We start from the raw sequence: 114377 nt of genomic DNA on the forward strand, positions 1-114377 counted from the left end.
GCCGAGTGCAGCCATGAATCCCGCTCGTCGCCCGTGTGCAAGCGTCTGTGAGGTCATATAGAGGATGGCGGGGCCAGGCATGCAGGCGAAGGCCAGCGTTGCGAACGCAAACGAGATCCAAGCTTCCGGCAATATCATGGACAGGTCATCCTTCCAGTGGAAAATAGCGCTTCTATGAGTTGCGAGGGATAACGCTGGATGGACACTCTGTCGGTCGAGCAGGCAGCGAAATGCCAGTAGCGAGGAAGGTTAAGACTGGGCTTGATCAGGAGATATACGACGGGTGCCGTATTTTGGCGGAAACCGCAGCCACCTAGGTTGTGGGTGCTGGAGCCTAATGTTGGCTGTGCACACGGTTTTATCGATCTGAATAGGCGTAGGCGTAGATTGGAAATCCGGGGATACCTGTTGCCTAGTGACCTGTGTGGCTAGTTCCATTAGTCAATTTCGGCGCCCTGAGGCCCCGATACTGCGTTGCCGCGGATCAAAGTAGCCCAGCTATGACTCGTCACGGCGCCTTGCCTCAGGACTCCAGGCATCCGAACTTGAGTTAACCAACCAGCCGTACAGGCCACTAGCTCCCGGATTGCATCCGGGCTACCGCTTGTTCATTGAATTTATTGGGCCCCCGCGCTCGCGAGGGCGGCCACTCAGCCAGTGGGCAGGCCTAGCCGAACCGCATAGGCGGCTAGCTCAGCGGTGTTGTGGAGATCGAGTTTGCGCATCAGATTCTCCCGGTGCTTGCGCACGGTGAACGGGCTGATGCAGAAGCGCTCGGCGATCTCGCGCGCCTTCGCGCCTTGAGCGATGAGCACCAGAACCTGTCGCTCGCGCCGAGTGAGCGGAACCAGCGAGATGATGTCCGCCACAGGTTCGCCCGTAGCCTGAGAGCGCCCATGGCCGTCGATCGCAAAGCGGACGGCAGCGGCGAGATAGGTCCGGTTTTGCCGGATTGCCTCGATGGCGTCGGTAAGTTCCTGAGTATCGTCGCTCTTGGTGAGGTAGCCATGGACGCCGGCCTCGAGCACGGCCCGGATGGTGCCCAATTCGACATTCGCAGTCAGCACCAGGATTTTCAAGCGGGGAAACTGCTCGCGCAGGTCTCGAATGAACTGCAGCCGGTTCACGCCGGGCATGCCGAGATCAAGCAGCAGGAGGTCGACGGACCGTTCTCCAAGGACCGCATGAATGCCGACACTGTCGGCAGCCTCGCCGACGACGCTAACATCATCCACTGTGGAAAGCAGAAACCTCAATCCTTCGCGCACGATGCTATGGTCATCGGCGATCAGGACAGTGAGCTGATGCCCCTCCTTCATTGTTGCTCTCCCTTGAGGCTTCGCTATGCCAAGCACCAGTCAGCGTAAGTATTTCGTCGACCTCTTGTTTCGCCAGTCCTATGCGGTGCTTTTTGCAAACTTCGCCATCCCGATTCCGGTTGCTTACATTTTCAGAAATGCCGTGCCCATGAGCGGACTCGTTGCCTGGGGAGCCGCCATGTACGTCCTGACGACCTGCCGCATTCTCCTGGCGCAGCGCTATTTCAAGCATGGTAATCACTTGGCATCCCCAGCACAGTGGGCCTGGCGGGCGACCGTACTCTCATGGCTGTCAAGCCTGCTGTGGGGATGGCTCGGCTGGAAGGGTTTTGCCCAGGGCGATCCTCAGCTCTTCGCCTTCACCTGCATCGTCCTGACCGGCCTCGTCTGCGGCGCAGTACCTTCGCTTTCAGCCTTTCCACCCGCCTATGCCGGCTCGCTGGTGGCCATGCTTTTGCCGGTCACTCTACAGTGCCTGACGAGCGAGGGTGAGGTCTACGCCATCTATTCCTTCTTCCTCGCCTGCCTCGCGGGTGTCAACCTGTACTACAGCCGCGTGACCTATCGCACGCTCTGCGAGACGGTGAGATTACGCCTGGAGAATGTCGAGTTGGTCGGTCGCCTGAAAGAGGAGCGTGACCGTGCGCAAGCCGCCGACCAGGCGAAGTCGCGCTTCCTGGCCGCAGCTAGCCATGACCTGAGGCAGCCCATTCATGCCCTCAGCCTCTTCGTCGGCACTCTTGCCGCGCTGGCGGATCGCGGGGACGTCCTGGCGTTGAAGGCGCAAGACATTGCCGCTCGGCTGCGCATGGTGATCGGCAATCTCGGCGGCCTCCTGAACGGTCTGCTGGATATCTCCCGCCTCGATGCGGGTGTCGTAACTGTATCCCGGGAACCTGTCTCGCTTAGCCGCCTCTTCGCCGGTCTGCAGGACGAATTCGCCGGCACCGCACAGGAGCAGAACCTGCGCTGGCGTGTGCTGAAGTCGAAACTCTGGGTCGACAGCGACCCCGTACTGCTCAAGCGCACGCTCGACAATCTTCTCTCCAACGCCTTCCGTTATACGACCAAGGGCAGCGTGCTCCTTGGTTGCAGACGACGCGGGCATTCGGTCGAAATCCAGGTGTTCGATAGCGGACTCGGTATCCCCGCCAACCAACAGTCGGAGATCTTCGAAGAGTTCGTCCAACTCCATAATGCCGAACGCGATCGTACGCAGGGCCTTGGCCTCGGTCTGGCCATTGTTCGACACACCACCCGCCTCCTCGACCACGGGGTCAAGCTCATTTCCATCGAGGGCCGTGGGTCAATGTTCTCCATCACCGCGCCGGCTAGGAAAGCGCCGACTGAAGCGAACACCCCCGCCCAACCTACCGCGCCGGAAAGAGCGCTTGGCATCATGATCATCGACGACGAGCAGGATGTGCTGGATGGGCTTTGCGGACTGCTCGAGGCTTGGGGGCACAAGGTTTATGCAGGGGGCTCGGCAGACGATGCCTGCCGGATTCATGCTGAAGCCGCTCAACGCGGGAAGGCATCGGTGCACCTCATCCTCACCGATTACAGGCTGGGCGCTGGCGTGACCGGAACCGAAGCGATCCGCGAGATCCGCGATTATCTCAATTGCGCCGTCCCGGCGATCATCGTCACCGGTGACACGTCACCGGCGCGGCTTAAGGAGGCGTCCGACAGCGGTCATCGTCTGCTTCACAAGCCGGTCGAAGCACATGCTCTCCGGGACGCGATCGAGGCTAGCCTGGCTACCGACGTGCCTGGATTCCGGGCGGAACCTGCTTCTTTACCGTGACGTTGCGCGACCAGCACTCCGACCTGCCGGTACGAAAAGGCTGGCCGCCCGGGTGCTGACGCGTACCTAAGATGTAGTGGCCGAGCGCGCTTGATTATCTATGCGTGCATTGGACTGGGAAAAATCCAGAGCAAACTTTACCGCCTGGCTCATCGCCAACCGCGGGCAGTGTGAAGGTTTCTATCATCGACCCTTAAAATCTATTAATTCGATCAAAAAGGCGGAATATTTGCGCTTTTTTAAATTGATTATCTGATCGATTATCCGGCCATTACCAGCGGCTTCCCACCGCCTGATACTCGAAAGCAGGTCTATCGAGCAGGCCATACGAGCGCCACCTGGATACCAACGGAGGACACAGATCATGATCGAGTTACGACCCTTTGAGCTGCTGGGTGGCGCTAATCACGGCTGGCTCAACGCGCGTCACCACTTCTCTTTTGCCGAGTATTACGACCCCAAGCGGATGGACTGGGGCCAGCTGCGGGTGTGGAACGACGACGAAATCGCGCCCAATACGGGCTTCCCGCGTCATCCGCACCGGGATATGGAAATCATTACCTATGTCCGCGAGGGGGCCATTACCCACCAGGACAATCTCGGTAACGAGGGTCGTACCGAAGCCGGCGATGTGCAGGTGATGAGTGCCGGCAATGGAATCGTCCATAGCGAATACAACATGGAGTCGGAAACCACCAAGATCTTCCAGATTTGGATTCAGCCGACCGAGTTCAACGCACCGCCGGCCTGGGGCGCTAAACCCTTCCCGAAAGGCGAGCGCGCCGGTGCCTTCGTCACGCTGGCCAGTGGAGACCCTGCCAATAGCGAAGCGCTGCATATTCGCGCCGATGCACGCTTGAGCGCGGCAACGCTGAAGGCCGGCCAGCAAGCCGAGTATCGCCTGGGCGACAAGCGCAAGGCTTACCTGGTTGCCGCCAGCGGTGTGATCACCGTCAACGGTGTACAGGCCAAGGCCCGGGATGGCATCGCCGTCAGCCATGAGGAGGTGTTGTACTTCAGCGCTATGGAAGACAGCGAAATCATCCTGGTGGATGTGGCCTAAGCCGCTCCAGATGGGCAGCATCGTGGCTGCCCGTCTGGCGTTACCGCAGCGCTAGGTAGGCACACCAATGCTTGAAGTTCGCAAAGCCGGTACGAGAGGGGTCGCCAATCTCGGCTGGCTGAAATCACGACACAGCTTTTCCTTCGGCAATTACCACGACCCGGATGAAATGGGCTTCTCGGACTTGCGGGTGATTAACGATGATCGCATCGCCCCTGGCCGCGGCTTCAGCCCACACGCGCACCGCGACATGGAGATAGTTACCTATGTGCTGGAGGGTGCCGTGGCCCACAAGGACTCGCTCGGTACCGGCTCGGTGATTAAGCCCGGCGATGTGCAAATCATGAGCGCAGGTACGGGCGTCACGCATAGCGAATACAACCACTCGAAGGTCAAGCCACTGCACCTCCTGCAAGTCTGGCTGGCGCCCAAAGCCAAACGCCTGCCACCGCGTTATCAGCAAAAGCACTTTGCTCTCGAGCAGCGGCGCGGGTGCCTGCGCTTGCTGATTTCCGCCAATGGCCAGGATGGCTCGCTGAGCATCCAGCAAGACGCGCGCATGTATGCCGGCCTATTCGACGGTCGGGAAACGGCAACGCTGAAGCTTTCTACGAGTCGCTACGCCTACGTCCACGTCGCCCGCGGAAAAATTCGGGTGAACGGCACCCCTCTGAGCGAAGGCGACGGTGCCAGAGTGCAGCATGAACAACTACTGACGCTTGATAGCGGGATCGACTCAGAAGTATTGGTGTTCGACTTGCGGGCACGCGCGCGATGAATCACTCTCCGGATCGAATGAATACGCACCTCGCACAAGGTGCGTATTGGTACGCCGCAGTGCCGCTGCAGGCGTTCGCACAGGCCAGGTCACTCTAAGAGCGATCACACCAACGTCAGCTGGACATCGATATTGCCCCGCGTGGCGTTCGAATAGGGGCAAACGATATGCGCCTTGGCGACGAGATCTTCAGCGACCTTGCGATCGGCCAAGGGTAAGGTGATCTTCAACTCGACTTCGATACCAAAGCCGGTCGGGATCGCGCCAATTCCGACCACCCCCTCGATCCAAGTATCCTCAGGTAGCGCAACCTTCTCGCGCGCGGCAACGAACTTCAGCGCCCCCAAGAAACAGGCTGAATAGCCAGCGGCAAACAGCTGTTCCGGGTTGGTGCCCTGGCCACCGGCACCGCCTAGTTCACGCGGGGTGGTCAGGCTGACATCCAGCACGCCATCGGAAGACACGGCGCGGCCATCGCGACCACCCGTAGCCTCAGCGTAGGCGCGATAAAGAACCTTCTCGATCGACATGGCTCATCTCCTTAGCTAATTAATTTTTGACCAGACAGCGACCTACCACTCAGCGACGCTCACCACATTCACGCCCATCGACACCGCCGCAAAAAGCAGCAGACCCGGCACGCTGCGATCACCCAGCAACCGCTCTATTTGGCCAGGAACAAGACTAGCTGATTATTTTTTGCGCACCGCGAATGACCAGCGACTAGCCAAGCGCTGGATACCCACCGCTAGGCAGGTCGGCCGTAAGTGCCACTTAAGGCGAGCAACGGATGCAAAGGCCATGTCAACGCAGCGGCACTCAAGCTAGGCTAGTGACCTTTCTCAGCCTACCGGTGCCGCCATGACCAACGAACAGTCAGATACACCGCCCAGCGCAGAGCCGCTGAACACTGTCGAAGCCCGTATCCTCGGCTGCTTGATCGAGAAGCAGGCCACCACGCCGGAAACCTACCCGCTGACCCTCAACGCGCTGGTCATCGCCTGCAACCAGAAAACCAGCCGCGAACCGGTGATGAACCTCAGCCCCGGCCAAGTCGGGCAAAGCCTGCGCAGCCTGGAAGCACGCGGCCTGGCGCGACTGGTCATGGGGAGCCGGGCCGATCGCTGGGAGCAGCGGGCCGATAAAGCCCTGGAGTTGGTCCCTGCCCAAGTGATCCTGATCGGTCTGCTGCTCTTGCGTGGCCCGCAAACCATCAACGAGCTGCTCACCCGCAGTAACCGCATGCACGACTTCGAAGATGCTGAACAGTTGCAACACCAGCTTGAGCGTTTGCAGTCGCGTGGCCTGGCCAGCCAACTGCCACGCCAGTCAGGTCAACGCGAGGATCGTTACATGCACCTGCTGGGCGACCCGGCGGACCTCGCGATCGCCCTGGCGACAAGACACGTCCACGTCGACAAAGCCGAAAGCGCCACGCCATCCGAGCCATACGACTCCCGCTTGGAAGAACTGGAAGCCCGCGTGGCCGCCTTGGAGGAACGCCTGGCCAGGCTGGAGTAGGCCTAGTTGAGCAATGCTACCTGCCCGCTAACTGTTGAGCCGGGCGGCAGCTCTTCGTAGGAACGGCTGCCGCCTCGCGAAAGCCCCCAAGCATCGCGGGCATGGCCCACTCCTACGGGTTTTGCGCGTTTCCAATGCACGCCTTGCCTACGGAGTCAGGCACCGGCGGAAATAAATTGGCTATGTACCCGTTAGCAGCTTTGACTCGCGACCTTTTTCCACGGCCTGCTAAATAGCCACCCGTTCAGCGCGCCTTGCGCTGCTCGGCTAAACGCGCCGCCAACGGTTCCAGTTCAGGAATCGCAGCGTCCGGTAGCCTTCGCAGCACCGCCTGGGTCAGCCGCATCTGGCGGATAAAGCGCCGGCATTTCCAGCAGATCGCCAGATGGGTGCGCACCGCTATCCGCTCGCGAAAGCTCAACTGAGCATCGAGATAATCGCTGGAATGTGCCACCAATTCCTTACAACTCAGCACTGGCCTGTCTCCTCGAAATGTTCCAGGGTGGCAAACACCTTCAGCCGTGCCCGGTGCAGCAATACCCGAACATTGGAGAGCGAGATCTCCAAAAGATTACAGATCTCTTCCAACTCAAGGCCCTGGCGCTCGCGCAGCAGCAACACGCTGCCCTGCAACTCGGAGAGACTACTCAAGGTTTTTTCCAGGCATTCGCGCAGCTCGTCTTCGGTCAGCAAGGCTTCCGGCGAGTCCTGATGCCAGGCAAAAGGCGCCGCCAGCCAGTGGCCGTCTTCGGCAAATCGCGATCCATCGATTGTGCCATGCGGTGCTGGCAGGTCATCCAGCAACACCTCGCGGCGGTTCTGCTTGAGCCGGCTCTTGGCGGTATTGGCGGTGATGGTCAGCAGCCAGGTCTTCAGGCTGGAACGGCCCTGAAAGCCGTCCAGGCTACGGACTACGGCGAGCCAGGCGTCCTGCACCACCTCATCGGCGTTGCGGCTGCCGACGATGGCATAGGTCACCGCCCGCATGGCGCCCTGGTAGGCCGCGACCAGCTCACGGAACGCCTGCTGCTCGCCGGCCAACAGGCGAGGCAGCAGATCGGCGTCGAGCGGCTGGCTCATCAGTGTTTACGAAGAATCACGCTGCCGATTGAATAACCGGCACCGAAGGAGCTGAGCACCCCCAACGCACCGCTCGGCAAATCATCCTGGTTCTTATGAAAAGCGATGACCGAGCCGGCCGAACTGGTATTGGCGTAGGTATCGAGAATCACCGGTGCCTCATGCGCCTCCGCCTCACGGCCAAGCAGCTTCTTGGTGATCAGCTGGTTCATGCTGAGGTTGGCCTGGTGCAGCCAGAAGCGTTTGACGTCGGATACGTTGATGCCATTCTCGCGCAGGTGCGTGCCGACCAATTCGGCGACCATCGGGCAGACGTCGCGGAACACCTTGCGGCCTTCCTGCACGAACAGTTTGTCCGGCGCACCGATGCCCTCTTCCCCAGCGCGGTTGAGGAAGCCGAAGTTGTTGCGGATGTTGTTGGAGAACTGGGTCAGCAGCTTGGTACTGACCACATCGAACTGGTGCTTGGAGGTGGCCAGATCGGCGCGCTCGAGTAGCACGGCGGTGGCCGCATCGCCGAAGATAAAATGGCTGTCGCGGTCACGGAAGTTCAGGTGACCGGTGCAGATCTCCGGGCTGACCACCAGCACCGCGCGGGCTTGGCCGAGCTGCACGCTGTTGGTCGCCGCCTGGATCCCGAAAGTGGCGGATGAGCAGGCCACGTTCATGTCGTAAGCAAAGCCCTGGATACCCAGCGCGGCCTGTACTTCGATGGCCACCGCCGGGTAAGCGCGTTGCAGATTCGAACAGGCGACGATAACCCCGTCGACATCCGCCGCGGTTTTGCCGGCACGCGCCAACGCTTCTTCAGCCGCGCCGACCGCCATCTGGCAGAGAATGCCCCACTCGTCGTTGGAACGTTCCGGGATCCGCGGCGTCATGCGCTGCGGGTCGAGGATGCCGGCCTTGTCCATCACGAAGCGGCTCTTGATGCCCGAGGCCTTTTCGATAAAGGCACTGCTGGACTCATTCAACGGCTCCAGCTCACCACGTTCGATGGCCGCCGCATTGTCGGCGTTGAATTGCCGAACATAGGTATTGAAGGATTCCACCAGCTCATCGTTAGAGATGCTGTTTGCCGGGGTATACAGGCCGGTACCGCTGATGACGACGTTATACACGGTCGTTCCTCTTGCAGGCTTATTGATCGGAATGGCGGCTATTGTGCCCGAAAACAGTGAAAAACCCCCAGCCTTCCAGGCTGACATTCGTCAGGGCATTATCGGCGGATGCTTTGGCTGAACAGTCGTACCGAATGACGAAATGAGGAGAACATCATGGGCTCCACAGTCCACATCAACGCAACTGACGGCAGCGGTCAATTCACGCCTACCTGGCCTTGCCGGAAGGCGGCAAAGGCCCGGGGATTGTCATAGGCCAGGAAATTTTTGGCGTAAACCCAAGCATGCGCGCGGTAGCCGATTTCTATGCCGAGGAAGGTTATGTCGCCATCGTTCCCGATCTGTTCTGGCGCCTGGAACCGGGCATCGAGCTGGGCTAGCAAGGAGCGGACTCTCAACGGGCCTTCGAGCGGTACCAGCGTTTCGACGTGGACAAAGGCATCGACGACATCGCCGCGACTGCCGCCCTGCGTGCGCTGCCGGCTGTAGACGGCGCAGCCGGCGTCGGCTTCAAAGGAGCTGAGCCGTTTCTATCAACACCATTTCGTCCACGGTAATCCGCCGGACACCATGCTGACGCCGATCTCGCGCACCGTGGGCGCCACCCAACTGGTCGACGAATTCCTGTTCAGCTTCACCCACACCACCGAAATCGACTGGATGCTCCCAGGCATCGCCCCCACTGGTAGATGCGTGGTGATCCCGATGGTCGGGGTGATCAAGTTTCGCGGCGCCAAGCTGTGCCACGAACACCTGTACTGGGATCAGGCCAGCGTGCTGGTACAAATCGGCCTGCTCGACCCGAAACTGCTGTGTGGGATCGGCACACAAGCTGCTGGACGAGTCGCTGCCGTCCAACACCCTGATGGCTCGCTGGAAGGAAAGCACGGGGAAGTGATCGACCTGCTCCATGGGCCAACGTACGCGGCCCCGCAACCCGGTGGGTTACGGCCCGCGGCTTAACCCACCCTACGGAATGGAGAGGCTATTCAGCTCTCCACCCTCCCCACTGTTTCGCCCGCCGCTTGTCCGAGAGCGGCGGCTTGGTTCCCAACTGCTGGGCGAACAGCGGCACGCGGTATTCCTCCAACATCCAGCGATAGAGCAGCAGTTGCGGATCGCGCTTACCTTTCTGCAAATGCTTAGCCGCACACACCTGTCATCTATGTGTCCGGTCTATACCCCAGGCAAACCAAAACCCCATACGTCCCCGGATATTCGCAGCCGTTCGGGTCGTAAAAAATATTTAACCTCTCAATCTGTAAAATATTATGAAATACCTTATAAATCATTATGTTGGCCAAACTCAGAAATTTGTCCCAGACAGTTTTCTGGTCGAATATCTTAACAAATCAACCTAATTCGTTTGACATATTTTACGGCCTTGGCAGACTGGCTCCATGGTTCTGGTTGTCGGGAAGCCGTCGTGAGTAGTTTCAACAGCCTGTCCGCACTCCCGGCGGGGGACACAGGAAACACCTACGCGACGGCAGTTGCACCCATCCAGAGTCCGCAACAAACAGGAAGCGCCGAGGCGATACAGGCTCTTTCTGCACAGTAATGGCAGGCACCCCGCCTGCCCCAAGGTGATATATGTCCAACAACAATACTGGCAACACCCAGAACGCCAAACGTAAACCTGTCGTCCTTATGCCCATGGGGGCCCAAGAGCGCAAAGGTCATGACTATCAGGTGATGACCAAGAAGTACATGAGCCCTCTGGTCGAGATCTCTGGTTGCGTGCCCCTGTTGGCACCCACCTGCTTCGGCACTGAAGACCTCGAGCAATACCTGTCCATGGTCGACGGCGTGTACCTCACCGGTGCCGGCAGCAACATCGACCCGGCTCTCTACGGCCAGGAGAACCTGACACCCGATAAGTCCCAGGACAGGGACCGCGACCTGTTCGACCTGCCGCTGATCCGCGCCGCACTGGACATGGGCCTGCCTCTCTTCGGCATCTGCCGCGGCATGCAGGAACTGAATGTGGCGCTCGGTGGTGACATGCATCAGAAGCTGTACCAGACCCCCGGCCTGAACGACCACCGCGAAGACACCACCACCCCGGTGGCCGAGCAGTACGCCGATATACACCCGGTGCGTCTGGTACCGAACACCTGGCTCGCCGAACTGATGCAGCAGGATGAAATTCCAGTGAACTCGCTGCACGGCCAGGGCATCAAGACCCTGGGCAAGGGCCTGCAGGCGCTGGCACACGCCGAGGACGGGCTGGTAGAAGCAGTTCACCTACCGGAACTGCCGCAATTCACCCTCGGCGTGCAGTGGCACCCGGAATGGCTGGCCGCGCAGAACCCCCACTCTGTGCGCCTGTTCCAGGCCTTCGGCGAGGCCTGCCGGAACCGCGCTGAGCAGCGCAGCCGCTAAACCGTCTGGCTACGACCGGCGCAGACCTCTCCCGTGAGGGGCGGCCTGCGCTGGCCCGCCGAGTGCATCTGCGGACGCCTACGCGCTGCGCAAGTTGCAAGGTAGCCTGGATATCGACTCGGCGGAAAACCGCTTCGCGGATTGTCCACCCTACGCAGGCGCATCTGACTTGATCGTTCCCACGCTCCGCGTGGGAATGCAGCCCTCGACGCTCCAGCGTCCAGCCAGCTATTTCCACAGCCCCCCTGGCGCTTGATTGCAGCCTGGCAGGACGGGGGATACCCGCGCCACCTACCCATCTACAACTAGATCATCGCCCTACATGACTTATGCGGCTCGCTCAGCCTCCGTGCCCCTTAGCCCCAAGGTGGTGCAGGTTCAAGGTTTTGACCAGATGGCCTGTAGCCCAGATTGCCAAGGCAACCACCAGGCACATGCTCGCGAACGCCAACCAGGCGTTTGGCCACAACAGAGGCATCCCAAACAAGATCAGACTGTCGAGCTAAAGGGGTCGGAGTGATTTAAAAATGAAAAAATGGGCAGATTTGTTTTCTGCCCCTGACTTAAACGGTGCACGGCCTACGGCGAGTGCACTCTACGTTTCAGATGCCACCAATTAGCTCAATCCGATCATTGAAAGCCGGGCCGGGATAGCGCCCCTTCAGAAGGCCGAACGTAATCGTTGTGTAGGGGGTTGAGCGGCATGGATGCCGCGAAAGCTGCGATGGGCCAGGGATGGCCCTTCGCGGCGGACCCTCGGAGCGGCGATGGAGCGAGGGAACCCTGCGCGCAGCGCAGGGCCGGATGGCGGGGCAAGCCCTCTTGGTTACTTCTGGGGCGACTGCCAGAAGTGACCCGCCATAAGGGCGGAACCGAATCCAAGCGCCGATGAAAGTGCGGTGTTCGAACGCGAATGGTTAGGCCACAACTGCCCTCTCCCCCGCCCCTCTCCCATAAATGGGCGAGGGGAGAAAAGCGTTCAGCGGCTTAGGCTTCGACCAAGCTCCACTGCTTGCTCACTCGCTTATCCGACACCGGCAGCTTGGTTCCCAACTGCTGGGCGAACAGCGAGACCCGGTACTCCTCCAACATCCAGCGATAGAGCACCAACTGCGGATCGCGCTTGCCTTCCTGCGCATGCTTGGCCGCACGGGCCTGATACTGCGCCCATAACCCCGCCAGTTCGCCACTCCAGACCCGATCTTTCTGCAGCTGCGCGGAAAGCTTGTCGAAGCGCTGCTCGATGGCTTTCAGATAACGCGGCAACTCCTTCAGCCACTCCGCCGGCGTTTCGCGAACGAAACCCGGATAGACCAGATTGGCCAACTGCTGCTTGATATCGTTGAGCGCCACCGCCTGGGCCAGGTCGATCTTGCCTTTGAAGCGCTTTTGCAAGGCGTGCCAGAGCTTGAGAATCTCCAAGGTCAGCCGGGCCAGGCGCTCGGCATGCTCGGTCCAGGCACCGCGCTTCTGCTCGGCCAGCGCCGCCAAGCCGACGCCATCGCGCGGCAAGCTGGTTTCGCCATCGAGCACGCAGCTGTCCAGACTCGCCAGCAGGATGTCTTCGACCAGCGCCTCGACCCGACCCAACTCACGGTGCAACAGGCCCAGGTCGGTCAGCCCCGGCAACTTGCCGCGCAGGAACTTGGCCGGCTCGGCCAGCTGTTGCAGCAGCAAGCGCTGCAAGGCCCGGCGATGCTGGTACTCGGCTTCGGCCTGGGTCGGGAAGCGCCCCTCCTTGACCGTCCCGCCCTCTTCCACCAGCGCCGGATACACCGTCATCGACAGCCCGGCGATCTTCTGCTGGGTTTTCTCGGCCACCGCGGCGAACACCTTGGCCTCCACCGGGCGCTGCTCTTTCTCGGTACGCGGCACCGCCAAGGCCGCCTGACTGGCCTCGGCAAAACGGGCCGTTAGCTCAGCCAGATCGCGGCCTTCACCAAGGAACTTGCCCTGGGCATCGACCACTTCCAGGTTCATCTTCAGGTGGCTGTCCAACTGCACCGCGGCCTCGACCCACGCCTCCTCGCTGACGCGCACCCCTGTCATCCGTTGCAACTCGCGGCCGAGCGTCTCCGGCAGCGAGCTTTCGGCGAAGCTGATGCGTTGCAGCGCGGCCTTGACGAAGTCGGGTACCGGCACGAAGTTCTTGCGGATGGCTTTCGGCAGGTTGCGCACCAGGGCGATGCACTTGGCTTCCAGCACGCCCGGCACCAACCACTCCAGGCGCTCAGCCGGCAGTTGCGGCAACAACGGCGCCGGCACCCGCAGGGTCACGCCATCGCGCGGGTGATTGGGCTCGAAGTGGTAGGTCAACGGCAGTTCCAGCTCGCCCAGGCGCAATTTGTCTGGATAGTGCGCGGCGGTGACTTCGCTGGCATCGCGCGCCAGCACATCTTCCTCGTGCATGATCAACAATTGCGGGTTCTTCGCGCTCTCGATCTTGTACCAACTCTCGAAAGTCGCGGTCTGGTGAATCTCGGCCGGCAGGCGTGCTTCATAGAAGGCGAACAGCGTTTCCTCGTCGGCCAGAATGTCGCGACGGCGGGCCTTGGCTTCCAGCTCATCGAGCAGTTCCAGCAGCTCTTTATTGGCGCTCAAGCACTTGGCGCGGGATTGAATCTCGCCGCGCACCAGGCCTTCGCGAATAAACAGCTCGCGCGACACCACTGGGTCGATCGGCCCGTAATGTACCGGGCGCTTGCCGATGATGATCAGCCCGTAGAGAGTGATCTGCTCGTAGGCGACGACTTGCCCACGCTTCTTCTCCCAATGGGGTTCGAAGTGATTCTTCTTGATCAGGTGGCTGGCCAGGGGTTCGATCCAGTCCGGTTCGATCTTCGCCACCTGGCGGGCAAACAGCTTGGTGGTTTCCACCAACTCGCCAGCCATCAGCCATTGCGGACGCTTCTTGCCCAGGCCGGATGAGGGGTGAATCCAGAAACGCCGCTGCCGCGCGCCGAGGTAATCGCCGTCTTCGGTTTTCTGCCCGATCTGACTGAGCAAACCCGACAGCACCGCCTTATGCAGCTTGGGAAAGTCCGCCGGCTCTTTGTTCAGGCTCAGCTGCAAGTCGCGGCAGATCAGGCTCAACTGACGATGGGAGTCGCGCCACTCGCGCAGCCGCAAATAGTTCAGGAAGTTCTTCCGGCACCAGCTACGCAGCGCACTGGAGCCGAGCGCCAGGCGTTGCTCTTCGAAACCGCGCCAAAGATTGACCAGCCCGGCGAAGTCGGAGTCCGCATCCTTCCACTGCGCGTGAGCCTGGTCGGCGGCTTGCTGACGTTCCGGTGGCCGCTCGCGCGGGTCTTGCACCGAGAGCGCGCTGGCGACCACCAGCACCTCTTGCAGGCTGCCCTGCTTGGCCGCCTCCAGCAGCATCCGGCCCAGACGCGGGTCCACCGGCAGGCGTGCCAGTTGGCGGCCCAGTGGCGTCAACTGGCCTTCGCGGTTGACCGCCGACAGCTCCTGCAGCAGGTTGAAACCGTCACTGATGGCTTTGCCATCCGGCGGCTCGATAAAGGGGAACGCATCGATCTCGCCCAGACGCAGATGGAGCATCTGCAGGATCACCGCCGCCAGGTTGGTCCGCAGAATCTCCGGGTCGGTGAAAGCCGGGCGGCTGTTGAAATCCTCTTCGCTGTACAGACGCACGCAGAGCCCCGGCTCGACCCGGCCACAACGACCTTTGCGCTGATTGGCGCTGGCCTGGGACACCGCCTCGATCGGCAGGCGCTGGACCTTGGCGCGGTAACTGTAGCGGCTGATCCGCGCGGTACCGCTGTCGATCACATAACGAATACCCGGCACGGTCAGCGAGGTCTCGGCGACGTTGGTGGCCAACACCACGCGCCGGCCCGGATGCGACTGGAAAATCCGCTGCTGTTCGGCCGGCGACAGGCGCGCATACAGCGGCAGAATTTCGGTGTGCTTGAGCTGAGCTTTACGCAGCATCTCCGCCGCGTCGCGAATCTCCCGCTCGCCGGGCAGGAACACCAGTACATCGCCGGGGCGCTTGCCTTCGCTGCGCTCGAACGCGGCGATTTCATCCAGGGTCGCGAGGAGCGCCTGATCGACCGACAAATCCTCTTCGAGCCGATTACCCTCTTCGTCCTGCTCGGCAGTCAGCGGGCGATACCAGGTGTCGACCGGGAAGGTGCGCCCGGAGACTTCGACAATCGGCGCATCGTTGAAGTGCTGGGAGAAGCGCGCAAGATCGATGGTCGCCGAGGTGATGATGACTTTCAGGTCGGGTCGACGCGGCAGCAGGGTTTTCAGGTAGCCGAGGAGAAAGTCGATGTTCAGGCTGCGTTCGTGGGCTTCGTCGACGATGATCGTGTCGTAGCGTTCCAGGTAGCGGTCGTGCTGGGTTTCCGCCAGCAGGATGCCGTCGGTCATCAGCTTGATTAGGGTGTTGGCGTCACTCTGATCCTCGAAACGCACCTGATAGCCGACCAAGGCGCCCAGCGGCGTCGCCAGCTCCTCGGCCACCCGCGTGGCCACACTGCGGGCGGCGATTCGGCGAGGCTGGGTGTGGCCAATCAGGCCGTGCTGACCACGGCCCAGCTCCAGGCAGATCTTCGGCAACTGGGTGGTTTTGCCTGAACCGGTTTCACCGGCGATCACCACCACTTGATGCTTTTCGATGGCCGCCTTGATCTCGTCGCGCTTGGCGGCAATCGGCAGGGCGTCGTCGTAGCGAATCGTCGGCACGCTCAGCCGCCGCGCCTCGACCTTGGCGCAGGACTGCTGGAAGCGCTCCAGCCATTGCGCCTGCTTGGCTTCGTCCGGCTGCTTGCGCAGTTCGTGCAACTGGCGACGCAGCCGATGCCGATCGGCCAGCAGGGTCTGCTCGAGGTTTTTCAGCAAGGAGTCGAAGGCGGGAATCGGGTCGGTCATCAGGCAGCCGTGAACGGTTTCGTTAAGGGCGCGATTGTCGCAGATTTCGCCGATAGGCGGCCAAACCGTCGCCCCCCCTGCCAACGCCCTGACGCCTTGCCCTGCGGGCGAATGCGCCCTACATCGCCTCAGAAGGCCGCGTCGCGGTAGACCTCCTCGCCGCCAAGCAGGGTCCAGAGCACCTTGGCTGTACCGATCTGCTTAGCCGGCAGCTCGAAGATGTTTTTGTCCAGCACCACCAGATCGGCCTGCTTGCCGACTTCCAGCGAGCCGGTTTGATCCTCTTGGCGCAGGGTGTAAGCGGCATTCAGGGTGTAAGCCTGCACCGCCGCTTCCAGGTTCGGCAGGCTGCGCTTACCCAGACTCAGGGTGTTCTGCATGATGCCCAGCGGCGATAGCGGGTTCGCGACCCCGGCGTCCCTGTTAGTTACGACACCAACCCCTGGCTGGCACTTACCGCAGCCGACCCACTTGTATTGCAGGCCAGGCTGAGCACAGGGCCCATGCCTGGCCCGCAAACATCAAACCAGCGGCATGTTCTTGGTCACGCAGTGGATACCGCCACCACCGGCGGCGATCGGGTCGATATTCACCTGGACGATGGCACGGCCCGGATACAGCTTGGTCAGCAGGTCCTTGCAATACTTGTCGGCCGCCGCATCGCCGAACTGCGGGGCGATGACCGCGCCATTGATCGGCAGGTAGTTGATATAGCCGGGGGCGAAATCCGGGTTGTTCTGGGTGTACTGGTTATTGCGCTTGGTCAGCGGTGGCGGCAGGGTGTGGATCTGCAGCTTGTTGCCATCGGCATCGGTAGCGGCCTTGAGGATCTCCAGATGGGTGCGGGTCACCGCGTAGTCATAGGACTTGGGGTCGTTGTCGAGGTTGGCCACCACCACTCCGCGGCTGGCGAAACGGGCATAGAAATCGATGTGGGCGTCGGTGATGTCCTTGCCCTTGATGCCCGGCAGCCAGATGATCTTGCGCAGGCCGAGGTTGGCCATCAGCTCGGCCTCGACCTGAGCCTTGCTCATGCCCGGGTTGCGGTTGCTATTGATCCAGCAGCTCTCGGTCATGATCGCGGTGCCGTGGCCATCCACCTCGATGCCACCGCCCTCGCCGGTCAGCTGGCTGGCGATATAGGTGGCATAGGTTTCATAGCTCAACGTATCGGCCACCTGGGTGTCGCTGGCATGCGCCTGCTTGTTGCCCCAGCCATTGAAGTTGAAATCCACCAGGCCGCGACCGCCCTGGTCGTCGACCACGAAGCAGCCGCCGAAGTCACGCATCCAGATGTCGTCCAGCGCCATGGTCAAGAAGCGGATATTGCTGGTGCCGCACTTGCTCTTGGCCAGCGCCAGCTGGTTGGGCCGACACAGCACTGTGACCGGCTGATACTTGGCGATGGTTTTGGCCAGCAGGGCGACGCAGTTATTCACCGGCGTGGCCCAGTCCGCCCAGATCGATGAGGAAGCGCCAAAAGACAGAAAGATGCGCTCCTGCTGGGCATTCTCGTCCGGCATGTACCAGCTGCCACTGAGGGCTGCTCGTACGCGCGGGGCATTCAGTCCCAGGCCCATACTGGCAACCGCGCCGAGACCGGCCACGGCGGAAAGCTGCTTGATAAAGTCACGACGCGTAGACATGCGTTTATCTCTCTCAATTATTGTTGTTGCATTGTCGTGAGGCGCCGCGAGCTCCGGCGCCCGGCCCTTCCTTCCCTGGCTTGCGCGCAGCAACAGTTGCCCCGCCTCGCCAGCTTTTGCCAAGACAACCCCTCAAGCCGGCCGCCGGAAAGACGGCCGGCTTACCGTCACTTTGCGGAGGCTGTCTTGAACTTGGTCCAGGCACGTATGCGCGCGCGCATGTCGCGCTGCGGGATGTCCTTGCCTGGGATCAGCCGCGCATAGGTGGCCTCATCCACGTAGATGTCCGGGTTGTTGCGCATGTCGGCATCGACCATAGGGCGTGCCTTGGCACTGGAGGTCGGGTAGCCGGTGAAGTTGGAGATGGCCGCCATGTTCTCCGGGCGCATGACGAAGTTGATGAAGGCGTAGGCGTATTCCGGATGCTGGGCATCGGCCGGAATCGCCATGGTGTCCATCCACACCGTGGTGCCTTCACGCGGGATGCGGTACTGGAAGTCGGCTTTTTTGCCAGCAGCATCCGCAGCGCGTTGCGCCTGGGTGACATCGCCGCTGTAGCCGAGCGACAGGCACAGGTTGCCATTGACCAGGTCGGTCACCGGCTGTGACTGGAACTTGCGGATGTAGGGCTTGATCGCCACCAGCAGCTCGGTGGCGGCCTGCAGATCTTCCGCCTTGGCGCTACGCGGCTCGCGGCCGAGGTAGTTGAGCACCACGGCCAGCACCTCGTCCGGCGAGTCGATCATGGAGATGCCGCAATCGGCGAACTTGGCCGCCAGCTCCGGCTTGAACAGCAGGTCCAGGCTGTTCACCGGGGCATCCGGCAGCCGCTTGCCGATCATCTCGGCGTTGTGGGTAATGCCGATGGAGCCCCAGGTGTAGGGCACGGTGGCATGGCGCGAATAGGGAGAATGCGTGTGCAACTGCTGCAGCCCCGGCTCGATATCGGCCAGCGCGGTCAGCTTGGACTTATCCAGCCTCTGCAGGCTGCCGGCGCGCATCAGGCGCTCGGCCACGGTGTCGCCCGGAAAGATCAGGTCGTAACCGCTGTGCCCGGCCATCAACTTGGCCTCCAGCACTTCGCTGCTGTCCATGGTGTCGTAGATCACCTTGATCCCGGTTTCGGCGGTGAACTTGGTGAGGGTGTCCTCGGCAAAGTAGTCCGCCCAGTTGAACAGCTTCAGGGTCTTTTCCTCGGCCTGCGCGGACGGCAGGGCACAGCCGAGCGCCAGGCCCAGCGAACAGAGCAACAGCTTAGGGTTAGCTTTCATGGTCATGCTCCTTGGGTGTTCCAACGTGCATTGGGTTGGCGGCCATCGAGTCCCAGCAGCGGCCCGTACATTTCCGGCCGGCGATCACGGTAGATGCCCCAGGTCAGGCGTTCTTCGCGCATGGCGGCAAGATCCAGGCTCTGTACCAGTACGCCGGCGCTGTCGCGGTCGGCCTCGGCCAGCAGCTTGCCCTTGTGATTGCTGATAAAGGATGAGCCGTAGAAGCTCATCTGCAACGCCGGGTCGGTGCTCGCCACTTCGCGGCCGACACGGTTGGCGGCCACCACTGGGAGGATGTTGGCGGCGGCATGGCCGCGCATGGTCATCTGCCAGTGGTCGCGCGAATCCAGCGCCGCGGCGCCCGGTTCGGAGCCGATGGCAGTGGGAAACAGCAGCACTTCGGCGCCCATCAGCGCCAGGCAGCGGGCGGTTTCCGGAAACCACTGATCCCAGCAGATGCCTACTCCGAGGCGGCCATAGGCGGTGTCCCAGACGCGGAAGCCGGTATCGCCGGGGCTGAAGTATTCCTTCTCCTGGTAACCGATGGCGTTGGGGATGTGAGTCTTGCGGTACACCCCGAGCAGACGGCCATCGGCATCGGCCATGCTCAGCGAGTTGAAGTAGGCGTTGCCGGCCTTCTCGTACCAGCTCAGCGGCAGCACTACGCCCAACTCCTTGGCCAGCGCAGCGAAGCGTTTAAGCACGGCGCTCTGGGCGTATTCCTCGGCCAGCGCCAGGTGCTTGTGGTTCTGCTCGATGCAGAAGTACGGGGTGGCGAACAGCTCCTGCAACAGGATCACCTGGGCGCCCTTAGCCGCCGCCTCGCGTACCAGTTGCTCGGCCAGGTCAAGGTTCTGCTTCAGATCCCAGGTGCAGGGCATCTGGGTGGTGGCGATAGTCAGCATGCTCATGACCTCACCCCTTCAGCGGCCAGGCCGGCTGTTGCTGGGTGATGCAGTGCACGCCACCGCCGCCATGGGCCAGGTGATTGATCTGCACCGGTACTATCTCGCGGCCCGGGAAGGCCATGCGCAGCACCTCGGCGGCCACCTGGTCGGCGGCGATACCGTAGGCCGGCATGATGATGGCGCCGTTGGCGATGTAGAAGTTCGTGTAAGAGGCGCAGAACACTTCGGCCTCGGTGTCCACCGCCTCGCTGGCCTCGTACAGCTCCAGCAGCTCGAATCTGCGGCCACGGGCATCGGTGGCCAACTCCAGGGCGCGACGGTTCTCGCGCACCACTTCGGCATAGACCGAGGTCTGGTCATGGGTGGCATCCACCAGCAGCGCGCCGGGGCGGGCGAAGGCGCAGACGCCATCGACGTGGCCGTCGGTCATATCGCCGGTGACATGGTCGGGGTCGCCCGGCAGCCAGATGGTCTTCTTCACACCGAGCAGGCGGCTGAAGATTTCCTCCATCTCCGCCTTGTTCATACCCGGGTTGCGGTTGGGGTTGAGCAGCACCGACTCGGTGGTGATCAGGGTGCCGTCGCCATCCACGTGAATGGCGCCGCCTTCGTTGCTCAGCGGCGTGCCGAAGCACTCCAGGCCGAGGCCGTTGAGGATGCGCCGGGCCAGGCCCTCGTCCAGGTCGTGCTCCGACTTGCCACCCCAGGCATTGAAACGCCAGCTGACCCCGGCCAGGCCCAATTGCGGGTGGCAGACGAAGCTCGGGCCGGAGTCGCGGCACCAGCTGTCGTTGACCGCCAGCTCGATCAGTTCGATGTTGGCCCCGCACAATTCACGGGCACGGAACGTTGCAGAGCGATCGACCACCATCTTCACCGGCTCGAAGCGGGCGATGGCATTGGCCACGCGGGCGAAGTCGACCTGCACCTCGGCCAAGGTCACGCCCCAGCCGGACTCCCACAGTGGCTGATTGTGCGGCCAGACCATCCAGGTGGCGGCATGCGGAGCCCATTCGGCGGGCATGAACCAAGCGTTTTCTGCGACTGCGTTATGCTGCATACAAGTGCCTTCAGTTAAGTCATTGTTATCACTGAAAACCGCGAATGCGGTGATGGCATGCATGCTAAGCCTGTAAAAATGGCGCAACAAACGATAGATTTTGCCGACAAATGATTAGCGGAGCTTATCAATATGCTCAAACACTGGCCGCCCCTGAACGCCCTGCGCGGCTTCGAAGCCGCCGCCCGCCTGGGCAGCTTCCACAAGGCGGCAACGGAGCTGCACCTCACCCAGTCGGCCATCAGCCAGCAGATCCGCAGCCTCGAGGCCTACCTCGAACAACCGCTGTTCTATCGCAGCGGACGCAGCGTCAGCCTGACCGATGCCGGCTTCGATCTGCTCAGCACCACCCAGTCGCTGCTGCAGCAGTTGGCGGTGGGTATTCGCCGCCTGGAGCAGTACCACAAGCCCAATCAGCTGGTGCTCAACACCACCCCGGCCTTCGCCCGCCACTGGCTGCTGCCGCGCCTGGGGGATTTCCGCCGCCAGCATCCGGAGGTCGATCTGTGGCTGTTCAGCACCGACGAAGCCCCGGACATGGCCAGTCAGACCATCGACCTGGCCGTGCGGGATGACCTCAGCGCGCAGGCCGAATGCAGCTTCAAGGTGCTGCACGCCGACCGCCTCTACCCGGCCTGCCATCCCAGCCTGCTGGCAGTACCCGACGAGCAGCGCACCACCCTGCACGGCGAGCGGGAAATGGACTGGAGTCACTGGGCGGTGGAAGCCGGCATCGATGTCGGCCAGCACAGCCACGGGCTGAACTTCTCCGACCCCGGCCTGCTGCTGGATGCCGTCTGCGCCGGACTCGGCATCGGCCTGGTCAGCCAGTTGCTGAGCCAGCAGGCGCGCGCCGGCGGCCTGTTGCAGCCGCTGAATGAGCGCAGCATCCGCGGCCCGAACTGGGCCTGGCTGATTCACCGGGACAGCGAAAACAGCCCGCTGACCCGCAGTTTCTGCGACTGGCTACAGGCCCGTCTGGAGGAAAAAACCACCGCATGAAAAACGCCACCCGGAGGTGGCGTTTTTGTCGTCAGCGCAGAGGCGGATTCGAGCTTATTTCTTGCCCATTTTCTTCAGCTCTTCGTCACGCAGTTCGCGACGCAGTATCTTACCGACGTTGGTGGTTGGCAGCGCCTCGCGGAACTCTACGGCCCTGGGCACCTTGTAGCCGGTGACGTTGGCGCGCATGTGCTCCATCACCTGCTCCTTGGTCAGCGTAGCGCCGGGCTTGGAGACCACGAAGAGCTTGATCGCTTCGCCGGATTTCTCGTCCGGCACGCCGATAGCCGCGCACTGCAGCACGCCCGGCAGGGTCGCCAGCACGTCTTCCAGCTCGTTCGGGTAGACGTTGAAGCCGGACACCAGAATCATGTCCTTCTTGCGGTCGACGATGCGCATGTAGCCGTCGTCCTGAATCACGGCGATGTCGCCGGTCTTCAGCCAGCCAGCGGCGTCGAGGATCTCGTCGGTGGCGTCCTGGCGCTGCCAGTAGCCCTTCATCACCTGCGGGCCCTTGACGCACAATTCGCCACGCTCGCCCATGGACAAGTCGTTGCCGGTATCGTCGATGACCTTGCACTGGGTCGACGGCACCGGAATGCCGATAGTGCCGATCTGGATGTTCTGCAGCGGGTTCACCGACACCACCGGGCTGGTCTCGGTCATGCCGTAACCTTCACAGATGGCGCAGCCGGTGACTTCCTTCCAGCGCTCGGCGGTGGCCAGTTGCAGCGCCATGCCGCCGGAGAGGGTGGCCTTCAGCGCGGAGAAGTCCAGCTTGCGAAACTCCTCGTTGTTGCACAGGGCGACGAACAGGGTGTTCAAGCCGACGAAGCCGCTGAACTTCCACCGCGACAGCTCCTTGATCATGGCCGGCAGGTCGCGCGGGTTGGTGATCAAGATATTGTGGCTGCCGATCAGCATCATCGCCATGCAATGGAAGGTGAAGGCATAGATATGGTAGAGCGGCAGCGGGGTGACCAGGATCTCGCAACCGTCATTCAGGTTGGCGCCCATCAGCGCCTTGGATTGCAGCATGTTGGCCACCAGGTTGCGGTGAGTCAGCATGGCGCCCTTGGCCACCCCGGTGGTGCCTCCGGTGTATTGCAGCACGGCGATCTCGCCGCTGCTCGGGTTGGCTTCCTTGACCGGCTGGCCGCGGCCCTTGGCCAAGACCTGATTGAATTTGACGGCGCTCGGCAGATTGAACGCCGGCACCATCTTCTTCACGTACTTGACCACGCTATTGACCAGCAGGCGCTTGAGCGGCGGCAGCAGGTCGCCCACTTCGGTGATGATGACGCGCTTGATCCCGGTTTTCGGCAGCACGGCTTCGGCCAGGTGAGCCATGTTCGCCAGGCACACCAGCGCCTTGGCGCCGGAGTCATTGAATTGGTGTTCCATCTCCCGCGCGGTGTACAGCGGGTTGGTGTTGACCACGATCAGCCCGGCGCGCATGGCGCCGAATACGGCAATCGGGTATTGCAACAGGTTCGGCAACTGCACGGCGATACGGTCGCCCGGTTGCAGGTCGGTGTGTTGCTGCAGGTAGGCCGCAAAGGCTCCGGACAGTTCATACAACTCACCATAGGTGAGCGACTTGCCCATGTTGCTGAAGGCCAGCTTGTTGGCGAAGCGTTCGCAAGACTGTTTCAGTACCGCCTGAATATTCGGGTACTGATCGGGATTGATTTCGGCAGCAACCCCAACAGGGTACTTATCCTTCCAGAAGTTTTCGGTCATGGAAGCCCACTCCTAAGCAACAGCTAATCTTCACCGCGCAATGGCGGTTGTTTATTGTGTTTTATCCGCTTTTTGCCGGCTGGCAGGCCAAAAAGCGGGCCGAGAGTAGCAGCTTTGCCAGAGAGCGCCTAGCACCAAACACGGCCTTACCAGTCAAAAAAATGACCGAAAGATAGGCTTCCGGTCATTTATTAAACAAACCCTCTCGCAAGCCGATGGACGGCCATACGTCGCCGTTTTCAAGCGATATCGCGCAGCTCGCGACGAAGGATTTTGCCTACCGGCGTCATCGGCAGAGCGTCCTTGAAGACGATGTGCTTGGGCACTTTGTAGCCGGTGAAGTTTTCCTTGCAGTAAGCCTTCAGCTCTTCCACGGTCAGCCCCGCCTCGCGCGCCACCACGAACAACTTGACCGCCTCGCCGGACTTCTCGTCCGCCACGCCGATCGCCGCGCAGCTCGCCACCTTGGGGTGGGCCATGACCACATCTTCGATCTCGTTCGGGTAGACATTGAAGCCGGAGACGATGATCAGGTCTTTCTTGCGGTCGACAATACGCACGAAGCCGTCCGGGTCGATCACCGCGATGTCGCCGGTCTTCAGCCAGCCCTCGGCATCCAGCACTTCGGCGGTGGCGTCCGGGCGCTGCCAGTAGCCTTTCATCACCTGCGGACCTTTGACGCACAGCTCGCCGCGCTCGCCGATGGCGAGTTCCAGACCGTCATCGTCGATCACCTTGAACGCGGTGCCCGGCACCGGCATACCGACCGTGCCCAGCCGGGCCTTATCGCCATAGGGGTTGGTACTGGCCACCGGTGAGGTCTCGGTCAAGCCATAACCTTCCACCACCGAGCAACCGGTGATGGCCTGCCAGCGCTCGGCAGTAGCTTTGACCAACGCGGTACCGCCGGAGTTGGTGACTTTGAGGTTGGAAAAGTCCAGGTTCTTGAACTCTGGATGCTCCATCAAAGCGACGAACAGCGTGTTGAGGCCGAGCAGCGCAGAGAAGCGCCACTTCTGCAGCACTTTAATAAAGCCGGCAATGTCCCGCGGGTTACTGATCAGCACGTTGTGATTGCCGTTGACCATCATGCACATGCAATTCGCGGTGAAGGCATAGATGTGATAGAGCGGCAGCGGCGCGATCATCACTTCCTGCCCTTCTTTCATCAGCGGCCGACCATCCGCGCCGTGCTGCGACAGGCAAGCATCAACCTGCTGCATATTGGCGACCAGATTGCCGTGGGTCAGCATCGCGCCTTTGGCTACGCCGGTGGTGCCACCGGTGTATTGCAGCACCGCGATGTCGTCCAACGTCACTTTGATCGGCTTCAGCGGTTGACCCTGGCCCTGCTTCAGCGCGTCCTTGAACGCCACTGCCTGCGGTAACTGGTAATCCGGCACCAGTTTCTTGACCTTTTTCACCACGGTGTTGACCAGCCAGCCTTTCAGTGCCGGCTGCAGGTCGCCCATCTTGGCTTCGATCAAAAATTCGATTTCGGTGTCCGCCAGCACCTCTTGCACCAGCTTGCCGAACATATTCAGGTACACCAGCGCACGCACCCCGGCGTCCTTGAACTGGTGACGCATCTCGCGGGCGGTGTACAGCGGGTTGGTGTTGACCACGATCAGCCCGGCGCGCATCGCGCCAAATACGGCAATCGGGTATTGCAGAATATTTGGCATTTGCACGGCGATGCGGTCGCCGGGCTTGAGATCCGTCTGTTTTTGCAGATAACCGGCGAAGGCGCCGGACAGACGATCCAACTCGGCGTAGGTCAGCGTCACGCCCATATTGCTGAACGCTGGGCGGTCGGCGAATTTCTTGCACGAGCGCTCGAATACCTCGATCACCGACTTATAGGCACCAAAGTCGATCTCATTGGGTACGCCGGCCGGGCGTTTGTCGCTCCAGAAATCAGGTTGCATTGTTCTTATCCCCATTACCTGAAAATGTCTGGCCCGCGCGGACGGGGCTGACGGGAACTTAGCAGTTCTGGGCGTTAGCGCAAATACTTAGGGGAGCGTCATTGACCGCGTGAATCTTGGTTCAAGCGGCGTAGCCAGACTAAGAGCCCGTTCACGATCTCGCGACCTAAGGTCAACAGCAGATAATGAACCGACTCTAACGCTGGACAAACTGGGACAACGCCCGGTGCTGGCTCTACAATGCCAAACCCTCCGGGCATAAGGATCCGCCATGCTTCACGATGACTTTTGGCTAACCGCCAGCGATGCCGCGCCGCTGTACGTCAATCGCTGGTTCGCCGAACAACCACCAAAAGCGGTGGTGATGGTCGCCCACGGCATGGCCGAACACAGCGGTCGTTATGCACGCTTGGGCGAAGCCTTGGTGCACGCCGGCTATGAGCTGTACGCGCACGATCAACGCGGCCACGGCAAGACGGCCCAACGCGGCGTGCTGGGGATGTATGCCGAACAGATGGGTTGGCAACGGGTGGTCAGTGACCTGGCCAACCTCAACCACCACATCCGCCAGCAGCACCCGCACGTGCCGATCTTTTTACTCGGCCACAGCATGGGCAGCTATATCGGCCAGGCTTACTTGATGCAGCACAGTTGCAGCTTGCAGGGGGCGATCCTGTCCGGCTCGAACTACCAACCGGTTGGGCTGTACCGCGCGGCCTCCGTCATTGCCCGTTTAGAGCGCTGGCGCCAAGGCGCGACGGGGCGCAGCGCGCTGCTTGAGTTTCTCTCCTTCGGTTCGTTCAACAAGCCCTTCAAGCCCAACCGCACCAATTTCGACTGGCTGAGCCGCGACCCGGCCGAGGTCGACAAGTACGTCAACGACCCGCTGTGCGGCTTTCGCTGTACCAATCAACTGTGGCTGGACCTGCTCGGCGGCTTGCAGCAGATCACCCCGGTGAAGCGTCTGGCACAGATCGACGCCGACCTGCCACTACTGGTGATCGGCGGTGCGCGTGACCCGGTCAGCGAGGGTAAACGTCTGGAAGACTTGGCCAATGCCTTGGGCCAGGCGGGCCATCAGAATGTGCGACTGAAAATTTACCCGGAGGCCCGCCATGAGCTGCTCAATGAGAGCAACCGTGACGAGGTGACCGCCGACCTTATCGACTGGCTAAACGAGGCTCTGACCCATAGCCGACGCCGCCAACCACAAGCCAAGGAGACCGTATGACACAGGTCACGAACTTCCCCTATGACGCCCTCGAAGTGGGCCAGCAAGCCAGCTTCAGCAAGACCGTCGAGGAGCGCGACATCCAACTGTTCGCCGCCATGTCGGGGGACCGCAACCCGGTCCACCTGGATGCCGAATTCGCCGCCGGTACCCTGTTCAAAGAGCGCATCGCCCACGGCATGCTCAGTGGCGCCCTGATCAGCGCCGCCATCGCCTGCGAACTGCCTGGCCCAGGCAGCATCTACCTCGGGCAAAACCTGCGCTTCACCCGCCCGGTAAAACTCGGCGATACCCTGCGGGTCGAGCTGGAAGTGCTGGAAAAGTTGCCGAAGAATCGCGTCAAGCTGGCCACACGGGTGTTCAACCAGAACGCAGAACAAGTGGTCGATGGCGAAGCTGAAGTCTTGGCCCCACGCACCCAACAGACGGTTGAACTGCCGGAGCTGCCGCCGATCACCATCGGCTGATATTGCTGTTGAGCTTTTTAAACATGAACGCCCTCGCCCTTTGGGGCGGGCGGCGGCAATAGCGAAACATGCCCCGCCCGTCCCTGCGGGGCACCTCCTCCCGGTGGATGAAGGGAGTTTATTTCCCCTGCGACTCTGCCCCGCCCTGCCCGCCTTCACTGACCTGCACACTCGCGGTCATCCCTGCACTCAATTGCATGCCCTCGGGCAGTTGATCGAGCTTGATCCGCACCGGAATCCGCTGCGCCAGGCGCACCCAGTTAAAAGTCGGCTCAACATTCGCCAACAACTGCGTATCCGGGCTGGCGTTGCGGTCGGTGATGCCGCGACTGATGCTTTCCACGCTGCCGCTCAAGGCTTCACCCGCGCCCATTAGCCAAACCTTGACCGGCGCCCCGACCTGGATGCGTGACAGTTTGGTTTCCTCAAAGTAGGCCTGTAGATAAAACGACTTGTCATCGACCAAGGCCATCACCGGCTGCCCGGCCGTGACGTAGTTGCCTTGCGCCAGGCGCAGGTTGGTGATCTGCCCGGCACGCGACGCGCGCAGCTCACTGCGGGCAAGGTTAAGCTCGGCAACCTTCACATCGGCCTGCGCTTCACGGTAGGCACCGCGGGCGATATCCGCGGTGATCTGCGCGTTCTCCTTCAGCTCGGCGCTGATCGCCTGCGGCCCGAGATGAGCGCGACGCGAAGCCTCGTGCTCACGCAGGCGCAGTTGTTGCTTGCGAGTTTGCGCGATTGCTCGGGCCTTCTCCAAGGCGACCTGAAAACGCTCGCGATCGAGACTCAGAAGCAGATCACCGACCTTGACCTGCTGGTTGTCATGCACCCTCAAGTCCACCACCCAGCCCGACACGTCGGGAGCGATCACCACTACATCGGCACGGATCCGTGCGTCGCGCGTCCAGGGCGACAACATGTAGTACTGCCAGAGGCCGTAACCGGCCACCAGTGCCGCAGCGACCAGGCAGAGGGTAATGACAACACGTAAAGCGAAACGCATATTTCTCTCCTTCACCAGTGGCCCAGCACAGCGGTAAGCGCCGCCAGGACACAGACATACAAGGCACAATCGAACAAGGCTTCGTGCCAGATCCAGCGCGCCAGCCCGACCCGTTGCAAACCGAAGCGCAACAGTCCGGTGAGCAGCAGCGCCAGCAGTGCATAAATCAGAAACGGGCTGAGCAAGACTCCGCCCAAAGACCACTCACGCAAGCCCATGGCTCGCCTCCTGTTGTTCACACCAATCCCGCCAGCTGTACTGCAGCTGCAACAGCGCCGCCCGGGCCAGACGCCGGTCGATGCTCGAGCCGGCGTCACGCAAGGCCGTCAGCAGGTCGGCCACCGGCGCATCCAACGCCGCAGCCCACTGAGGCTGCGGCCCTTGCAGCAGGATGGGTTCCAGCCGGCGCAAAAATCGCTCCTCTGCCCCTCCCAAGGGTGAGTCAGCCGCCGCCAGGCAGCGGCGTAAGTGCAGTAGCTCGTCGCCCAGATCGAGGCTGGCGAGACCATCATCCCAACGGTTGCGCGCTTGTGCCGGCAGCAGCGGGTAGTGCCTTGCTAGCTGCAACAAGCGATCGGCCATACGGCCACCAAACCAGTTCTCGGCACCGAGCAGGGCGCGACGAGTCAGGCGGCCAAGGTCGGCGAGCGTGGCCTCGAGCAGACGTCGAGCATGCCAGACCGGGTTGCGCAGGACGATCAGACGGAACGCCAGCACGGCAAAACCAACGCCGATCAATATCGCAATCGCCTGGTTAAGAAAGGAGGCAACGTCATAGCGCATGGCATTCTGCGGCGCGCACAGGACGATGAAGTGCAGGCAGAACGAGGTGGCCGTCGCCCCCAGCGCCGGCTTAGCCATACCCAGCGCGGCGAAGAACAGCGGCACGCCGAGGGCCAGGCAAAGCGTGGGGAAACCACTCAGCTGCGGCAACAGCAGTTGACCAACGAAGAACGCCACCGGCAGCGCGTAGAGAATCCCACGCAGAAAGCTGAAACCGATCTGCTCGGCATTCTCACGACTAGCGAACAGGCAGCAGACTACACACGTCAGGGTTAGCGCGCCGACGGCGGCAGTCCAGCCGGTGGCCAGCCAAAAACTTGCCAGGGCGAGAAACGCCAGGGCGCTGCGCAATCCGTAAATTGCCGCCGTCTGTACATCGCGGTGCCAGGACATTGCCGGTGGCGCATCGACCGGCGCCTCGCCCTTTTCCACCGCCGTGAGCGCATCGGCAGCCGACTGGGCCTGACGCAGCAGCACGGCCATGCGGGCCAAGCAGTATTGCTGCACCGCGGGCAAATCTTCAGCTTCGGATGCGCTGAGCAAACGCTCACGCAGGGCCTCCAGCACCTCCTGCCGAGGCTCGACCAGAGCCTGCTGCACTTCGTCCAGCCACGGCACCAACTGGTGCGCTTCGCTTTCCGTCAACTGCCGCCATTGCCGTGCCACGCCACGCGCCAGCCGCAACAGGCTGAGCAGGTCACGGCTCAATACGCGCAGGGCTATCGCCCGCTGGCGACCGCGATTGCCCTCGAACCAGGCATGCTCGCGCTGGGCATCCACCGCAACGATACGTCCGAGCACGCCGAGCAGGCCTTGACGCTCCTTCCGCTCACCCGTCAGCGCCGCGCTCGCCGCTTGAATACCGGCCAGCCAGGCATCCCGCGCCTGCTTCGCCAGGCGCAACTCGACACGCTGCGGCCAGAGCAGCGCGTTGACTACCGTGGCACAGATGATACCGAGGGAAATCTCGGTACAGCGGGATACGGCCTGGTCAAACACCGTCAACGGATGGCCGATCGCAGGCAGGCCAATGATCGCCACGGTGTAACCGGCCAACACGAATGAATAAGACCAGGCGCTGCGCAACAGGGTCGAAGCCGCCGTACACAGCCCCAGCCAGCCCGCCAACGCCAGCAGGAACAGCCAGGGCGTCTGGGCGAACAGCGCCATGATCAGCACCGCCATGGCAGTGCCAATCAGCGTCCCGAGCAGCCGGGCCAGACCTTTCTGCACCACCATGCCAGAGAGCGGCTGCGCGACGATAACAGCCGTCATCAGCGCCCACTGCGGCTGCTCCAAGCCAAAACGAATCGCGCACCAGAGCGCCAGGCCAGCGCCCAGCAGGGTCTTGATAGCGAACTGGACTGCCTGAGTATCGGGCGCACACAACGCCTGCAGAGTGTCACGCACGGGCGAAACCTGTGGGGAGTTCGAATGAAAGATAGTCGCCAGTGCTTGAGATAACACAGACGCAAGCTAATTATTAGTCAGCTAACTATATGTCGTCTAGTGGATTTGCCCAGATGCAGCACTTACCCCCAGCAACCACAACGCCGAGCGGCGCACCTGAGGCACACGGCCCAAGCCAGTCAGTAGAAATAAAAAAATGGGCGACCGAAGTCGCCCAAAAGCCTTGCGTGCATGAGGTCTGGAACGACTAGCGCGATTTGCGCTTGTGCGAGTCTTTCCAGATGAAATAAGAAAAACCACCGATGAAGGCGAGCATCAGGCCGACGGTGCCGATACCTGCGAGTACCACTACATCAACAAACATGACGGCCTCCTGCGCTGTAACCCCTGAGAGGAATAGCTGCAGGGTACGCAGATACGCGGGCGGGAAAATTGATCGAGATCAATACTGCCCAGGGCTGGGCAGTGGCACTGAGGAAAAACTGATCTGGATCAACAGATCAGCCTTTCGCACATACAGAACGTAGCAGTAGGGCGAGTCGAACCCGCGCGGTAATTCCACAGAGGCTAGCCACGCGGGTTTCACCCGCCCTACTAGGCTGCGAGCTGCGAGCTGTGAGCCGGATCAGCGCTTTTTCGGTTTGCCCTTAGGCTTTTTCTTCGCCTTGGATAACGGCAGCGCCTGTTCGAAAGCCTGGCGCACTTCGTTCAGGCGCTTTTCGTTGAGATCATGGATGCGCTTGTCGCGCTCGGCGCTGAAGTCGATCAGCTTGTCATCGTGGCTCATATCTACGACCGGATCAGGCGGAAAGTCAGATTCAGGCGCGGCGCACAGGCTTTGCGCGTCTTCGCGACTTGATGCTGCCAATAATGCTGTGTCGCGCCGGCCATGACCAGCAGAGATCCATGGCCCAGCTCCAGCGAGTGTTCGATGCGCGTCTGGCCGTTGCGACGCAGATCGAAACGCCGCGTGCCGCCGAGGTTAAGCGAGGCAATCAACGGGTTTGCCCCTAACTCCGGCTCGTCATCGCTATGCCAGCCCATGGAGTCCTGGCCATCCCGGTAATAGTTGAGTAGCACGCCATTCAGGCGCTGGCCGACAGCGGCCTGCACCTGTAAGCGGATTTCCGCCAGCAACGGCGTCCAGGGCAGCGGTTGATGAATCAGGCCGGAATAGCGGTAGCCCGCCTCGGCATCGCCATACCAGGCGAGCAGACGCGGCACCGGATGATAGCGGCCATGCAAGAACACCTGCGGCTGCCGCCATGGGGTTTCGGCCAGTAACCCAGCGAGCCAGCGATCTGCCGTGGCTACATCCAGCCAATCCGGTATGAAGCGCAGCTCGGCATTGGGCAAAACGACGGGAGTATCGGCAAACAAATCCACACAGACTCACTCACACTGCCGCGATAACAATGCAGCGACACCGACCGAGTGTGCGCCGCCTAGACCTCGATATCCACCCACAGGCCCTGGCGGGGCAACTCTTCGAACAGCGCTTGATCCTCGGCCGCCACTTCGCCTTCGGCCAATTCTTCGGCAGTGTAACCACGCCGCTGGCGACGCCGACGCTGTTCCTCTCGCTGCGAGGCTTCAGCCTCCTGCGGATGGCGTTTATCCAGGGCGACCGCGCTTTCATTGGCGCTGCCTTGCAGCGGCGTCACCGGGGGAATGTCTGGCCGCGGCTTGACCGGATCTTGCTGCGCGGTCACCGGCATCATGCTGTGGGGAATGGGTGGCAACATATTTCCAGCCCTCCTTTGGTCAGACTGTCGGCCGTTCGGACGCCGACTTGAGGTTGCGCTCGCTACACTTTTGACTCAAGTCTCGCCGGCAAGTGCTATAGCGCCTTTGGCCTGGGCGCAGCGTTCCGTTACCATAGCCGGCTTTTTCATCGCGGGAGACAGGCATGGCGCAGCAGTATGAACCGGGGCAACGCTGGATTAGTGACAGCGAAGCGGAGTTGGGCTTGGGAACCATCCTGGTACAGGACGGCCGCATGCTCACCGTGCTCTACCCGGCCACTGGCGAGACCCGCCAATATGCGACGCGCAATGCTCCGCTGACCCGTGTGCGCTTCTCCCCGGGCGATGAGATCACCCACTTCGAAGGCTGGAAGCTGACGGTTCAGGAAGTCGATGACATCGACGGCCTGCTGGTCTATCACGGCCTCAACGGACAGCACACAACCGTCAGCCTGCCGGAAACCCAGCTGTCCAACTTTATTCAATTCCGTCTGGCCAGCGACCGCCTGTTCGCCGGCCAGATCGACCCGCTGCCCTGGTTCGCCCTGCGCTACCACACCCTCGAACACACCAGTCGCCAGTTGCAATCATCGCTCTGGGGCCTGGGTGGCGTGCGTGCCCAACCGATTGCGCATCAGTTGCATATCGCTCGCGAAGTGGCCGACCGCATCGCCCCGCGGGTATTGCTGGCTGACGAAGTCGGCCTGGGCAAAACCATCGAAGCCGGTTTCGTTATCCACCGCCAATTGCTCTCCGGACGTGCCAGCCGGGTGTTGATCCTGGTGCCGGAAAACCTCCAGCACCAGTGGCTGGTGGAGATGCGCCGGCGTTTCAACCTGGAAGTCGCCCTGTTCGACGCCGAACGGTTCATCGAAAGCGATGCCGACAACCCCTTCGAAGATTGCCAGTTGGCCCTGGTGGCCCTGGAATGGCTGTGCGAAGACGAGCGCGCGCAAGACGCACTGTTCGCCGCCGGCTGGGACCTGTTGGTAGTCGACGAAGCGCACCACCTGGTCTGGCACCCTGACCAAGCCAGCCCGCAATACGCACTGGTCGAGCAACTGGCCGAAGTCATCCCTGGTGTGCTGCTGCTCACCGCTACACCTGAACAACTCGGTCAAGACAGCCACTTCGCCCGCCTGCGTCTGCTCGACCCGAACCGCTTCCACAACCTCGACGCCTTCCGTGCCGAAAGCGCCAACTACCGGCCGGTCGCCGAAGCGGTGCAGGAATTGCTCGATAAGGGACGCCTCTCACCTGAGGCGCACCAGACCATTCACAACTTCCTCGGCGCCGAAGGCGAGACGTTGCTCGCCGCCGTCAACGCTGGCGACAGCGAAGCTTCGCCCCGCCTGGTTCGCGAACTGCTCGATCGCCACGGCACCGGCCGCCTGTTGTTCCGCAATACGCGCGCCGCCGTACAAGGCTTCCCCGAGCGCGAGCTGCACCCCTACCCGCTGGAAAACCCGGACCAGTACTTGGAACTACCGCTCGGTGAGCACGCCGACCTCTATCCGGAAGTCAGCTATCAGGCGCAGCCGGAGACCAGCGAGGAAGAGCGCTGGTGGCGCTTCGACCCGCGCGTCGACTGGCTGATCGACACCCTGAAGATGCTCAAACGGGTCAAAGTGCTGGTGATCTGCGCCCACGCGGAAACCGCAATGGATCTGGAAGACGCCCTGCGCGTGCGCTCCGGCATTCCAGCCACGGTGTTCCATGAAGGCATGAACATCCTTGAACGCGACCGCGCCGCTGCCTACTTCGCCGACGAGGAGTTCGGAGCCCAAGTGCTGATCTGCTCCGAAATCGGCAGTGAGGGTCGCAACTTCCAGTTCTCCCACCATCTGGTGTTGTTCGACCTGCCATCGCACCCGGACCTGCTCGAACAGCGCATCGGCCGTCTCGACCGGATCGGCCAGAAACACACCATTCAGTTGCACGTGCCCTATCTGGAAAGCAGTCCGCAAGAGCGCCTGTTCCAGTGGTACCACCAGGCGCTGAACGCGTTCCAGGCGACCTGCCCGACCGGCAACGCCCTGCAGCACCAGTTCGGCCCACGCCTGCTGCCGCTGCTGGAAAGTGGCGATGACGACGAGTGGCAAGCCCTGGTCGATGAAGCCAAAGCCGAGCGCGAACGCCTTGAAGGCGAGCTGCACGCTGGGCGTGACCGTCTGCTCGAACTCAATTCCGGCGGCGCCGGTGAAGGCGAAACGCTGGTCGAAGCGATTCACGAGCAAGACGACGAATTTGCCCTGCCGATCTATATGGAAGAGTTGTTCGAGGCCTTCGGCATCGACAGCGAAGACCATTCGGAAAACGCCCTGATACTGCGCCCCAGCGAGAAAATGCTCGACGCCAGCTTCCCGCTTGGCGACGACGAAGGCGTGACCATCACCTACGACCGTAATCAGGCGCTATCGCGCGAGGACATGCAGTTCCTCACCTGGGAACACCCGATGGTGCAAGGCGGCATGGATCTGGTGCGCTCCGGTTCGATGGGTAACACCGCAGTGGCGCTGATCAAGAACAAGGCGCTGAAACCCGGCACCGTGCTGCTCGAACTGCTCTACGTCAGCGAAGTGGTCGCCCCGCGCGCCCTGCAACTGGGGCGCTACCTGCCGCCAGCGGCGCTCCGCTGCCTGCTGGACAGCAGCGGCAACGACCTGGCGAGCAAGGTGTCGTTTGAAAAGCTCAACGAGCAACTGGAGACTGTGCCCCGCGCCAGCGCCAACAAGTTCGTGCAGGCGCAGCGCGATTCGCTGAACCCGCAAATCAATGCCGCTGAAGCGAAGATCAGCCCACGGCATGCCGAACGTGTCGCCGAAGCCAAGCGTCGTCTGGCTGCGGATACTGAGGAAGAGTTGGCCCGCTTGACCGCGCTGCAAGCCGTCAACCCGAGCGTGCGTGACAGCGAGCTGGAAACCCTGCGCAAGCAGCGCGAGCAAGGCCTGGCCATGCTCGACAAAGCCGCCCTGCGCCTGGAGGCCATTCGCGTGTTGGTGGCGGGCTAAACGCGTTTTTGCAGGGCGCACGTTAACGGTAGGGTGGGTTAGCCGCAGGCGTAACCCACCGCCCAGCCGGTAAACGGCGAGGCCTGGCCCCCTTGGCGGGTTACGCCGCTACGCGGCTAACCCACCCTACAACGACCAGGCCCGCAGATGCGGGCCTGGTCGTTTCTGGCGAGTAGCTCAGGCCACGGTCTCGGCCATCGCCTGACGCATGTTTGCCGCATCGCGACTGAAACAGCGGGAGGCCTGGAACAACGAGAGCATGGTGAGGAACAACGCCACCGGGATCAGGTACATCGCGTCGTGCAAACCAACCGCCTTGAACGCCTCGCTCATCTCGGTCGCGCCGGCGGCATACATCGCCGAATGGGCAAAATGATCGGATAGCAGTCCAACCACCACTGGTCCCAGGCCACCACCGAGCAGGTACAAACCGGCAAAGAAAAGTGCCATGGCAGTCGCACGCAAACGCGGCTCCACCACATCCTGAATCGCTGTATAGACACAGGTGTAAAAGTTGTAAGCGAACAACCAGCCGATGCTGAACACGGCAACAAACACACCAATGGTGGTCTGCCCCATCAGCAAGGCGTAAGCCGTGGCCAACGCCGCGACGAGCATCGACCCGGCGCCGAACATCAGCCGACCTCGTTCGGACCGCTGGTGTAAATGATCGGCAATCCAGCCGCCCAACGTCAGGCCAACTAGACCAGTCAGGCCGACAATCACCCCAGTCGCCACCGCCGCCTGTCCCAACGGCAGCAGGAAGTAGCGCTGCAACATCGGCACCATGAACGAGTTACAGGCGTAGGTGGCGAAGTTAAAGGTCAGCCCGGCGACCACCAGCCACCAAAAGGTGCGGATTGTCAGCACCCGCCGCAGTGGCCGATCGACCGCTGCTACCGCCACCTGCACCGTCTCCGCCGCACCCCGTTGCGGCTCGCGGATAAAGAACATAAACAGCGCGAGAGTCACACCGGGCACCGCAGCGATAAAAAACGGCGCGCGCCAACTGCCAAAGGCTTCAACCATCGCCCCAATAGTGAAGTAAGCCAGCAGCAGGCCGATCGGTAAGCCAAGCATGAAAATGCCCATCGCCCGCGCCCGCTTGTGCGCCGGGAAGAGATCGCCAATCAGCGAATTGGCCGCTGGTGCGTAGCTGGCTTCACCAATGCCAACGCCCATGCGCACCAGCAGAAAGCTCCAGAAGTTCCAGGCCAGACCATTCACCGCGGTCAACCCGCTCCACGCCACCAAACCCCAGCCCATGATTTTGCGCCGCGCGCCAGTATCGGCCAGACGCCCCAACGGTACGCCGGCTATGGCATACACAATGGTGAAGGCAGTGCCGATCAGACCGATTTGGAAATCGCTGAGGCTCCACTCCAGACGGATCGGTTCAATGATGATGGCCGGGATGGTGCGGTCGAAGAAGTTGAACAGGTTGGCGAGAAATAGCAGGAACAAAATGCGCCAGGCATTGGCTGCTTGCGGGGCTTGCTGCATGGATCGGGCTCTCTTGTTGTTCTTAACTGGCTCTCTACACCGCAGAACTACCTGGGTAGCCGTTGGAGCAAACCGTTGAGTCTGCAATCTAGAGCCTTCGCCGCGGTCTGTCTGCGACCATTCGCCACATCTATGTAAGAGCATGCTACAGCGCAGGCAAAGCCCCCCGACCGTTTGACGGCTAAGCTAATGCCCCAGCGCCTTTACCGATGCCGAATGGCTGCCGAGAACGCGTTAGATCGACTGGGAATTGTCACAATCGCCAGTTGTTTGGCGCCACCAGCCCGTCAAAACTTGCAAAATCTGCGCACCCTCTATACTGATGCCAAATTGCCACAATCCCTGCCGCCAGGAAGGTGCTGGCCGCAACACTTCAGGAGCATGCGTGCTATGGATTGGCTGGGCTTGAATTTTATCTCTGAACTGCCAGCTGGCGGGCAGCTCATCCTCCAGTGCAGCTACAGCCCCTTGCTGGTGCTCCTGGCCTACGTGGTCGCCTCGGCCGCCAGCTTTACCGCCCTTAACCTAGCGGAACGCGTGGGCCACGCCGAACGCCGCGGTGCACGACTGATGTGGCGCTGGGTCGGCGCTTTCTGCCTAGCCGGCGGTATCTGGTCCATGCACTTCATTGGCATGCTGGCCTTCCAGGCTCCGGTCCCGATCCACTACGACCTCCCGACCACCGCCGCCTCGCTGTTGATCGTCTTCATCGCCGCGTTGCTGGCTATGCACACACTTGGCCACGAGCACTTGCGTCCGTCTCAGTACTTGCTCGCAGCCCTGTGCATCGGCCTCGGCATTGCCGCCATGCACTACAGCGGCATGGCTGCAATACGCTCCCCCGCCAGCCAGTATTACCAGCCCTGGCTGTTCGCCCTGTCGATCCTGATTGCCATCTCCACCAGCCTTATTGCCCTGCTGCTGGCCCTGTACTTCCGCAATGGCGATGGTTTTTTCCACCAGATGCTGAAATACCTGGCCAGCCTAGTGATGGGCGCAGCCATCGTCTCCATGCACTTCACCGGCATGTGGTCACTGAATCTGGTGGCTCCACTTGGCACCCCTTTACAGCTACAACCCGCCGAAAACAGCCTACAACTGGGTCTGACCATCGGCCTGATCGCGCTGCTGATCATCGCTAGCGGCCTCAGCGCGGCCTGGGCGGACAGAAAGCTGGAGAGCAAGGAGCGCGACTTGGTCCGAGTTAACGCCCTGCTCAGCCAACTCGACCACGCCCGCGCATCACTGCAGCAAGCCGCCCACTATGATGCGCTGACCGACCTCCTCAATCGCCGCGGCTTCAACCAGGTTTTCGCGGAAAAGCTGCAAGAGCATATCCAGTGCAACGAGGCTCTGGCGGTGATGTTTCTCGATATCGATCACTTCAAACGGATCAACGACAGCCTCGGTCACGATGCCGGAGACGAAATGCTCAAGGTGGTCGCCGAACGTATCCGCAGCACCGTGCGCGATCACGATGTAATCGCCCGCCTCGGTGGCGATGAGTTCTGCATCCTGGTCAGCCTGCGCAGTGGCGATGAGGCACGGCAACTGGCGCACAGGGTGATGGAGAAGATGAAAGACCCGATTGCGCTGTTTGGACGCAGCTTGGTGATGACCACCAGCATCGGCATCAGCCTACTCCCGGAAGACGGACAAACCTGCGAGGAACTGCTAAAACATGCGGATCTGGCGCTCTATCAGTCCAAAGGCAGCGGGCGCAACAATCTGCACTTCTTCAGTGCGCACCTGAAATCCAAGGTTTCCCTCGAGCTGCAACTGGAAGAGGAACTGCATGACGCGCTGCTGAAAGACAATGGCCTGCAACTCTACTACCAGCCGATTCTCGACCTGCACAGCGGCCAGCTCAGCAAGCTGGAAGCCCTGGTGCGCTGGCACCATCCGCAGCATGGCCTGCTATCGCCGGATCGCTTTATTGGCATCGCCGAAGCCAACGGCTTCATCGCCGAGCTGGATGCCTGGGTACTACGCCGCGCCTGCCACGACCTCAAGCTGCTGGGTGAAACAGGTTTTGCCGAGCTGAAAATCGCGGTGAACTGCTCGGCGCTCAACCTCGGCCGCGATGAGCTCGTTCAGGAGGTACAGGACGCCCTACTGAGCACCGGCGTACAGCCCCGACGACTGGAGCTGGAGGTCACTGAGAACGCCCTAATGGGCAACATCAACCGCGCTGCGGAGCTGCTACAGCAGCTCCGCAGCCTTGGCGTATCGCTCTCGATCGACGATTTTGGCACTGGTTACTCATCGCTGGCCTATTTGCGGCGCCTGCCGCTGGACACTCTGAAGATCGACCGATCTTTCGTCCAAGACATCCCGGAATTCCAGCAGGGCATGGACATCGTTCAGGCAATTATCGGCATGGCCCACACTTTGAAACTCAAGGTGGTCGCCGAAGGCGTGGAAACACCGCAACAGCTGGAGTTTTTACGTGAGCATGGCTGCGACTTCATTCAGGGCTATCTGCTTAGCCGGCCGCTGCCACTGCCGGTGCTACGCGACTTGCTACACCGTTTCAGCACGACGCCAATGAGTGCCTGAACCGGCACACGCTAGCAACTGACCCAGGGCCATCCTCGACGATCACGGCAAAATGCCGTCCCTAGACTTCAGCGCACCGCATGCCCCTACCGCCGCCAGAGCGCTAGCCAGCCAAGCGAGTCCTGACTGGTGCTACTCGGCCGATACTCTGCCGCCAGCCAACCGCTATAGCCTATCGCCGCCAGCGCCCTCTGTACCGCACTGAAATCCAGCTGCCCGCTACCCGGCTCAGCACGACCCGGACAATCGGCGAACTGCACATGGCCTATCCGCCCCGCCAACAGCTGAATACCCGCAGTCAGATCCAGCCCTTGCCGGGCCATATGGTAGAGATCGAACTGCGCCGCACAATTGGGGTGATCGACCGCACGCAACAGCTCATCCAGTTGCTGTGGCGTATTGATCAGAAATCCCGGCATATCCAGCGGATTAATTGCCTCACACAGTACGCGGACACCCGACGACTGAAACGCCTCGGCGGCGCAGCGTAGATTGTCGACCAGGGTAGCCATTGCCTGTTCGCGCCCGCAGCCCTCGACCAGCCGCCCAGGCAGTACGTTGACGCATGCAGGGCGCACCACGGCGGCATAGGCCATCGCTTGCTCCAGTGCGGCCTTGAACTCGGCCTGGCGCGAAGGCACAGCGGCCAGCCCAGCGCCACCGTCCAGCAAATCCCCCGCAGGCAGGTTGATTAGCACCAGCGGCATACTCGCTGCCGCCAAGGCCGCGCTCAGCTCGGCAGCCTGCACCTCGTAGGGAAACTGGACTTCCACCCCATCAAAGCCCGCCTCAGCCGCCGCGGCGACCCGCTGCAGCAACGGCAGCTCGGTAAACAGTAGGGACAGATTGGCGGCAATCTTCACGATTTCTCCTCTCGATACAGCTCTACCAGCGTCGCCGGATCGCGTTCGAGGTTGCCTTGGCTAGTGCCGTGCAGGCGCATCAACTGCGCCGCCAGGGCGCTCAGCGGCGTGGCCGAATCATGCTCGCGGGCGAGCTTTACGGCGGTATCGAGATCCTTCAGCAGCGTGCGGACGTGCCACTTGATCGGCTCAAAGCGACTTTCCGCCATCTGCGGGGCGAGAATCTGCAACGGTTTGGAGTCGGCAAAACCGCCAGCCAAGGCAGGTGCAAGCAAGCTGGCATCGACCCCGGACTTTTCTGCCAAAGCCATTACTTCTGCGATCACCAGCGCATTGCAGGCGACGATCATCTGGTTGCAGACCTTAGTGACCTGGCCCGCACCGACCGCCCCCATGCGCGTCAGGCGTTGGCCCAGGTTCAACAAAATCGGCCGCACCCGCTCCACGTCTTGCACGCGGCCGCCGGCCATGATCGTCAGCGTACCGGCCTCGGCGCCCAGGGTGCCGCCCGACACCGGCGCGTCCAACCAGTGCATGCCGGTGCGGCTTTCCAACTCAGCCGCCATCTCACGCGTGGCCGCCGGCTCCAGACTGGAGAAGTCCACCAGCAGCTGCCCTGGTTTGGCGCCCTCGACCACCCCATCGGCACCGAACACGACCTTCTTTACCACCCGGGTATCGGCCAGGCAGAGCATCACCACATCAGCCGCCTGACACAGTTCAGCCGGGCTGAACGCTTGCCGTGCACCGGCGGCAACCAGCGCCACGCATTTGTCTGGCGAACGGTTCCAGACTGTCAGCGGATAACCGGCGGCGAGCAGGCGCTGGCACATCGGCAGGCCCATCAGACCAATGCCGGCAAAGGCGAGAGAGGGTAAAGCGGCGCTCATGCAAGTCTCCAGTACCGGTGGCAAAGCTGCCATCTTAACGTTGTAGGCTGGGTAGAACCCGGCGAAACCCAGCTCATACACCGCTGGGTTTCACGTCGTTCCACCCAGCCTACGGTCTTCATTTACTCGTAAGGCTTTCGCGGGCATGGCCCGCTCCTACGAAGAGCAGTGGTCCGACTCGACACAAACCTTGCAGGCCGCCCTTCAATCGCCCCTCAGCAGACGATCAAGATCCACCGGTTCGCCAGAGTGGGCATGCAGCTTCGCGCGGATATCCTCGAACATCTCATCGAACTCTTTATGGTCACGCAGAATCGGCCCAAAGCTCGGGTGCAGACCATGTTTGGCTGCGATACGCGTCGCTACGCTGGCGAAGTTGAAGGCGAAGTCACGGTGCAACTCAAACTCTTCTTCGAACGCCTTCCCCGCCACCTCACCGAGCATCCGGAAGTGCAGCAGCGCACCCTCTTTAGGGTCGTTGCGCACCTCGTAGTAGAGGTCGATGGAAAACTCCGGCTGCCCGGCCAAGCCAGGCAAACCCGCGCGATGCAGATGACCAGGTTCAAACATAACGGTGCTCCTAGGAATCAAGGAATCTCGGGGCTGTGCAGAACTGAGCGGTTCGCGGCACAGGGCTGCTTCGCTGGCAGATTGAAGGTATCGGCAGACAGGCTCGTTCAGTCTAGCCTGCCCTTGTGCAACCGGGATGCCCTGGTCAGTGCAGCGACGGCCCTTCAGCTCGCTCCTGAATCAACACCCAGGGCGCCACCACCACCGCCCACAGCTTGGGGTCGCGTGCCAACAAGTCTTCGGCACGCCGCTCTTCGACCTTACTGACCTGCTCCGCCGCAAGCCAGGCCGCGACTTGCGCCTGGTCGTTCTGCGCCACAGCCAGTGCGACTTCGACCAAATCCATAGTCGCACTGACCCATAGCAAAGCACCGCGGGCGAAGAACGGTTGCAGTTCCTGCCAGCTAATCGGTGCCGTTTCTCCAAGCAGCTTGGCATAGAGGGTGCTAGGTTGTTCAGTCATGGCATGCTCTGTTGTGAATGGCTATGTTGCAGACGGGCGCAATGATAGCTTCAGTCATCTTGCAGGCAAGCCGGCCTGACGCCGATAGTCGGCTACAAGGCACGCCGTTTTTCTATACGTTTATTGCATTTAAGCGACATCGACCCTTTCATCCCTCCAGTAGCGGCTTTTCAAGGCACAAATCGGCGCTCTACACTGCACCGGTACAGTTGCCGGGGGTATGACCGGGCTTTTTTACCCGGTTCTGCAGCTTAGGCCGTCAGGACTAACAACAACGAAAATCATAAGAGTGGAGCACTATGAACAAGGCTACTAAGCAGATTTCCAAACTGTTTGCCGCCATGGCTATGGCCGGCGTCGCCAGCTATTCACTAGCAGCTGACACCATCAAGATTGGTTTGGCAGGCCCGGTTACCGGTGCAGTGGCCCAGTACGGCGAGATGCAGTTCGTCGGCGCCAAGATGGCCATCGAGCAAATCAACAAGGCCGGCGGTGTTAACGGCCAGCAGCTCGAAGGCGTGGTTTACGACGACGCTTGCGATCCGAAACAAGCCGTTGCCGTAGCCAACAAAATCGTCAACGACGAAGTCAAATTCGTGGTTGGCCACCTCTGCTCCAGCTCCACTCAGCCGGCGTCCGACATTTACGAAGACGAAGGCATCCTGATGATTACCGCGGCCTCCACCAGCCCGGACATTACCGCCCGTGGCTACCAGCTGGTGTTCCGCACCATCGGTCTGGACAGCCTGCAAGGCCCAACCGCCGGCAACTTCATCGCTGACCATGTCAAGCCGAAGAAAGTCGCAGTTCTCCACGACAAGCAGCAGTACGGCGAAGGTATTGCCACTTCGGTGAAACAGACGCTGGAAAGCAAAGGCGTCAAAGTGGCACTGTTCGAAGGCATCAATGCCGGCGACAAGGACTTCTCCGCGATGGTCGCCAAGCTGAAACAAGCTGGCGTGGACTTCGTCTACTACGGCGGCTACCACCCGGAACTCGGCCTGCTGCTGCGCCAGACCAAGGAGAAGGGTCTGGACGTTCGCTTCATGGGCCCGGAAGGGGTGGGTAACAAAGAGCTTTCCGCAATTGCCGGCGACGCCTCTGAAGGCTTGCTGGTGACCTTGCCGAAATCCTTCGACCAGGACCCGAAAAACCAGGCGCTGGTCGCCGCCTTCAAAGCCAAGAACGAAGACCCGAGCGGTCCGTTCGTGTTCCCGGCTTACTCTGCGGTAGAACTGATCGCAGAAGGCATCAAGAAAGCCGGCGACACCGACACCGCCAAGGTAGCCGCCGCATTGCGCGCCAACACCTTTGCCACGCCGACCGGCAACCTCAGCTTCGACGCCAAGGGTGACCTGAAGGACTTCAGCTTCGTGGTCTATGACTGGCACGCCGACGGCACCAAGACCGAAGCGCCTCTTAAGTAACAAGAGGGCGTCCCGCCTGAACCCAAAGCCCACTGCATCTGCAGTGGGCTTTGTTTTACTCGAGGTAACCGGGCGCAAGCTCAGCCACAAGCAATGAGCCAAAGCCCACGCGAAAGCCTGCAAAACCCCACACGCAAGCTGGATAGCAAGGCAGATTCGCCCAGGCGAATTTGAACGGCGCAAGCCGGCCCCGAGAGGGGCGAAGCAAAGGATGTGCTTCGTGAAGGAGCCGAGTAACAACCGAAGCTCGCCTGCGTTACCACGCAAACGACATTTCCCACCACCCGGTGGGTCGCAGTACAGAATGTACCGCGCGGTTTGAACGAGGGCCTGACGCCGCTATCGAGTCGCGCAACAGGTTTTGTAGGTTTTCAGGAGAGTTGTGATGCCTGATATCTACCATTTCTTACAACAGCTGGTTAATGGCCTGACCATTGGCAGCACCTATGCCCTGATCGCCATCGGCTACACCATGGTCTACGGCATCATCGGCATGATCAACTTCGCCCACGGCGAGGTTTATATGCTGGGCTCGTACATTGCCTTCATTGTCATTGCCGGACTGACCATGCTCGGCCTGGACAGCCTGCCGCTGATTCTGATCGCCGCCTTTGCGGCCACTATCATAGTCTGCAGCGCCTACGGCTACAGCATCGAACGGGTCGCCTACCGACCGCTGCGCGGCAGCAATCGCCTGATTCCGTTGATTTCGGCCATCGGTATGTCGATCTTTCTGCAGAACGAAGTCCTGCTCGCGCAGAACTCCAAAGACAAGGCAATTCCCAACCTGTTCCCCGGCAACTTCGTATTTGGCGAGAGCGCCATGCACAACGTCACCATCTCCTATATGCAGGTGTTGATCTTTGTCGTGACCTTCCTGGTGATGCTCGGCCTGACCCAGTTCATCTCCCGCTCCCGCCTGGGCCGCGCCTGCCGCGCCTGTGCGGAAGACATCAAGATGGCCAACCTGCTCGGCATCAATACCAACAACATCATCGCCCTGACCTTCGTCATTGGCGCCACCCTGGCCGCTGTCGCGGCGGTGTTGCTGGGCATGCAATACGGCGTGATCAACCCGAACCTGGGCTTCCTCGCCGGGATCAAGGCCTTCACCGCCGCGGTGCTCGGCGGCATTGGCAGCATCCCCGGCGCGATGCTCGGAGGGCTGGTGCTTGGTGTGGCCGAGGCCTTCGGCGCCGACCTGTTCGGCGACCAGTACAAGGACATCGTGGCCTTCGGTCTGCTGGTGCTCGTTCTGTTGTTACGGCCGACCGGCATCCTCGGCCGTCCGGAGGTGGAGAAGGTATGAAGCAGAATCTCAAGACCGCATTTTTCAGCGCCCTGCTGGTGCTCGCCGTCGCCTATCCGGTACTCGGCCTGAAGCTGACCATCGTCGGCATCGGCCTGGAAGTGCATGGTGCCAGCGCCATGACCCTGGCGGCCGTCGGCGTCGGTGCGGTGATGATGTTCTTCTGGCAGCTGTTCCGTGCGCAGATTGGCGCGGCCTGGGACAGCACGCCCAAGCTGCCGAGCGTACCGAGCAGCATCAGCAATCGCCTGATCCTGCCCTCGACCCAACGCTGGGCGGTCCTCGCGGTGATCCTGCTCGGTCTGGTCTGGCCGTTCTTCGGCTCGCGAGGCGCGGTGGACATCGCCACGCTGATCCTGATCTACGTGCTGCTCGGCCTCGGCCTGAACATCGTCGTCGGTCTGGCCGGCCTACTGGACCTGGGTTACGTCGGCTTCTACGCCGTCGGCGCCTACAGCTATGCGCTGCTCTCGCACTACTACGGTCTGGGTTTCTGGGTCTGCCTGCCGATCGCCGGTGGCATGGCCGCGCTCTTCGGTTTCCTGCTCGGCTTCCCAGTGCTGCGCTTACGCGGGGATTATCTGGCCATCGTCACCCTCGGCTTCGGTGAGATGATTCGCCTCCTCTTGCGCAACCTGACCTGGCTGACCGGTGGCCCCAACGGCATCAGCAACATCGACAAGCCGACCCTGTTCGGTCTGAGCTTTGAGCGAAAAGCCGCCGAAGGCCTGCAAACCTTCCACGAGTATTTCGGCATTGCCTACAACTCGATCAACAAGGTGATCTTCCTTTACCTGGTGGCCCTGCTCCTGGCCCTGCTCGCCCTGTTCGTGATCAACCGCCTGCTGCGCATGCCGCTGGGGCGGGCCTGGGAAGCGCTGCGCGAGGATGAAATCGCCTGCCGCGCACTCGGTCTCAACCCGACCGTGATCAAGCTCTCGGCCTTCACCCTGGGCGCGTGCTTCGCCGGTTTCGCCGGCAGCTTCTTCGCCGCGCGGCAGGGCTTGGTGACCCCGGAGTCGTTCACCTTCCTCGAATCGGCGACCATCCTCGCCATCGTCGTGCTCGGTGGGCTCGGCTCGCAGCTGGGGGTAATTCTGGCGGCAATCGTGATGATCCTGTTGCCTGAGCTGATGCGTGAATTCAGCGAGTACCGCATGTTGATGTTCGGCGCCTTGATGGTACTGATGATGATCTGGCGTCCGCAGGGCCTGCTGCCCATGCAACGCCCCCACCTGGAGCTGCGCCAATGAGCCGCCCGATTCTCGAGGTAAGCGGCCTCACCATGCGCTTCGGCGGCCTGCTGGCCGTCAACGGGGTGGGCCTGACGGTAAAAGAAAAGCAGGTGGTCTCGATGATCGGCCCGAACGGCGCCGGCAAGACCACCGTGTTCAATTGCCTGACCGGTTTCTACCAGCCCACTTCCGGCAGCGTCCTGCTCGACGGTGAGGCGATCCAGGGCCTGCCTGGCCACAAGATCGCCCTCAAGGGCGTGGTGCGGACTTTCCAGAACGTGCGTTTGTTCAAGGAAATGACCGCGGTGGAGAACCTGCTGATCGCTCAGCATCGGCACCTCAACACCAATTTCCTCGCTGGTTTGTTCAAGACTCCGGGGTTTCGCAAGAGCGAGCGCGCGGCGATGGAGTTCGCCGAGCACTGGCTCGAGCAGGTCAACCTGACCGAGGTGGCCAACCGCCCGGCCGGCACGCTGGCTTATGGTCAGCAACGCCGCCTGGAAATCGCCCGCTGCATGATGACCCGCCCGCGCCTGTTGATGCTCGACGAGCCGGCTGCCGGCCTCAACCCCCACGAGACGGAAAACCTCAAGGCGCTGATCGCGATGTTGCGCGATCAGCACAACGTCACCGTGCTGCTGATCGAGCACGACATGAAGTTGGTCATGAGCATTTCCGACCACATCGTGGTGATCAACCAGGGCACGCCCCTGGCCGACGGTACACCGGAGCAGATTCGCGGCAATCCGGACGTGATCAAAGCCTATCTGGGGGAGGCGTAACCTATGTTGTATTTCGATAACGTTTCCACCTTCTACGGCAAGATCCAGGCGCTGCATGGCGTCAGCGTGGAAGTGCAGAAAGGCGAGATCGTCACCCTGATCGGCGCCAACGGTGCCGGCAAGTCGACCCTGCTGATGACCCTCTGCGGTTCGCCGCAGGCGGCCAGCGGCAGCATTCGCTACCAGGGCGAGGAGCTGATCGGCCTGGACACCTGCGACATCATGCGTAAAAGCATTGCCGTGGTACCGGAGGGCCGACGCATCTTCGCCCGCCTGACGGTGGAAGAGAACCTGGTGATGGGCGGCTTCTTTACCGACAAAGCCGACTATCAGCAGCAGTTGGACAAGGTGCTGCAGCTGTTCCCGCGCCTGAAAGAACGCTTCAACCAGCGTGGTGGCACCATGTCCGGCGGTGAACAGCAGATGCTCGCCATCGCTCGTGCGTTGATGAGCAAGCCGCAGCTGTTGCTGCTCGACGAGCCCTCCCTGGGCCTGGCACCGCTCATCATCCAGCAGATTTTCGAGATCATCGAACAGCTGCGCAAGGAGGGTGTGACGGTGTTCCTGGTCGAGCAGAACGCCAACCAGGCGCTGAAACTAGCCGATCGCGCTTATGTGCTGGAGAACGGTCGGATCGTCATGCAGGGCAGCGGTGAAGCCCTACTCAACGACCCGAAGGTGCGCGACGCCTACCTCGGCGGCTAAGCGTACAGCAGGATAAAAACGGCCCTTCGGGGCCGTTTCTTGTCGTACTTCTTATGGCCTGACGCTGGGCTGAAGCCTTGTAGGAGCGGGCCATGCCCGCGAAAGCTGGCATACAACAACTTCGCGCCCCCTCGGAGCACTGCGCGTTGAAGGAGTCGCGCAAAATCGGGTTTATTGCTGGGTTTCGCTGCGCTCTACGCCAGCCTACGTTTCGCTCGCTTCGCGCGCCGCCGGCCTGCAGGCAAGGAATGAACGGCCAGCGCCCCCTGAGTTCACCAAATAAGCACGCGCCAGGCCACCCGGAAAACTCTAAAATAGCCGCCACCCGCTTGTTCGGCGCTTTCGCCCCCCCTCAATAGAATCGCTCGCTCGAGGCCTCCTTCATGTCAGTCGACTCCTTGTCCGCCCCGCCTGCGGCCGATCATCGTGCGCAGTTTCTGGCGCGGCTGGACACCAGCCTCGCCCAGAACACCTTCGTCAAACTGGTGCTCTCGAAATACCGTGGCGATGAGGTGGATCTGCAGCGCGTAGTCGCTCGCCTGGTCACGGTTCGCGAGCAGCCTTGCCTGTCGTTTGTGTACAGCTACAAGACCCGCGACATCACCAAGAACCTACCCGTGGCCGAGGCCATTGCCTGCATTGCCGACTTGCTGCCTGCGGCGTTCAAAAACGCCCACCTGCTGTCGCTGACCGATGAGATCCAGTTGGTGTTCGGCAAGAAGGACAAGAGCAGCCTGTTTGTCGGCCAGGCCGTGCAGCGCGAGACGCCCAGCGTCGAACACAACCGTGAGAAGAAGCGCTTCCTCGAATTGAGCCGGCCGTTTCTGGCGGATCTGGGGGTGACCACCGCCAAGCATGAGTTGATCCCGGCGATGGCGCGCAAATGGAAGCAGATCAACAAGTTCATCGAAGTCTTTTCCCACGCCCTGAGCGCCTCGCCGTTGCGTGAGGACCAAGCCATCCATGCCGCCGATTTCGGCTCCGGCAAAGGCTATTTGACCTTCGCCATGCACGACTACCTGCGCAGCAGCCTGGGGCTGAACGCGACGGTTACCGGGGTGGAGTTGCGCGAGGACATGGTCACGCTGTGCAACCGCGCCGCCGCGCGCCTGGAGCAGCCGGGGCTGTCCTTTCAGCACGGCGATGTGCGCACCTATTCGCCCGCGGCCATCGATATCATGATCGCCCTGCACGCCTGCGATGTGGCCACCGATTACGCGATCCATCTGGGCATCCGCAGCGGCGCCGCCATCATCATGTGTTCGCCCTGCTGCCATAAGCAGATACGTCCACAGATGCACAGCCCGGCGCTGCTGCGGCCCATGCTGCAATACGGCGTACACCTGGGGCAGGAAGCGGAGATGGTCACCGACAGCCTGCGCGCCTTGTTGCTGGAGGCCTGCGGTTATGACACCAAGGTGTTCGAGTTCGTGTCACTGGAGCACACCAACAAGAACAAGATGATCCTCGCGGTGAAACGCACCGAGCCGGTTAACCCGACTGAGCTACTGGAGAAAATCCAGGGGATCAAGAGCTTCTACGGCATCGACGAGCATTGCCTGGAAACGCTGTTGAAGGCGGACGGTCATCTTTAAAACAGGCCGAGAGTAGTCGTGCTTCGGTTGCAGACCACAAGCCGTCTATTGTCTTTTACCCGCTCACCGAGCCAGCTTATCCCGCACCTGGGGGCGCCTGGACAGCCCGCTCAGGCGGCAGTCAGGTATGAGCGTGCGAAGTCGAGAGGTTGTTACAGAATCGTCCACTCATGACTGGGCAGACCAGCGCGTGCCGGCCGCCCATGCCGAAACTGGCCGATTTTCTGGTCATTTTTTGAAATTGCGCTGTAACAAACCCGACGGGGCTTTCTCTACATGGATAGGCGAGCGACATAGCCTCTCGGTACGAGCAGCGCAGCATGGCATCCATTGCGGTCTAGGCTGCGTAGAAGTACCCGGCGCGTTCGACATAAGCCTGAACTCCACCACCCTCGTCTCTGACAGGAGCACACATGATGAAAACCACCCCCTCCAGCACCCTCCAAGCGGCAGCCCTGGCACTTGCACTGGGCAGTGCGCTGACCATCGCTGCCGCGCCGCTCACCGCTCAGGCCGCCGACACCGAGAAATGTTTCGGTGTAGCGCTCAAAGGCAAGAACGATTGCGCCTCGGGCGCCGGCACCACCTGCGCCGGCACCGCGAAAAAGGACCATCAGGGCAACGCCTGGAAGCTGGTGCCCAAGGGCACTTGCGAAAAGACCGCCTCGCCGACTTCGCCGACCGGTTTCGGCCAGCCCCAGGCCTACAAGGAAAAGGCCTGATCACCCCAGGCCGGTGTGCTAACGATGAAGCCTGATACGCCTTCCTTCGCCGTGCACAGCGGCACTCCCGCGTGCGCGGCAAGCCTGCCCGCACGCGCCGGGCTGGGGCTCAAGCCTCAGCATTTTCGGGAAATACTCGAGACTGCGGCCGACATCGGCTTCTTTGAGATACATGCGGAGAATTACATGGTGGAAGGCGGCCCCTTCCACCACTTCCTCGGCCTGATCCGCGCACGCTACCCGCTGTCTTTGCACGGTGTAGGCCTGTCCATCGGCGCCGAAGGGCCACTCGATGAAACTCATCTGGATCGTCTCGCCGAGCTGATCGAGCGCTATGAGCCGCAAGCGTTTTCCGAGCATCTGGCCTGGTCCAGCCATGGTGAGCTGTTTCTCAACGATCTGCTGCCCGTCGCTTACGATGACGCCACGCTGACCCGCGTCTGCGAGCATATCGACCGGCTTCAGACACGATTGCAACGCCGCATGCTGCTGGAGAACCCGGCCACCTACGTCGAGTTCACCTGCTCGACCATGGATGAGGCGGCCTTTATCGCCGAGATAGTCCGGCGCACCGGTTGTGGCCTGCTGCTCGATGTCAACAACGCCTATGTGTCCAGTATCAATCACCATCGCGATGCTTTCGCTTACATCCGCGCCCTGCCCTTGAGCGCCGTAGCCGAGATTCATTTGGCGGGTTTCTCCGAGGATATTGATGGCGCAGGTGACCGCCTCTTGATCGATAGCCACGGAGCCGCGGTCGATGACGCAGTGTGGACGCTCTATGCGCAGGTTCTGCAACTGATCGGCCCAACCCCCACACTGATCGAACGCGACAACCAGGTGCCAGCCCTGGGCGTCCTGCTCGCCGAGGCGCGACATGCCGAGCACCTGTTGAACGGTCGGTTGGCGAACCCGGTTGAGGCTCTGGCATGAACACCCAGCCCGCCTTCGTCGCCGCGCTGCTTGACCCTGACCGGCCCTGCCCGCGTGGTCTGAAAACCTGGAACGGCTCGGACCCAGCCAGCCGCTTCGCGGTCTACCGCAACAATCTGTTCAACTCGCTGATCGACGCGTTGGCGGACAGCTATCCGGTGGTCAGCGAACTAGTAGGTGAGACGTTCTTTCGCGCCATGGCCCATGCCTACGTGCAGGCCTACCCGCCCCGCTCGCGCCTCCTCGTTCGCTACGGCGAACACTTTGCGCCCTTCATCGAGAGTTTCGAGCCCGCCCGCAGCCTGCCCTACCTTGCCGATGTGGCGCGCCTCGAAGCGCTGCGCGTCCAGGCCTACCATGCCGCCGACCTCGCACCGCTGGCAGCGCAGGAGATTGCTGTCGTGTTGGCTAGGCCGGAGTGTCTGAGCAACCTGGTGTTCCACTTGCACCCCTCGCTCGGCGTGCTCGGCTCGCCCTTTGCGGTGGTCTCACTGTGGGCGGCCCATCAGGGCGAACTGGCGCTCGAGACAGTCGACCCACTGCAACCGGAAAACGCCCTGGTGCTGCGCAGCGACCTGCAGGTTGCAGTCATCGCCGTGCCGACCGGCAGCGTGCAGTTCATCCGCCGCCTGCAACAAGGCATGGCTTTGGGGCTCGCCGCCGAGCAGGCGCACACCGCCGACGCGGATTTCGACCTGAGCGCCTGCCTGGCCCTGCTGATCCGCGGGGGCGCCATCACCCATTTGCATCAGCCACACCAGACCACTACAAGGCCACCGCTATGAACGCTCCTGCACGGCTCGAAAGCGCTGCATTTCCCGCTCGCCTGATCGCCCGGCTCATCGATCTGTGCCAGCGTATCCCGCACAGCCTGATCGCTTTCATCGGGCGCTTTTCCATCGCCGCGGTGTTCTGGAAATCCGGACAGACCAAGATCGAAGGCCTCGCCATCGATCTGGTTTCCGGGACCTTCGAACTGGGCATGCCGCGACTGGCCGACTCAACCATTCCGTTGTTTACCAGTGAGTACCACTTGCCCTTGGTCTCAGCCGAACTGGCGGCGCACCTCGCGGCGTTCAGCGAGCACCTATTCCCTGTGCTGATCCTGCTCGGCTTCGCCACACGCTTCTCGGCGCTGGCCCTGTTCGGTATGACGCTGACAATCCAGCTCTTCGTCTATCCAGACGCCTACCCGACCCACGGCACCTGGGCCGCCGTACTCCTCTATCTGGTCGCCCGCGGGCCCGGGGTCCTGTCTATCGACCACCTGATCGCCAAGCACTACCGCTAGCCTGCTGTCGCTCCTACAAGAGCAAAGGCGCTGTATGCAGGCCGTTATAGGACGCTCCTACAGGCCATCCAACGCCCGGCGGCTCTGCTCGAACCAGGCCAGCAGATAATCCACCAGTACCTGCGTACGCTTGGGTAGCCCGCCCTGGTAGGGATGCACCAGAAATACCGGGGTGCTGCGCGTCTGATAATCGCGCAGCAACCAGACCAGGCTGCCGTCAGCCAACTCGTTGTGGAGCATGTAGGACGGCAGGCGGGCGATACCGGCGCCAGCCAGTGCCGCCTTCTTCAGCAGGGTGTAGTGATTGCTCGCCAAGGGCCCCGTCACCCGTACCCGCGACAGTTCGTGCTGGCGGTGGTAAAGCCACTCCTCGGGGCCGCTGTAATGACTGTTCAACAAACAGACGTGGGTGCTCAGCTCCTCTGGCTGCACAGGCTCGGTGTGTTGCTGCAGATAGCCTGGGCTGGCGCAGGTCAGCTCCTGCATGGAGAACAACGGCCTCGCCACCAACCGATCATCCTTCTGCACACCGGAGCGAATCGCCAGATCGAAGCCATCGGCCACCAGATCGCGATAACCATTGTTCAGCTCCAGCTCGATCCGCACTTGGGGATAGCGCTGGGAGAAGTCCAGCAGCAACGCATCGAAGAAGGTCTCACCGAGGGACACCGGCACCGTGATCCGCACCGTGCCGGCCGCCTCATCCTTGAGCCGCGCCAGGGTCTGCCGTGCGCGCGTCGCCTGGGCAGTCAGCGCCTGGGCTTCCGGCAGCAGCGCAGCACCGGCGGCGGTCAGGGAAAGCCGGCGCGTGGTGCGGTGCAGCAGGGTCATGCCCAGCACTTGCTCCAACAGGCGAATACGCTTGGACAGCTGCCCCTTGCTGCATCCCAGACGCTCGGCGGCGCGGGTAAAGCTGCCGACCTCAATTAGCGTGGCAAAGGCTGCCAGATCATCCATCTCGCTCAAGATTGTTTCCTATTGAGAACCAAATGTTTCTGATTGGCCGGATTATCAGCGACAAATCGCACTCTACACTAAACGCTGTGGTAATCACTTCATCCAGGAGCACCTCCATGAAAGTCCTTTTGATCGGCGCCAGCGGCACCATCGGTCGAGCTATCGACCACGAACTTAAAGACCGCCACGAAATCGTTCGGGTCGGCCACTCCAGCGGCGACTACCAAGTGAATATCACCGACAACCAGTCCATCCGCGCTCTCTTCGAGGAAGTCGGAAACGTCGATGCCCTCGTCAGCGCCGTCGGCAAGCTGCACTTCGGCGCGCTGGCAGAGATGACCGAGCACGAATATGCCATCGGTCTCAAAGACAAGCTGATGGGCCAGGTCAACCTGCTGCTGATCGGCCGTGAGTTCATCAATGATGGCGGCTCCTTCACCCTGACCTCCGGCATCCTCAGCGACGACCCGATCCGCTGCGGCAGTTCGGCGAGCATGGTCAACGCCGCCGTCAACGGCTTCGTCCGTGGCGCCGCAATCGAGCTGCCGCGCGGCCTGCGGGTCAACGCGGTGAGCCCGAATGTGCTGGTCGAATCGATGGGCAGCTATGCGCCATTCTTCCGTGGCTTCAAACCGGTGCCCGCAGCGGAAGTGGCGCTGGCTTACGCGAAAAGCGTGGAAGGTGCCCAGACCGGACAGGTCTACCGCGTCGGCTGATCAGCTCATACGCTCGCTGGCATAACAGGCCGGCGAGTTATCCCCTCGCCCCTCTGGGGAGAGGGTTAGGGAGAGGGGTGCATGCCAGATGAATTCACTTTTGCCCGCTATTTACCCTCTCCCCCAGCCCCTCTCCCGTAAACGGGAGAGGGGAGCTCAGGCGCACATCGCTTAAGTGAACAGCATTGCGCCAATACCCGGGCATTGTTCTGTTGCTCATCGCGGGCGGCGAACAACAAGGTCAGCGTGCCTTGCTCGGCTTTCTCCAGCAGCCCCCACCAGTGTTGCGGTTGGGCCGTCAACTCGGCCCGGTAGAGCACTCGGAATTCGTCGAAACGCTCGGCCTCGTGACAGAAGCTTTTGCGTAACTCGGTTGAAGGCGCCAACTCACGCAACCAAGCATCCAGCGCCAACGACTCCTTCATGCAGCCACGCGGCCACAGCCGATCGACCAGCACGCGAAAGCCATCTTCGCTCGCCGGCGCCGTATAGACACGTTTGCACTGGATCATCTGCCGCTCCACCCTTGTGATCGTCTATCCGCGTGGGTAACGTGGCCGCACTTGTCAGGAGACCCCCGATGCGCGCTGCCCGCCCCTTATTGTTTGCCCTACTACCGCTGTTCGCCAGCTGCCAAATGTTCGACGAGCAACCGATCACACCACCGGCCAGCCCGGTCCGTCTGCAAGGTGAGCTGAGTGTTAGCGCCGGCCAGCTACTCTTCCGTCCCTGTCAGGAACAACGCCGTTTCGTGGTCAACGACAGCGGCCACACCGGCCTGCTGCAAGAAGCGGCGGCGCTGCTGGACGGCGGCAAGGGCCCACTGTTTGCCGACCTGCGCGGCAGCCTTGGCACCAGTCAGGTGGCCGGAGCCGATGGCCAACTGAACCTCAGCCAACTGTATCGCGTGCAACGCGAAGGGCATGGTTGCGACGATCCCAACTTTAAACGCCTGACCCTGCGCGCCAACGGCCATGAACCCGACTGGAGCGTGAGCGTCAGCGGCAAAGGCCTGGTGCTCGAACGCCCCGGCCAAGAAGCGCAGGCCCTGCCCTACCTGGAAGAGCAGCTGCCGGATGGCCGTTTCAACTTGACCAGCGAAGCCAATGGCCAACGCCTGGAGCTCTGGGTTGCCCCTCAGCGCTGCACTGACGGCATGAGCGGTGCAGTGCAGTACCTGTTTGCCGAACTGCGTCTGAATGGCAAAACTCAACGTGGCTGTGCTTACTTCGGCGGCGCACGCAACGACTGAGGTTGGACTGGAGCTCGCAGAGCGGGTGAGGCTCAGGGTGGGCAAGAGATAGTCTCGTACGGCTTTGCGTATTTCCAATGCATACCTTGCAACAGCCGATTCAGGCATGACTCATAAATTCGCCCCTGCAAAAAGCCGCGAAACCCGACGCAGCGAGATCTTTTGCCACAGCTTGCCAAGCGCAGCCTGGCGCTGGGCCACCTAAGCTGAAAGCAATACCACCGCAGGAGGCACCTTATGCTGCGTATTGCTCTCAATGGTTATGGCCGTATCGGTCGCGCGGTCTTACGCGCCCTGTTCGAGCGCGGCCTGGAACATAAAATCCGCATCGAGGCGATCAACGATCTGGGCGATCACCAGACCCTCGCCCACCTGACCCGTTTCGACTCCACCTTCGGCCGTTTCCCCGGCCATCTCAGCCTGCTCGGCGAACAATTGTTGGTGAACGGCCAACCGATCAAGCTGCTGCAGGAGCGCGATCCGGTCAATCTGCCCTGGGCCCAGCTCGGCGTGGACCTGGTGCTGGAATGCTCCGGCAAGCTGAAAAAACGCGCCCAGGTGGAACACCATCTCACCGCCGGCGCCTCACGGGTATTGCTCTCGCATCCACTGGAGAGCGCCGATCTCACCGTGGTCTACGGGGTCAATCATGAGCTGCTGGGCAGCCAGCAAATCGTCTCCAACGCCTCCTGCACCACCAACTGCCTGGCGCCGCTGGCCAAGGTGCTGCACCAGGCAGTAGGCATTCGCCAGGGCCTGATCAATACGATGCACGCTTACACCAACGACCAGAACCTGCTGGATAAGGCGCATGGCGACCTCTATCGTGCTCGCGCCGCAACGCTGTCGATGATCCCCACCAGCACCGGCGCGGCCAAGACCATCGGCCTGGTCTTGCCGGAGCTGGCGGGGCGTCTCGATGGCCTGTCGATCCGTGTGCCGACGCCAAACGTCTCGCTGCTCGACCTGACCTTCACCGCCGAACGGCCAACGACCCGCGAAGCGATCAATGCCGCGCTGCAACAGGGCGCGGCGCAACTGCCCAGCGGCGTGATGGAGTGCAACGCGCTACCGTTGGTGTCCAGCGATTTCAGCGGTTATCCGGTCTCCTGCGTGGTCGACCTCAGCCACACCCACGTGCAGGGCGAGTTGGTCAAGGTGCTTGCCTGGTACGACAACGAGTGGGCCTTCGCCAACCGTATGCTCGATGTGTTGCTGGCCTGGCTGAAGCCTTAACAAGCCGTTGAAAAACTACTGCTCTAGGCTATGCGGCGTTGAAATCAGGCCGAGGCACGGCGCCTCAGACTGCTCATGTACAACTCGTACACTCGGCTCGGGCATCCTGCTTTGCCCTAACTCCTGCATCCATGCAGTCGTCCGCGTCCTCGCCTGATTGACTCGCTGCGCCTTGTGACCCACATGGATGTGGGGAATGCCGCTACCCGTAGGCGACCCCATGGATGGGGGAGGTAGGAAAAATGCCGGGAGCATTTTCGAGAACGGGTGCGGCCCTAGCCGTCGCTCGCTACATTTCTCAACGGCCTGTTAGCCGACAGCCTGGGCCAGACTCGAGATCAATCACGCGTATAATCGCCGCTTCGCAAAAAGCTGCCGGGTTGCCTCCGGCCCTGATATTGGATTGCCTCATGCTACGAATCACCGAACTCAAGCTGCCGATCGATCACCCCGAAGAGGTCTTGCGCCCCGCCATCGTGGAGCGCCTCGGCATCGCCGACGACGAGCTGCTGGGCTTTACCCTGTTCAAGCGCAGCTACGACGCTCGCAAGAAATCCGCCGAACTGTGCTTCATCTACACCATCGACCTGTCGGTGCGCGATGAAGCCGCGTTGCTGGCCAAGTTCAGTGATGACCGGCATATCAACGTCGCCCCAGACACCGGCTACAAACCCGTCGGCCAGGCGCCGGCAGTATTAGCCAATCGGCCTTTAGTGGTCGGTTTCGGCCCTTGCGGGATTTTTGCCGGGCTGGTGCTGGCGCAGATGGGTTTTCGTCCGATCATCCTTGAGCGTGGCAAAGAGGTGCGCCAGCGCACCAAAGACACCTGGGGCCTGTGGCGCAAGAGCGTGCTGAACCCGGAATCGAATGTGCAGTTTGGCGAAGGCGGTGCTGGCACCTTCTCCGATGGCAAGCTCTACAGCCAGATCAAAGACCCGAAGCACCTCGGCCGTAAGGTGCTGCACGAGTTCGTCAAAGCCGGCGCGCCGGAAGAGATTCTCTACGTCAACAAACCGCACATCGGCACCTTCCGCCTGACCGGCGTGGTCGAGAACATGCGCCAGCAGATCGAAGTGCTGGGCGGCGAAATCCGCTTCGAGCAGCGGGTCACCGACGTGCTGATCGAAGACGGTCAGCTACGCGGCGTGGAGTTGGCCAGCGGCGAGCAGATTCGTAGCGAGCATGTGGTTCTCGCCCTTGGCCATAGCGCCCGCGACACCTTCCGCATGCTGCACAGCCGTGACGTGTACATGGAGGCCAAACCCTTCTCGGTGGGCTTCCGTATCGAACACCCGCAATCGCTGATCGATCGTGCGCGCCTGGGCAAGTTCGCCGGCCACCCGAAACTCGGCGCCGCCGACTACAAGCTGGTGCATCACGCGAAGAACGGTCGCTCGGTCTATAGCTTCTGCATGTGCCCGGGCGGCACGGTGGTGGCGGCCACCTCGGAACCGAATCGAGTGGTCACCAACGGCATGAGTCAGTACTCGCGCAATGAGCGCAACGCCAACGCCGGCATTGTCGTCGGCATCACCCCGGAAGTGGATTATCCCGGCGGCCCTTTGGCTGGGGTTGAGTTGCAGGAGCGTCTGGAGTCCCACGCTTTTGTCCTTGGCGGCAGCACCTATGCGGCGCCTGGGCAGTTGGTCGGCGACTTTATTGCCGGCAAAGCGACCACCGCACTGGGCAGCGTCGAGCCTTCATACAAGCCCGGCGTACACCTGGTCGACCTGGCCACGGCACTGCCGAGCTTTGCCATCGAAGCGATCCGCGAGGCACTACCGGCGTTCGACAAACAGATCAAAGGCTTCGCCATGCACGACGCGGTGCTGACCGGCATCGAGACCCGCACGTCTTCACCGCTGCGCATTACGCGTGGCGAAGATTTGCAGAGCCTCAACGTCAAAGGCCTATTCCCCGCTGGGGAAGGCGCTGGCTATGCCGGTGGGATTCTCTCGGCCGGAGTCGACGGGATTCGCGTAGCCGAGGCGCTGGCGCGGAACATGCTCGGTATCGAGGCATAAGCACGCTTAGGCTAGAGCAATGGCCTTGTAGGAGCGAGCTCCTACATTCATGTCCAGGCGCTGCAAACGGTCTGCTACAAGGCCAATGAGCTGTAGCTCGAGCGCATAGGGAAAAGAGAGCTTCATTCGGTCAGCCGCAAATAACAGAGTGTCGTGCGCCTCGAACCATTGGGGCGCCGCTCGGGGTCTTCATAGGTCTCGATCTCGACAAACCCCGCCTTGCGCATCATCCCTGCTGAGGCGGCGTTTTCCTCGTGACGGTCGATATAAATATCGACCACACCCAGCTCGGCCAAACGTGCCACCGCCTTGCCAAGCAAGCGCGAACCCAACCCCTGCCCCGCCATCTCTCGGCGAATAACCGCCTCGCAGATATAACCCTGCACCCACTCGCTGCGCTCCGCCGCTTGATAGCCAGCAAAGTACCTGGTCACCTGAAAGCTGACGAAGCCAAGCAACTCGCCAGCTCGCTCGGCCAACACGGCCTCAACCGAACTATCGCTAATATTCTGCAAATGCGCGGTCACCTCTGCGCGGGGCAGATGATTCCAAGGGTTTTCCCCATGCTCGAAGATCAAGGCGCACATACCAGTGATGTCATCTGCGCGAGCCATGCGGATTTGCAACTCGTTCATGCCTGCCTCGCTAGAACCCAGCCGTGGGTACATCAACCAGCAATGGCTCGCCACGTTCCGCACAAGCGGCCACAGCATCGATCAACGCTGCCAATTGAAACCCCTGCGCAAGCAGCCAGGACTGGTCGTAGTAAGTGGTGGCATAGCGCTCACCACCATCGCAGAGAATCGCCACCACCGAACCCTTCTCTCCCGCCGCGAGCATGCGCCGGGCGACCAGCAGTGCGCCAATCAGATTGGTTCCGCTGGAGCCGCCAACCCGCCGCCCCAGACGTTGCGCCAGATAGTGCATGGCCGCTAGCGACAGCGCGTCCGGCACCTTGCACATGGCATCGATCACCTGCGGCAGGAACGACGCCTCGACCCGGGGCCGGCCGATGCCTTCGATCCGCGAGCCGCACTCCAGGCGCAAACTGGCGTCGCCGCTCTGGTAGTAATCGAAGAACACCGAACGCTCGGCATCGGCGCAGAGCACCTTGGTGCAATGCTGGCGGTAGCGCACATAGCGGCCCAGCGTGGCGATGGTACCGCCGGTGCCGGGGCTGGAAACCAGCCAGCTCGGTTCGGGGAAACGCTCGAAGCGCAACTGCTGGAAGATCGACTCGGCGATGTTGTTATTGGCCCGCCAGTCGGTCGCCCGCTCGGCATAGGTGAACTGATCCATAAAGTGTCCACCACTCTCCCGCGCCAGCCGCTCGGACTCGGCGTAGATCTGCGTCGGATCGTCGACCAGGTGGCTCTGGCCGCCATAAAAGGCGATCTGGGCGATCTTTTCCTTGGAGGTCGTCGCGGGCATAACCGCAATAAACGGCAGGCCCAGCAGGCGCGCAAAATAGGCCTCGGAGATCGCCGTCGAGCCGCTGGACGCCTCGATCACCGGCGCACCGGGTTTCAGCCAGCCATTACACAAGGCATACAGGAACAACGAGCGTGCCAGGCGGTGCTTGAGGCTGCCGGTCGGGTGGCTGGACTCGTCCTTGAAATACAGCTCGATGCCCGGCAAACCGGGCAGATCGAGGGGAATCAAATGGGTATCGGCGCTGCGCTGAAAATCCGCCTCGATGATCCGAATCGCCTCACGTGCCCATTGCCGTGCATCACTCATCACCTACCTCTTAATCAAGAATGCCGACGGGCGCCGGCGGCGTACTGCGCCACTGGCTAAGCGCCACACCAACGAATACCAAGCCGGCCGCCAGCATTTGGCCGTGACTCAGACGCTCACCGAGAAATACCGTGGCGAATAGCAGAGTGAACACCGGAATCAGGTTGATAAAGCCGGATGCCTGATTCGCTGGCAGACGGCTGACACCGAAGTTGTACAGGCCATAAGCGCCGACCGTGACGACCACGCCCAGGTAAATCACTGCACCCCAGCCGAGGCGGCTGATCTCCCCCGGAACAGCGGCGCTTACGGCCGCCAGCAGCAAGAAGAACAGTGCACCGATAAAAGCTTGCATGGCGGTCAGGAAGAAGGCCGAGTACCGCGCCGACAGGTGCTTGAGTAACAAGGTGTAGCCGGTGGCGCAAAGCATGGCCAGAACTTCAAAGAAGTTGCCCAACAGAGGCGCCGGAGCGTGCTCATCCGCCTCGCCGGCCAAACTCAGCCAGACGGCCCCAAGCACGGCCAGGAGAAAGCCGGCCAAGGTGGTACGGCTGATCCGCTCCCGCAGCAACAAGAAGGCGCCCACCGCCACCAGCAACGGTAGCAGCGCAGTGATCATCCCCGCCTGCGAGGCACTGGTGCGCTGCAACGCCAAGGCCTCGAAGATGAAGTACAGGCACGGCTCGCAAGCAGCCAGGCCGAGCAGGTACTTCCAATCCCCTGCGCGGTAGTCGATCTGCCCGCGCCAACGCCAGGCCAGGAGGAACACCACGCTGCCGAGTGCCATGCGGCCAAAAATCACCCACATGGGCGATAACTCCTGAAAGGCCAGCTTCAACGCAATGAATGAGCTACCCCACAAGGCCACGGCCAAAACCAAACATCCCCGGGCCAGAGCCTGACCTTCGCGCTGCTGCACGGCACACCTCCGCAATAAGGCCGCCAGTATAGGAAGCGCCTCAGCACCCGCACAGTTACAGTGAAGCAGCTATCCTCCCTGCAACTGTTAAGTTGCTGGCTGAACCTTGGCTGAAGGAGGTCTGAACATCTCACGTATATAGCTTAAAAGAATATAATTTTTGTTTTATGAAACAGCTTAGCAGGGTAGGGTAAGTCTCCCCAGACCTACACCAGGAGACTGACTTTGTCTTTGCGTAGCGCCCTCACCCGCTTCTTACAGCTGGAAGCTGCCAGCGGCCTGCTGTTGATCGCTGCCGCCGTGCTGGCTCTGACCATCAACAACTCGCCCTTGGCATTCCTCTATAACGGCCTGCTCGACACGCCCGTAATCGCCCAAGTCGGCGCGCTGAAAATCGCCAAGCCACTGCTGCTGTGGATCAACGATGGCCTGATGGCACTGTTCTTCCTGGTCATTGGCCTGGAGGTCAAACGCGAGGTGCTGGAAGGCCACCTGGCGCAGCCTTCGCAGATAGTCTTGCCGGGTGCCGCCGCGATCGGCGGGATGGTCGTTCCAGCGCTGATCTACTGGGCACTGAATTATGAAAACCCCGCGGCTATCAGTGGCTGGGCGATTCCGATGGCCACCGATATCGCCTTCGCCCTCGGCGTACTGGCCTTGCTCGGCAAACGCGTACCGGTCTCGCTGAAACTGTTTCTGATGACCCTGGCAATCATCGATGACCTCGGCGCCATCATCGTCATCGCGCTGTTCTACTCCAACGAGTTGTCGAGCCTGTCACTGATCCTCGCCGCCACCTTCCTGGCCATCCTGATTCTGATGAATCGGCTGGGGGTGAGCACACTCGGGCCCTATCTCGTGATCGGCCTGTTCCTCTGGATCTGCGTACTGAAAAGCGGCGTGCATGCCACGCTGGCCGGGGTGGCGCTGGCCTTTACCATTCCACTGCGCCCCAGCAAGGGCGGACATTCACCGCTGCTGGCCTTGGAACATGGGCTGCATCCGTGGGTGGCGTTCGGCATTTTGCCGCTGTTCGCCTTTGCCAACGCCGGCGTGCCGCTGGCCGGGCTGAGCCTCGACAGCTTCATGCACCCAGTACCCCTGGGGATTGCGGCCGGCTTGCTGCTGGGCAAAACCGTTGGCGTGTTCGGCCTGAGCTGGCTGGCGATTAAACTCCGCATCGCCAAGCTGCCCACGGGGGCCAACTGGGGTCAGGTGCTCGGCGTCGCGGTTCTCTGCGGCATAGGATTCACCATGAGCTTGTTCGTCGGCTCGTTAGCCTTTGCGCCAGGCGTCAGCGAATACGTCGGGATGGATCGGGTCGGCATCCTGACCGGTTCATTCCTGGCAGCCGCGCTCGGCTACGCCATCACCGCCATGGCCAGCCGCAAGCCCCACTAAACCGCAGGCAGAAAAAAGCCGGCCCCCTCCATCGGTGAAAAGGGCCGGCTTTTTCGCTTATAGCGAACGCTTAGTGAGAAACGCGACTGGTGCCGTTGACGCTCATGATGCGTACTCGCTCGCCGACGCGGAAGATTTCATTCTCTTGCACGCCCTGCACATAAGCACGCATGGTGCCGTCATCTTCACGCACGGTGATTTCCACGCCCTGGGTGCGAGTGAAACCCTCTTCGGTCGCGGCGCCCAGCAAACCGCCCGCCACCGCCCCAATCACCGCCGCCACCGCGCTGCCACGGCCATGGCCAATGGTACTACCGCCGATACCGCCAACCACAGCGCCGGCGCCGGCGCCGATGGGAGTTTTCGAGCCTTCGATCTTCACCGGGCGCAGGGACTCGATGGTGCCCATGCGCACGGTTTGCACGGTGCGCGCTTCGTCACGTGAGTAAGAGTCGCCAGTCAGGCTGGACTGGCAACCACCCAAGGCCAGCGCCATTGCGGTGAACGAAGCAGTCAACAGAACAGACTTACGCATAGCATCTCTCCAGAAAGAACTGTTACCCATTAGACTCCGCAGCGCCCTGCACTGTCACGACAGATGTAACAAAAACCTATTTCATTCAGCCTTCGGACAGCCGACCCAAGAACAGCGAAAACTTCTTGAGCGCCTCCTCTACAACAGCACCGCAGCCGCTTGGAAGCTCTCGCCAGAGTTCGGCTCTGTCGACGCCCAGCGCAGCAGGAACCCGCCATGGGCTACTTCATTATCATAGTCACCACCGCCGCCGATTTGTATTTTCACTGGTGGTTATACGTGCGCATCAAGCGCTGGATGGATCGTGACCTGGCCCTGTCACTGGCTGGCGCGGATGTTGGTAAGCGGGCATTTATGCTGCAACGCCTCAGCGAGGCTCAGGCCAGCGGGGTCAAGCGTCGTGATCTGCCGCACTGGCTGGAGCACGCGGCAACCGACTACCGCATCAGCAAAGACTGACAGCTAGCTCGCCAGAGCGCCGATCACGGCGCCAGGCGCTCACGTAGCCAAGCTGCGCCTTGTAACCGGTAATTCAGACGATCATGCAGCCGGCTCGCGCGGCCCTGCCAAAACTCGATACGCTCGGGCAGCAGACGATACCCACCCCAATGCTCCGGGCAATGCGGCGCCTGGTCGAGAAAACGCTGCTCGGTTTCCGCCAACAAGCTCTCCAGCTCCGCGCGATCTGCGATCACCCGGCTCTGCGGCGAAGCCCAGGCGCCCAGACGGCTGCCCAACGGACGAACCTGGAAGTAAGCATCGGACTCCGCCGGGCTGACCCTTTCCACCGCCCCTTCGATGCGCACCTGGCGCTCCAAGGTCGGCCAGAAGAAGGTCATGGCGGCAAACGGCCTGGCCGCCAACTGCTGCCCCTTGGCGCTCTCGTAGTTGCTGAAGAAGGTGAAACCGCGCTCATCCAGTCCCTTGAGCAACAGCACCCGGCAATGCGGACGGCCTTCGCTATCGACGGTCGCCAAGCTCATGGCATTCGGTTCGACCGGCAGTCGCTCGGTTTTCAGAGCGTCCGCAAACCATTGATGGAACAGTACAAACGGCTCAGCGGGCGCCTGCGCCTCGGTGAGGCCATCACGGGTATAGTCGCGGCGCATATCGGCCAGGGTCCGGGTCATGACGCAGTTCCTGAGACTGAAGTTCTTAGAACCTGTTCAAGATCTAGTCGAGCGCCGCGCGGGCAAGGCGAAAACGGACGCAACGTAGCGCAGCGGAGTAACAGCCGAAGGCTGGCCCGCAGGGCGAGCGTAGCGAGTCAAAAGCGCAGTTTACGCGTGGTAAATGAGCATTTTATTCGCTTCGCTCACCCCTTCTGGGCCGCGCTAAAGCGCGTTCAACGCTTCGCTTTTGTGAGTTCGTTTTCAACGCAGCATGAGCCAGCGCAGGCAGATATTGAACAGGTTCCTAGGGCTATTGCTTCTTGGCCGGCTCTACAACGGCCACTTCTTTATCTTTAACTGACTTTTGCACAGCTGGCTTGGCTTTGGCGACCTTGACTGGAGCTACTTTGGCTTTGGCTGCCACAGCAGGCTTGCTCTTGGCCGGGGCCGGCTTGGCTTTGACCGGGGCGCTTGGCTTCGGCGCGCTCTGCACCAAGGCTTCGGTAACAGGCTGGGCCTTGGCTGGCTGATTGTACTTCGCCAACAGGGCGGACATGGTGGCCTGGGAGGTCAGCATAATCTCGACCCGGCGGTTCAGCGCACGCCCTTCCAGGCTGTCGTTGGCGGCACGGGGCAAATCCGAACCAAAGCCTCTGACCATCAAACGATTATTCTTCAAACCACTGAGACGAAAAATCGCCGTCACTGACCTCGCCCGCTCCAGGCTGATTTCACGGTTACGCAACTCATTGCCCGTGCTGTCGGCATGACCCAGGATCAGCACCGCGACCTCTTTATCACCTTCGACAATCTTGGCTACCCGACTGAACGGCCCGAGGGTCACGGGCATCAGCATGCTCGGGCGATCCGGATTGAACGTGGAGTCTACCGGCGCAGTGACCACCAGCAGATTCTCGCGGCGCTCCAGCTCGAATTTGCTGCCTTTCAGCGCTTCACGCAGACGCGGCTCGTATTCGTCCAACCAAGCCTGGGTGATCTTGGGGTCTGGCATGGCGACGCTTTTCTTGGCTTCTTGCTTTTTGCCACCGAACGGCCACCAATGCGTGGCTTGGGCCTTGCTTTCGCTCTTGGCGACGGCTTGGGCTTCAGTGTTTTGCCCTGAATGAGCACAACCGGCGAGAGCGACACATACGGCGAGAGCGATAGGCTTGGTAGAAAACATTGGACCCTCAAACGAAAATAATAAAAAACGGGTCAGCGGACCCATACGAACAGGTGTTGGCGGCTGGCGATGCAAGCCAACTCCCCACAACCAATCCCTGTCGATGACACTACAGATCGCAAACCTTACAGACACTCGCCCAGCACGCGTGCCAGCTTCTGTGCACGCGGATCCATCAATACGTAGGGGCCAAGGGTGTTGGTGACAAACCCGAAGGCAACCTTACACTCAGGGTCGGCAAAACCGATAGAGCCGCCGGCACCCGGGTGACCAAAGGCTTGCGGCCCGAGGCCATAGGTGGCGTTCGGCACAGCCGGCTGATCGAGCATGCAGCCGAGGCCGAAACGGGTTTGCGTCAGCAGGGTTTTATCCTCGCCTACGCTGTGCTCGCGAGTCAGTTCGGCGAGCAATTCGCGGTCCAGCAAACGCCCTGCGAGCAAACCGCTGTAGAAGCCGGCAAGGCTGCGGGCGTTGCCGTGGCCATTTGCTGCAGGCTGCTGCATACGCCGCCATTCAGGCTTGTTGGTGCTGGTCATGATCGACGGCGGATTGGCAAAAGCCCGCGTGGTCATCGAGGTCGGCTCATTCATCATGGTTTTCAGCAGGCGCTGCGCCGCGGCATCGCCGAGATTGCCCTTGGCCCGGGAGATTTCAGCGACCCGATAAAACTCCTCGTCCGCCAGCCCCAGGTGAAAATCCAGCCCCAGCGGCTGTGCGGTGCGGGCCACGATGGAGTCACCCGGCCCGCGCCCATCGGCCCGCCGCAGCAGCTCACCAACCAGCCAGCCATAGGTGATCGCGGCATAGCCGTGGCCTTCGCCGGGCGTCCACCACGGCTGCTCGGCGGCCAGCGCCGCGGTCATGGTGTCCCAGTCATACAGTGCTTCCGGCGCCAGCAACTCACGCAAGGCTGGTAGCCCCGCGCGATGACTGAGTAACTGGCGCAGGGTGATCCGCTCCTTGCCCGCCGCGGCGAACTCCGGCCAGACTGTAGCCACCGGCGCATCCAGTGCCAGCTTGCCCTCAGCGACCAATTGCAAAGCCGCGACCGCGGTGAAGGTTTTGGTGCAGGAGAACAGATTGAGGATGGTGTCCCTGTGCCAGGGCTGCTCAGCGGCTTTATCCGCGCTACCGGCCCACAGGTCGATAACCGTCTCACCCTCGATTTGAATGCACAGCGCTGAACCGCGTTCCTGCGGGTCGTCGAAGAGCGCAGCGAAGGCGTCCTTCACTGCTTCGAAGTTAAGGTCGAAATAGCCCTGAATCTGCACGCGCGGCTCCTTGAGCGAATGGTTCGACGCCGAGATGTTCAACGATAAGAGCGTCAGCGAAGTGGTCGCATTGTTCCAGCCAGCGACGCCGTTGTGAACCCGCCCAAAGGCAGGCTCGGCGTCGCGAATGGAGACCTATGGCTTAGCCGGTTGTGGCTCGGGATTGTTCTCGGGCTGGGCCGGTGCGGGCTTTTCTACCGGCTTTGCCGCCGCTGCAGGCTTGGCGAGTGCAGCAGTCGCTTCAGGCGCTTTGGCTGGCGGCGCCAACAGGGTCTTGCCGACTTGCAGGTTGGCCTTGCGTACCGCCTCGACAAAGCCCTGGAACGGCCGGTCGGTAATTCCGACCAAGCCCAAGTGGCCATTTTCACCGTCGAGCAGGCGGCCGGTTACCGGCTGATCGAGATACTGGAACCAGTGCAAACCGACAATGGAAGGCTCAGCCAACGCCCGCTGCAGGAAATGCGCATAGGCCGGGCCGCGCTCTTCCTCTTTGTAGACCTCAGCCACCCCGCCCCAGAACGGCCCACGATCGCGCGAGCCGAAGTGGAACTCAGCCACCAGCAGCGGCTTATCCAGCTCTCGTAAGGCGGCGAAGTCATACCCCTGCTGCGGCTCGCGGGTGTAGAAGTTGAAGCTCAACACATCGCAATACTGCGCGCAGGAAGCCACTGCCTCCGGGGTGCTGGCGGCAAAACGCCCACCGAGCAACAGGTGGTTAGGCGCGTGCCAGTTGAGTGCATCGGCGATGGTCTTGAAGTAGGTGTCGGCAAACAGGCGCTGGAAACGCTGGAAGTCCTGCTCGATAGCCGGGTGCTCGGGGTTCGGCAGGGGTGCCTCGAAACCCGGATCCTCCATCAATTCCCACGCCGCCAGTTCGATACCCCAGGCTTTAGACAGGCCCTGCTGGTTTCGGTATTTATCGCGCAGTAGTTTGAGGAAGGCCCGTTTCGCCGGCACGTCGGTGGTCAACCGCAACGTGCCATAGGCCAGCGCATAGCGCGCCTTGGGGTCGTCACCAGGGCCGGCCCAACCCAATTCATTGTCGGCGAAAAAGCCCAGCAGCCAGGGATCGTCGCGATGGTCGCGGGCAGCAATCGCCACCGCGCGCTCAGTGGCCATGGCAAAGCGCGGGTCGAAGGGGTCGGGCATGCCGCCCCACCAGTCCAGGCCGGTGCTGATGGTTTTGTAATCGCCGCTGATCGACAGGGGAACGGTATAGGGCACACGCTTCTCGTCGCGCAGCGCCGGCTCGCTCCAGTTGCCGATGGTATTGAAACCCCAGGCCTGCAGACGATCCAGCGAATGGCTGGTCCAGCGTTCGAGATCGAAGCTCTTGGTCAGGCACGGCGCGGCTTTGGCTGCCACAGCAGGTGCGAGCGCAGCTGGCTCCGGAGCTACTGGGGATTGCTCGGTGATGACATCTTCAACCGCAGCGGCGACTGGAGCAGTCGGCGTCGTGGCCTCTTCGGCGCATTTCTGTTCGGAGTAGGTGCGCTGCAGGTTAGCGCTATAGAAGTCGAACCAACGGCCGTGATCGAAGTTGCGCCCTTTGGCCGCACCGGTATCGCTATGGTGATTGCTGTTGCCGTAATACGCGGCCAGCAGCTCACCGTCCTTTGGTAACGCACTGAACATAGCCTCGCGGCCTTCCACGTACGTTGCGCTGTGCTCGGTACTCACCGCGTTGACGCCGAGGGAATAGAACGGATGGCCCTCAGGGGTGACCAAATACCAGCGGTCGTCACGCTTTTCAGTACGGAAGAAGCCCTTGGCCTCGAACTCCGGGCCGCCTAGCAGCCCCCCGAACTGATCCTGTTTCGGTCGTTTGGCCAGCCAACCTTGCAGTTGGGTCTTTTCCTTCGCCGCAGCGGCGTTCAGCTGCGCATCGCTGCTGACCTTTTCCGGCCACTGGCCGCGGCTGTACTGACCATAGGCATCGACGATGCCGGTAAATAACACCTGCTCCGTATCGTCGCCTGTACGCACGCCAAAACGCCCCAACAGGATGCTTTGCGCGGCATCCGGATGGCTCAGAGAGAGGCTGACGGCGGTGACCTTGCTGGCGTCCAGCTCACCTTCGACGGTACTGGCCAGCAATAGGCGCTGGCCATTATTCGTCCATGGCATCGGTGGACCGGCACGCATGCCCTGGGCTCTAGGCGAAGTGGCGTGCAGCGGCACCAGCAAGGTCTGCGCCGGCCCGGCTGGCAGCGCGATACGGCTGGTCAGGGTCTTGCCGTCACTGCTCTCGATACGCACGTCGAGGGTCAGCGCCCAGTCCATCGCACTCTGGATGCGCAAACTCATGACATCCGCTTGCGACCAATCCCACTGGCCATTCTGCGGCGTCAGCCGCAGGCTCGGGTTGTCGCTCGGGTTGAAGGTGACCCGCCGCAGAGGCTCGCTGTCGGCCCCGAGTTCGGCGGTCAAGGCCGGCAAGTTGGCATTTTGCGTCGTCACCTGCACCACATCGGTAGGGCTAACAAAGTTGAACAGCGTCTGTTGCTCGGCCGGCGCGGCAAACGACGGCGTGGCAAACAACAGCGCGAAAACAGTAGGCAGTGAACGGCGAATCATGTGACAGGCTCTCCTAAACAACCAGCCAATAGACAACGGGCTTGCGAAATGATGCCAAGCAGGCCCGTGCCTTATGCAATTTCCCGGCGAAACGGCGGCAAGGCATTCAGAATCGCCTTGCCGTAACGTTGCGTGACCACCCGCCGATCCAACAGAGTAATGGTGCCGCGATCTTCTTCGGTGCGCAGCAGACGACCGCAGGCCTGGACCAGACGCAGCGACGCATCCGGTACGGCGATTTCCATAAAGGGGTTGCCGCCGCGTGCCTCGATCCATTCGGAGAGGGCCGCTTCCACCGGATCATCCGGCACGGCAAAGGGAATTTTAGCGATGACCACGTGCTCGCAGTAGGCACCGGGCAAATCGACCCCTTCGGCGAAGCTGGCCAGGCCGAACAGCACGCTGGACTCGCCGCCGTCGACTCGCGCCTTGTGCTTGTTCAGGGTCTCCTGCTTGGACAGGTTGCCCTGGATGAACACCCGTTTGCGCCAATCGCGCTCCAGGCCATCGAAGACTTCCTGCATCTGTTTGCGCGAGGAGAACAGCACCAGGGTGCCGCGCGAGCCTTCGACCAACTGCGGCAGCTCGCGGATGATCGCCGCGGTGTGGGCGGCGGCATCCCGTGGGTCGGCCTTCAGGTCCGGGACCCGCAACACCCCGGCATCGGCGTGATGGAAGGGGCTCGGCACCACGGCAGTGACCGCCACTTTCGGCAGACCGGCGCGCATCCGGTAACGATCGAAGGTGCCCAGCGCGGTCAGGGTCGCGGAAGTCACCAGGGCGCCGTAGGCGACATTCCACAGATTACGCCGTAGGGTTTCCGCCGCCAGGATCGGGCTGGCGTTAACCTCGATATCGAACAGCGCGCCGCTCTCGGCCAGGGTCAGCCAACGGGCCATCGGCGGGCTGTCCTCCGGGTCCTCGACGCAGAAGGCGGTCCACAGCTCCCAGTTGCCCTGGGCGCGCGCCAGCAGGCTGCCGAACAGCGGATACCATTCTTCCGCCTGGTGACTGGCGATGCCGATGGCAGCCTCGCCATCCATGGCTTCCTTGAGCAATTCGGTGAGGCGGGTGAAGACGTCGGTCAGGCGTGAAAAGCCCTTCTTCAGCTCGATACCCATCTCCCACAAGTGCTCCGGCACCAAGCCACCGACGAAGCGATGACGCGGGCGCTCGCGGCCTTCCATGTCTTCGCCGGCCTTGAAATCGGCCAGTTGCTCACAAGCGTTGAACATGAATTGCTGCTGCGTGCGCACTTCGCGCGCCAGCTCAGGCACCTGCTCGATCAAACGACCGAGATCGCCTGGCAGCGGGTGCTGCGCCAGCAGTTTGCTGAGATTCTTCGCGGTCTGCTCCAGCCAGTCGGCGGTCGCGCGCAGACGCGTGTAGTGGGCGAAGTGGCCGATGGCTTTGTCCGGCAGGTGGTGGCCCTCGTCGAACACATACAGCGTCTCGCGCGGGTCTGGCAGCACGGCGCCGCCCCCCAGGGCCAAGTCCGCCAGCACCATATCGTGGTTGGTGACGATCACATCGACCTTGCTCATACCCTCGCGCGCTTTATAGAAGGCGCACTGCTGGAAGTTCGGGCAATGCCGGTTGGTACACTGGCTGTGATCGGTGGTCAGGCGCGCCCAGTCGGCGTCCTCCAAGGCCTCCGACCAGCTGTCGCGGTCGCCGTCCCACTTGTTCCCGGCGAGCTTTTCGACCATTTGGGTGAAGAGCTTTTGACTGCCCTCATCCACGTCGATCTTGAACCCCTCCTCGGCGAACAGCTGGGCGGTCGCGCTCTGCGCCTCGCCTTCCTGCAGCAGCATATCGAGCTTGGACAAGCACAGGTAACGCCCGCGCCCCTTGGCCAGGGCAAAGCTGAAGTTCAGCCCACTGTTGCGCATCACCTCCGGCAAATCCTTGAAGACGATCTGCTCTTGCAAGGCAACCGTGGCGGTAGCGATAACCAGACGCTTACCGGCAGCCTTGGCGATTGGAATAGTCGCCAGGCTGTAGGCCACTGTTTTGCCGGTACCGGTACCGGCTTCTACCGCCACTACCGCCGGCTCACTGTCACGCCGGCCTTCGTCATCGACCGTGATTGCCCCTAGCACCTTGGCAATTTCAGCGATCATCAAACGCTGACCATAACGCGGCTTAAGGCTTTTGGCTTCGAGAAAGCGGGAGTAGGCGCCCTGGATCTGGGACTTGAGTTCGGTACTGAGCATGGATTCTGCGGGCGCCAAAAGGCTGGATAAATTTTCAGTAGTTTAACCGGGCGGCTATGATAGCGCGCGTTTCACCAACCGCCGACCGGAGATTACTGAATGACCGCTTTTGCTTTTGTCTACGCCCTGCATGTGTTGGCCAGCCTGATCTGGGTCGGCGGCATGTTCTTCGCTTGGATGATTCTGCGTCCTGCCGCAGTTAGCGTGCTCGAGGCACCCGCTCGGCTGAAACTATGGGCCGACGTATTTCGTCGCTTCTTCGTCTGGGTCTGGTTGGCGGTGCTGGTCTTGCCGATCAGTGGAGTCGGCATGATGCACTTGCGCTTTGGCGGTTTCGAGACGGCGCCGCGTTATGTGCAGATCATGATGGGGCTATATATCGCCATGGTCGCGCTGTTCATTCGCGTGCAGGCCCTGCAACTACCGGAGCTGCGCCGCGCACTGACAGCACAGGATTGGCCGGCCGGTGGCGCGGTACTGGGCCGCATTCGCCGCTTGGTAGGCTTCAACCTGCTACTTGGCTTGACGCTGGTGGCAATTGCCGCCGCCCGGCCGAGCTTCTAAGGCAGAGACGGGCCGTAGGCTGGGTAGAGCACAGCGAAACCCAGCGTCAGCATCGCTGGGTTTCGCCATAAAATGGCTCTACCCAGCCTACGCTCTTGTACCGTAGTTACTTGCTGGGCTCCTGGCCGAAACGCACCAGATTGAAACTGCCCGCGCCACCCGCACCGCCACTACCGGCCTTCCCCGCTACGCCGCCAGCACCGCCATCCAAGCGCACATGCAGCAGTTGCGCTGGAAACTCCTCCGGCACCTCCAGCCGTACCTGTCCACCGGCCGCGCCGTTCTGGCCATTGCCACCGTTTTGTCCGTCATAGCCACGGCTGGCTTGGCCCCAGGCACAACCCGCCGAGTCACCATCAGCGCCATCCAAGCCACGATAGCCCGGCGCCCCTACACCGCCACGCGCATCCAGGGTCAGCTCCGCAAGCGTGACATTCTCCAGGCGTATGCTCAGATTGCGCCCAGCCGTTGCCGGCTGCTGTTGGGTACCCGTGGCACCACGGGCATTGATATGGCTGCCGGCGCCGAGCTCAGCACGTGCCACCTCCAAACGGAACGCCTGCGCGCTCGGCGCAATCGCGATGCGTGCGTCACGTCCTAGGCATAATTCGCCGACACGGATTTCATTCAGGCTCGAGGGAATCAACAAAGTGCCGTAATCGGCGACTTCCAGCCGATCCAGCAACAGCACGCTGGTTGTGGTCGGCAAGCGCAGCAGTGAATTGGGTTCCACCCTGACCAGCGTTTCTGCCTGCGCCAACGGGCTGCACAGCGCTACGAACAAACAAAGGCTACGCATGCCGAGTCTCCTTCTTCAGCGCCGGCTGCGGCAAGCCGAACAAGTGAAAGCCCCCGAACAACAGCACCTGCAAGCGATCCCGCCAAGGTTGTGGACGATCTTTGAGGCGGAAGTTAAATAGGCTCAACTCAATCAGATGCGCCAGCAGAATCACTCCACCGAGGACATAAAGCAGTAGATCGAAAGGTTTTGCGAACGGGCTCAACAAATTGACCAGCACTATCGGCCAAAACAGCCCGGCCAATAACTTACCCAGCCTCAGAAACATCTTCATTGCGCACCCTGCTTATTATTTTGTGGCTTTGCCGCACCTTAACTGCTTCGAGGTAACAGAGACTAGCGCCCCCGAAAAAACTACGGGGGCCAGCAGGCCCCCATTTTGTTCGCGCTCTTCAGCACTAGCGATCGACGTGCAACTCGACCCGACGATTTTGCGCACGCCCTGCGTCAGTCGCATTGTCTGCCACAGCCTGGCTTTCCCCGTAACCGACGGTCGTGAGCTTATTGGCCGGCACCCCCTGGCTGACCAGGAAATCCGCCACACTTTGCGCCCGACGCTCTGAAAGGCCTTGGTTGTAAGCCGCCGAACCGGCACTATCGGTATGCCCGGCAACCTTGACGCCAACCAGATTGGCACTGGTCAAACGATTACTGACATCCGCCAGCAAATCCTTAGCTTGCGCAGTCAGCTCAGCTGAATCGAAGGCAAACAGCACATTGCCCAGATCACTCAGCACGATCACCTCGTCCTGCGCAGCTGGAGCTGGCGCTTGTGCTTCAACCGGGTACTGCCGGGGTGGGCAACCCTTGCTATCTACTGCATTGTTGGCCGGGGTGTTCGGGCAGGTATCGCGGCGGTCGAAGACCCCATCAGCATCGTCGTCACCGTCTTGTGCATAGCAGATCAAGCCGCCCGTCAACGCACCGATCGCAGCACCGCCGGCTGCCCAGGCTGAACTTTCGATTGCGCCCAGACCGCCACCGGCCAAGCCGCCAATCACACTACAAATGGGCCAGTTCCCTTGGTTAAGCACCGCATCTCCCGTGCTGGAAGTCGAGACGCAACCAGAAAGAACACTGCTGACCAGAAGAAGGGGTACCGCAACCCGTGAGAGTAGGGTTCTCATGGTGGGAATCTCCTGAGTCACCGGCGAATACCGGTAACTCAGGAGTAAAGACCCGCACACTGCGGTGCACAAGCTATACCCCAAGCAGGTGGGCTACCCAAACGAGGCGCGGGCCGCGGGTTACGGCTTGGATTCGACCTCCGCCTCTACGCGACGGTTTATGGCCCGGCCTTCAGAGGTAGCGTTATCCGCAACCGGTCTGGACTCGCCGTAACCGACAGAGTCAACTCGCTCGCCGCCTACACCGTACTGGTTAACCAGAACTTCACGAACAGCGTTTGCACGACGCTCGGACAGCTTCTGGTTGTAAGCGTCGGTACCGACGGAGTCAGTGTGACCTTCAACAGTTGTGGAAGTGGCTGGGTACTGGTTCATGAAGTCAGCCAGACTCTTGATGTCGCCGTAGCTTTCTTCTTTGACTTTCGACTTGTCGAAGTCGAACTTCACGTCCAACTCGACGCGCACCGGTGCGGCAGGCTCCGGCACTTCCTCGACGACAACCACTTCCTCGACGACAGCCACTTCCTCGCCCGCACCATGCACCCAGCAATAGGCCGCAGCGGTGCCTGCACCAACCAGCGTGCCCCAACCTGCCCAGGAACTGCTCTCGATGGCGCCCAATGCGGCGCCAGTCACGCCCCCGACTGCCGCGCAAACTGGCCAGTCGGTCTTTTGCACGCCGGCGCATCCGGTCAAAACACTAGTCACCAAAATCAGGGGTAATGCGGTCCTTGTGATGCTCATATGCAAAGTCTCCTCATAGGATCGGCCCAAACCGACTCTCTGGAAGTAAAGACGGCACTTTTAAAATCCGCCAGGACTAGGCCGTATTGCTACACCGCGCTAGTCTCCTCAGACTTGATCGAGGATTTTCGATGACTGACAGTTTTTCTTCGCGTACCCCGCAGCAAGCGTTGGCGGCCCTGCTTGATCGCTATGCACCAAACCGCTTGTTGCTAGTCGGTGCCAGCGATCTGCCCGCACTGGCGGCCTTTCAAGACGCGCACCCGGATAGCCAACTCGCCCACGCGGCGGCCGGCCCACTCCCGGCTGACCTGGCCGCCCAGCGCTTCGACCTGGCACTGATCGCCGACTGCCTGGAGCACCTGCCCAAACGCACCGGCCTGGAATTGCTCGGCGGCATTCGTAACCTCAATGCCAGCCGCCTGGCAGTACTGGTCGACCTCAGCGCCTGTGGCTGGCAAGACACCGATTTCTTCGCCATGGCCCTGCAAGCCAGTGAACGTTTCCAACGTGGAGAACAGACGTTGACCTTGTTCACCTACGATCTGCGCGAATACAAACAGGTCCCCGACTGGCTGAATGCCAAGTTCTGGGCCAATCCGCAAAACTTCGGCAAATACTGGTGGTAAGCCGCATGCCGGCGGCCTGCCCCTGTGGCAGTGGCAACCACTTGGACGAATGCTGCGGGCGTTACCACGCCGGCACGCCAGCGCCGAGCGCCGAGACCCTCATGCGCTCGCGCTACAGCGCCTATGTGCTGGGTCTGATCGACTATCTGGTGGCGACCACTCTACCCGCCCAGCAGGCCGAGTTGGATTGCGCAGCCATGCAGGCCTGGAGCGCACAAAGCACCTGGCTCGGCCTCGAGGTGGAAAGCGCCGAAGTGCACGGTGGCCAGCCCGAGCATGCCTTCGTCACCTTCACTGCCCGCTGGCACGACAGCAGCGGCGAACACTCTCATCGGGAACATTCGGGCTTCGTGCAAAACAGCGGCCGCTGGTACTTCATCGACTCCACCGTACCGCTCAAGGCTGGGCGCAATGATCCCTGCCCCTGCGCAAGCGGGTTGAAGTTCAAGAAGTGTTGCGCAGGGTTCATGTAAGCGGCTGATGTCCGCACGGCGCACGGACCTTCACTGAGCAGAAACAGCGAAGCCCACAGATGTGGGCCTCGCTGTTTTATTCCTGCAGTTTCAGATGCGAAGTGTCCGGCGGTGGGCCCGCGGGGCCAGGTTTGATCTGCCCCATGTCACTCCCCGCCGGAGCCAGACTGAACTGAGACAAATCGACCCGCGGCGCAACCGGCTCAGGCTTGTCATCCTGCAGATCGACACCCAGCGGGGCAATGCCGAAGTCCGGCGCCTCGACATCGACGAAAGCCGCCATGTATTCATCGCGCGGCGCCACAACCAGCCGACGAGGCTCGGCGGTGGCAACAGCTGGCGCAGCCTGGTAAGACGGCGGCGGTGCCAACTCGACTTCTTCGATCTCGACATCCATGGATTGCACATCCACCAACGCGCCGGCACGCTCCAGAGTCGCCCGATACTTCTCGGCAGCGGCGGCATCCAGGTTGTTCTTGATCACCAACCGGCGTCCGGAAAACAGCAAGGCGATGCGCTGGGCATCCGCCTGGAACAGCTTAGCCAGATTGGCCTTGACCAGCTCCAGCTGGGCACCTGGCACCACCTGCCCGGAAAAGGCGATCTCGTAGCGGCTCATGGTCACACTCCTGTCCGAGTCAGCCCTCAGTATGGCGTAGGTTTTTTCCCATAAACAACAAGTTGCAGCCAAGCAGTTGCTTGTTACACACTGAGCCGTCAAATGGAGTGTTGGAATGCTGCACCAGGCGCAAACGATAAAAATTATCAGCCTATTGATGTTTTTTGGCCTGTTTTCGGGCCTCGCAGGATGTTCCACCTGGCTGACAGGTGACTTTAAGGACCCGGATGTCCGCCTCATCAAAGTTGATGTCATCAAAGCCAAGCTGCTGGAGCAACAGTTTGTCCTGCGCTTTCGCATCGACAACCCCAACTCCGAGAGCTTGCCTGTGCGCGGCCTGGACTACAGCGTGTATTTGAACGAACTGAAGCTGGCCGAAGGCGAGTCCGACGTCTGGTTCACCGTACCCGCCAATGGCCACCAGGTGTTCGAGGTACCAGTGCGCACCAACCTCTGGCGCCAGCTGAAAAGCATCGTCAAGTTACTGGAGCAACCCGACCAACCCATTCGCTATCGCTTGCAAGGCGAGGTGAAAACCGGCCTGCTGTTCGGACGCAGCGTGCACCTGAAGCGAAATGGCGAGATAATTCCCGGCGATTTTATTCCGGAGTAATGCTTCATGAGCCAAGAACCCCATGTCCATGGTCCTGACTGCCACCACGACCACGATCATCATCACGGCCACGTGCATGGCCCAGACTGCAACCACGGCCACCAAGAGCCGGTACGCAATGCACTGAAAGACGTCGGCCGGAATGATCCCTGCCCCTGCGGCAGCGCGAAAAAATTCAAGAAGTGCCACGGCGCCTAATCCACCGCCAGATCGTCCTCCAGGCCCGCTGAATGCGGGCCTGTTGGTTTATGCGGCGAACTGAGACAACTTATTCCAGACCAGTCAAACACACCTCGTCCGTGTCTGCGGCGATCCGACCGTGCGGAGATATCTCGATGATCGATCTGTATTACTGGACCACGCCTAACGGCCACAAAATCAGCCTGTTTTTGGAAGAGGCGGGCCTGCCCTACCGCCTACACCCGATCAACATCAGCCAGAACGAGCAATTCCAGGCGGATTACCTGAAGATTTCGCCGAACAACAAGATTCCCGCCATCATCGACCAACAACCGGCCGATGACAGCGAACCGCTAGCGTTGTTCGAGTCGGGCGCGATCCTGCTCTATCTCGCGGAGAAGATTGGGCAATTCATCCCCTCCGACCTGCGCGGCCGCCAGGAATGCCTGCAGTGGCTGTTCTGGCAAATGGGCGGTCTGGGCCCGATGGCAGGGCAAAACCACCACTTCAACCGCTTCGCCCCAGAGAAAATCCCTTACGCGATCAAGCGCTACGTGGAAGAAACCGCCCGCTTGTATGGCGTACTGGATAAGCGCCTGGCTGATCGTACGTTCGTTGCCGGTGCCGACTACAGCATCGCCGATATGGCGATCTACCCCTGGATCGTCCCGCACCAGTGGCAGGAACAGAACCTCGACGACTTCCCCAACATCAAGCGCTGGTTCGCGGCGATTCAAGCGCGCCCAGCCACTGAGCGCACTTACGCACTGGTGGAACAGGTCAATCCGGCCGCGGCCAAGAAATAAACTGGCAATAAAGCTGCACAGCACGTCCGTCGCCGCTTGCGCCGCAACGGACGCCTCACTAACGTAGCGCCTGCCCAATGCCATCCCCCCCGCAGGAGCTTCACGCCATGGCCTCGCCAGCCTTTCAGCGCTTCCTTCCCCGTTTCGCTGCCGCCGCCGCGCTAACCGCCATGGTCAGCCTGAGCGGTTGCCAGAATTGGCTGAACCGCCACTATGCCGACAGCCTGCCGCCCACCTCAGGCATCCAGCCGGTGAAAGGCCTGGCGCAAAGTGTATCGATCCGCCGCAACGCCCTCGGCATGCCGCTGATCGAAACCACTACCTTCCATGACGCGCTGTTCGCCCTTGGCTATGTGCATGCCAGCGACCGCCTGAGCCAGATGGTTGGCATGCGCCTGATGGCCGAAGGACGCCTGGCCGAGATGGTCGGCCCCGGCGCGCTGGAGATCGACCGTTTCATGCGTGCGGTGAACCTCAAGCAAAGCGCCGAAGTGCTCTACAAAAATGCCTCGCCGCGGTTGAAGAAGTTCTTCGAGGTCTATGCCCGTGGGGTCAACGCCTACCTGTTCCGTTATCAGGACAAACTGCCAATGGATCTGGCCGAGTCTGGCTACAAGCCGGCCTATTGGAAGCCGGAAGACTCGGTGCTGGTGTTCTGCCTGATGAACTTCGGCTTGGCGGTGAACCTGCAGGAAGAAATCGCTTCCCTGGTGCTGGCGCAGAAAGTCGGTGCCGACAAGCTTGGCTGGTTGGTCCCGAGCTACCCGGACGAACCGCTGCCGTTCGAAGAAGCAGAGAAACTCAAGGGGCTGGCCCTCAGCGGGCAGATCCAAGGTCTCAGTGCCGTCAACAACGCCGCCAGCCAGATCGCCAAACTCGACATGCTCGGTGTCGCGGCGTCGAATAACTGGGCCATCGCCCCACAACGTAGCCGCAGTGGCAAGAGCCTGCTGGCCAACGACACACATCTGCCGATTTCCATGCCCTCGGCCTGGAACTTCGTGCAAATCCGCGCGCCGAAATTCCAGGCCGCCGGCGTCTCCATCGCTGGCGTCCCGGCCGTGGTCGCTGGCTTCAACGGCAAGCTGGCCTGGGGCATGACCATGGTCATGGGTGATAGCCAGGACCTGTTCCTAGAGCAGATCAAACGCCAGGGCAGCCGGCTCTATTACCAGGCTGACGGCAAATGGCAGCCGACGCGCGAACGTCAGGAAACCTTCTTTATCAAAGGCCAGCGCCCGGTTCGCGAAACCATCTTCGAAACTCGCCACGGCCCGCTGTTAAACAGCGTGCTCGGTGAACGTAAGCACCTGCTGCAACCCATGCAGTTGACCAGCGGCTACGGTCTGGCGCTGCAAAGCGCGCAATTGGAGGGCGATAAAACTCTCGATGCCTTCTTCAACCTGTCCCGCGCGCAATCGGTCGAGCAGGCCTTCGAGGCCACCCGGGAGATCCGTGCCATCCCCTTGAACCTGGTGTTCGCCGATGCCCAGCACATCGGCTGGCAGGTCACCGGACGCTACCCCAATCGCCGCGCTGGCGTCGGCTTGCTGCCCTCGCCCGGCTGGGATGGCCAATATGACTGGGATGGCTACGCCGACCCGATGCTCCACCCCTACGATCAGGATCCGCCGCAAGGCTGGCTCGGCACCGCCAACCACCGCAGTGTGCCGCGCGGCTATGGCATGCAGCTGTCCAACTCCTGGTATTACCCGGAACGTGCCGAGCGGATTGCGCAACTGGCCGGCAGCGGCAAACACGACAGCCAAAGCATGATCGCCATGCAGTACGACCAAAAATCGCTGTTCGTCGGCAAGCTGCAAAGCATGTTCGAGGGGCCCGGCATGGCCCAACCACTGAAAAAAGCCATCGACGCACTGCCTGCTGCCGAGCGCGCGAAAGCCCGCGAAGCCTATAGCCGACTGATGGCCTTCGACGGCGCGCTGACCGCCAACTCTGCGGATGCTGCGCTGTATGAGGCCTTCCTGCAGGAAAGCGCGCGACAGACCTTCCTCGACGAAACGGGCCCGGAAACCAGCCCAGCCTGGCAAGCGCTAGTCGAAACCGCCGACCTCTCCTACTCGGCCCAGGCCGACCATCTGCTCGGCCGTGAGGACAGCCCATTCTGGGATGACCTGAAAACCGCACAAAAGGAAGACAAACCAGCCATCCTCGCCCGCAGTCTGGTCGCCGCCGTGAGCTTCTGCGAAGCCAACCTCGGGGCGGACCGCAACGCCTGGCAGTGGGGCAAACTGCACAGCTACACCTGGGCCACCGAAACCACCCAGATGGCGAAATACCTGAGTGGCCGCGACAGTGCCAGAATCAATGCGATCAAGGGCTACCTCGACCGCGGCCCTTACCCGGCCGGCGGCGATCACACCACCTTGAACGTCTCGGCCTACCACTGGGGTGAAGCCTTCGACACCTGGTTGATCCCGGCCATGCGCATCGTCGTCGACTTCGGCCGCGCAGAACCAATGATCGGGGTGAATAGCTCCGGCCAATCCGGCAACCCGGCCAGCCCGCACTACGCCGACGGCATCGACGCCTGGCTGAAGGGTCAATACATGAGCTTCCCGTTCCAGTCGCAGAACCTGGAGAAAACCTACGGCAGCAAGCGCCTGCTGCTGACACCAGGCAAATGATGACCGTTCGTCGACCGCCGCTGAACTAATCCCTCAGCGGATCGCTCTGAGTAAGTGGACTTACTCCATAGATCATTTTTAGGGCACCTTCGGGTGCCTTTCTTTTGCCCGTGCGAAAGCCGATTAACGGCAGCCGAAAGCAACGCTCAATGAAGTCGATGATGGCTAAATTGCATCAACTTTGAACTTTCCCGGCATAGGCCACTCAGAACCTATGCATCGTTTGATTCTCCGGGCGCCAAATTAGGCGCCTATTTTTTTGCCTGGCGTTTGCTGCACAGGCCTCTGCGGCCTCCACAGCCGTCTCACGACAGACGCGAGGAAAGCCCTGTCACCAAGCGCCGGGGCTGTAAGCGCCATCGGGTAGGAGGCGGGGTCACCCCCGCCGTCCTCCCACACCACCGTACGTACGGTTCCGTATACGGCGGTTCCTGCCTACTGACAAACTGCATCAGCGAGCTTGGTTTCGTTCGATGTGTCGCCCGCGTAGTCTAAGCACCCGGACAGGCTCTCGGGACTTCCGGCCCCTACCTCCTGATTGTCCAGGCCTCCGTATAAGGGAGCTTGTGCCTGCGACCCGCTCAGAGAGCACACCTGACTATCCGCTCATGGCAGGTTCAGCCCTTCATTGCTCCGGTTCCGAGCAACTACTACGGCCTCGGCTGACTTCTGCTCGCCCATCCCGTCACCTCACGATGCCGGTAGCACATGGCAGGCGAACAGATCTCCCAGGGTAATTCGCGCGACCTTCCTGCTTATGCCTGTCGGATATACGTCGTAGCGTTCCGTGCAAGTATCGGGCTTTGGCAATTATGGCTACCTCACCCTGCTACGCCGCCTAATCCGCTTCCTGTTCGTCAGGCCAGCAGTTTGCCTTCGGCTTCCTTCAGATTCGCAGTCGCCCGCGACACCCTTGCCTTCAGCTAACACTTCCCCTTGCCGGGTGTGTAGAGGACTTCCACCTCCAAGTCATCCAGCTCACCACCACAGTGAGCCAGACAGCGCCAGTCACGGCGCTACGCGCCATGCCTGGCGCACCATAAAAAAACCGGGCATTCGCCCGGCGTTTCTTATTCAAATCGAACCCCCTACCGCGCTTTTACGCCTTCGGCAGCGTAACGCCCAGCTGGCCCTGGTACTTGCCGCCGCGATCCTTATAAGACACTTCACAGACTTCATCGGATTCGAAGAACAACATCTGCGCCACACCTTCGTTGGCGTAGATCTTCGCCGGCAATGTGGTGGTGTTGGAGAACTCCAGGGTGACGTGGCCTTCCCACTCTGGCTCCAGCGGCGTCACGTTAACGATGATGCCGCAACGGGCGTAGGTGCTTTTGCCCAGACAGATGGTCAGCACGTTGCGCGGAATCCGGAAAAACTCCACGGTGCGCGCCAGGGCGAAGGAGTTTGGTGGGATGATGCAGACGTCACTTTTGACGTCGACGAAGCTCTTCTCATCGAAGTTTTTCGGGTCGACGGTGGCCGAGTTGATGTTGGTGAACACCTTGAATTCGTCAGCACAACGCACGTCATAACCGTAGCTGGACACCCCGTAGGAGATCAGCCGCTCAGCACCTTCACCGCGCACTTGGCGCTCGACGAAGGGTTCGATCATGCCGTGCTCTTGGGCCATGCGGCGAATCCACTTATCCGATTTGATGCTCATGGCGGGGTGTCCTGAATTGCAATTGGTGAAAAAGTGAGCGCATCTTACCGGGAGGTAAGGCAGCGGGCAAAGGTCTGGGTTCTTGCTCTCCCTTCAAGGAGAGCGTCGGGGGTGAGGGAAATTCGCAGTAGATCGATTGCAATCCGCTGCGCCCCTCATCCGCCCTGACGGGCACCTTATCCCGACGGGAGAAGGGCTATACGCCTCAGTCGTCGCTGATGCTGATATTCGGCATCGCCGCTGCGCTCCGTTCGCTCTGGGCGATGCGCGCGCCGACGCAGCGCGCAGCTTCCTGGTACAGCATGGCGATCTGACTCTCCGGATCGGCAATGGTGGTCGGCTTGCCGCCATCGGATTGCATGCGGATGGCCATCGACAACGGCAAGGAGGCCAGCAGATCCACGTCGTACTGCGCCGCCAGCTTCTTGCCGCCGCCCTCGCCGAACAGGTGCTCGGCATGCCCACAGTTGGAGCAGATGTGCACGGCCATGTTCTCGACCACACCGAGTACCGGGATGTTGACCTTGCGGAACATCTCTATGCCCTTGCGTGCATCCAGCAGGGCCAGGTCCTGCGGGGTGGTGACGATCACTGCGCCGGCCACCGGCACTTTTTGCGCCAAGGTCAACTGGATATCACCGGTGCCGGGCGGCATGTCGACGACCAGATAGTCCAGATCGCCCCAGGCAGTCTGGGTCACCAGTTGGATCAAGGCCCCGGAAACCATCGGCCCGCGCCAGACCATGGGGGTGTTGTCATCCGTGAGGAAGGCCATCGACATGACTTCGACGCCATGCGCCTTGATCGGCACAAACCATTTCTGGTCCTTGACCTGCGGGCGGGTGCCTTCCGGGATGCCGAACATGATGCCCTGACTTGGGCCATAGATATCCGCATCCAGAATACCGACCTTGGCACCTTCACGGGCCAGCGCCAGCGCCAGATTGGCTGCCGTGGTGGACTTGCCGACCCCCCCTTTGCCGGAGGCCACGGCAATCACGTTTTTCACGTTGGCCAACCCTGGTACTTGAGCCTGGGCCTTGTGCGGGGTGATGACAGAGTCGATCTGCACCGTGGCTTTGGCGATGCCATCGAGGTTTTCCAGAGCCATGGAGAGCATCTGCGCCCAGCCGCTTTTGAACAGACCGGCGGCATACCCCAACTCCAACCGCACACTGACTTGGTCGCCGTTAATAGTTATATCGCGCACACAGCCAGCGCTGACCGGGTCCTGGTTCAAATGTGGGTCGGTGTACTGGCGCAGTGCGGCTTCCACTGCTTGGCGGGTAATCGTGGACATAAGGAAATCCTGGCAGGCGTAAAACAGATGGGCGCTATCCTACTCCAGGCGCCCCGTTCGCGCATAAGTCAGCCCTGGCTTGTGTAGCGCTGCCTTCTCGAACGCTGGTGTAGGTTGGTGCTGAGCGTAACGATGCCCAACAAGGAGCCGTCCGCGGCTCCCTTTGCACGGTTTCGAACATGAAAGCCCGGCCTCGCAGGCCGGTTGTTGGGCATCGCCTTCGGCTCAGCGCCAACCTACCTCCTCGCTCTTCTGATGGCTCTGTACTTTTCCAATGCCGGGCCAGCAAGCCTCTACGGATGAAAAAAAACCGCCGGGCCTTTATAGTGGCCGACCTCCGTTTCACTCAGATCAGTAGCCGAGCCCCATGTCCGAGCCCCGCAAGATTCTCGTCACCAGCGCCCTGCCCTATGCCAACGGCTCCATTCACCTTGGCCATATGCTCGAGTACATCCAGACCGATATCTGGGTGCGCTTTCAGAAGCACCGAGGCAACCAATGCGTGTATGTCTGCGCGGACGACGCCCATGGCTCGGCGATCATGCTTCGCGCCGAGAAGGAAGGGATCACCCCGGAACAGTTGATCGACAACGTCAAAGCCGAGCACAGCGCCGACTTCGCCAGCTTCCTGGTGAACTTCGACAACTTCCACTCGACCCACTCGGAAGAAAACCGCGAGCTGTCGAGCCTGATCTACACCCGCTTGCGCGATGCCGGGCATATCGCCACCCGTGCGATCACCCAGTATTTCGACCCGGAAAAACAGATGTTCCTGGCCGACCGCTTCATCAAGGGCACCTGCCCGAAATGCGGCACCGAAGACCAGTACGGCGACAACTGCGAGAAATGCGGCGCCACTTATGCCCCCACCGACCTGAAAGATCCGAAATCGGCGATCTCCGGCGCCACCCCGGTGCTCAAGGAGTCGCAGCATTTCTTCTTCAAGCTGCCTGACTTCGACGCCATGCTGAAAAGCTGGACCCGCAGCGGCACCCTGCAAGACGCCGTGGCGAACAAGATCGCCGAATGGCTGGATTCCGGCCTGCAGGAGTGGGACATCTCCCGCGATGCGCCGTACTTCGGCTTCGAGATTCCCGGTGAGCCGGGCAAGTACTTCTACGTTTGGCTGGATGCCCCGATCGGCTATATGGCCAGTTTCAAGAACCTTTGCGCACGTCGCCCGGAGCTGGATTTCGACGCGTACTGGGCCAAGGATTCCAAGGCCGAGCTGTACCACTTCATCGGCAAGGACATCGTCAACTTCCACGCCCTGTTCTGGCCGGCGATGCTCGAAGGCGCGGGCTACCGCAAACCGACCGGGATCAACGTGCACGGTTACCTGACCGTGAACGGGCAAAAAATGTCCAAGTCTCGCGGCACCTTTATCAAGGCCCGTACCTACCTGGATCACCTGTCGCCGGAATACCTGCGCTACTACTACGCGGCCAAGCTCAGCCGTGGCGTCGATGACCTGGACCTGAACCTCGAAGACTTCGTGCAGAAGGTCAACTCCGACCTGGTCGGCAAGGTCGTCAACATTGCCAGCCGTTGCGCCGGCTTTATCCATAAGGGCAACGCCGGTGTACTGGTCGATGCCAATGCTGCGCCAGAGCTGACCGAAGCCTTCCTCGCGGCCGCCCCGAGCATCGGCGACGCCTATGAGACTCGCGACTTTGCCCGCGCCATGCGCGAGATCATGGGCCTGGCCGACCGTGCCAACGCCTGGATCGCCGACAAGGCGCCATGGTCCCTGGCCAAACAGGACGGTAAGCAGGATGAAGTGCACGCCGTCTGCGCCCAGGGCATCAACCTGTTCCGCCAGTTGGTGATCTTCCTCAAGCCGGTGCTGCCGAACCTGGCTGCCGATGCGGAGGCGTTCCTCAATGTCGCCCCGCTGACCTGGGACGACCATAAAACCCTGCTGGCCAACCACCAGCTGAACGCCTTCCAGCCGCTGATGACCCGGATCGACGCCAGCGCCGTCGCCGCCATGACCGAAGCGTCGAAAGAAGACCTGGCCGCAGCTGAAGCAGCACCCAGCGGCAATGGCGAACTGGCGAAAGACCCGCTGGCAGCTGAAATCGAGTACGACACCTTCGCCGCCGTCGACCTGCGCGTGGCGTTGATCGTCAAGGCCGAGCACGTGGACGGTGCCGACAAGCTGCTGCGCCTGACCCTGGATATCGGCGACGAACAACGCAACGTGTTCGCCGGCATCAAGAGCGCCTACAAGGACCCGGCCCAACTGGAAGGCCGCCTGACCGTGATGGTCGCCAACCTCAAGCCGCGTAAAATGCGTTTCGGCATGAGCGAAGGCATGGTCATGGCCGCCGGCCCTGGCGGCGAGGAAATCTACCTGCTCAGCCCGGACAACGGCGCCAAGCCAGGACAGCGGGTCAAGTAAACCGGCTTTTCGTAGGAACGAGCTTGTGACCCACATGGATGTGGGAAATGCGGCAAGCCGTAGGGAACGGCTGCCGCCTCGCGATTGTCGCTAATCGCGAACAGAGCTCACGCCTACAGCTAGCGTCGGCCGATTACCACTTTCTCGACCCATCGCCGATAATTCACCCATCTCATTCAGCGGGTTCTGCGTACGGTCATGACCGAACTCTTCCTCGCCTTGATCGGCGCAGCACTGGTCAACAACCTCTTCCTCACGTTGCCCGCCGGTGCCGATGCGTTGCGGGCTGCGCGAGTGCGGCTGCTGGGCCCGGCCAGTGCTCTGCTGATCCTGCTCGCCACGCCGCTGGCATGGTTGCTGCAAAGCTTGCTGTTGGAACCACTCGAACTCACCCACCTGCGACTTTTTACTTTCCTGCCGCTGCTGGCGCTGCTCGCCTGGCTGAGCCTAAGGGTCTTGGCTCGCCTGCGCCCGCAACTGCCCCAGGGCGGACTCTGGCCGCTGCTGCTCGGTAACGGCGCGGCACTGGGCGCGATGCTGTTGGCCAGCCAGCCGGCAGCAAGCTTTGCCCAGGCTCTGGCCCTTGGTTTCGGTGGCGGTTTGGGCTTCTGGCTGGCGCTGACGCTATTCAGCGACCTCCTGGAGCGCATCGAACAGGCCGATGTACCGGTGCCTTTCAAAGGCGCATCCATCGCCTTGATCGGCGCCGGCCTGATGGGCCTGGCTTTTCTCGGTTTCAACGGCATGGGCTTCAACGGGCTGGGTGCACCATGAGCGACCTGATCCGCATCCAAGCCATAGACGCGCTGCTGCCGCAGACTCAGTGCGGCAAGTGCGGGCACCCCGGCTGCAAACCCTACGCCCGGGCGATCGCCGAGGGCGAGGCGATCAACAAATGCCCGCCCGGTGGCGTGGCGACCATCCAGGCGCTGGCCGAACTGTTGGATGTGCCGGTGCTAGCGCCTGAAATCCCGCCGATTCCGCCGCAGATTGCCTTTATCCGCGAGGCCGAGTGCATCGGTTGCACCAAGTGCATCCAGGCCTGCCCGGTAGATGCCATAGTCGGCGCGGCCAAGCAGATGCACACGGTGATAATCGACGAATGTACCGGCTGCGAACTCTGCGTCGCGCCCTGCCCGGTGGACTGCATCGATATCCTGCCGCTGCCCGAGCCCGAGGCTAAGGCCCAACGCGAGCGCGCCGACCAGTTCCGCCAACGCTTCGAAACCCACCAGGCCCGCCTGGAGCGGGAGGAAGCGCGCAAACAGGCAGAACGGCAGGCCCGCGCCGAGCGCGTGGCGCAGCCCCAATTGCAGCAAACCGCGGTAGCGACTGACCCCATTCAAGCGGCGATCGAGCGGGTCAAGGCGCAGAAAGCCGCAGCCGGCACCCTGACCGACCAGCAGAAACGCTTGAAGATCGAGGCCGCCATGGCCCAGGTCGCGCTAAGCAAGGCCGAAAAGCAACTGGCGACCCATGGTACGCCAGCGCTCGAGGCCCAGGTCGCCGAGCTGCGCACAGCCGCCGTCGCAGTGCAGGCGGCCCTGCAAGCGGCCTCATCGACAGCGCCCGCCGGCACTGATGAGGCCGCGCTGAAAAAAGCCAAAATCGCCCTCGCCGTCCGTCGTACCGAGTTGAAAAGCGCCGAGCGCAATGGTGCCGAGGAAGCCGAACTGGTGCGCCTGCGTGCCGCCCTGAGTGACGCCGAGCAGGCGCTGCACGCGGCCGAGGAAGCCAGCGGCAAGCCGCCGCCGGAGCTGGTGCGGATCGACAAGCAGCCGGTCGATGTTCGCCTGCGCGCACTCAAGACCGAACTGGCCTATGCCCGCGCCGAAGTGAACAAACTGGAACGCCGCAGCGGGGCCGATGCGGATACCCTGACCAAGGCCAGGGCCCGACTGGCCGAGGCCGAGCGGCAGTTGCATGAATACGCCCCGGCATAACCCGGCTGTGGGCCGCGGCTGGCCGCATTTCCCATCTCCATGTGGGTCACGCTCGTCACCAAACAATGACGAGGCGACAGAGTGAACAGCCTCCCGCGCTTCGACCCTCGCCCCAGCATGCAGTTGGTGCTGCTGGCCTGCCTGCCCGGCGCGCTGGCGCTGCTCTGGCAATACGGGTGGGGCACGCTGCTGCAACTGCTGCTCACCCTCGCCGCTGCACTCGCCTGCGAAGCCCTGGTGCGCCAGTTGCGCCGCCAGCCGGTCAATAACCAGCAAGCCCTGTTCGGCATCGGCGCCTTTGCCGAAGGCAGCGCACTGGTCAGCGCCACCCTGCTGGCCCTGGCGTTGCCGCCCTACGCACCCTGGTGGCTGCCCCTGACCGTCAGCGCCTTCGCCATCCTGTTCGGCAAATCGCTGTTCGGCGGATTCGGGCAGAACCCGTTCAACCCGGCAATGCTCGGCTATGCCTTCGCCCTGGTGGCCTTCCCGGTCCAGATGAGCCAGTGGCCGGCGCCCGGTAGCGGCCACGGCCTGCTGGCAGCGCTGCAGCAGGTATTCAATCTCGATTCCGGGCTGGTGGATGGCTGGAGCCAAGCGACGGCACTGGACAGCCTCAAGCACAACGACCGCCTGACTATCGACGAGCTGTTTGCCGGTCACCCGGCGTTCGGTCGTCTCGGCGGACGCGGGACGGAATGGGTCAACCTGGCCTTTCTTCTGGGCGGCCTGCTCCTGTTGCAGCAGCGGGTAATTCGCTGGCAGGCGCCGGCGGGCATGCTCGGCGCACTGTTCGTGGTCAGCCTGCTGTGCTGGAACGGCTCAGGTTCGGACTCCAACGGCTCGCCGCTGCTGCACCTGTTTTCCGGCGCGACCATGCTCGGCGCCTTCTTTATCGTCACCGAGCCGGTGTCCGGCGCCACCAGCGAGCGCGGCCGGTTGCTGTTCGGCGTCGGCGTCGGCGTTCTGGTCTATGTCATCCGTACCTGGGGCGGTTACCCGGACGGGCTGGCCTTCGCCGTGCTACTGATGAACCTGGCGGTGCCGACGCTGGAACGGCTAGCCACGCGTAGTGCAGGAGCCACGCAATGAATAGCCGGCACGCCGTGGCGCTGGCTCTGCTCGCCATCCTTGGTTTGGTTCTGGTGGTCGGCATCCAGCACCTGCTCTCCGAGCGTATCGAGCGCGAACGACAAGCCAGCGCCGAACGCGCCATGCTCGACCTGCTACCGGTCGGCAGCTACGACAACCATCCGCTGGCCCAGCGCATCGCCCTGCCCGCCAGCGACCTGCTCGGCAAGCCCACGCCCGAGTTCGCCTATCTCGCTACCCGGCAAGGTGCACCCAGCGCGGTATTGCTGCCGGCCACGGCGAACGGCTATGAAGGGCCGATTCGTCTGCTGCTGGCCATAGGCCCTGATGCTCGACTGCTCGGCGTGAAGGTGCTCGAACAACACGAGACGCCTGGCCTCGGCGATCTGACCGCGGCCGACAAGCGCCCATGGCTGCGCGGCTTCGTCGACAAGTCACTACGCACCTCGCCCGAACCGGACTGGCGGGTGCGTGCCGACGGCGGCCAGTTCGATCAGGTCGCCGGCGCCACCGTCACCTCGCGCGGCGTGGTAAAGGCCGTGCAGCAGGCCTTGAGCTTCTTCGACGCACACCGGCAGAGGTTGCTGGAAACCCCTGCGGAGAAAGCGCCATGAAGCGCTTGCTCAGCACCCCACTTAGCCTGCTCGGCCTCGCTCCGCTGCTGGGTGCCAGCGATCTGCTGGTCAAGGCGCTGGGACTCGCGCTAGCCGGCCTACCAGTGCTGGCCGGCTTCGGTCTGCTGCTGTCGCTCACCTATACGCGAATCAGTGGAACCGCCTATTGGCTAGCCGCGCTGCTGTCCGCCTGCACCTTGGTCAGCTGCGCCGACCTGCTGATGCAGGCCTTCGCCTTCGAATTGCATCGTGCGCTAGGGCCGTTTCTAGCGCTGCTGATCCTGCCTTGCCTGCAACTCACCCTTGGCGAACCGCAGCGCCCCAGCACCGGCCTGACACTGGGCCTGATTTTCGCCCTGTGCGCCTTGCTGCTGGGTGCCTTGCGCGAAACCCTCGGCAGCGGCACGCTGTTTGCCCGTATGGACTGGCTGTTCGGCCAGAACGCCGCGCATTGGCAACTCGACCTGGCCCACTTCAGTGGCCTCCAGCTGTTCGCCCACGCGTCCGGCGCCTTTATCCTGCTCGGCCTGCTGTTGGCAGGGGGGCGCCGTCTTTTCACCGTGAAAATCGACCACTCATGAACGCCGCCAAACGCAAAGAAATCTTCCGCCGCCTGCACGAAGACAATCCAGAACCGAAGACCGAGCTAGCCTATTCATCACCGTTCGAGCTGCTGATCGCGGTGATCCTGTCCGCGCAGGCGACCGACGTCGGCGTCAACAAAGCCACCGCCAAACTCTACCCGGTGGCCAATACCCCTGAAGCCATCTATGCCCTCGGCGTCGAAGGCTTGAGCGAGTACATCAAGACCATTGGCCTGTTCAACAGCAAGGCGAAGAATGTCATCGAAACCTGCCGGCTACTGATCGAACGGCATGGCAGCCAGGTGCCGCAAACCCGCGAAGAGTTGGAAGCCCTCCCCGGCGTCGGCCGCAAGACCGCCAATGTGGTACTCAACACCGCCTTCCGCCAACTGACCATGGCAGTGGACACGCATATTTTCCGCGTCAGCAACCGCACCGGTATCGCCCCTGGCAAGAATGTGCAGGAGGTGGAAAAACAGCTGATGAAATTTGTTCCAAAAGAATTCCTGCTCGACGCGCACCATTGGCTGATCCTGCATGGCCGTTATGTCTGCCAGGCCCGTAAGCCACGCTGCGGCAGCTGCCGTATCGAAGATCTCTGTGAATACAAGCACAAGACCTCTGACGATTGAGCCGCTATTGCTAGACCTATTGAAGCGATTGAAAAAATCTTTTTTACCCGCTCCAGATTTGCCGCTATAAGGTGCGCAAATGGCCCTTGTAGCCGGGAGTGAACGTCATGAGCACTAGCAAAGAAGACCTGGAACTCGACGAAGACGTTGGCACCGATGAGGCAGATGACGCGGCAGAGACTCCGGTTGAAGTCGCTAAAACCAATCTGACCAAACGGCGCATCATCGACAACCTCTTGGAAGAGCGTCGCCTACACAAACAACTGGCCGAATACGATTTCGATCTGTAATCGCGCCAAGCAAAAGCCCCGCAATGCGGGGCTTTTTCATTCACGCCAGGAACAGCCTTGGCCGCGCCAACCTGACAAAGAACAGCCGATCAATCACCTCGGTGCGGCGACAACAGCTCGATCTTGTAACCATCTGGATCTTCGACAAAGGCCAAAATGCTGCTGCCGTGCTTCATCGGCCCCGGCTCACGGGTGATCTTGCCGCCGCGCGCACGGATGTCCTCGCAGGCCTTGTAGACATCGTCGACTTCCAGCGCGACATGCCCGTAGCCGCTACCCAGTTCATATTCCTCGACGCCCCAGTTCTGGGTCAGTTCGATCACGCTATTCTCGGCTTCATTGCCGTAACCGACAAAAGCCAGGGTGAATTGACCCTCGGGATAATCTTTGCGGCGTAGCAGGGTCATGCCCAGCACTTCGGTATAGAAGGTTATGGATTTATCCATATCGCCGACGCGCAGCATGGTGTGCAGCAGTCTCATCAGGTTTCTCCTTAATCAGTGCCGCTTGTGGCGGACTCAGAGCCTGTTCACGATCTCGCGAGCCAAGGTCAGACAAGGCTACGCCCGCTCCATGCGGGCTAGCGGCATTCACCACATCCCTGTGGATCGCGAAATCGGGCGAAGAGGCGCACTTTACAAGTAGTAAATGAGCATTTTGAGCCCGATTTCAACGCCGCGTGGCCGACGCGCAGCAGATCACGAACAGGCTCTCAGAAACGAACAACCCCGGGGAGTGCCCGGGGTTGTTTTGTCAGGCTCAGTTCACAGCCTATCAGAACAGCTTGCGACCTTTGTTGGCAGCGATGCGCATACGCAAGGCGTTCAACTTGATAAAGCCAGCCGCGTCGGCCTGGTTGTAGGCGCCGGCATCGTCCTCGAAAGTGGCGATGTTGGCGTCGAACAGCGACTCATCGGACTTGCGACCGGTGACGATGACGTTGCCTTTGTAGAGTTTCAGACGCACTACACCATTAACGTGGGCCTGCGAGGCGTCGATCATCTGTTGCAGCATCAGACGCTCCGGGCTCCACCAGTAGCCGGTGTAGATCAGGCTGGCGTACTTCGGCATCAACTCGTCTTTCAGGTGCGCGACTTCGCGGTCCAGGGTGATCGATTCGATGGCACGGTGGGCACGCAACATGATGGTGCCGCCGGGCGTCTCGTAGCAGCCACGCGACTTCATGCCGACATAGCGGTTCTCGACGATATCGAGGCGGCCGATACCGTTCTCGCCACCGATCTTGTTCAGCGTCGCGAGCACAGTAGCCGGGCTCATTTCGACACCATCGAGGGCAACGATGTCACCGTTGCGGTAGGTCAATTCGAGGTAGGTCGGCACGTCCGGCGCAGTTTCCGGCGACTTGGTCCAACGCCACATGTCCTCTTCGTGCTCAGTCCAGGTGTCTTCCAGCACGCCGCCTTCATACGAGATATGCAGCAGGTTGGCGTCCATGGAGTACGGTGATTTTTTCTTGCCGTGACGCTCGATTGGGATCGCGTGCTTCTCGGCGTAATCCATCAGCTTCTCGCGTGAGAGCAGATCCCACTCACGCCAGGGGGCGATGACTTTTACGCCCGGCTTCAGTGCATAGGCACCCAACTCGAAACGCACCTGGTCGTTGCCCTTGCCGGTCGCGCCATGGGAAATGGCGTCAGCGCCGGTTTCGTTGGCGATCTCGATCAAACGCTTGGCGATCAGCGGGCGGGCGATGGACGTACCGAGCAGGTACTCGCCTTCGTAAACAGTGTTGGCGCGGAACATCGGATAAACGAAGTCGCGCACGAACTCTTCGCGCAAATCGTCAATGTAAATTTCCTTCACGCCCATGGCCTGCGCCTTGGCGCGTGCCGGCTCAACTTCTTCGCCTTGGCCGAGATCCGCGGTGAAAGTCACCACTTCACATTGATAGGTATCTTGCAGCCACTTGAGAATCACCGAAGTGTCGAGGCCACCGGAATACGCCAGGACAACCTTCTTTACGTCCGCCATGCCATCACTCCACGGGGTTGTACGGAAAACCCGCGATTCTACTGCTCGCGCCGGCTGATTTACAGAGGCGCGACGGCTTCTGACGACGAAGCGACAGAATCTTTCGCCTGTGCGACCACTAGGAGGTTGGCGCTGAGCCGAAGGCGATGCCCAACGACTGGCCTGCAGGGCCGGGCTACCTTCGAGTCAAGGGAGTCGCTAGGCGACTCCTTGTTGGGCATCGCTGCGCTCAGCGCCAACCTACACCCGACAGGCTTCTAGGCTCAGGAGGCGGCTGCCGGATTAGGCGCAACGGCGGCCGGGGTTGGCGTGTCGGCAGGTGCGGCCTCACGTGACAGATGTACAGTCACCCGCCGATTACGCGCGCGGTTGGTTTCGTTGTTGTTCTGCGCCACCGGGTAGCGCTCGCCATGAAAGCGCATAACGATCTGCTGCTCCGGCACACCGTTGGCTTTGAAGTAATCCAGCACCGCCAAGGCGCGACGGCGCGATAAGTCACGATTGGTCAGGCGGCTACCACCGTTGTCCGAGTGGCCATCCAACTCGATGTGATTAACGCTGGGATCGGCCTTGAGGTATTGCAGGATAATTTCCAGTTTGGCCCGAGAGGCATCATCAAGCGCCGAACCGCCACCCGGAAAACCGATCTGCGCCTGCTTGATCTGATCGAAGTTAACCGGCAGCAACTTGGCTGTGCAGGCCAGATAGTCGCTATAGGCCTTGTTGAACTTGACCGGCAGCAATCGCACCTCCAGCCCCTCGCCGCCTTGTAGCGTGCGATGCCGGACTAACGGACTGCGCCCGTCGAGCAAACCACTGAGCAGACGCGCGCCTTGCTGCTGCGAGCTGTTGAGTGGCACCTCTCCCGAGCCCACGCTGACCACGCCCAGGTTGATATCGCCACGCCCTGGCTGCCAAGGTACCGCGGCCGCCAACAGAGTCGCGGAACCACTGCCCATCCACTGCTCACGTGCCTGTAAGCGGAACGTAGCTTGCTCGCCAGCGCGCCGGACGAACTCGCCAACCCCGAAATCGGTGATGCTTTGCGACAGACGGCACTCAAACTGATCGCCCTCGACCTTCCACTCAACCTTTTCCAGACGCGTCTGAAAGGTGATGGCCACGGCCGGCAAGCTGGCGATCAGACTGAGCAAGGCGAGATAATGCTGGCGCACGGCGGACTCCACAAGGAATAACGGCATTCCACAGTGGTATCGGTTGAGTCAGGCAAAACTTGATAGCGGGTGCCTGAGAGCGGCTTTTCCGGTAGCATTCCCAGTAGTTTTGCCCGCCTGGAATTCCCCCAATGACCGACCGCCTGACCCTGCTGCGCCCCGACGACTGGCACATCCATCTACGTGATGGCGCGGTACTGCCGCGTACCGTCGCCGACGTCGCGCGCACCTTTGGCCGCGCCATCATCATGCCGAACCTGGTGCCGCCGGTACGCAATACCGAAGAAGCTGATGCCTATCGCCAGCGCATCCTGGCCGCGCGTCCGGCCGGGAGTCGTTTCGAGCCGCTGATGGTGCTTTACCTCACCGACCTCACCAGCGCCGAAGACGTTCGCGCGGCCAAGGCCTCGGGCTTCGTCCACGCCGCCAAACTCTATCCGGCCGGCGCCACGACCAACTCGGACGCTGGCGTTACCAGCATCGACAAGATTTTCCCGGTTCTGGAAGCCATGGCCGAAGTCGGCCTGCCGCTGCTGGTACACGGGGAAGTCACCCGTGGCGAAATCGACGTATTCGACCGCGAGAAAGTGTTCATCGACGAACAGCTGAGCCGTGTGGTCGAGCGCTTTCCGACGCTGAAAGTGGTGTTTGAACACATCACCACCCGCGAGGCCGTGCAGTTCGTCAACGCTGCTTCGGCGAACGTCGGCGCCACCATCACTGCCCATCATCTGCTGTACAACCGCAATCACATGCTGGTTGGCGGTATTCGCCCGCACTTCTATTGCCTGCCCATTCTGAAGCGCAACGTGCACCAGGAAGCCCTGCTGGACGCGGCTGTCAGCGGCAGCAGCAAGTTTTTCCTCGGCACCGACTCGGCACCGCACGCCCAGCACGCCAAGGAAGCCGCCTGCGGTTGTGCCGGCTGCTACACCTCCTATGCCGCCATTGAGCTGTACGCCGAAGCCTTCGAGCAGCGTAACGCGCTGGATAAGCTGGAAGCCTTCGCCAGCCAGCACGGCCCGGACTTCTATGGGCTGCCGCGCAACAGCGAAACCATTACCCTGGTTCGTGAAGAATGGATCGCCCCGACTAGCTTGCCGTTCGGCAAGCAAAGCGTAATCCCGCTGCGCGCCGGTGAAAAACTGCGCTGGCGCCTGCTGGAGCAAAACACGTGAGTGACGATAGCTACGACGACGAACAGGAAGGTCACGGCGGCGGTGGCAACTCACGCCACCCAATGGCCCAGCGCTTTCGCGGCTATCTGCCGGTAGTCGTCGACGTCGAGACCGGCGGCTTCAACTGCGCCACCGACGCCTTGCTGGAAATTGCCGCGGTCACCGTTGGCATGGATGAAAAAGGTTTCCTCTTTCCCGAGCACACCTATTTCTTCCGGGTCGAGCCGTTCGCAGGCGCCAATATCGAAGCAGCCGCACTGGAGTTCACCGGCATCAAGCTCGACCATCCGCTGCGCATGGCGGTAAGTGAAGATACAGCCCTGACCGACATCTTCCGTGGCATCCGCAAAGCGCTGAAAGCCAACGGTTGCAAGCGTGCCATTCTGGTCGGGCATAACAGCAGCTTCGACTTGGGCTTCCTCAACGCGGCGGTCAACCGCAACGATATGAAGCGCAACCCCTTCCACCCCTTCTCCAGCTTCGACACGGCGACCCTCGCCGGCCTCGCCTACGGCCAGACCGTGCTGGCCAAGGCCTGCCAGACCGCCGGTATCGACTTCGACGGCCGTGAAGCGCACTCCGCGCGCTACGACACCGAGAAAACCGCGGAGCTGTTCTGCGGCATCGTCAACCGCTGGAAAGAGATGGGCGGTTGGGAAGACTTCAACGAATAAACGCAGACAAAAAACCCGGCCGAAGCCGGGTTTTTTGTGGACGCAACAGCCTTACAGCTTGCTAGCGTTCTCAGCCAGGTACGAGGCTACGCCTTCAGGCGTGGCGGTCATGCCTTTGTCGCCTTTCTTCCAGTTAGCCGGGCAAACCTCGCCGTGCTCTTCGGTGAACTGCAGAGCATCGACCAGACGCAGCAGCTCGTCCATGTTACGGCCCAGCGGCAGGTCGTTGACGATCTGCGAGCGCACGACGCCGTTCAGGTCGATCAGGAAGGCACCACGGAACGCCACGCCGTCGGCGGACTCAACGTCGTAGGCTTTGGCGATTTCGTGCTTAACGTCGGCGGCCAGGGTGTACTTAACTTGGCCGATGCCGCCTTTGTCTACCGGGGTGTTACGCCAGGCGTTGTGGGTGAAGTGGGAGTCGATGGAGACACCGATCACTTCCACGTTACGCGCTTTGAACTCAGGGATGCGGTGATCCAGAGCGATCAGCTCGGACGGGCAAACGAAGGTGAAATCCAGTGGGTAGAAGAAAACCAGACCGTATTTGCCTTTGATTGCCGAGGACAAGCTGAAGCTGTCAACGATCTCGCCGTTACCCAGTACCGCAGCCACGTTGAAATCAGGGGCTTGTTTGCCTACGAGTACGCTCATTCGATATCTCCTTGAGTGATGAGTGAGGTGCGAGCCGATTTAAACCTAGCACCGACAAACGACAGCGCAATAACACGACTCGCTCCAGGAACCGACAATGATACACCTCGATTTTGAGCGAGGCCCACCGCTTTTTGCCCCGCCCTCCAACCGATAGAGCGCATGCCCTAGATGACCGTTTGTCTGGCAGCAGAGCCTCTAGGGCGAGACTTTAAACATACGTTTTGACAAGCATTCTCATTAACATTAGTATCTTTCGCATCAAGCCACTTTGAGTTTTGGGCCTCTCATGTACGTCTGTCTCTGCCTTGGTGTCACCGACGGTCAAATTCGCGATGCGATCTTTGAAGGTTGCTGCAGTTACCGTGATGTTCGCAAGACGCTGGACGTTGCCAGCCAATGTGGCAAATGTGCCACCCTGGCCAAGCAAGTAGTCCGCGAGACCCTGACCGAAGTGCAAAGCAGCCAAGCCGCGCTGGCCTACCCCGCCGGTTTCGTCGCCGCCTAATTCGAACGTTTTGAACAACCGGACCTCGTGTCCGGTTTTTTATGCCTGAAATTCAAGCGCTTAGCGGCAAAATGCAGAACTCAAACATTCGTATTCAGATTAATTTTTACTTCAATTTCAATAGCTTAGATTTGACAGCGACTATTTGCCGGCCCAAAATTTGAAATTACCTATTCCCTTGCACGGCAGGATCCGACATGAAAGGCGACAAGAAAGTCATCCAGCATCTCAACAAGATCCTCGGGAACGAGCTGGTCGCGATCAACCAGTACTTCTTGCACGCGCGCATGTACGAAGACTGGGGCCTGAAAAAGCTCGGTGAGCACGAGTATCACGAGTCCATCGACGAGATGAAGCATGCGGACACGCTGATCAAGCGCATCCTTTTCCTCGAAGGCCTGCCTAACCTGCAAGACCTCGGCAAAATCCTGATCGGCGAAAACACCAAGGAAATGCTCGAGTGCGATCTGAAGATCGAGCATAAGGCACACATCGACCTCAAAGACGCCATCGCCTACTGCGAAAGCATTGGTGACTACGCCAGCCGTGAGCTGCTGGAAGCTATCCTCAGCTCCGAGGAAGACCACATCGATTGGCTGGAAACCCAGCTGGACCTGATCGACAAGGTCGGCCTGCCGAACTACCTGCAGTCGCAGATGGACGAATAAACCGCAGACAATAAAAAGCCCCGCACTGACGGGGCTTTTTATTGCGCGGGCTTTCTCTCCCGAGTCAGCCGGCACAGCACTCTGAATCAGGCATCAGCCTTGTGCGTCGCCGCTTTGATCAGGGCTTGCAACTCCCCCTTCTCGAACAGTTCGGCCATGATGTCGCTACCGCCGACCAGTTCACCACCGACCCACAGCTGCGGGAAGGTCGGCCAGTTGGCGTACTTCGGCAGGTTGGCGCGGATTTCCGGATTCTGCAGGATGTCGACATAAGCGAACTTCTCGCCGCAAGCCATGACGACCTGCGCAGCTTTAGACGAAAAGCCACACTGTGGGGCATTCGGCGAGCCTTTCATGTACAGCAGAACGGTGTTGTTAGCGATCTGCTCTTTGATGGTTTCGATGATATCCATGGGGGACCTCAGCACTGGACTTTCCGACTCACGGGTCGGCACGGTGGCGGCATTGTAACGGAAAGCCAAGCACTTGGCTCGGCCTCCCTTCTTTCAAGATTAAGCCGCTTCGACTTCGACGGGAACACCATTCAAGGCGGCATTGCCAGACAGCGCATCGAGTTGACGCTCGTCGGTCAAATCATTCGCGCTGGCCCCCGGTTGCGCACTGGCGATCGCCATCTGCACCCCCGGCCGGCCATGCCCCCAACCGTGCGGCAAACTGACCACGCCGGGCATCATCTCTTCGCTGGTCGCCACTTCCACCTCGATGGCGCCAACCCGCGAACGCACTCGCACGCGCTGGCCGTCGGCCAGACCGCGCTTGGCCAGATCCTCGGGATTCATCAGCAGTTGATGGCGCGGCTTGCCCTTCACCAACCGGTGGTAGTTATGCATCCAGGAATTGTTGCTGCGCACATGGCGACGGCCGATCAGCACCAGTTCGCCGGCCTTGGGTACAGGGTCCGCGGCGAAGCGCGGCAGATCGCTCAATAGCAAGGCAGGGGCAGCCTGGACTTTTTTGCCAGGCGTCTTCAGTCGCTCAGCCAGATTGGGTTTGAGCGCCCCCAGATCGATGCCATGAGGATGCTCACGCAGCTTGGCCAACGACAATTGGTGTTCGGACTTGTCCCCATACAGGCCTACGCGCAGCCCCATATCGATCATCTGCGCCGGCGCCATGGTCGGCTTCAGCTGCGCCCCGGTCTTGGCGGCAAAGGCCTTGGCCAGGCCGACGAAAATTTCCCAGTCGTGCAGCGCCCCCAGGGGCTTATCCAATACCGGCTCGTTGAAACGGGTAACGTTGCGCACGGCGAACATATTGAAGGTAGTGTCGTAGTGGTCGTGCTCCAGCGGCCCGGTGGGAGGTAGGATCAGGTCGGCATAGCGCGTGGTCTCGTTGATATAGAAATCGACGCTGAGCATGAATTCCAGGCCATCCAGCGCCTGCTCCAGCTGACGGCCGTTGGGCGTGGACAACACGGGGTTGCCGGCGACGGTGATCAACGCGCGGATCTGTCCCTCGCCGGGCGTCAACACTTCCTCAGCCAGCGCCGCCACTGGCAGCTCGCTGCTGTATTCCGGAAGGCCGGAGACACGACTCTGCCAACGATTGAAATTGTTGCCGGAGGTACTGGCCACTAGGTCCAACGCAGGTTCAGTGCAGAGCGCGCCACCCACCCGATCGAGGTTACCGGTGACCAGATTGATCAACTGGATCAGCCAATGGCAGAGCGTGCCGAAGGCCTGGGTCGACACACCCATGCGGCCATAGCACACCGCTTTATCGGCCGCTGCAAAGTCGCGGGCCAGTTGGCGAATCTGCTCGGCCGGCACGCCGCAGCGCCCACTCATGGTCTCGGCGGTGAACTCGGCGATGGCCTGGCGTGCCTCATCCAGCCCCTCGACCGGCAGATGGCTGGCGCGGGCCAGGCCTTCCTCAAACAGGGTGTTCAACATACCAAAGAGCAGCGCCGCGTCCTGGCCCGGACGCACGAACAGGTGTTGGTCGGCAATCGCCGCGGTCTCGCTGCGGCGCGGGTCGACTACCACGATCTTGCCGCCACGCGCTTTGATCGCCTTCAGGCGCTTCTCCACATCTGGCACGGTCATGATGCTGCCGTTGGAGGCCAACGGGTTGCCGCCGAGGATCAGCATGAAGTCGGTATTGTCGATATCGCTGATCGGCAGCAGCAGGCCGTGGCCGTACATCTGCTGGCTGACTAGGTGATGCGGCAACTGGTCCACTGAGGTGGCGGAAAAACGGTTGCGGGTTTTCAGTAAGCCGAGGAAATAGTTGCTGTGGGTCATGATCCCGTAGTTATGCACGCTGGGGTTGCCATGGTATGTGGCCACCGCATTCTGCCCATGGCGTGCCTGAATCTCGGCGAGGCGGCTGGCGACCAGTTCGAACGCCTCATCCCAGTCGATGGCCTGCCATTCGCTGCCCACACGACGCATCGGTTGGCGCAGGCGGTCAGGGTCATTCTGAATATCTTGCAGCGCGACGGCCTTCGGGCAGATATGGCCGCGGCTGAAGCTGTCCTGGGCGTCGCCCTTGATCGAGAGAATCTGCTGACCACCGCTCTCCAGGGCCGTGGTCTCGATGGTCAGACCGCAGATGGCTTCGCACAGGTGGCACGCACGGTGGTGGAGGGTCTTGGTCATGGCCTAGCCTCATATTCTTCTTCGAGACGACCCTTCAGGTCGTGGATTGAAGACTATGGCGGCAGGCGAGCGACTTCGCTAGGAGCGTTCGTCTTATGAATCGGCAGGCATCAAGCCTACCGATTTAACCCACAGCAGGGCGTCTACCGCGCCGAGGTGAGCGGGTTTCCCGTCACCTCGGCACAGCCGATGAACGGCCAATTCCAATCATTTTTTCCCCTGAAACAAAATATCCACGTCCTAGCTAGTCGCATTAATCGCGCAAAGTGCGTATCTTTGGGCCACTGTGCTGCATGTGTACCGCGAATCGCAACTTGGTGTTTAGATCTCGATCCAACCATCTACACGAATCCGATAACTCTTTGCACTCAGTACTGGCACAGGTTACTGCCTGGACCGCAACCCACTCTGTTCAAGGAGAAACACCATGGCTAATCGCGAAACTGGCACCGTTAAATGGTTCAACGATGAAAAAGGCTTCGGCTTCATCACCCCAAGCAATGGCGGCGCTGATCTGTTCGTACATTTCAAAGCAATCCAGAGCGACGGCTTCAAGAGCCTGAAAGAAGGTCAGACCGTTTCTTTCGTGGCTGCTAAAGGCCAGAAAGGCATGCAAGCTGAAGAAGTTCAGGTAGTCTAAGACTCCCCGATCTGATCAAAAAAGCCCTGCATCTTGCGGGGCTTTTTTGTGCCCGGCGTTAGCCCATCGGGCTAAGCACTGGCCTTCGCAACAAGCAGGGCCTCGGCTCAGAAAACCGGGTTATCGCTCTTGTCGATACTGATGACTTTAGCCAGCTCCGCCAGTGCCGCAGTCTCGGCATCGATTTTGTACTCGAAGTGCTGATCGGCGCAGATACGATGGTAGACCGCGTCGGAATCATCCCCGAGGCGGCGGATGGCCAGAAAAGCTTGCGGCTCCTTGCCAACCATTCTGGCCGCACTCCAAACGAGATGATGGGCAAAGGTGCGCTGGCTCATGACACTTCCTGCTCTAGGCTCGCCGACAAAAGGTCGACTCTGGCTTTGAGTATGCTCAGTATCCGTGAGCAGTCCTAGCTCCCAGACGGATGGGGCGGAAACTACGCCCAACGTACCCTGTGCATCCCTGGCAGCCACTTGCGCCACCTGCCACGCCGGTGCAAACAGACCTTGATGACCGAGCTGCACCTCGCTTTCATTGCCAACCCGTTGGGCCACAGTGTACAAATGCTCCCCTTCAGCGATGCGGGCAGGGGCAATTTCAGGGTGGATTGACCTGGGTTGCTGGGCACTGAGCGCAAGAATAACCGTTGCTACAGGCGCATTAGTTAACCTCTGCAGACCGCGTAGTTATTGAACTCTAATGACATGGCGCGACATTTCCTTATAAGATCGCGCCTTCCCCATTTCGTCGCACCGTGCGGCCCCTCAGCCGCTGGTCCCGCCTGCTTTTCTCGGAAAACCTGGCTTATCGATCGGCGCAACTGTTGTACAAAAGGTAGTTAATGATGAGCGCAAGGCACTTTCTCTCGCTAATGGACTGCACGCCCCAAGAGCTGCTGGGCCTGATTCGTCGCGGCATCGAGCTGAAAAACCTGCGCAATCGCGGCGTACTCTTCGAGCCGCTGAAGAATCGCGTTCTCGGGATGATCTTCGAGAAAGCCTCGACCCGCACCCGCCTGTCGTTTGAAGCGGGCATGATCCAGCTCGGCGGCCAAGCGATATTCCTCTCCCCGCGCGACACTCAGCTAGGCCGTGGCGAGCCGATCAGCGACTGCGCAATCGTCATGTCGCGCATGCTCGACGCGGTGATGATCCGTACCTTCGCCCACAGCACCCTGAGCGAGTTCGCCGCGCATTCGCGAGTCCCGGTGATCAACGGCCTGTCGGATGACCTGCACCCCTGCCAACTGCTGGCCGACATGCAGACCTTCTTCGAACAACGTGGCTCGATCCAAGGCAAAACCGTGGCCTGGATCGGCGACGGCAACAATATGTGCAACAGCTATATCGAGGCCGCACAGCAGTTCGACTTCCAGCTACGCGTCGCCTGCCCCGAGGGTTACGAGCCGAATGCCAAGTTCCTCGCCCAAGCTGGAGATCGCGTGACCATTGTCCGTGATCCACGTGAGGCCGTGGCCGGTGCTCATCTGGTGAGCACCGACGTGTGGACGTCGATGGGCCAGGAAGAGGAAACAGCTAAGCGTCTGGCGCTATTCAAACCCTATCAGGTGAACCGCGCCCTGCTTGATCTGGCTGCCACTGATGTGCTGTTTCTGCACTGCCTGCCGGCCCACCGCGGCGAAGAAATCAGCGAAGACCTACTCGATGACCCGCGCTCGGTGGCCTGGGATCAGGCAGAAAATCGCCTGCACGCGCAGAAGGCGCTGCTGGAGTTCCTGGTCGAACCGGCATACCACCACGCATGAGTCATCCTCTGCTGCTTAACCTGCGCGACCTGGCTTGTGGCTACCGCGAGCAAAGAGTCGTGCAGAACCTCCATCTGCATCTGAACGCCGGTGATATCGGCTGCCTACTCGGACCCTCCGGCTGCGGTAAGACCACCACGCTGCGCGCCATCGCCGGTTTCGAACCGGTGCTGGAAGGCGAGATTCAGCTAGCCGATGAAGTCATCTCGCGCGCCGGTTTCACCCTGGCGCCGGAGAAGCGCAGGATCGGCATGGTATTCCAGGACTATGCACTGTTCCCCCATCTGAGCGTGGCCGAGAACGTCGCCTTCGGTATCCGCAAACACCCCGAGCGTGAGCGGGTGACCGCCGAACTGCTGGAACTGGTCAAACTGTCCGCGCTGAGCAAGCGCTACCCCCATGAGCTCTCTGGCGGCCAGCAACAGCGGGTGGCCCTAGCCCGCGCGCTGGCCCCGGAACCGCAACTGCTGCTGCTCGACGAACCCTTCTCCAACCTGGATGGCGAGCTGCGCCGACGCCTCAGTCATGAAGTGCGCGACATCCTCAAGGCGCGTGGCACCAGCGCGATTCTGGTCACCCATGATCAGGAAGAAGCCTTCGCCGTCAGCGATCACGTCGGCGTGTTCAAGGAAGGCCGGCTGGAGCAATGGGACACGCCCTACAACCTCTATCACGAGCCTCTGACGCCGTTTGTCGCGAGCTTTATCGGCCAGGGCTACTTCATCCGGGGCCAACTGCTCAGTCACGACTCGGTGCAGACCGAATTGGGGGTGATCCGCGGCAACCGTGCTTACACTTGGCCGCCCGGCAGCGCTGTGGATGTGTTGCTGCGGCCGGACGATATTGTCTACGCCCCGGACAGTGAGCAAAAAGCCTTGATCGTCGGTAAGACCTTCCTCGGCGCCGCTACCCTGTACCGCCTGCAACTCGCCACCGGCAGCCAGCTGGAATCGATCTTCCCCAGCCACGCCGATCACCAGCCGGGCGAGCACGTCGGTATTCGCGTCGCCGCCGATCACCTGGTGGTATTCCCGGCCCAGGGCAGTGTCGCCGCGCAGGTCGCATTGCCTGACTCCGGCGTGCGCCGTTACAGCAGCACCACCTGATCGCGGCCGTTGCCCTTAGCCTGATACAGCGCACTATCGGCCCGCTGCATGGTGTCTTCCCAAGGCTCCACGGAGCAATAGCGGCTCACGCCGACCGACAGGGTCAGGCGCAACTCCGGACAATTCTGCCAACTGGTACCACGCAGGGTTTGCCGCAAGCGTTCGAGCACTTGCTGGGCACCTGCCACGTCGGTGCGCGAGAGCACCAAGAGAAACTCCTCGCCGCCTAAGCGCGCGACAAAATCCACATCGCGCACCGCCTGCTCAAACAACCGCGCCAGCTGACACAGCACGCTATCGCCACCAGCATGCCCATAGCGGTCGTTTACGCCTTTGAACAAATCCAGATCGATCAGGCACAAGACAAAGCCATAGGTGCCGCGGTCGGCCAAAGCCTTTTGCTGGCCGAGGATGTCCTTGGCGAAACGACGGTTGTACAGCCCAGTCAGCTCATCGGTAATCGCCAGGTGCTGGATGCGCTCCAGCGCCTGCTGCAAATCACGGTTGCGCTCCTGCAGAGCATCGCGCAACCCGCTCATTTCCAGGCCGAGGATGGACACCCCGCCCATCAGCACGAAGAACGCCAGTGCGCGGATCGACTCAACGCGCAGATCAACAGCCGCGCCCTGCTGCAGCAAAACAGCTATCAACACGGCATAGCAGGCTGCGGCGAACAGTCCGACTCGGACGAAGCCAGCCAAATTGAGGCGAAAGGCGCCGTTGCGGTGGACACCCAGAAACTCTGGGCGCAACTGCAATACACCTACTGACGAGACAAGCCCCGGCATGCCGGGGCATTGAATTTGCGTGGCGGCCGCAATGCCGCCGCGCCCCCAGGAGACATTCAGATGCTCAAGCGCCTCCTCCTGCTGATCGGCCTGAGCCTGCTCAGCCTGCCTAGCTGGGCCCTGCTCAGCGATGCCGAAGCCATGAACCTGTCTGGCATGCAGCGCATGCTCAGCCAACGCATCGCCAAGAACTACCTGATGATAGGTGCGGAGATCCGCGCCGAGGTGGCCATCCAGCAGCTCGACCAGAGCGTGGCCAAATTCGAGAGCAACTACCAAGCCCTCAGCCAATACGCACCCACCGACGAGATTCGCATCGCCCTCAGCGACACCGGGAAGACCTGGAACAGCTACCGTGAACTGGCGCTGTCACTCCCGGACAAACAGCAGGCCCCACAGCTGCTGGAACTGAGCGACCAGCTGCTGGTCCAGAGCGAGAAGCTGGTGCAACTGATCGAACGCCATACCGGCAGCCAGGGTGCGCACCTGGTCAACCGCAGCGGCCGCCAGCGCATGCTCAGCCAACGCATCGCCAAGCTCTATGTAGCCATCAGCTGGCACCTGCCGATCAGCCAGCTGGATGCGCAATTCCAGCGCGCAGTGGATGAGTTCGATGTGGCGCTGAAAGAACTACGGAGCGCCGAGCAGAACACCCCGGCAATCCGCAAGGCCCTGCAACAGGTGGATGCGCAATGGAGCTTCGCGCGCACCGGCTTCCGTCTCTCGGCCGACTCGCACTACGTACCGACGGTGATCGCCACCACCACCGAGACCCTGCTGTGGCAGATGAACGAGCTGACCTCGCAGTACGAGACCGTGATGCTGGCCGGCTCGTGAAGCAACCCGCAGTGCTGATTCGGGCGTAGGAGCGGATTTATCCGCGATAGGGCGTTCGAGTCCATCGCGGATAAATCCGCTCCTACCAAAAGCCGGCTGGGTTTCGCTGGAAAACCCCTCGACCCATCCTAGCCAGCGCGTCTTACCTAAACCACTTCAGCCCTCGCTGCGCACCCGCTGCACGGCATCCAGCCAGCCGGCGTAGAGTTTGCTGCGGTGATCCTCTGCCATCCGCGGGGTAAAGCGCTGCTGCCGATGCCAGTGCCTGCCGATGGCCTCCAGGTCAGGATAGAGACCTGCCTGCAGCCCGGCCAAGTACGCCACACCTAGCGCGGTGGTCTCGGTCACTTCCGGACGCTCCACCGGCACGCCAAGGATGTCGGCGAGAAACTGCATGACCCAGTTGTTCTCCACCATGCCGCCATCGACCCGCAACGCACTGGGTGCCGCGGCACCGTCCTGGCGCATGGCCTCGAGCAGGTCGCGGGTTTGATAGCAGACCGACTGCAGGCCCGCAGTGACGATTTCCTTGATTCCAGTATCGCGGGTCAACCCGAAGATCGCCCCCCGCGCCTTCGGGTCCCAGTACGGCGCACCGAGCCCGGTAAAGGCCGGCACCAAGTAGACGCCGCAGGAATCGCCAGTTTGTTCGGCCATGGCCTCGGTGTCGCGCGCATGGCTGATCAGCTTGATCCCATCGCGCAGCCACTGCACCGCCGCGCCGGCGACGAAAATGCTGCCCTCCACCGCGTAGGTGACCTTGCCGTGCAGGCGATAACCGACGGTGGTGAGCAGGCGATTCTGCGAGGTGACAGGCCGGTCGCCGGTGTTCTGGATCATGAAGCAACCGGTGCCGTAGGTACTTTTCACCATACCGGGCTGGAAACAGGCTTGGCCGATCAGCGCGGCCTGTTGGTCGCCGGCCATACCCAACACCGGGATGCTGGCACCAAGCAGGCTCGCGTCAGTGCAGCCGAAGTCCGCCGCACAATCCAGCACCTCCGGCAGCAGGCTGGCGGGGATGTCGAACAGTTTGAGCAGCTCGGCGTCCCACTGCTGCGAGTGGATATTGAACAACGAGGTGCGCGAGGCGTTGGTCGCGTCAGTTTTGTGCGACTTGCCTCCGGTCAGGCGCCACAGCAGGAAGCTATCGACGGTGCCGAAGCGCAACTCACCCCGCTCGGCGCGCTCGCGGGCACCTGGCACATGCTCAAGAATCCAGCGTAATTTGGTGGCAGAGAAATAGGGGTCGATCAGCAGCCCGGTCTTGGCCGCCACTGCGGCCTCATGGCCAGCTGCCTTGAGTTCGGCACAATAATCGGCGGTACGTCGATCTTGCCAGACGATCGCCGGATGGATTGGCGTACCGCTGAGAGCATCCCAAACCAGAGTGGTTTCCCGTTGGTTGGTAATGCCGATGGCGGCGATTTCAGAGGCCTTCAGCCCACTTTGCTGCAACGCCTCACGGCAGACCTTGAGAGTGGTCAGCCAAAGGTCTTCGCCGTCATGCTCGACCCAGCCATCCTTGGGAAAATACTGCTTGAACTCCTGCTGCGCCCGCGCCACCGGCAAGCCCCGGGCACTGAAGACAATCGCCCGACTGCTGGTAGTGCCTTGGTCGATGGCAAGAAGGTACTGGGGCATCACGGCTTCCTTATTATTTTGACGGCGTAATTGTTGCGATTCCAACCGGCGATTTGCGTTGGTTTAATCGCGGCCGATGGCGGCGAACTGCGCTTGGCACTGTTGCGCGAGGACATCCGCGGCCAATTCCACTTCCAAGCCCCGGCGACCGGCACTGACATAGATAGTCGAATGCCGTTTGGCAGATCCATCGATAAAGGTGCGCAAACGCTTCTTCTGCCCCAACGGGCTGATACCGCCGAGCAGATACCCGGCGGCCCGCTGCGCGGCGGCCGGGTCGGCCATATCGGCCTTTTTCACCCCGGCGGCCTGAGCCAGCGCTTTTAGATCCAAACTGCCGGCGACCGGCACCACCGCGACCAACAACTCGCCCTTCTCGCTCGCCGCGAGCAGCGTCTTGAACACCCGCGCCGGCTCCAGACCAAGCTTCTCCGCCGCCTCCAGCCCATAGGAAGCGGCCTTGGGATCATGGCTATAACCGTGGACCCAGTGCTCGGCACGGGCTTTCTTCAACAGGTCGATGGCAGGGGTCATGTTCGAATGTGAAAATAATCTGACAAAGTTCGCGTACCTTAGAGGCTGCTTTGAAAAAAGTCGAGCGAAGGTCAGGCAAGGCAAAAATGGCTGAGGACGCGGAGTTTACGAGCTGTAAATGAGCAGTCCGAAGCCATTTTTAACGCAGCATCACCGATGCGCAGACATTTTCAAACAGCCTCTTAGCCGGAAAACGCCGCGCCGACAGCCTATAATGCCGACCAAAACAAGGAAGCCTGCATGAACCTGGCGCCCCGACAGCAAAACATTCTCGACCTGGCCCGCGAGCGTGGCTACGTCAGTATCGACGAACTGGCGCAAGCCTTTGTCGTGACCCCGCAAACCATCCGCCGCGACATCAATCAGCTGGCCGAACAAGGCCTGCTGCGGCGCACCCATGGTGGCGCCGCGAGCGAGACCTCCAGTACACAGAACACCGCCTACGCCATGCGTGCCGGGCTGATGCGCGAAGAAAAGCAGCGCATCGCCGAGGCCATCGCCGCGCAGATCCCCGACAACGCCTCGCTGTTCATCAGCATCGGCACCACCACCGAAGCCATCGCCCGCGCCCTGCTCAATCACCGCGGGCTGAAGGTGATCACCAACAACCTGCACGTTGCCGCCCAGCTCAGCGACAAAGCCGACTTCGAGGTCTTGATCGCCGGTGGCACGGTGCGTAGCGATGGCGGCATCGTCGGCCAGGCCGCGGTCGATTTCATCCAGCAGTTCAAGGTCGACTTCGCCCTGATGGGCATCAGCGGCATCGATGAAGACGGCAGCCTGCTCGACTTCGATTATCAGGAAGTGCGGGTCTCCCAGGCGATTATCGACAACGCCCGGCAGGTCTTCCTCGCCGCCGATTCGAGCAAGTTCGGCCGCAATGCGCTGGTGCGCCTGGGCTCTATCGGCCTGGTCGACCGAGTCTTCACCGACAGCGCGCCACCTGCAGCGGTGGCTCGTTTGCTGACGCAGCAGAAGATTCAACTGCACCTGGTCTGACCCTGCCGCAAATAAAGCCCCACGCACAACCATTCGGCGCGCAAGCGAACTTGCGGCTGGCCAATGGTGAAGCATTCGACTACCATTTTCGAAAATGAACATTGAAAGTTCACTTTCGACTTTAGAGGCTCGCAATGCGCTCAAACCACAACCACAACAACTCGCTTGCCGAAGTCTATGACCTCGCGGTAGTGGGGGGCGGCATCAATGGTGTGGGCATCGCCGCGGATGCGGCTGGGCGCGGCCTGTCGGTGTTCCTTTGCGAAAAGGACGATCTCGCCCAACACACCTCGTCCGCCAGCAGCAAACTGGTCCATGGCGGCCTGCGCTATCTCGAACACTACGAGTTCCGCCTGGTCCGCGAAGCCTTGGCTGAGCGCGAGGTGCTACTGGCCAAGGCGCCGCATATCGTCAAACCACTGCGTTTCATCCTCCCCCACCAGCCTCATCTGCGTCCGGCCTGGATGATTCGCGCCGGTCTGTTTCTCTATGACCACCTGGGCAAGCGCGAGAAACTAGCCGGCTCACGTAGCCTGCGTTTCGGCGCCGGCAGCCCGCTGAAAGCCGAGATCAGCCGCGGCTTCGAATACTCCGATTGCGCGGTCGACGATGCTCGTTTGGTCGTGCTCAACGCCATGACCGCGCGGGAGCGTGGCGCCCATGTGCATACCCGCACCCGTTGCGTCAGCGCGCGGCGCAGCAAAGGGCTCTGGCATATCAACCTGGAACGCACCGACGGCAGCCTCTATTCGATTCGCGCTCACGCCTTGGTTAATGCCGCCGGCCCATGGGTGGCGCGCTTTATCCAGGATGATTTGCAGCAGAAGTCGCCCTACGGCGTCCGCCTGATCCAGGGCAGCCATATCATCGTGCCGCGCCTGTTTGACGGCGAGCAGGCGTACATCCTGCAAAACGAAGACCGGCGGATAGTCTTCGCCATTCCTTATCTGGAACGTTTTACCCTGATCGGCACCACTGACCGCGAATACCAAGGCGACCCAGCCAAGGTCGCGATCAGTGAGGAGGAAACCACGTATCTGCTGAAGGTGGTCAATGCCCACTTCAAGCACCAGCTCAGCCGCACCGACATCCTGCACAGCTTCGCCGGGGTGCGGCCGCTGTGCGATGACGAGTCGGATGATCCCTCGGCCGTGACGCGTGACTACACCCTGTCGTTGTCGGCATGTCCAGGCGAGGCACCGCTGCTGTCTGTCTTCGGCGGCAAGCTGACCACCTACCGCCGACTCGCCGAGTCAGCCCTGGCGCAACTCGCGCCGCACTTCCAGAACCTGCAACCGAGCTGGACCGCCAGCGCCCCGCTACCCGGTGGCGAACAGTTGGAAAGCCTGAGTGCGTTGATCGAAGCGTTGTGCGAAAGCTTCGGCTGGCTCCCCACCCAAGTGGCCCGGCGCTGGGCCAACACCTACGGCAGCCGTGTGTGGAGGTTGCTGGATGGCGTACACGAGCTCAGCGATCTCGGCGAACACCTGGGCGCCGGCCTGTACACCCGCGAAGTGGATTATCTGTGCCGCGAGGAATGGGCCATGGAAGCAGCCGATATTCTCTGGCGGCGGACCAAGCTGGGGCTGTTCATGACCCCAGGGCAGCAGGCGAAGTTGAGGGATTACCTCAAGAGCGAACACCCACACCAACCGAACGAGCATGCCGCCTGAGCAGTTGCTTTCAGAAGGGCTCCGCTCGCCGATTTCGAGAGTGGCTCCCAGAAAAGTCCAAAACCTACTAGCAGTTCACTACTGACCACTTTAATCTTTGCCCTGCTTATAGGGCTCACTCGACCGGTGCGGCTCCACCAAGGACGACCCAACTTGAACAAGGACAGTTCAATGATCATTCGCTTTGCTCGTAAAACCCCGTTAGCCCTCGTCATCGCCGCCAACCTGAGCCTGTCACTGACTGCCCAGGCACAGACCTACGACCTCAGCCAAGGCGCGCCGCTGGCATTCAATACTAACCAGAATCAGCCCCTGACCTTTATTGGCAGTGCCAGCGGCAATACGGACCTGATCGATTTCGGCGGCATTACCGTGCAGGGCGCAGTCACCAACAATGCCCAGCTCAGCGCCAGCGGCCCGTCCAACAGCGCCATAGACTTCGACGCCAGCACTATCAATGGTAACGTCACCAATACCGCCAACTTGAGCAGCAGCGGCAATCCGGCCAGCACACTCAATTTCGGCATGAGCCGGGTGCAGGGCGACCTGATCAATAGCGGCACCATCTCGGTCACCGGCATTCCCGATCCGGCTGACGACGAAACGCCCAATGCGCTATTGATCTGGAACAGCCAGATAACCGGCAAGCTGCACAACACCGGTAGCCTGATCGCCAATGGTCAGGACAGCTTTGCCTTGAAGATTGAGAACGGCAGCCAGATCGCCCACGGCATTCAGAACGATGGCAGCATTCGCGCAACTGGCCAACGCGCGACTGGCTTGTATGTCGGTGATAACAGCAGCGTCGGTGAAATCATCAGCAACCAGGGCACTATAGAGGCACTAGGTGCAGGCTCCCGCGGGATTGTGCTGGACCAGAACACTAATAACGTAATCATCGTCAATGGCAGTACCGTCCGCACCGAAGGAGTCGCCATTGATATCCTTCCAGGTAGCCATCTCTCACGCCTTACTCACGACGGCGATTTGATCGAAGGAGGCGAGACTGCCATTCGAGGCGCTGGCGTAATCAATTGGGAAGGCGGCACCATTCGCGGCAAGATTCTCGACAACTTCGTGATCAACGTGCTGGGGAAAGCGACCTTCGACGGTGACTATATTCAGGCGAAGCATTTGGAAATTTCCTGGGACGACTACCATCCCCAGCAGCCAGAATATCAAGGTTACCTGCAACTCCAGCGCCCCCATACCACGCTGGATGGCAATCTGGAATTACTGGGCGCCGGGGCTACTCTGGAAATGCTGCTCAGCCAGGCCACAGATCCCAGCCGCCCGGTACTGGATGTGTCCGGCAATGCCGAGATAGAACCCGGCACCCGCGTATTGCTCACGCCCAAGCCGAATGACTTCAGCACTAACGGCACCCAGCCCTATCAGCTGATTCGTGCGAACAGTTGGGAGAGATTCGATCTGACCCCCAATGCCCCCTCCAATGCACGGGTGCCGGTGACTATTGCCGACATCAATGTGCAAAGCAGCTCGGCGTTGCTGCAGGTGCAGGGTTATCAGCTCCAAGGCAATACTCTGATCGCCCAGTTGCAGATGCAGAGCGGTGCGGCTGCGGCCGATGTAATCGCCGGCCAAGGCGCCAGCCAGAACGCCCAGGCGGCGATTCAACCGATCTCCGAACAGCTCTCCCAGCTCTCCGCGCAGGACCCGCTGTTCCAGACCTTCGCCAACGCCGACGTAGCGCAAACTACCCGCCTGGCCGAGCAGTTGGGCCCCGATGTCAACGGCGCCGTCGGCAAGACCGCCATCAGCAACCAGAACCTGCTCGGCAACGTTCTGCAAGGGCGCAGCGCCAGTCTGCGCCAGGGCTTGTCCTCCGGCGATGGCCTGAGCGAGACCGGGGCCTGGGTGCAGGTGCTGAACAGCGATGCCGATCAGGGCGAGCGCAACGGCATTCCCGGCTATGACGCCGACAGCCAGGGCATCGCCGTCGGCGCCGATGGCAAGCTGAATCCGCAGACCACCCTGGGCTTGGCCTATAGCTACCTGACCAGCGACGTTCGCAGTCAAACGGGCAAGACCGATATCGAAGGCCATGCACTGACCCTCTATAGCGGCTTCGAGCAAGGTGCCTGGTTCGTCGACGCCGGCCTGACCTATGGGCGGAGCGATAACCAGAGCAAGCGCTATATCGCCGGCACTCGTGCCAAGGGCGATTACGACAGTGACCTCCTGGGCTTCAACCTGCTTGGCGGCTATGGCTTCGACCTGGGCCAAGGCCTGTTGCTGGAGCCACGTGTGGCGGCGCGCTACAGTAACGTGCTGATCGACAGTTTCCGCGAGAAAGGCTCGTCGGCCGCGCTCGCCGTCAACGAACAGCGTTTCGAGGTGGGTGAGCTAGGTGCCGGCGTGCGCCTGGCCGGCAACTTCGCCGCCGGCCAAGGCAGCCTGGAGCCGGAAGCCAAGCTGATGGCCTATCACGACTTCATCGCCGATCAAGTCAGCAGCACCAGCGCCTTCGTGGTTGGCGGCACGCCCTTCATCACCAATGGGGCGAAGCCGGCCCGCGACAGTTACGAAGCCAGCCTGGGGGTGACTTACCACCTCGGCGCGGTCAGCGTCGGCGTCAGCTATGACTACCTGACTAAGACGGACTTCTCCGCCGACACCCTGCAGGCCAGGGTCCGCTACGATTTCTGACCTGAGCAGTCTGTGCCAGGGCCCGCGTCAGCGGGCCTTGCTTTACCTATTCAGTTTGGCCGCCGTACTGGCCGGCTGCAGCCAGCCCAACGCCAGGCTGGAGCAACTGGCGCGGCAACACGACCATCAGTTGGCCAGCCTGCAGACCTCCCACTTCGACCTACGTGTTGCGCTGCCGGACTCAGCTCCGCCGAGCACTCGTCTGCGGGTGTACCTGGAGGGCGACGGCCGCGCCTGGATCACCGCGACCCAAGCCAGCCTGGACCCGACTCCCCGCGACCTGCTGCTGGCTCGCCTGGCCCTCGCAGACCCGCGTCCCAGCGTCTACCTGGCCCGTCCCTGTCAGTTCATCCAGTCGCCGGGCTGTGCGCCGCGCTACTGGACGGATGCGCGCTTCTCGGAAGCAGTGCTGAGCAGCCTGGGCCAGGCCCTGGACCAGCTCAAGCGACGCTATGGCAACCACGACTTCGAGCTGATCGGCTACTCCGGCGGCGGCGCACTGGTGTTGCTGCTGGCCGCGCACCGGAATGACATCGCCCAGGTGCAAACCCTGGCCGGCAACCTCAGCCCCCGGCAGTGGGCGCGCGAGCAGGGCCTGGCTCGGCTAACACAATCATTGGAGCCACTGGACTTCGCCGAGCGCCTGCGCGAACTCCCCCAACGCCATCTGGTGGGAGACGCCGACCGGGTCGTGCCAGCCAGCCTGCTCCAGCGCTACGCCGGCCGGCTAGGCCAGCCCCGCTGCATGCAACTGGCCGTTCTGCCTGACGTCGAGCATGGTGTTGGCTGGCCCGAGGCTTGGCAGTACTGGCGCGACAGGCCTATTGCATGTAAGTCGTCGGCGGCTGCGGCAGATGAGCCCACTGCACGGTCGGCTGCCGATGTGCTTCCAAGTACGGCAGTACCGCCGCCAGCAACGGCTCCTTGAAGGCCTCCTGAAAGCGGTGGGCAAGCCCCGGAATCAGCTTGAGTTCGGCGCCCTGGATATGCGCGGCGACATGCACGCCGTGCATCACCGGCAACAGCGGGTCGGCGGTGCCATGCACCACCAGGGTCGGCACACGCAGGCGGTTGAGCAGTTCGACCCGGCTTGGTTCGGCGAGAATGGCGAGAGTCTGCCGCTGCACCCCTTCCGGGTTGAAGGCGCGATCGTAAGCGATGGCGGCCTGCTGCAAGAGGAGTTGACGGTCGTCGGCGACTTTCGGGCTACCAAGAGCCGCGAGCAGGTCCGTCTGTTGTTCGATTGCCACGGCGCGGTTCGGTGCCTCCCGCCGCGCCAATAACTGCAACAGTTCCGGGCTCGGTGCGGGCAGACCTTGGGCGCCGGAACTGGTCATCAGCAAGGTCAGGCTCT

Annotated in this window: 107 protein-coding genes and 3 pseudogenes (2 of these 110 running past the window's edge); 54 read left to right on the forward strand and 56 right to left on the reverse strand. The window is 61.3% G+C overall.

Annotated features, from left to right (window positions below):
- A protein-coding gene (locus D3879_RS12770) for a LysE family translocator (protein ID WP_119954594.1) crosses the window boundary here: on the reverse strand, positions 1–138 show its 5' end (the start). Its footprint begins 480 nt before the window's first position; only the first 138 of its 618 coding nucleotides appear in the window; the start codon lies at positions 136–138; the stop codon falls past the left edge of the window.
- A gap of 512 nt (positions 139–650) precedes the next feature.
- Entirely contained in the window at positions 651–1319 is a 669-nt protein-coding gene (locus D3879_RS12775) for a response regulator (RefSeq protein WP_119954595.1), read from the reverse strand.
- Between the two features lie 25 nt (positions 1320–1344).
- Here D3879_RS12775 and D3879_RS12780 point away from each other — a divergent pair, with 25 nt between their 5' ends.
- The 3 genes from D3879_RS12780 (at position 1345) to D3879_RS12790 (ending at position 4967) form a co-directional block, all read left to right on the forward strand.
- A complete protein-coding gene (locus D3879_RS12780; protein WP_119954596.1) occupies positions 1345–3126 on the forward strand; it encodes a hybrid sensor histidine kinase/response regulator in 1782 nt (593 codons plus the stop codon).
- Positions 3127–3490: 364 nt separating this feature from the next.
- Positions 3491–4189 carry a pirin family protein gene (locus D3879_RS12785; protein WP_119954597.1) on the forward strand — a complete coding sequence of 233 codons (699 nt, stop codon included), beginning with the start codon at positions 3491–3493 and terminating at the stop codon, positions 4187–4189.
- A 67-nt stretch (positions 4190–4256) separates the two neighbouring features.
- The gene (locus D3879_RS12790; RefSeq protein ID WP_119954598.1) at positions 4257–4967 is read left to right on the forward strand and encodes a pirin family protein; all 711 of its coding nucleotides are present in this window, start codon (positions 4257–4259) and stop codon (positions 4965–4967) included.
- Positions 4968–5071: 104 nt separating this feature from the next.
- On the opposite strand, the gene D3879_RS12795 is transcribed toward D3879_RS12790, so the two are convergent.
- Positions 5072–5497 carry an organic hydroperoxide resistance protein gene (locus tag D3879_RS12795; protein WP_119954599.1) on the reverse strand — a complete coding sequence of 142 codons (426 nt, stop codon included), beginning with the start codon at positions 5495–5497 and terminating at the stop codon, positions 5072–5074.
- A 331-nt stretch (positions 5498–5828) separates the two neighbouring features.
- Here D3879_RS12795 and D3879_RS12800 point away from each other — a divergent pair, with 331 nt between their 5' ends.
- On the forward strand, positions 5829–6488 hold the full coding sequence (locus D3879_RS12800; protein WP_119954600.1) for a YceH family protein: 660 nt from the start codon (positions 5829–5831) through the stop codon (positions 6486–6488).
- A gap of 244 nt (positions 6489–6732) precedes the next feature.
- On the opposite strand, the gene D3879_RS12805 is transcribed toward D3879_RS12800, so the two are convergent.
- The 3 genes from D3879_RS12805 to D3879_RS12815 are packed head-to-tail and all read right to left on the reverse strand — an operon-like array spanning position 6733 to position 8689.
- Entirely contained in the window at positions 6733–6963 is a 231-nt protein-coding gene (locus D3879_RS12805; RefSeq protein WP_119954601.1) for an anti-sigma factor family protein, read from the reverse strand.
- Positions 6957–7568: an RNA polymerase sigma factor gene (locus D3879_RS12810; protein WP_119954602.1), complete on the reverse strand. Its 612-nt coding sequence runs from the start codon at positions 7566–7568 to the stop codon at positions 6957–6959. The genes D3879_RS12805 and D3879_RS12810 overlap by 7 nt, the downstream gene beginning before the upstream one ends.
- Complete coding sequence (locus tag D3879_RS12815; RefSeq protein WP_119954603.1) at positions 7568–8689, reverse strand: beta-ketoacyl-ACP synthase III; 1122 nt, start codon at positions 8687–8689, stop codon at positions 7568–7570. The genes D3879_RS12810 and D3879_RS12815 overlap by 1 nt, the downstream gene beginning before the upstream one ends.
- Before the next feature lie 156 nt (positions 8690–8845).
- On the opposite strand from D3879_RS12815, the pseudogene D3879_RS12820 reads away from it, so the two are divergent.
- Positions 8846–9587: pseudogene (locus D3879_RS12820) on the forward strand (dienelactone hydrolase family protein).
- A gap of 87 nt (positions 9588–9674) precedes the next feature.
- Here the strand turns inward: D3879_RS12820 and D3879_RS12825 are convergent.
- A pseudogene (locus D3879_RS12825) lies at positions 9675–9848 on the reverse strand (DUF3418 domain-containing protein); the annotation flags it as partial.
- 434 nt (positions 9849–10282) lie between these two features.
- On the opposite strand from D3879_RS12825, the gene D3879_RS12830 reads away from it, so the two are divergent.
- A complete protein-coding gene (locus tag D3879_RS12830; RefSeq protein ID WP_119954605.1) occupies positions 10283–11074 on the forward strand; it encodes a gamma-glutamyl-gamma-aminobutyrate hydrolase family protein in 792 nt (263 codons plus the stop codon).
- Between the two features lie 987 nt (positions 11075–12061).
- Here D3879_RS12830 and hrpA read toward each other — a convergent pair.
- The 6 genes from hrpA to D3879_RS12860 form a co-directional block, all read right to left on the reverse strand.
- Positions 12062–15973, reverse strand: coding sequence for an ATP-dependent RNA helicase HrpA (gene hrpA, locus D3879_RS12835; RefSeq protein WP_119954965.1), 3912 nt, complete (start codon positions 15971–15973; stop codon positions 12062–12064).
- 128 nt (positions 15974–16101) lie between these two features.
- Complete coding sequence (locus tag D3879_RS12840) at positions 16102–16353, reverse strand: amidohydrolase family protein (protein ID WP_119954606.1); 252 nt, start codon at positions 16351–16353, stop codon at positions 16102–16104.
- A 141-nt stretch (positions 16354–16494) separates the two neighbouring features.
- On the reverse strand, positions 16495–17619 hold the full coding sequence (locus D3879_RS12845; protein WP_119954607.1) for an agmatine deiminase family protein: 1125 nt from the start codon (positions 17617–17619) through the stop codon (positions 16495–16497).
- 167 nt (positions 17620–17786) lie between these two features.
- On the reverse strand, positions 17787–18890 hold the full coding sequence (locus D3879_RS12850) for an extracellular solute-binding protein (protein WP_119954608.1): 1104 nt from the start codon (positions 18888–18890) through the stop codon (positions 17787–17789).
- A 2-nt stretch (positions 18891–18892) separates the two neighbouring features.
- The gene (gene aguB, locus D3879_RS12855) at positions 18893–19801 is read right to left on the reverse strand and encodes an N-carbamoylputrescine amidase (protein WP_119954609.1); all 909 of its coding nucleotides are present in this window, start codon (positions 19799–19801) and stop codon (positions 18893–18895) included.
- A 4-nt stretch (positions 19802–19805) separates the two neighbouring features.
- Positions 19806–20858, reverse strand: coding sequence for an agmatine deiminase family protein (locus tag D3879_RS12860; RefSeq protein ID WP_119954966.1), 1053 nt, complete (start codon positions 20856–20858; stop codon positions 19806–19808).
- 132 nt (positions 20859–20990) lie between these two features.
- Here D3879_RS12860 and D3879_RS12865 point away from each other — a divergent pair, with 132 nt between their 5' ends.
- The gene (locus D3879_RS12865; RefSeq protein WP_119954610.1) at positions 20991–21860 is read left to right on the forward strand and encodes a LysR substrate-binding domain-containing protein; all 870 of its coding nucleotides are present in this window, start codon (positions 20991–20993) and stop codon (positions 21858–21860) included.
- Between the two features lie 54 nt (positions 21861–21914).
- Here the strand turns inward: D3879_RS12865 and fadD1 are convergent, their stop codons facing one another.
- Both fadD1 and fadD2 read right to left on the reverse strand, forming a co-directional pair.
- Positions 21915–23603 (reverse strand): long-chain-fatty-acid--CoA ligase FadD1, encoded by a 1689-nt coding sequence (fadD1, locus tag D3879_RS12870; RefSeq protein ID WP_119954611.1) that lies wholly within the window; start codon positions 23601–23603, stop codon positions 21915–21917.
- 239 nt (positions 23604–23842) lie between these two features.
- Complete coding sequence (fadD2, locus tag D3879_RS12875; RefSeq protein WP_119954612.1) at positions 23843–25531, reverse strand: long-chain-fatty-acid--CoA ligase FadD2; 1689 nt, start codon at positions 25529–25531, stop codon at positions 23843–23845.
- A 271-nt stretch (positions 25532–25802) separates the two neighbouring features.
- Here fadD2 and D3879_RS12880 point away from each other — a divergent pair, with 271 nt between their 5' ends.
- A complete protein-coding gene (locus tag D3879_RS12880; protein ID WP_119954613.1) occupies positions 25803–26762 on the forward strand; it encodes an alpha/beta hydrolase in 960 nt (319 codons plus the stop codon).
- Positions 26759–27229 (forward strand): MaoC family dehydratase, encoded by a 471-nt coding sequence (locus D3879_RS12885; protein WP_119954614.1) that lies wholly within the window; start codon positions 26759–26761, stop codon positions 27227–27229. The genes D3879_RS12880 and D3879_RS12885 overlap by 4 nt, the downstream gene beginning before the upstream one ends.
- A 118-nt stretch (positions 27230–27347) precedes the next feature.
- Here D3879_RS12885 and D3879_RS12890 read toward each other — a convergent pair whose 3' ends face one another.
- From D3879_RS12890 to D3879_RS12910, 7 genes are all read right to left on the reverse strand, one after another.
- Entirely contained in the window at positions 27348–28235 is an 888-nt protein-coding gene (locus tag D3879_RS12890) for an efflux RND transporter periplasmic adaptor subunit (RefSeq protein ID WP_119954615.1), read from the reverse strand.
- Between the two features lie 11 nt (positions 28236–28246).
- Positions 28247–28453 (reverse strand): DUF1656 domain-containing protein, encoded by a 207-nt coding sequence (locus tag D3879_RS12895; protein ID WP_119954616.1) that lies wholly within the window; start codon positions 28451–28453, stop codon positions 28247–28249.
- Positions 28440–30428 carry an FUSC family protein gene (locus D3879_RS12900; protein ID WP_119954617.1) on the reverse strand — a complete coding sequence of 663 codons (1989 nt, stop codon included), beginning with the start codon at positions 30426–30428 and terminating at the stop codon, positions 28440–28442. Before D3879_RS12900 ends, D3879_RS12895 begins: the two co-directional genes overlap by 14 nt.
- A 247-nt stretch (positions 30429–30675) precedes the next feature.
- Entirely contained in the window at positions 30676–30792 is a 117-nt protein-coding gene (gene ccoM, locus D3879_RS27625) for a cytochrome c oxidase subunit CcoM (protein WP_338014875.1), read from the reverse strand.
- 261 nt (positions 30793–31053) lie between these two features.
- Positions 31054–31215: a hypothetical protein gene (locus D3879_RS26680; protein WP_171006456.1), complete on the reverse strand. Its 162-nt coding sequence runs from the start codon at positions 31213–31215 to the stop codon at positions 31054–31056.
- Positions 31216–31217: 2 nt separating this feature from the next.
- Positions 31218–31814: an alpha-ketoglutarate-dependent dioxygenase AlkB family protein gene (locus tag D3879_RS12905; RefSeq protein ID WP_119954618.1), complete on the reverse strand. Its 597-nt coding sequence runs from the start codon at positions 31812–31814 to the stop codon at positions 31218–31220.
- A 59-nt stretch (positions 31815–31873) separates the two neighbouring features.
- Complete coding sequence (locus D3879_RS12910) at positions 31874–32173, reverse strand: aspartate-semialdehyde dehydrogenase (RefSeq protein ID WP_119954619.1); 300 nt, start codon at positions 32171–32173, stop codon at positions 31874–31876.
- 164 nt (positions 32174–32337) lie between these two features.
- Between D3879_RS12910 and rapA the strand changes: the two genes are divergently transcribed.
- Complete coding sequence (rapA, locus tag D3879_RS12915) at positions 32338–35184, forward strand: RNA polymerase-associated protein RapA (RefSeq protein ID WP_119954620.1); 2847 nt, start codon at positions 32338–32340, stop codon at positions 35182–35184.
- 177 nt (positions 35185–35361) lie between these two features.
- On the opposite strand, the gene D3879_RS12920 is transcribed toward rapA, so the two are convergent.
- A complete protein-coding gene (locus tag D3879_RS12920; protein ID WP_119954621.1) occupies positions 35362–36687 on the reverse strand; it encodes a spinster family MFS transporter in 1326 nt (441 codons plus the stop codon).
- A gap of 390 nt (positions 36688–37077) precedes the next feature.
- Here D3879_RS12920 and D3879_RS12925 point away from each other — a divergent pair, with 390 nt between their 5' ends.
- The gene (locus tag D3879_RS12925) at positions 37078–39246 is read left to right on the forward strand and encodes a putative bifunctional diguanylate cyclase/phosphodiesterase (RefSeq protein WP_119954622.1); all 2169 of its coding nucleotides are present in this window, start codon (positions 37078–37080) and stop codon (positions 39244–39246) included.
- Between the two features lie 86 nt (positions 39247–39332).
- Here D3879_RS12925 and D3879_RS12930 read toward each other — a convergent pair whose 3' ends face one another.
- From D3879_RS12930 to D3879_RS12945, 4 genes are all read right to left on the reverse strand, one after another.
- On the reverse strand, positions 39333–40109 hold the full coding sequence (locus tag D3879_RS12930; RefSeq protein ID WP_119954623.1) for a hydroxypyruvate isomerase family protein: 777 nt from the start codon (positions 40107–40109) through the stop codon (positions 39333–39335).
- On the reverse strand, positions 40106–40999 hold the full coding sequence (locus D3879_RS12935) for an NAD(P)-dependent oxidoreductase (RefSeq protein ID WP_119954624.1): 894 nt from the start codon (positions 40997–40999) through the stop codon (positions 40106–40108). Before D3879_RS12935 ends, D3879_RS12930 begins: the two co-directional genes overlap by 4 nt.
- A gap of 204 nt (positions 41000–41203) precedes the next feature.
- Positions 41204–41569 carry a DUF5064 family protein gene (locus D3879_RS12940; RefSeq protein ID WP_119954625.1) on the reverse strand — a complete coding sequence of 122 codons (366 nt, stop codon included), beginning with the start codon at positions 41567–41569 and terminating at the stop codon, positions 41204–41206.
- A 145-nt stretch (positions 41570–41714) separates the two neighbouring features.
- The gene (locus tag D3879_RS12945) at positions 41715–42032 is read right to left on the reverse strand and encodes a DUF2288 domain-containing protein (RefSeq protein WP_119954626.1); all 318 of its coding nucleotides are present in this window, start codon (positions 42030–42032) and stop codon (positions 41715–41717) included.
- 299 nt (positions 42033–42331) lie between these two features.
- On the opposite strand from D3879_RS12945, the gene D3879_RS12950 reads away from it, so the two are divergent.
- From D3879_RS12950 to D3879_RS12995, 10 genes are all read left to right on the forward strand, one after another.
- On the forward strand, positions 42332–43459 hold the full coding sequence (locus tag D3879_RS12950) for a branched-chain amino acid ABC transporter substrate-binding protein (RefSeq protein ID WP_119954627.1): 1128 nt from the start codon (positions 42332–42334) through the stop codon (positions 43457–43459).
- Positions 43460–43844: 385 nt separating this feature from the next.
- Positions 43845–44768 (forward strand): high-affinity branched-chain amino acid ABC transporter permease LivH, encoded by a 924-nt coding sequence (livH, locus tag D3879_RS12955; RefSeq protein WP_119954628.1) that lies wholly within the window; start codon positions 43845–43847, stop codon positions 44766–44768.
- Entirely contained in the window at positions 44765–46021 is a 1257-nt protein-coding gene (locus tag D3879_RS12960) for a high-affinity branched-chain amino acid ABC transporter permease LivM (RefSeq protein WP_119954629.1), read from the forward strand. Before livH ends, D3879_RS12960 begins: the two co-directional genes overlap by 4 nt.
- Positions 46018–46785 carry a high-affinity branched-chain amino acid ABC transporter ATP-binding protein LivG gene (gene livG, locus D3879_RS12965; protein ID WP_119954630.1) on the forward strand — a complete coding sequence of 256 codons (768 nt, stop codon included), beginning with the start codon at positions 46018–46020 and terminating at the stop codon, positions 46783–46785. Before D3879_RS12960 ends, livG begins: the two co-directional genes overlap by 4 nt.
- A 3-nt stretch (positions 46786–46788) precedes the next feature.
- Positions 46789–47490 (forward strand): ABC transporter ATP-binding protein, encoded by a 702-nt coding sequence (locus tag D3879_RS12970; protein WP_119954631.1) that lies wholly within the window; start codon positions 46789–46791, stop codon positions 47488–47490.
- A 383-nt stretch (positions 47491–47873) separates the two neighbouring features.
- Positions 47874–49085 carry a class I SAM-dependent methyltransferase gene (locus tag D3879_RS12975; protein WP_119954632.1) on the forward strand — a complete coding sequence of 404 codons (1212 nt, stop codon included), beginning with the start codon at positions 47874–47876 and terminating at the stop codon, positions 49083–49085.
- Positions 49086–49501: 416 nt separating this feature from the next.
- Positions 49502–49807 carry a BufA1 family periplasmic bufferin-type metallophore gene (locus tag D3879_RS12980; RefSeq protein ID WP_119954967.1) on the forward strand — a complete coding sequence of 102 codons (306 nt, stop codon included), beginning with the start codon at positions 49502–49504 and terminating at the stop codon, positions 49805–49807.
- 24 nt (positions 49808–49831) lie between these two features.
- Complete coding sequence (gene bufB / locus D3879_RS12985) at positions 49832–50740, forward strand: MNIO family bufferin maturase (RefSeq protein WP_119954633.1); 909 nt, start codon at positions 49832–49834, stop codon at positions 50738–50740.
- On the forward strand, positions 50737–51525 hold the full coding sequence (locus D3879_RS12990) for an HvfC/BufC N-terminal domain-containing protein (RefSeq protein ID WP_119954634.1): 789 nt from the start codon (positions 50737–50739) through the stop codon (positions 51523–51525). The genes bufB and D3879_RS12990 overlap by 4 nt, the downstream gene beginning before the upstream one ends.
- Entirely contained in the window at positions 51522–52031 is a 510-nt protein-coding gene (locus D3879_RS12995) for a DoxX family protein (RefSeq protein ID WP_119954635.1), read from the forward strand. The genes D3879_RS12990 and D3879_RS12995 overlap by 4 nt, the downstream gene beginning before the upstream one ends.
- Before the next feature lie 57 nt (positions 52032–52088).
- Here the strand turns inward: D3879_RS12995 and D3879_RS13000 are convergent, their stop codons facing one another.
- Positions 52089–52997, reverse strand: a complete 909-nt coding sequence (locus D3879_RS13000; RefSeq protein WP_119954636.1) for a LysR family transcriptional regulator — start codon at positions 52995–52997, stop codon at positions 52089–52091.
- 107 nt (positions 52998–53104) lie between these two features.
- Here D3879_RS13000 and D3879_RS13005 point away from each other — a divergent pair, with 107 nt between their 5' ends.
- Entirely contained in the window at positions 53105–53704 is a 600-nt protein-coding gene (locus D3879_RS13005) for a short chain dehydrogenase (RefSeq protein ID WP_119954637.1), read from the forward strand.
- Between the two features lie 107 nt (positions 53705–53811).
- On the opposite strand, the gene D3879_RS13010 is transcribed toward D3879_RS13005, so the two are convergent.
- Positions 53812–54216 (reverse strand): DUF488 domain-containing protein, encoded by a 405-nt coding sequence (locus tag D3879_RS13010; protein WP_119954638.1) that lies wholly within the window; start codon positions 54214–54216, stop codon positions 53812–53814.
- A gap of 68 nt (positions 54217–54284) precedes the next feature.
- Here D3879_RS13010 and D3879_RS13015 point away from each other — a divergent pair, with 68 nt between their 5' ends.
- The 3 genes from D3879_RS13015 to D3879_RS13025 all read left to right on the forward strand — a co-directional run bounded on the left by D3879_RS13015 (position 54285) and on the right by D3879_RS13025 (position 58216).
- On the forward strand, positions 54285–54956 hold the full coding sequence (locus D3879_RS13015) for a COG3650 family protein (RefSeq protein WP_119954639.1): 672 nt from the start codon (positions 54285–54287) through the stop codon (positions 54954–54956).
- A gap of 237 nt (positions 54957–55193) precedes the next feature.
- Positions 55194–56192 (forward strand): type I glyceraldehyde-3-phosphate dehydrogenase, encoded by a 999-nt coding sequence (gap, locus tag D3879_RS13020; protein WP_119954640.1) that lies wholly within the window; start codon positions 55194–55196, stop codon positions 56190–56192.
- Between the two features lie 410 nt (positions 56193–56602).
- Positions 56603–58216 (forward strand): NAD(P)/FAD-dependent oxidoreductase, encoded by a 1614-nt coding sequence (locus D3879_RS13025; RefSeq protein WP_119954641.1) that lies wholly within the window; start codon positions 56603–56605, stop codon positions 58214–58216.
- 122 nt (positions 58217–58338) lie between these two features.
- Here the strand turns inward: D3879_RS13025 and D3879_RS13030 are convergent, their stop codons facing one another.
- Genes D3879_RS13030 through D3879_RS13040 form a run of 3 tightly spaced genes read right to left on the reverse strand, consistent with a single transcriptional unit; the run spans position 58339 to position 60851 of the window.
- Positions 58339–58851, reverse strand: coding sequence for a GNAT family N-acetyltransferase (locus D3879_RS13030; RefSeq protein WP_119954642.1), 513 nt, complete (start codon positions 58849–58851; stop codon positions 58339–58341).
- Positions 58852–58861: 10 nt separating this feature from the next.
- The gene (locus D3879_RS13035) at positions 58862–59959 is read right to left on the reverse strand and encodes a PLP-dependent cysteine synthase family protein (RefSeq protein ID WP_177412400.1); all 1098 of its coding nucleotides are present in this window, start codon (positions 59957–59959) and stop codon (positions 58862–58864) included.
- 7 nt (positions 59960–59966) lie between these two features.
- The gene (locus tag D3879_RS13040; protein WP_238474249.1) at positions 59967–60851 is read right to left on the reverse strand and encodes a DMT family transporter; all 885 of its coding nucleotides are present in this window, start codon (positions 60849–60851) and stop codon (positions 59967–59969) included.
- Between the two features lie 249 nt (positions 60852–61100).
- Between D3879_RS13040 and nhaA the strand changes: the two genes are divergently transcribed.
- Positions 61101–62276: a Na+/H+ antiporter NhaA gene (gene nhaA / locus D3879_RS13045; RefSeq protein WP_119954644.1), complete on the forward strand. Its 1176-nt coding sequence runs from the start codon at positions 61101–61103 to the stop codon at positions 62274–62276.
- A 70-nt stretch (positions 62277–62346) separates the two neighbouring features.
- On the opposite strand, the gene D3879_RS13050 is transcribed toward nhaA, so the two are convergent.
- The gene (locus tag D3879_RS13050; protein WP_119954645.1) at positions 62347–62811 is read right to left on the reverse strand and encodes an outer membrane lipoprotein; all 465 of its coding nucleotides are present in this window, start codon (positions 62809–62811) and stop codon (positions 62347–62349) included.
- A 216-nt stretch (positions 62812–63027) separates the two neighbouring features.
- On the opposite strand from D3879_RS13050, the gene D3879_RS13055 reads away from it, so the two are divergent.
- Complete coding sequence (locus D3879_RS13055; RefSeq protein ID WP_119954646.1) at positions 63028–63270, forward strand: hypothetical protein; 243 nt, start codon at positions 63028–63030, stop codon at positions 63268–63270.
- A gap of 23 nt (positions 63271–63293) precedes the next feature.
- Here the strand turns inward: D3879_RS13055 and pdxH are convergent, their stop codons facing one another.
- The 5 genes from pdxH to dinG form a co-directional block, all read right to left on the reverse strand.
- The gene (gene pdxH / locus D3879_RS13060) at positions 63294–63941 is read right to left on the reverse strand and encodes a pyridoxamine 5'-phosphate oxidase (RefSeq protein ID WP_119954647.1); all 648 of its coding nucleotides are present in this window, start codon (positions 63939–63941) and stop codon (positions 63294–63296) included.
- Between the two features lie 292 nt (positions 63942–64233).
- Positions 64234–65106, reverse strand: coding sequence for an OmpA family protein (locus D3879_RS13065; protein ID WP_119954648.1), 873 nt, complete (start codon positions 65104–65106; stop codon positions 64234–64236).
- Between the two features lie 125 nt (positions 65107–65231).
- A complete protein-coding gene (locus D3879_RS13070) occupies positions 65232–66377 on the reverse strand; it encodes a serine hydrolase domain-containing protein (protein WP_119954649.1) in 1146 nt (381 codons plus the stop codon).
- A gap of 135 nt (positions 66378–66512) precedes the next feature.
- On the reverse strand, positions 66513–68954 hold the full coding sequence (locus D3879_RS13075) for a beta-galactosidase (RefSeq protein WP_119954650.1): 2442 nt from the start codon (positions 68952–68954) through the stop codon (positions 66513–66515).
- 71 nt (positions 68955–69025) lie between these two features.
- Entirely contained in the window at positions 69026–71170 is a 2145-nt protein-coding gene (gene dinG / locus D3879_RS13080) for an ATP-dependent DNA helicase DinG (protein WP_119954651.1), read from the reverse strand.
- A gap of 99 nt (positions 71171–71269) precedes the next feature.
- Between dinG and D3879_RS13085 the strand changes: the two genes are divergently transcribed.
- Entirely contained in the window at positions 71270–71734 is a 465-nt protein-coding gene (locus D3879_RS13085) for a CopD family protein (RefSeq protein ID WP_119954652.1), read from the forward strand.
- A gap of 106 nt (positions 71735–71840) precedes the next feature.
- Here D3879_RS13085 and D3879_RS13090 read toward each other — a convergent pair whose 3' ends face one another.
- The 4 genes and pseudogenes from D3879_RS13090 to D3879_RS27050 form a co-directional block, all read right to left on the reverse strand.
- Complete coding sequence (locus D3879_RS13090) at positions 71841–72533, reverse strand: collagen-like protein (RefSeq protein WP_119954653.1); 693 nt, start codon at positions 72531–72533, stop codon at positions 71841–71843.
- Positions 72526–72807 carry a DUF1145 domain-containing protein gene (locus tag D3879_RS13095; protein ID WP_119954654.1) on the reverse strand — a complete coding sequence of 94 codons (282 nt, stop codon included), beginning with the start codon at positions 72805–72807 and terminating at the stop codon, positions 72526–72528. The genes D3879_RS13090 and D3879_RS13095 overlap by 8 nt, the downstream gene beginning before the upstream one ends.
- Positions 72808–72931: 124 nt before the next feature.
- Complete coding sequence (locus tag D3879_RS13100) at positions 72932–73660, reverse strand: PA1041 family peptidoglycan-binding anchor lipoprotein (protein WP_119954655.1); 729 nt, start codon at positions 73658–73660, stop codon at positions 72932–72934.
- Between the two features lie 120 nt (positions 73661–73780).
- A pseudogene (locus tag D3879_RS27050) lies at positions 73781–74143 on the reverse strand (OmpA family protein); the annotation flags it as partial.
- Positions 74144–74535: 392 nt separating this feature from the next.
- Between D3879_RS27050 and D3879_RS13110 the strand changes: the two are divergent.
- Both D3879_RS13110 and D3879_RS13115 read left to right on the forward strand, forming a co-directional pair.
- Positions 74536–75033, forward strand: coding sequence for a DUF6231 family protein (locus D3879_RS13110; protein ID WP_119954657.1), 498 nt, complete (start codon positions 74536–74538; stop codon positions 75031–75033).
- 5 nt (positions 75034–75038) lie between these two features.
- Positions 75039–75506 carry a YchJ family protein gene (locus D3879_RS13115; protein WP_119954658.1) on the forward strand — a complete coding sequence of 156 codons (468 nt, stop codon included), beginning with the start codon at positions 75039–75041 and terminating at the stop codon, positions 75504–75506.
- A gap of 76 nt (positions 75507–75582) precedes the next feature.
- Here D3879_RS13115 and D3879_RS13120 read toward each other — a convergent pair whose 3' ends face one another.
- Positions 75583–76125: a hypothetical protein gene (locus D3879_RS13120; protein WP_119954659.1), complete on the reverse strand. Its 543-nt coding sequence runs from the start codon at positions 76123–76125 to the stop codon at positions 75583–75585.
- Positions 76126–76240: 115 nt separating this feature from the next.
- Here D3879_RS13120 and D3879_RS13125 point away from each other — a divergent pair, with 115 nt between their 5' ends.
- The 4 genes from D3879_RS13125 (at position 76241) to D3879_RS13140 (ending at position 80372) form a co-directional block, all read left to right on the forward strand.
- Positions 76241–76738 (forward strand): LEA/WHy family protein, encoded by a 498-nt coding sequence (locus D3879_RS13125; protein ID WP_119954660.1) that lies wholly within the window; start codon positions 76241–76243, stop codon positions 76736–76738.
- A 6-nt stretch (positions 76739–76744) separates the two neighbouring features.
- Positions 76745–76936: an SEC-C metal-binding domain-containing protein gene (locus tag D3879_RS13130; RefSeq protein ID WP_119954661.1), complete on the forward strand. Its 192-nt coding sequence runs from the start codon at positions 76745–76747 to the stop codon at positions 76934–76936.
- Between the two features lie 137 nt (positions 76937–77073).
- Positions 77074–77724, forward strand: a complete 651-nt coding sequence (locus tag D3879_RS13135) for a glutathione binding-like protein (RefSeq protein ID WP_119954662.1) — start codon at positions 77074–77076, stop codon at positions 77722–77724.
- Between the two features lie 107 nt (positions 77725–77831).
- Entirely contained in the window at positions 77832–80372 is a 2541-nt protein-coding gene (locus D3879_RS13140; protein ID WP_119954663.1) for a penicillin acylase family protein, read from the forward strand.
- A 1099-nt stretch (positions 80373–81471) separates the two neighbouring features.
- On the opposite strand, the gene dcd is transcribed toward D3879_RS13140, so the two are convergent.
- Together dcd and apbC are read right to left on the reverse strand one after the other, a co-directional pair.
- Positions 81472–82038, reverse strand: coding sequence for a dCTP deaminase (dcd, locus tag D3879_RS13150; protein ID WP_119954665.1), 567 nt, complete (start codon positions 82036–82038; stop codon positions 81472–81474).
- A 205-nt stretch (positions 82039–82243) separates the two neighbouring features.
- Positions 82244–83338 carry an iron-sulfur cluster carrier protein ApbC gene (gene apbC, locus D3879_RS13155; RefSeq protein ID WP_119954666.1) on the reverse strand — a complete coding sequence of 365 codons (1095 nt, stop codon included), beginning with the start codon at positions 83336–83338 and terminating at the stop codon, positions 82244–82246.
- Between the two features lie 367 nt (positions 83339–83705).
- Between apbC and metG the strand changes: the two genes are divergently transcribed.
- The 8 genes from metG (at position 83706) to D3879_RS13195 (ending at position 90894) form a co-directional block, all read left to right on the forward strand.
- The gene (gene metG, locus D3879_RS13160) at positions 83706–85742 is read left to right on the forward strand and encodes a methionine--tRNA ligase (RefSeq protein ID WP_119954667.1); all 2037 of its coding nucleotides are present in this window, start codon (positions 83706–83708) and stop codon (positions 85740–85742) included.
- Between the two features lie 198 nt (positions 85743–85940).
- Positions 85941–86516, forward strand: coding sequence for an Rnf-Nqr domain containing protein (locus tag D3879_RS13165; protein WP_119954668.1), 576 nt, complete (start codon positions 85941–85943; stop codon positions 86514–86516).
- Positions 86517–86521: 5 nt separating this feature from the next.
- Positions 86522–87685, forward strand: a complete 1164-nt coding sequence (locus D3879_RS13170; RefSeq protein ID WP_119954969.1) for an RnfABCDGE type electron transport complex subunit B — start codon at positions 86522–86524, stop codon at positions 87683–87685.
- Between the two features lie 117 nt (positions 87686–87802).
- Positions 87803–88774 (forward strand): RnfABCDGE type electron transport complex subunit D, encoded by a 972-nt coding sequence (locus tag D3879_RS13175; RefSeq protein WP_119954970.1) that lies wholly within the window; start codon positions 87803–87805, stop codon positions 88772–88774.
- Positions 88771–89388 (forward strand): RnfABCDGE type electron transport complex subunit G, encoded by a 618-nt coding sequence (locus tag D3879_RS13180; protein ID WP_119954669.1) that lies wholly within the window; start codon positions 88771–88773, stop codon positions 89386–89388. Before D3879_RS13175 ends, D3879_RS13180 begins: the two co-directional genes overlap by 4 nt.
- Positions 89385–89969 (forward strand): Rnf-Nqr domain containing protein, encoded by a 585-nt coding sequence (locus tag D3879_RS13185; RefSeq protein ID WP_119954670.1) that lies wholly within the window; start codon positions 89385–89387, stop codon positions 89967–89969. The genes D3879_RS13180 and D3879_RS13185 overlap by 4 nt, the downstream gene beginning before the upstream one ends.
- Positions 89966–90604 (forward strand): endonuclease III, encoded by a 639-nt coding sequence (nth, locus tag D3879_RS13190; RefSeq protein ID WP_119954671.1) that lies wholly within the window; start codon positions 89966–89968, stop codon positions 90602–90604. The genes D3879_RS13185 and nth overlap by 4 nt, the downstream gene beginning before the upstream one ends.
- Positions 90605–90711: 107 nt before the next feature.
- Positions 90712–90894 carry a PA3496 family putative envelope integrity protein gene (locus D3879_RS13195; RefSeq protein WP_119954672.1) on the forward strand — a complete coding sequence of 61 codons (183 nt, stop codon included), beginning with the start codon at positions 90712–90714 and terminating at the stop codon, positions 90892–90894.
- Positions 90895–90983: 89 nt separating this feature from the next.
- Here D3879_RS13195 and gloA read toward each other — a convergent pair whose 3' ends face one another.
- The 3 genes from gloA to D3879_RS13210 form a co-directional block, all read right to left on the reverse strand.
- Complete coding sequence (gene gloA / locus D3879_RS13200) at positions 90984–91376, reverse strand: lactoylglutathione lyase (RefSeq protein WP_119954673.1); 393 nt, start codon at positions 91374–91376, stop codon at positions 90984–90986.
- 292 nt (positions 91377–91668) lie between these two features.
- Complete coding sequence (locus D3879_RS13205) at positions 91669–92886, reverse strand: argininosuccinate synthase (RefSeq protein WP_119954674.1); 1218 nt, start codon at positions 92884–92886, stop codon at positions 91669–91671.
- 263 nt (positions 92887–93149) lie between these two features.
- The gene (locus tag D3879_RS13210) at positions 93150–94061 is read right to left on the reverse strand and encodes a flagellar protein MotY (protein ID WP_119954675.1); all 912 of its coding nucleotides are present in this window, start codon (positions 94059–94061) and stop codon (positions 93150–93152) included.
- Between the two features lie 131 nt (positions 94062–94192).
- On the opposite strand from D3879_RS13210, the gene pyrC reads away from it, so the two are divergent.
- Positions 94193–95239: a dihydroorotase gene (gene pyrC, locus D3879_RS13215; protein WP_119954676.1), complete on the forward strand. Its 1047-nt coding sequence runs from the start codon at positions 94193–94195 to the stop codon at positions 95237–95239.
- Positions 95236–95913, forward strand: a complete 678-nt coding sequence (gene rnt, locus D3879_RS13220) for a ribonuclease T (protein WP_119954677.1) — start codon at positions 95236–95238, stop codon at positions 95911–95913. Before pyrC ends, rnt begins: the two co-directional genes overlap by 4 nt.
- Before the next feature lie 51 nt (positions 95914–95964).
- On the opposite strand, the gene D3879_RS13225 is transcribed toward rnt, so the two are convergent.
- A complete protein-coding gene (locus D3879_RS13225; RefSeq protein ID WP_119954678.1) occupies positions 95965–96567 on the reverse strand; it encodes a peroxiredoxin in 603 nt (200 codons plus the stop codon).
- Between the two features lie 289 nt (positions 96568–96856).
- Between D3879_RS13225 and D3879_RS13230 the strand changes: the two genes are divergently transcribed.
- A complete protein-coding gene (locus D3879_RS13230) occupies positions 96857–97075 on the forward strand; it encodes a bacterioferritin-associated ferredoxin (protein WP_119954679.1) in 219 nt (72 codons plus the stop codon).
- A 197-nt stretch (positions 97076–97272) separates the two neighbouring features.
- Complete coding sequence (gene bfr / locus D3879_RS13235) at positions 97273–97743, forward strand: bacterioferritin (RefSeq protein ID WP_119954680.1); 471 nt, start codon at positions 97273–97275, stop codon at positions 97741–97743.
- An 86-nt stretch (positions 97744–97829) separates the two neighbouring features.
- Here bfr and grxD read toward each other — a convergent pair whose 3' ends face one another.
- Positions 97830–98156: a Grx4 family monothiol glutaredoxin gene (gene grxD / locus D3879_RS13240; RefSeq protein WP_119954681.1), complete on the reverse strand. Its 327-nt coding sequence runs from the start codon at positions 98154–98156 to the stop codon at positions 97830–97832.
- 99 nt (positions 98157–98255) lie between these two features.
- Positions 98256–100364: a molybdopterin oxidoreductase family protein gene (locus D3879_RS13245; RefSeq protein ID WP_119954682.1), complete on the reverse strand. Its 2109-nt coding sequence runs from the start codon at positions 100362–100364 to the stop codon at positions 98256–98258.
- Between the two features lie 427 nt (positions 100365–100791).
- Between D3879_RS13245 and D3879_RS13250 the strand changes: the two genes are divergently transcribed.
- The gene (locus D3879_RS13250) at positions 100792–101004 is read left to right on the forward strand and encodes a cold-shock protein (RefSeq protein WP_108097521.1); all 213 of its coding nucleotides are present in this window, start codon (positions 100792–100794) and stop codon (positions 101002–101004) included.
- 107 nt (positions 101005–101111) lie between these two features.
- Here the strand turns inward: D3879_RS13250 and D3879_RS13255 are convergent, their stop codons facing one another.
- On the reverse strand, positions 101112–101342 hold the full coding sequence (locus tag D3879_RS13255) for a hypothetical protein (protein WP_147411138.1): 231 nt from the start codon (positions 101340–101342) through the stop codon (positions 101112–101114).
- 509 nt (positions 101343–101851) lie between these two features.
- Here D3879_RS13255 and argF point away from each other — a divergent pair.
- Positions 101852–102772, forward strand: a complete 921-nt coding sequence (argF, locus tag D3879_RS13260; RefSeq protein WP_119954684.1) for an ornithine carbamoyltransferase — start codon at positions 101852–101854, stop codon at positions 102770–102772.
- On the forward strand, positions 102769–103878 hold the full coding sequence (locus D3879_RS13265; protein ID WP_119954685.1) for an ABC transporter ATP-binding protein: 1110 nt from the start codon (positions 102769–102771) through the stop codon (positions 103876–103878). The genes argF and D3879_RS13265 overlap by 4 nt, the downstream gene beginning before the upstream one ends.
- Here D3879_RS13265 and D3879_RS13270 read toward each other — a convergent pair.
- Positions 103860–104630 carry a GGDEF domain-containing protein gene (locus D3879_RS13270; protein WP_158592082.1) on the reverse strand — a complete coding sequence of 257 codons (771 nt, stop codon included), beginning with the start codon at positions 104628–104630 and terminating at the stop codon, positions 103860–103862. The genes D3879_RS13265 and D3879_RS13270 overlap by 19 nt on opposite strands.
- Before the next feature lie 96 nt (positions 104631–104726).
- Here D3879_RS13270 and D3879_RS13275 point away from each other — a divergent pair, with 96 nt between their 5' ends.
- Complete coding sequence (locus D3879_RS13275) at positions 104727–105503, forward strand: type IV pili methyl-accepting chemotaxis transducer N-terminal domain-containing protein (RefSeq protein WP_119954687.1); 777 nt, start codon at positions 104727–104729, stop codon at positions 105501–105503.
- A gap of 156 nt (positions 105504–105659) precedes the next feature.
- Here D3879_RS13275 and glpK read toward each other — a convergent pair whose 3' ends face one another.
- Together glpK and ybaK are read right to left on the reverse strand one after the other, a co-directional pair.
- A complete protein-coding gene (glpK, locus tag D3879_RS13280) occupies positions 105660–107147 on the reverse strand; it encodes a glycerol kinase GlpK (protein WP_119954688.1) in 1488 nt (495 codons plus the stop codon).
- 63 nt (positions 107148–107210) lie between these two features.
- Positions 107211–107681, reverse strand: a complete 471-nt coding sequence (ybaK, locus tag D3879_RS13285) for a Cys-tRNA(Pro) deacylase (RefSeq protein ID WP_119954689.1) — start codon at positions 107679–107681, stop codon at positions 107211–107213.
- A 240-nt stretch (positions 107682–107921) separates the two neighbouring features.
- Here ybaK and D3879_RS13290 point away from each other — a divergent pair, with 240 nt between their 5' ends.
- The 4 genes from D3879_RS13290 (at position 107922) to D3879_RS13305 (ending at position 113951) form a co-directional block, all read left to right on the forward strand.
- On the forward strand, positions 107922–108680 hold the full coding sequence (locus D3879_RS13290; RefSeq protein ID WP_119954690.1) for a DeoR/GlpR family transcriptional regulator: 759 nt from the start codon (positions 107922–107924) through the stop codon (positions 108678–108680).
- 134 nt (positions 108681–108814) lie between these two features.
- Positions 108815–110353, forward strand: a complete 1539-nt coding sequence (gene glpD, locus D3879_RS13295; RefSeq protein WP_119954691.1) for a glycerol-3-phosphate dehydrogenase — start codon at positions 108815–108817, stop codon at positions 110351–110353.
- Between the two features lie 171 nt (positions 110354–110524).
- Positions 110525–113023 carry an autotransporter family protein gene (locus D3879_RS13300; protein ID WP_119954692.1) on the forward strand — a complete coding sequence of 833 codons (2499 nt, stop codon included), beginning with the start codon at positions 110525–110527 and terminating at the stop codon, positions 113021–113023.
- Between the two features lie 37 nt (positions 113024–113060).
- Positions 113061–113951: an alpha/beta fold hydrolase gene (locus tag D3879_RS13305; protein ID WP_238474231.1), complete on the forward strand. Its 891-nt coding sequence runs from the start codon at positions 113061–113063 to the stop codon at positions 113949–113951.
- Here the strand turns inward: D3879_RS13305 and D3879_RS13310 are convergent.
- A protein-coding gene (locus D3879_RS13310; RefSeq protein ID WP_119954693.1) for an alpha/beta fold hydrolase crosses the window boundary here: on the reverse strand, positions 113845–114377 show its 3' portion. It continues 487 nt past the right edge of the window; only the last 533 of its 1020 coding nucleotides appear in the window; its start codon lies off the right edge, out of view; it ends in the stop codon at positions 113845–113847. The two genes, D3879_RS13305 and D3879_RS13310, sit on opposite strands and share 107 nt — an antisense overlap.

The sequence above is a fragment of the Pseudomonas cavernicola genome, from assembly GCF_003596405.1.
GTDB lineage: Bacteria > Pseudomonadota > Gammaproteobacteria > Pseudomonadales > Pseudomonadaceae > Aquipseudomonas > Aquipseudomonas cavernicola.

Bases quoted from the DNA above. Each gene is read 5' to 3' on its own strand.
- livG (WP_119954630.1), top strand. From the start codon at position 46,018: ATGAGCCGCCCGATTCTCGAGGTAAGCGGCCTCACCATGCGCTTCGGC.
- D3879_RS13090 (WP_119954653.1), bottom strand. From the start codon at position 72,533: ATGCGTAGCCTTTGTTTGTTCGTAGCGCTGTGCAGCCCGTTGGCGCAG.
- dcd (WP_119954665.1), bottom strand. From the start codon at position 82,038: ATGAGCATCAAATCGGATAAGTGGATTCGCCGCATGGCCCAAGAGCAC.
- D3879_RS12800 (WP_119954600.1), top strand. From the start codon at position 5,829: ATGACCAACGAACAGTCAGATACACCGCCCAGCGCAGAGCCGCTGAAC.
- D3879_RS13230 (WP_119954679.1), top strand. From the start codon at position 96,857: ATGTACGTCTGTCTCTGCCTTGGTGTCACCGACGGTCAAATTCGCGAT.
- D3879_RS13005 (WP_119954637.1), top strand. From the start codon at position 53,105: ATGAAAGTCCTTTTGATCGGCGCCAGCGGCACCATCGGTCGAGCTATC.
- D3879_RS13290 (WP_119954690.1), top strand. From the start codon at position 107,922: ATGAACCTGGCGCCCCGACAGCAAAACATTCTCGACCTGGCCCGCGAG.
- D3879_RS13255 (WP_147411138.1), bottom strand. From the start codon at position 101,342: ATGAGCCAGCGCACCTTTGCCCATCATCTCGTTTGGAGTGCGGCCAGA.
- D3879_RS12925 (WP_119954622.1), top strand. From the start codon at position 37,078: ATGGATTGGCTGGGCTTGAATTTTATCTCTGAACTGCCAGCTGGCGGG.
- D3879_RS13085 (WP_119954652.1), top strand. From the start codon at position 71,270: ATGACCGCTTTTGCTTTTGTCTACGCCCTGCATGTGTTGGCCAGCCTG.
- grxD (WP_119954681.1), bottom strand. From the start codon at position 98,156: ATGGATATCATCGAAACCATCAAAGAGCAGATCGCTAACAACACCGTT.
- D3879_RS12890 (WP_119954615.1), bottom strand. From the start codon at position 28,235: ATGCGTTTCGCTTTACGTGTTGTCATTACCCTCTGCCTGGTCGCTGCG.
- D3879_RS13065 (WP_119954648.1), bottom strand. From the start codon at position 65,106: ATGTTTTCTACCAAGCCTATCGCTCTCGCCGTATGTGTCGCTCTCGCC.
- D3879_RS12895 (WP_119954616.1), bottom strand. From the start codon at position 28,453: ATGGGCTTGCGTGAGTGGTCTTTGGGCGGAGTCTTGCTCAGCCCGTTT.
- D3879_RS12795 (WP_119954599.1), bottom strand. From the start codon at position 5,497: ATGTCGATCGAGAAGGTTCTTTATCGCGCCTACGCTGAGGCTACGGGT.
- D3879_RS12775 (WP_119954595.1), bottom strand. From the start codon at position 1,319: ATGAAGGAGGGGCATCAGCTCACTGTCCTGATCGCCGATGACCATAGC.
- fadD2 (WP_119954612.1), bottom strand. From the start codon at position 25,531: ATGCAACCTGATTTCTGGAGCGACAAACGCCCGGCCGGCGTACCCAAT.
- D3879_RS13265 (WP_119954685.1), top strand. From the start codon at position 102,769: ATGAGTCATCCTCTGCTGCTTAACCTGCGCGACCTGGCTTGTGGCTAC.
- D3879_RS13025 (WP_119954641.1), top strand. From the start codon at position 56,603: ATGCTACGAATCACCGAACTCAAGCTGCCGATCGATCACCCCGAAGAG.
- D3879_RS12865 (WP_119954610.1), top strand. From the start codon at position 20,991: ATGCTCAAACACTGGCCGCCCCTGAACGCCCTGCGCGGCTTCGAAGCC.
- D3879_RS12880 (WP_119954613.1), top strand. From the start codon at position 25,803: ATGCTTCACGATGACTTTTGGCTAACCGCCAGCGATGCCGCGCCGCTG.
- aguB (WP_119954609.1), bottom strand. From the start codon at position 19,801: ATGAGCATGCTGACTATCGCCACCACCCAGATGCCCTGCACCTGGGAT.
- D3879_RS13175 (WP_119954970.1), top strand. From the start codon at position 87,803: ATGCAGTTGGTGCTGCTGGCCTGCCTGCCCGGCGCGCTGGCGCTGCTC.
- D3879_RS12785 (WP_119954597.1), top strand. From the start codon at position 3,491: ATGATCGAGTTACGACCCTTTGAGCTGCTGGGTGGCGCTAATCACGGC.
- D3879_RS12790 (WP_119954598.1), top strand. From the start codon at position 4,257: ATGCTTGAAGTTCGCAAAGCCGGTACGAGAGGGGTCGCCAATCTCGGC.
- D3879_RS12830 (WP_119954605.1), top strand. From the start codon at position 10,283: ATGTCCAACAACAATACTGGCAACACCCAGAACGCCAAACGTAAACCT.
- D3879_RS12920 (WP_119954621.1), bottom strand. From the start codon at position 36,687: ATGCAGCAAGCCCCGCAAGCAGCCAATGCCTGGCGCATTTTGTTCCTG.
- D3879_RS12780 (WP_119954596.1), top strand. From the start codon at position 1,345: ATGCCAAGCACCAGTCAGCGTAAGTATTTCGTCGACCTCTTGTTTCGC.
- D3879_RS13205 (WP_119954674.1), bottom strand. From the start codon at position 92,886: ATGGCGGACGTAAAGAAGGTTGTCCTGGCGTATTCCGGTGGCCTCGAC.
- D3879_RS13140 (WP_119954663.1), top strand. From the start codon at position 77,832: ATGGCCTCGCCAGCCTTTCAGCGCTTCCTTCCCCGTTTCGCTGCCGCC.
- D3879_RS13250 (WP_108097521.1), top strand. From the start codon at position 100,792: ATGGCTAATCGCGAAACTGGCACCGTTAAATGGTTCAACGATGAAAAA.
- pyrC (WP_119954676.1), top strand. From the start codon at position 94,193: ATGACCGACCGCCTGACCCTGCTGCGCCCCGACGACTGGCACATCCAT.
- gloA (WP_119954673.1), bottom strand. From the start codon at position 91,376: ATGAGACTGCTGCACACCATGCTGCGCGTCGGCGATATGGATAAATCC.
- livH (WP_119954628.1), top strand. From the start codon at position 43,845: ATGCCTGATATCTACCATTTCTTACAACAGCTGGTTAATGGCCTGACC.
- D3879_RS13055 (WP_119954646.1), top strand. From the start codon at position 63,028: ATGGGCTACTTCATTATCATAGTCACCACCGCCGCCGATTTGTATTTT.
- D3879_RS13075 (WP_119954650.1), bottom strand. From the start codon at position 68,954: ATGATTCGCCGTTCACTGCCTACTGTTTTCGCGCTGTTGTTTGCCACG.
- D3879_RS12995 (WP_119954635.1), top strand. From the start codon at position 51,522: ATGAACGCTCCTGCACGGCTCGAAAGCGCTGCATTTCCCGCTCGCCTG.
- argF (WP_119954684.1), top strand. From the start codon at position 101,852: ATGAGCGCAAGGCACTTTCTCTCGCTAATGGACTGCACGCCCCAAGAG.
- ccoM (WP_338014875.1), bottom strand. From the start codon at position 30,792: ATGTTTGTTGATGTAGTGGTACTCGCAGGTATCGGCACCGTCGGCCTG.
- D3879_RS13165 (WP_119954668.1), top strand. From the start codon at position 85,941: ATGACCGAACTCTTCCTCGCCTTGATCGGCGCAGCACTGGTCAACAAC.
- D3879_RS12945 (WP_119954626.1), bottom strand. From the start codon at position 42,032: ATGACTGAACAACCTAGCACCCTCTATGCCAAGCTGCTTGGAGAAACG.
- glpK (WP_119954688.1), bottom strand. From the start codon at position 107,147: ATGCCCCAGTACCTTCTTGCCATCGACCAAGGCACTACCAGCAGTCGG.
- D3879_RS12810 (WP_119954602.1), bottom strand. From the start codon at position 7,568: ATGAGCCAGCCGCTCGACGCCGATCTGCTGCCTCGCCTGTTGGCCGGC.
- D3879_RS13100 (WP_119954655.1), bottom strand. From the start codon at position 73,660: ATGAGAACCCTACTCTCACGGGTTGCGGTACCCCTTCTTCTGGTCAGC.
- D3879_RS26680 (WP_171006456.1), bottom strand. From the start codon at position 31,215: ATGAGCCACGATGACAAGCTGATCGACTTCAGCGCCGAGCGCGACAAG.
- gap (WP_119954640.1), top strand. From the start codon at position 55,194: ATGCTGCGTATTGCTCTCAATGGTTATGGCCGTATCGGTCGCGCGGTC.
- D3879_RS13110 (WP_119954657.1), top strand. From the start codon at position 74,536: ATGACTGACAGTTTTTCTTCGCGTACCCCGCAGCAAGCGTTGGCGGCC.
- fadD1 (WP_119954611.1), bottom strand. From the start codon at position 23,603: ATGACCGAAAACTTCTGGAAGGATAAGTACCCTGTTGGGGTTGCTGCC.
- D3879_RS12845 (WP_119954607.1), bottom strand. From the start codon at position 17,619: ATGTCTACGCGTCGTGACTTTATCAAGCAGCTTTCCGCCGTGGCCGGT.
- D3879_RS13050 (WP_119954645.1), bottom strand. From the start codon at position 62,811: ATGCGTAAGTCTGTTCTGTTGACTGCTTCGTTCACCGCAATGGCGCTG.
- D3879_RS12850 (WP_119954608.1), bottom strand. From the start codon at position 18,890: ATGAAAGCTAACCCTAAGCTGTTGCTCTGTTCGCTGGGCCTGGCGCTC.
- D3879_RS13300 (WP_119954692.1), top strand. From the start codon at position 110,525: ATGATCATTCGCTTTGCTCGTAAAACCCCGTTAGCCCTCGTCATCGCC.
- D3879_RS12860 (WP_119954966.1), bottom strand. From the start codon at position 20,858: ATGCAGCATAACGCAGTCGCAGAAAACGCTTGGTTCATGCCCGCCGAA.
- D3879_RS13115 (WP_119954658.1), top strand. From the start codon at position 75,039: ATGCCGGCGGCCTGCCCCTGTGGCAGTGGCAACCACTTGGACGAATGC.
- D3879_RS12975 (WP_119954632.1), top strand. From the start codon at position 47,874: ATGTCAGTCGACTCCTTGTCCGCCCCGCCTGCGGCCGATCATCGTGCG.
- D3879_RS12980 (WP_119954967.1), top strand. From the start codon at position 49,502: ATGAAAACCACCCCCTCCAGCACCCTCCAAGCGGCAGCCCTGGCACTT.
- D3879_RS13095 (WP_119954654.1), bottom strand. From the start codon at position 72,807: ATGAAGATGTTTCTGAGGCTGGGTAAGTTATTGGCCGGGCTGTTTTGG.
- D3879_RS12885 (WP_119954614.1), top strand. From the start codon at position 26,759: ATGACACAGGTCACGAACTTCCCCTATGACGCCCTCGAAGTGGGCCAG.
- D3879_RS12990 (WP_119954634.1), top strand. From the start codon at position 50,737: ATGAACACCCAGCCCGCCTTCGTCGCCGCGCTGCTTGACCCTGACCGG.
- apbC (WP_119954666.1), bottom strand. From the start codon at position 83,338: ATGTCCACGATTACCCGCCAAGCAGTGGAAGCCGCACTGCGCCAGTAC.
- bfr (WP_119954680.1), top strand. From the start codon at position 97,273: ATGAAAGGCGACAAGAAAGTCATCCAGCATCTCAACAAGATCCTCGGG.
- D3879_RS12970 (WP_119954631.1), top strand. From the start codon at position 46,789: ATGTTGTATTTCGATAACGTTTCCACCTTCTACGGCAAGATCCAGGCG.
- hrpA (WP_119954965.1), bottom strand. From the start codon at position 15,973: ATGACCGACCCGATTCCCGCCTTCGACTCCTTGCTGAAAAACCTCGAG.
- D3879_RS13130 (WP_119954661.1), top strand. From the start codon at position 76,745: ATGAGCCAAGAACCCCATGTCCATGGTCCTGACTGCCACCACGACCAC.
- D3879_RS13120 (WP_119954659.1), bottom strand. From the start codon at position 76,125: ATGAGCCGCTACGAGATCGCCTTTTCCGGGCAGGTGGTGCCAGGTGCC.
- nth (WP_119954671.1), top strand. From the start codon at position 89,966: ATGAACGCCGCCAAACGCAAAGAAATCTTCCGCCGCCTGCACGAAGAC.
- D3879_RS13015 (WP_119954639.1), top strand. From the start codon at position 54,285: ATGCGCGCTGCCCGCCCCTTATTGTTTGCCCTACTACCGCTGTTCGCC.
- D3879_RS13245 (WP_119954682.1), bottom strand. From the start codon at position 100,364: ATGACCAAGACCCTCCACCACCGTGCGTGCCACCTGTGCGAAGCCATC.
- D3879_RS13010 (WP_119954638.1), bottom strand. From the start codon at position 54,216: ATGATCCAGTGCAAACGTGTCTATACGGCGCCGGCGAGCGAAGATGGC.
- D3879_RS12950 (WP_119954627.1), top strand. From the start codon at position 42,332: ATGAACAAGGCTACTAAGCAGATTTCCAAACTGTTTGCCGCCATGGCT.
- D3879_RS12910 (WP_119954619.1), bottom strand. From the start codon at position 32,173: ATGTTGCCACCCATTCCCCACAGCATGATGCCGGTGACCGCGCAGCAA.
- ybaK (WP_119954689.1), bottom strand. From the start codon at position 107,681: ATGACCCCTGCCATCGACCTGTTGAAGAAAGCCCGTGCCGAGCACTGG.
- D3879_RS13195 (WP_119954672.1), top strand. From the start codon at position 90,712: ATGAGCACTAGCAAAGAAGACCTGGAACTCGACGAAGACGTTGGCACC.
- pdxH (WP_119954647.1), bottom strand. From the start codon at position 63,941: ATGACCCGGACCCTGGCCGATATGCGCCGCGACTATACCCGTGATGGC.
- D3879_RS12935 (WP_119954624.1), bottom strand. From the start codon at position 40,999: ATGAGCGCCGCTTTACCCTCTCTCGCCTTTGCCGGCATTGGTCTGATG.
- rapA (WP_119954620.1), top strand. From the start codon at position 32,338: ATGGCGCAGCAGTATGAACCGGGGCAACGCTGGATTAGTGACAGCGAA.
- D3879_RS13135 (WP_119954662.1), top strand. From the start codon at position 77,074: ATGATCGATCTGTATTACTGGACCACGCCTAACGGCCACAAAATCAGC.
- D3879_RS12840 (WP_119954606.1), bottom strand. From the start codon at position 16,353: ATGCAGAACACCCTGAGTCTGGGTAAGCGCAGCCTGCCGAACCTGGAA.
- D3879_RS13125 (WP_119954660.1), top strand. From the start codon at position 76,241: ATGCTGCACCAGGCGCAAACGATAAAAATTATCAGCCTATTGATGTTT.
- D3879_RS13030 (WP_119954642.1), bottom strand. From the start codon at position 58,851: ATGAACGAGTTGCAAATCCGCATGGCTCGCGCAGATGACATCACTGGT.
- D3879_RS13180 (WP_119954669.1), top strand. From the start codon at position 88,771: ATGAATAGCCGGCACGCCGTGGCGCTGGCTCTGCTCGCCATCCTTGGT.
- D3879_RS13185 (WP_119954670.1), top strand. From the start codon at position 89,385: ATGAAGCGCTTGCTCAGCACCCCACTTAGCCTGCTCGGCCTCGCTCCG.
- D3879_RS12940 (WP_119954625.1), bottom strand. From the start codon at position 41,569: ATGTTTGAACCTGGTCATCTGCATCGCGCGGGTTTGCCTGGCTTGGCC.
- dinG (WP_119954651.1), bottom strand. From the start codon at position 71,170: ATGCTCAGTACCGAACTCAAGTCCCAGATCCAGGGCGCCTACTCCCGC.
- D3879_RS12960 (WP_119954629.1), top strand. From the start codon at position 44,765: ATGAAGCAGAATCTCAAGACCGCATTTTTCAGCGCCCTGCTGGTGCTC.
- bufB (WP_119954633.1), top strand. From the start codon at position 49,832: ATGAAGCCTGATACGCCTTCCTTCGCCGTGCACAGCGGCACTCCCGCG.
- glpD (WP_119954691.1), top strand. From the start codon at position 108,815: ATGCGCTCAAACCACAACCACAACAACTCGCTTGCCGAAGTCTATGAC.
- D3879_RS13275 (WP_119954687.1), top strand. From the start codon at position 104,727: ATGCTCAAGCGCCTCCTCCTGCTGATCGGCCTGAGCCTGCTCAGCCTG.
- D3879_RS13225 (WP_119954678.1), bottom strand. From the start codon at position 96,567: ATGAGCGTACTCGTAGGCAAACAAGCCCCTGATTTCAACGTGGCTGCG.
- metG (WP_119954667.1), top strand. From the start codon at position 83,706: ATGTCCGAGCCCCGCAAGATTCTCGTCACCAGCGCCCTGCCCTATGCC.